This window comes from Rhodococcus tibetensis (assembly GCF_024438035.1).
Taxonomy (GTDB): Bacteria; Actinomycetota; Actinomycetes; order Mycobacteriales; family Mycobacteriaceae; genus Rhodococcus_F; species Rhodococcus_F tibetensis.
This window is the reverse complement of sequence record NZ_JANFQF010000018.1, coordinates 1-115343: the sequence shown is the minus strand read 5'-3', so window position 1 is coordinate 115343 and position 115343 is coordinate 1. Positions and strand designations below refer to the sequence as shown.

107 protein-coding genes, 1 tRNA gene, 1 other RNA gene and 2 pseudogenes (1 of these 111 running past the window's edge) are annotated in these 115343 nt (G+C 66.1%); 75 read left to right on the top strand and 36 right to left on the bottom strand.

What is annotated here, in order from left to right; translation table 11 throughout:
• A protein-coding gene (gene purE / locus NOF53_RS20260) for a 5-(carboxyamino)imidazole ribonucleotide mutase (protein WP_255972010.1) crosses the window boundary here: on the top strand, nucleotides 1-200 show its final stretch. Its footprint begins 328 nt before the window's first position; only the last 200 of its 528 coding nucleotides appear in the window; its start codon lies off the left edge, out of view; its stop codon occupies nucleotides 198-200.
• Entirely contained in the window at nucleotides 201-581 is a 381-nt protein-coding gene (locus NOF53_RS20255; RefSeq protein ID WP_255972008.1) for a hypothetical protein, read from the top strand. It begins immediately after the preceding gene.
• Here the strand turns inward: NOF53_RS20255 and NOF53_RS20250 are convergent.
• Both NOF53_RS20250 and NOF53_RS20245 read right to left on the bottom strand, forming a co-directional pair.
• Nucleotides 566-1285 (bottom strand): TIGR03089 family protein, encoded by a 720-nt coding sequence (locus NOF53_RS20250; RefSeq protein ID WP_255972006.1) that lies wholly within the window; start codon nucleotides 1283-1285, stop codon nucleotides 566-568. The two genes, NOF53_RS20255 and NOF53_RS20250, sit on opposite strands and share 16 nt — an antisense overlap.
• Nucleotides 1286-1308: 23 nt before the next feature.
• Nucleotides 1309-2820 (bottom strand): LCP family protein, encoded by a 1512-nt coding sequence (locus tag NOF53_RS20245; protein WP_445263536.1) that lies wholly within the window; start codon nucleotides 2818-2820, stop codon nucleotides 1309-1311.
• A gap of 66 nt (nucleotides 2821-2886) precedes the next feature.
• On the opposite strand from NOF53_RS20245, the gene rfbD reads away from it, so the two are divergent.
• The 3 genes from rfbD to manB are packed head-to-tail and all read left to right on the top strand — an operon-like array spanning nucleotide 2887 to nucleotide 5738.
• Complete coding sequence (gene rfbD, locus NOF53_RS20240; protein WP_255972004.1) at nucleotides 2887-3735, top strand: dTDP-4-dehydrorhamnose reductase; 849 nt, start codon at nucleotides 2887-2889, stop codon at nucleotides 3733-3735.
• Nucleotides 3736-3769: 34 nt separating this feature from the next.
• Nucleotides 3770-4669, top strand: a complete 900-nt coding sequence (locus NOF53_RS20235; protein WP_255972002.1) for a glycosyltransferase family 2 protein — start codon at nucleotides 3770-3772, stop codon at nucleotides 4667-4669.
• Nucleotides 4659-5738, top strand: a complete 1080-nt coding sequence (gene manB / locus NOF53_RS20230; protein ID WP_255972001.1) for a mannose-1-phosphate guanylyltransferase — start codon at nucleotides 4659-4661, stop codon at nucleotides 5736-5738. Before NOF53_RS20235 ends, manB begins: the two co-directional genes overlap by 11 nt.
• Before the next feature lie 68 nt (nucleotides 5739-5806).
• Here manB and NOF53_RS20225 read toward each other — a convergent pair whose 3' ends face one another.
• From NOF53_RS20225 to cofD, 3 genes are read right to left on the bottom strand one after another with little or no spacing between them, the layout of a single operon-like run.
• Nucleotides 5807-6355, bottom strand: coding sequence for an NUDIX hydrolase (locus NOF53_RS20225; protein WP_255971999.1), 549 nt, complete (start codon nucleotides 6353-6355; stop codon nucleotides 5807-5809).
• A 10-nt stretch (nucleotides 6356-6365) separates the two neighbouring features.
• On the bottom strand, nucleotides 6366-7706 hold the full coding sequence (locus NOF53_RS20220; RefSeq protein ID WP_255971997.1) for a coenzyme F420-0:L-glutamate ligase: 1341 nt from the start codon (nucleotides 7704-7706) through the stop codon (nucleotides 6366-6368).
• A complete protein-coding gene (cofD, locus tag NOF53_RS20215; protein WP_255971995.1) occupies nucleotides 7703-8692 on the bottom strand; it encodes a 2-phospho-L-lactate transferase in 990 nt (329 codons plus the stop codon). Before cofD ends, NOF53_RS20220 begins: the two co-directional genes overlap by 4 nt.
• Nucleotides 8693-9159: 467 nt before the next feature.
• On the opposite strand from cofD, the gene NOF53_RS20210 reads away from it, so the two are divergent.
• Entirely contained in the window at nucleotides 9160-9420 is a 261-nt protein-coding gene (locus NOF53_RS20210) for a WhiB family transcriptional regulator (RefSeq protein ID WP_255972043.1), read from the top strand.
• On the opposite strand, the gene NOF53_RS20205 is transcribed toward NOF53_RS20210, so the two are convergent.
• Entirely contained in the window at nucleotides 9421-9912 is a 492-nt protein-coding gene (locus NOF53_RS20205) for a metallopeptidase family protein (RefSeq protein ID WP_255971993.1), read from the bottom strand.
• An 80-nt stretch (nucleotides 9913-9992) separates the two neighbouring features.
• Between NOF53_RS20205 and NOF53_RS20200 the strand changes: the two genes are divergently transcribed.
• The 18 genes from NOF53_RS20200 (at nucleotide 9993) to secA (ending at nucleotide 30615) form a co-directional block, all read left to right on the top strand.
• A complete protein-coding gene (locus NOF53_RS20200; protein WP_255971991.1) occupies nucleotides 9993-10388 on the top strand; it encodes a DUF3499 domain-containing protein in 396 nt (131 codons plus the stop codon).
• A gap of 125 nt (nucleotides 10389-10513) precedes the next feature.
• Nucleotides 10514-11881: a phosphomannomutase/phosphoglucomutase gene (locus NOF53_RS20195; RefSeq protein ID WP_255971989.1), complete on the top strand. Its 1368-nt coding sequence runs from the start codon at nucleotides 10514-10516 to the stop codon at nucleotides 11879-11881.
• 86 nt (nucleotides 11882-11967) lie between these two features.
• The gene (locus tag NOF53_RS20190; RefSeq protein ID WP_255971987.1) at nucleotides 11968-13041 is read left to right on the top strand and encodes a tobH protein; all 1074 of its coding nucleotides are present in this window, start codon (nucleotides 11968-11970) and stop codon (nucleotides 13039-13041) included.
• Nucleotides 13041-14273 (top strand): mannose-6-phosphate isomerase, class I, encoded by a 1233-nt coding sequence (gene manA, locus NOF53_RS20185; RefSeq protein WP_255971985.1) that lies wholly within the window; start codon nucleotides 13041-13043, stop codon nucleotides 14271-14273. Before NOF53_RS20190 ends, manA begins: the two co-directional genes overlap by 1 nt.
• Before the next feature lie 76 nt (nucleotides 14274-14349).
• Nucleotides 14350-15270, top strand: coding sequence for a cation diffusion facilitator family transporter (locus NOF53_RS20180; RefSeq protein WP_255971983.1), 921 nt, complete (start codon nucleotides 14350-14352; stop codon nucleotides 15268-15270).
• A gap of 33 nt (nucleotides 15271-15303) precedes the next feature.
• On the top strand, nucleotides 15304-16812 hold the full coding sequence (locus NOF53_RS20175; protein WP_255971981.1) for an amino acid permease: 1509 nt from the start codon (nucleotides 15304-15306) through the stop codon (nucleotides 16810-16812).
• Between the two features lie 193 nt (nucleotides 16813-17005).
• A complete protein-coding gene (locus NOF53_RS20170; protein WP_255971979.1) occupies nucleotides 17006-18229 on the top strand; it encodes an alkane 1-monooxygenase in 1224 nt (407 codons plus the stop codon).
• Entirely contained in the window at nucleotides 18226-18411 is a 186-nt protein-coding gene (locus NOF53_RS20165) for a rubredoxin (protein ID WP_255971977.1), read from the top strand. The genes NOF53_RS20170 and NOF53_RS20165 overlap by 4 nt, the downstream gene beginning before the upstream one ends.
• The gene (locus NOF53_RS20160) at nucleotides 18408-18590 is read left to right on the top strand and encodes a rubredoxin (RefSeq protein WP_255971975.1); all 183 of its coding nucleotides are present in this window, start codon (nucleotides 18408-18410) and stop codon (nucleotides 18588-18590) included. Before NOF53_RS20165 ends, NOF53_RS20160 begins: the two co-directional genes overlap by 4 nt.
• Before the next feature lie 76 nt (nucleotides 18591-18666).
• The gene (locus NOF53_RS20155) at nucleotides 18667-19293 is read left to right on the top strand and encodes a TetR/AcrR family transcriptional regulator (protein ID WP_255971973.1); all 627 of its coding nucleotides are present in this window, start codon (nucleotides 18667-18669) and stop codon (nucleotides 19291-19293) included.
• An 84-nt stretch (nucleotides 19294-19377) separates the two neighbouring features.
• Nucleotides 19378-20862 carry an adenosylhomocysteinase gene (gene ahcY, locus NOF53_RS20150; protein WP_255971971.1) on the top strand — a complete coding sequence of 495 codons (1485 nt, stop codon included), beginning with the start codon at nucleotides 19378-19380 and terminating at the stop codon, nucleotides 20860-20862.
• 56 nt (nucleotides 20863-20918) lie between these two features.
• Nucleotides 20919-21617, top strand: a complete 699-nt coding sequence (locus NOF53_RS20145) for a dTMP kinase (RefSeq protein WP_255971969.1) — start codon at nucleotides 20919-20921, stop codon at nucleotides 21615-21617.
• Nucleotides 21618-21662: 45 nt separating this feature from the next.
• Entirely contained in the window at nucleotides 21663-22340 is a 678-nt protein-coding gene (gene mtrA / locus NOF53_RS20140; protein WP_005240059.1) for an MtrAB system response regulator MtrA, read from the top strand.
• The gene (gene mtrB / locus NOF53_RS20135) at nucleotides 22337-24151 is read left to right on the top strand and encodes an MtrAB system histidine kinase MtrB (protein WP_308213847.1); all 1815 of its coding nucleotides are present in this window, start codon (nucleotides 22337-22339) and stop codon (nucleotides 24149-24151) included. Before mtrA ends, mtrB begins: the two co-directional genes overlap by 4 nt.
• A complete protein-coding gene (gene lpqB / locus NOF53_RS20130; protein ID WP_255971965.1) occupies nucleotides 24148-25941 on the top strand; it encodes an MtrAB system accessory lipoprotein LpqB in 1794 nt (597 codons plus the stop codon). Before mtrB ends, lpqB begins: the two co-directional genes overlap by 4 nt.
• A 59-nt stretch (nucleotides 25942-26000) precedes the next feature.
• On the top strand, nucleotides 26001-26699 hold the full coding sequence (locus tag NOF53_RS20125; RefSeq protein ID WP_255971963.1) for a ComF family protein: 699 nt from the start codon (nucleotides 26001-26003) through the stop codon (nucleotides 26697-26699).
• A gap of 213 nt (nucleotides 26700-26912) precedes the next feature.
• Nucleotides 26913-27596 (top strand): ribosome hibernation-promoting factor, HPF/YfiA family, encoded by a 684-nt coding sequence (gene hpf / locus NOF53_RS20120; protein WP_255971961.1) that lies wholly within the window; start codon nucleotides 26913-26915, stop codon nucleotides 27594-27596.
• A gap of 151 nt (nucleotides 27597-27747) precedes the next feature.
• Nucleotides 27748-30615, top strand: coding sequence for a preprotein translocase subunit SecA (gene secA / locus NOF53_RS20115; protein WP_255972040.1), 2868 nt, complete (start codon nucleotides 27748-27750; stop codon nucleotides 30613-30615).
• 12 nt (nucleotides 30616-30627) lie between these two features.
• On the opposite strand, the gene NOF53_RS20110 is transcribed toward secA, so the two are convergent.
• Nucleotides 30628-31152: an Rv3235 family protein gene (locus NOF53_RS20110; protein WP_255971959.1), complete on the bottom strand. Its 525-nt coding sequence runs from the start codon at nucleotides 31150-31152 to the stop codon at nucleotides 30628-30630.
• Between the two features lie 104 nt (nucleotides 31153-31256).
• Here NOF53_RS20110 and NOF53_RS20105 point away from each other — a divergent pair, with 104 nt between their 5' ends.
• From NOF53_RS20105 to NOF53_RS20080, 6 genes are all read left to right on the top strand, one after another.
• On the top strand, nucleotides 31257-31694 hold the full coding sequence (locus NOF53_RS20105; protein ID WP_255971957.1) for an HAD-IA family hydrolase: 438 nt from the start codon (nucleotides 31257-31259) through the stop codon (nucleotides 31692-31694).
• Nucleotides 31688-33109, top strand: a complete 1422-nt coding sequence (locus NOF53_RS20100) for a WS/DGAT/MGAT family O-acyltransferase (RefSeq protein ID WP_255971955.1) — start codon at nucleotides 31688-31690, stop codon at nucleotides 33107-33109. Before NOF53_RS20105 ends, NOF53_RS20100 begins: the two co-directional genes overlap by 7 nt.
• Nucleotides 33110-33139: 30 nt before the next feature.
• The gene (locus tag NOF53_RS20095) at nucleotides 33140-33652 is read left to right on the top strand and encodes a DUF6912 family protein (RefSeq protein WP_255971953.1); all 513 of its coding nucleotides are present in this window, start codon (nucleotides 33140-33142) and stop codon (nucleotides 33650-33652) included.
• 108 nt (nucleotides 33653-33760) lie between these two features.
• Nucleotides 33761-34876: a ferredoxin reductase gene (locus tag NOF53_RS20090; protein WP_255971951.1), complete on the top strand. Its 1116-nt coding sequence runs from the start codon at nucleotides 33761-33763 to the stop codon at nucleotides 34874-34876.
• A gap of 64 nt (nucleotides 34877-34940) precedes the next feature.
• Nucleotides 34941-36197, top strand: coding sequence for a fatty acid desaturase family protein (locus NOF53_RS20085; RefSeq protein WP_255971949.1), 1257 nt, complete (start codon nucleotides 34941-34943; stop codon nucleotides 36195-36197).
• A 112-nt stretch (nucleotides 36198-36309) separates the two neighbouring features.
• Nucleotides 36310-37548, top strand: a complete 1239-nt coding sequence (locus tag NOF53_RS20080) for a fatty acid desaturase family protein (RefSeq protein WP_255971947.1) — start codon at nucleotides 36310-36312, stop codon at nucleotides 37546-37548.
• Between the two features lie 34 nt (nucleotides 37549-37582).
• On the opposite strand, the gene rsgA is transcribed toward NOF53_RS20080, so the two are convergent.
• Entirely contained in the window at nucleotides 37583-38572 is a 990-nt protein-coding gene (gene rsgA, locus NOF53_RS20075) for a ribosome small subunit-dependent GTPase A (RefSeq protein ID WP_305087104.1), read from the bottom strand.
• Nucleotides 38569-39885, bottom strand: coding sequence for a 3-phosphoshikimate 1-carboxyvinyltransferase (gene aroA / locus NOF53_RS20070; RefSeq protein ID WP_255971943.1), 1317 nt, complete (start codon nucleotides 39883-39885; stop codon nucleotides 38569-38571). The genes rsgA and aroA overlap by 4 nt, the downstream gene beginning before the upstream one ends.
• 100 nt (nucleotides 39886-39985) lie before the next feature.
• Here aroA and NOF53_RS20065 point away from each other — a divergent pair, with 100 nt between their 5' ends.
• Nucleotides 39986-40735: an SOS response-associated peptidase gene (locus NOF53_RS20065; RefSeq protein ID WP_255971941.1), complete on the top strand. Its 750-nt coding sequence runs from the start codon at nucleotides 39986-39988 to the stop codon at nucleotides 40733-40735.
• On the opposite strand, the gene ybaK is transcribed toward NOF53_RS20065, so the two are convergent.
• A complete protein-coding gene (gene ybaK / locus NOF53_RS20060; protein WP_255971939.1) occupies nucleotides 40722-41216 on the bottom strand; it encodes a Cys-tRNA(Pro) deacylase in 495 nt (164 codons plus the stop codon). The genes NOF53_RS20065 and ybaK overlap by 14 nt on opposite strands.
• A 123-nt stretch (nucleotides 41217-41339) precedes the next feature.
• On the opposite strand from ybaK, the gene NOF53_RS20055 reads away from it, so the two are divergent.
• Together NOF53_RS20055 and rsrA are read left to right on the top strand one after the other, a co-directional pair.
• Nucleotides 41340-42074, top strand: a complete 735-nt coding sequence (locus tag NOF53_RS20055; protein WP_255972038.1) for a sigma-70 family RNA polymerase sigma factor — start codon at nucleotides 41340-41342, stop codon at nucleotides 42072-42074.
• Nucleotides 42071-42352, top strand: a complete 282-nt coding sequence (gene rsrA, locus NOF53_RS20050) for a mycothiol system anti-sigma-R factor (RefSeq protein ID WP_255971938.1) — start codon at nucleotides 42071-42073, stop codon at nucleotides 42350-42352. The genes NOF53_RS20055 and rsrA overlap by 4 nt, the downstream gene beginning before the upstream one ends.
• A gap of 72 nt (nucleotides 42353-42424) precedes the next feature.
• On the opposite strand, the gene NOF53_RS27975 is transcribed toward rsrA, so the two are convergent.
• Nucleotides 42425-42499, bottom strand: coding sequence for a 50S ribosomal protein bL37 (locus NOF53_RS27975; protein WP_022597109.1), 75 nt, complete (start codon nucleotides 42497-42499; stop codon nucleotides 42425-42427).
• A gap of 92 nt (nucleotides 42500-42591) precedes the next feature.
• Between NOF53_RS27975 and NOF53_RS20045 the strand changes: the two genes are divergently transcribed.
• A complete protein-coding gene (locus tag NOF53_RS20045) occupies nucleotides 42592-42807 on the top strand; it encodes a biotin/lipoyl-binding carrier protein (RefSeq protein ID WP_255971937.1) in 216 nt (71 codons plus the stop codon).
• A gap of 23 nt (nucleotides 42808-42830) precedes the next feature.
• Nucleotides 42831-44330 carry a sensor histidine kinase gene (locus tag NOF53_RS20040; RefSeq protein ID WP_255971936.1) on the top strand — a complete coding sequence of 500 codons (1500 nt, stop codon included), beginning with the start codon at nucleotides 42831-42833 and terminating at the stop codon, nucleotides 44328-44330.
• Nucleotides 44331-44404: 74 nt separating this feature from the next.
• Here NOF53_RS20040 and NOF53_RS20035 read toward each other — a convergent pair whose 3' ends face one another.
• Both NOF53_RS20035 and NOF53_RS20030 read right to left on the bottom strand, forming a co-directional pair.
• The gene (locus NOF53_RS20035; RefSeq protein WP_127914467.1) at nucleotides 44405-44659 is read right to left on the bottom strand and encodes a WhiB family transcriptional regulator; all 255 of its coding nucleotides are present in this window, start codon (nucleotides 44657-44659) and stop codon (nucleotides 44405-44407) included.
• Nucleotides 44660-44898: 239 nt separating this feature from the next.
• Complete coding sequence (locus tag NOF53_RS20030) at nucleotides 44899-45852, bottom strand: diacylglycerol/lipid kinase family protein (protein ID WP_255971930.1); 954 nt, start codon at nucleotides 45850-45852, stop codon at nucleotides 44899-44901.
• A 75-nt stretch (nucleotides 45853-45927) separates the two neighbouring features.
• Here NOF53_RS20030 and NOF53_RS20025 point away from each other — a divergent pair, with 75 nt between their 5' ends.
• On the top strand, nucleotides 45928-46341 hold the full coding sequence (locus NOF53_RS20025; protein ID WP_255971928.1) for a hypothetical protein: 414 nt from the start codon (nucleotides 45928-45930) through the stop codon (nucleotides 46339-46341).
• A 4-nt stretch (nucleotides 46342-46345) separates the two neighbouring features.
• Here NOF53_RS20025 and NOF53_RS20020 read toward each other — a convergent pair whose 3' ends face one another.
• Together NOF53_RS20020 and NOF53_RS20015 are read right to left on the bottom strand one after the other, a co-directional pair.
• Nucleotides 46346-46825 (bottom strand): GNAT family N-acetyltransferase, encoded by a 480-nt coding sequence (locus tag NOF53_RS20020; protein ID WP_255971925.1) that lies wholly within the window; start codon nucleotides 46823-46825, stop codon nucleotides 46346-46348.
• Nucleotides 46822-47436: an acid phosphatase gene (locus NOF53_RS20015; RefSeq protein ID WP_255971923.1), complete on the bottom strand. Its 615-nt coding sequence runs from the start codon at nucleotides 47434-47436 to the stop codon at nucleotides 46822-46824. Before NOF53_RS20015 ends, NOF53_RS20020 begins: the two co-directional genes overlap by 4 nt.
• Nucleotides 47437-47505: 69 nt before the next feature.
• Between NOF53_RS20015 and NOF53_RS20010 the strand changes: the two genes are divergently transcribed.
• Entirely contained in the window at nucleotides 47506-48303 is a 798-nt protein-coding gene (locus NOF53_RS20010; protein WP_255971921.1) for a ParA family protein, read from the top strand.
• Here NOF53_RS20010 and NOF53_RS20005 read toward each other — a convergent pair.
• Complete coding sequence (locus tag NOF53_RS20005) at nucleotides 48275-49105, bottom strand: SDR family oxidoreductase (protein ID WP_255971919.1); 831 nt, start codon at nucleotides 49103-49105, stop codon at nucleotides 48275-48277. The genes NOF53_RS20010 and NOF53_RS20005 overlap by 29 nt on opposite strands.
• Nucleotides 49106-49181: 76 nt before the next feature.
• On the opposite strand from NOF53_RS20005, the pseudogene NOF53_RS20000 reads away from it, so the two are divergent.
• Nucleotides 49182-49768, top strand: a pseudogene (locus NOF53_RS20000) (GlxA family transcriptional regulator); the annotation flags it as partial.
• Nucleotides 49769-49860: 92 nt separating this feature from the next.
• Nucleotides 49861-50247 (top strand): VOC family protein, encoded by a 387-nt coding sequence (locus NOF53_RS19995; protein ID WP_308213849.1) that lies wholly within the window; start codon nucleotides 49861-49863, stop codon nucleotides 50245-50247.
• Here NOF53_RS19995 and NOF53_RS19990 read toward each other — a convergent pair.
• Both NOF53_RS19990 and NOF53_RS19985 read right to left on the bottom strand, forming a co-directional pair.
• Nucleotides 50239-51453, bottom strand: coding sequence for an Rv3212 family protein (locus tag NOF53_RS19990; RefSeq protein ID WP_255971915.1), 1215 nt, complete (start codon nucleotides 51451-51453; stop codon nucleotides 50239-50241). The genes NOF53_RS19995 and NOF53_RS19990 overlap by 9 nt on opposite strands.
• 9 nt (nucleotides 51454-51462) lie before the next feature.
• Nucleotides 51463-53052, bottom strand: coding sequence for a DEAD/DEAH box helicase (locus NOF53_RS19985; RefSeq protein WP_255971913.1), 1590 nt, complete (start codon nucleotides 53050-53052; stop codon nucleotides 51463-51465).
• Nucleotides 53053-53375: 323 nt separating this feature from the next.
• On the opposite strand from NOF53_RS19985, the gene NOF53_RS19980 reads away from it, so the two are divergent.
• Together NOF53_RS19980 and NOF53_RS19975 are read left to right on the top strand one after the other, a co-directional pair.
• Nucleotides 53376-54056 (top strand): ferritin-like fold-containing protein, encoded by a 681-nt coding sequence (locus NOF53_RS19980; protein ID WP_255971911.1) that lies wholly within the window; start codon nucleotides 53376-53378, stop codon nucleotides 54054-54056.
• A 122-nt stretch (nucleotides 54057-54178) separates the two neighbouring features.
• A complete protein-coding gene (locus tag NOF53_RS19975; RefSeq protein WP_109331225.1) occupies nucleotides 54179-54409 on the top strand; it encodes a DUF3107 domain-containing protein in 231 nt (76 codons plus the stop codon).
• A gap of 58 nt (nucleotides 54410-54467) precedes the next feature.
• Here the strand turns inward: NOF53_RS19975 and fasR are convergent, their stop codons facing one another.
• The gene (gene fasR, locus NOF53_RS19970; protein ID WP_255971909.1) at nucleotides 54468-55139 is read right to left on the bottom strand and encodes an HTH-type transcriptional activator FasR; all 672 of its coding nucleotides are present in this window, start codon (nucleotides 55137-55139) and stop codon (nucleotides 54468-54470) included.
• Between the two features lie 346 nt (nucleotides 55140-55485).
• Here fasR and NOF53_RS19965 point away from each other — a divergent pair, with 346 nt between their 5' ends.
• The 3 genes from NOF53_RS19965 to NOF53_RS19955 all read left to right on the top strand — a co-directional run bounded on the left by NOF53_RS19965 (nucleotide 55486) and on the right by NOF53_RS19955 (nucleotide 58796).
• Nucleotides 55486-56499, top strand: a complete 1014-nt coding sequence (locus NOF53_RS19965) for a DUF3152 domain-containing protein (RefSeq protein ID WP_255972035.1) — start codon at nucleotides 55486-55488, stop codon at nucleotides 56497-56499.
• 141 nt (nucleotides 56500-56640) lie between these two features.
• The gene (gene moeZ / locus NOF53_RS19960; RefSeq protein ID WP_255971907.1) at nucleotides 56641-57843 is read left to right on the top strand and encodes an adenylyltransferase/sulfurtransferase MoeZ; all 1203 of its coding nucleotides are present in this window, start codon (nucleotides 56641-56643) and stop codon (nucleotides 57841-57843) included.
• 98 nt (nucleotides 57844-57941) lie between these two features.
• A complete protein-coding gene (locus tag NOF53_RS19955; RefSeq protein ID WP_255971905.1) occupies nucleotides 57942-58796 on the top strand; it encodes a TIGR02569 family protein in 855 nt (284 codons plus the stop codon).
• Nucleotides 58797-58822: 26 nt separating this feature from the next.
• Here NOF53_RS19955 and NOF53_RS19950 read toward each other — a convergent pair whose 3' ends face one another.
• Nucleotides 58823-59488: a FadR/GntR family transcriptional regulator gene (locus tag NOF53_RS19950; protein ID WP_255971903.1), complete on the bottom strand. Its 666-nt coding sequence runs from the start codon at nucleotides 59486-59488 to the stop codon at nucleotides 58823-58825.
• An 11-nt stretch (nucleotides 59489-59499) separates the two neighbouring features.
• Between NOF53_RS19950 and NOF53_RS19945 the strand changes: the two genes are divergently transcribed.
• The 6 genes from NOF53_RS19945 (at nucleotide 59500) to NOF53_RS19920 (ending at nucleotide 67236) form a co-directional block, all read left to right on the top strand.
• The gene (locus tag NOF53_RS19945) at nucleotides 59500-60783 is read left to right on the top strand and encodes an MFS transporter (RefSeq protein ID WP_255971901.1); all 1284 of its coding nucleotides are present in this window, start codon (nucleotides 59500-59502) and stop codon (nucleotides 60781-60783) included.
• A gap of 89 nt (nucleotides 60784-60872) precedes the next feature.
• On the top strand, nucleotides 60873-62279 hold the full coding sequence (locus tag NOF53_RS19940) for a nitrate/nitrite transporter (protein WP_255971900.1): 1407 nt from the start codon (nucleotides 60873-60875) through the stop codon (nucleotides 62277-62279).
• Nucleotides 62280-62333: 54 nt separating this feature from the next.
• Nucleotides 62334-64844 (top strand): nitrite reductase large subunit NirB, encoded by a 2511-nt coding sequence (gene nirB, locus NOF53_RS19935; RefSeq protein WP_255971899.1) that lies wholly within the window; start codon nucleotides 62334-62336, stop codon nucleotides 64842-64844.
• Between the two features lie 81 nt (nucleotides 64845-64925).
• Nucleotides 64926-65381 carry a nitrite reductase small subunit NirD gene (nirD, locus tag NOF53_RS19930; protein ID WP_255971898.1) on the top strand — a complete coding sequence of 152 codons (456 nt, stop codon included), beginning with the start codon at nucleotides 64926-64928 and terminating at the stop codon, nucleotides 65379-65381.
• Entirely contained in the window at nucleotides 65378-66535 is a 1158-nt protein-coding gene (locus NOF53_RS19925; RefSeq protein ID WP_255971897.1) for a uroporphyrinogen-III synthase, read from the top strand. The genes nirD and NOF53_RS19925 overlap by 4 nt, the downstream gene beginning before the upstream one ends.
• A complete protein-coding gene (locus NOF53_RS19920; protein WP_255971896.1) occupies nucleotides 66532-67236 on the top strand; it encodes a sirohydrochlorin chelatase in 705 nt (234 codons plus the stop codon). Before NOF53_RS19925 ends, NOF53_RS19920 begins: the two co-directional genes overlap by 4 nt.
• 4 nt (nucleotides 67237-67240) lie before the next feature.
• Here the strand turns inward: NOF53_RS19920 and NOF53_RS19915 are convergent, their stop codons facing one another.
• Entirely contained in the window at nucleotides 67241-68989 is a 1749-nt protein-coding gene (locus NOF53_RS19915) for an NTP transferase domain-containing protein (RefSeq protein ID WP_255971895.1), read from the bottom strand.
• 210 nt (nucleotides 68990-69199) lie between these two features.
• On the opposite strand from NOF53_RS19915, the gene yczR reads away from it, so the two are divergent.
• Nucleotides 69200-70645: a MocR-like transcription factor YczR gene (gene yczR, locus NOF53_RS19910; RefSeq protein WP_255971894.1), complete on the top strand. Its 1446-nt coding sequence runs from the start codon at nucleotides 69200-69202 to the stop codon at nucleotides 70643-70645.
• Between the two features lie 145 nt (nucleotides 70646-70790).
• Nucleotides 70791-72041: a lipase family protein gene (locus tag NOF53_RS19905; protein WP_255971893.1), complete on the top strand. Its 1251-nt coding sequence runs from the start codon at nucleotides 70791-70793 to the stop codon at nucleotides 72039-72041.
• A gap of 11 nt (nucleotides 72042-72052) precedes the next feature.
• On the opposite strand, the gene NOF53_RS19900 is transcribed toward NOF53_RS19905, so the two are convergent.
• Nucleotides 72053-72349: an MGMT family protein gene (locus NOF53_RS19900; RefSeq protein WP_255971892.1), complete on the bottom strand. Its 297-nt coding sequence runs from the start codon at nucleotides 72347-72349 to the stop codon at nucleotides 72053-72055.
• Nucleotides 72349-73134: an alpha/beta fold hydrolase gene (locus NOF53_RS19895; protein ID WP_255971891.1), complete on the bottom strand. Its 786-nt coding sequence runs from the start codon at nucleotides 73132-73134 to the stop codon at nucleotides 72349-72351. Before NOF53_RS19895 ends, NOF53_RS19900 begins: the two co-directional genes overlap by 1 nt.
• Before the next feature lie 55 nt (nucleotides 73135-73189).
• On the opposite strand from NOF53_RS19895, the gene NOF53_RS19890 reads away from it, so the two are divergent.
• Together NOF53_RS19890 and NOF53_RS19885 are read left to right on the top strand one after the other, a co-directional pair.
• Complete coding sequence (locus tag NOF53_RS19890; protein ID WP_255971890.1) at nucleotides 73190-76489, top strand: ATP-dependent helicase; 3300 nt, start codon at nucleotides 73190-73192, stop codon at nucleotides 76487-76489.
• On the top strand, nucleotides 76486-79806 hold the full coding sequence (locus NOF53_RS19885) for an ATP-dependent helicase (protein WP_255971889.1): 3321 nt from the start codon (nucleotides 76486-76488) through the stop codon (nucleotides 79804-79806). Before NOF53_RS19890 ends, NOF53_RS19885 begins: the two co-directional genes overlap by 4 nt.
• On the opposite strand, the gene NOF53_RS19880 is transcribed toward NOF53_RS19885, so the two are convergent.
• Nucleotides 79797-80195 (bottom strand): DoxX family protein, encoded by a 399-nt coding sequence (locus NOF53_RS19880; protein ID WP_255971888.1) that lies wholly within the window; start codon nucleotides 80193-80195, stop codon nucleotides 79797-79799. The two genes, NOF53_RS19885 and NOF53_RS19880, sit on opposite strands and share 10 nt — an antisense overlap.
• Before the next feature lie 120 nt (nucleotides 80196-80315).
• Here NOF53_RS19880 and NOF53_RS19875 point away from each other — a divergent pair, with 120 nt between their 5' ends.
• Together NOF53_RS19875 and nudC are read left to right on the top strand one after the other, a co-directional pair.
• Nucleotides 80316-81383, top strand: a complete 1068-nt coding sequence (locus tag NOF53_RS19875; RefSeq protein WP_255971887.1) for a potassium channel family protein — start codon at nucleotides 80316-80318, stop codon at nucleotides 81381-81383.
• Between the two features lie 20 nt (nucleotides 81384-81403).
• A complete protein-coding gene (nudC, locus tag NOF53_RS19870; protein ID WP_255971886.1) occupies nucleotides 81404-82330 on the top strand; it encodes an NAD(+) diphosphatase in 927 nt (308 codons plus the stop codon).
• Here nudC and NOF53_RS19865 read toward each other — a convergent pair.
• Entirely contained in the window at nucleotides 82327-82581 is a 255-nt protein-coding gene (locus NOF53_RS19865; protein WP_255971885.1) for a mycoredoxin, read from the bottom strand. The genes nudC and NOF53_RS19865 overlap by 4 nt on opposite strands.
• An 80-nt stretch (nucleotides 82582-82661) precedes the next feature.
• Between NOF53_RS19865 and NOF53_RS19860 the strand changes: the two genes are divergently transcribed.
• A complete protein-coding gene (locus NOF53_RS19860) occupies nucleotides 82662-84800 on the top strand; it encodes an ATP-dependent DNA helicase UvrD2 (protein ID WP_255972033.1) in 2139 nt (712 codons plus the stop codon).
• Nucleotides 84801-85250: 450 nt separating this feature from the next.
• Nucleotides 85251-85592, top strand: coding sequence for a WhiB family transcriptional regulator (locus NOF53_RS19855; RefSeq protein WP_305087097.1), 342 nt, complete (start codon nucleotides 85251-85253; stop codon nucleotides 85590-85592).
• Nucleotides 85593-85671: 79 nt separating this feature from the next.
• On the opposite strand, the gene NOF53_RS19850 is transcribed toward NOF53_RS19855, so the two are convergent.
• From NOF53_RS19850 to NOF53_RS19840, 3 genes are all read right to left on the bottom strand, one after another.
• A complete protein-coding gene (locus NOF53_RS19850) occupies nucleotides 85672-87015 on the bottom strand; it encodes an ABC1 kinase family protein (RefSeq protein ID WP_255971884.1) in 1344 nt (447 codons plus the stop codon).
• 7 nt (nucleotides 87016-87022) lie between these two features.
• On the bottom strand, nucleotides 87023-87916 hold the full coding sequence (locus NOF53_RS19845) for a hypothetical protein (protein WP_255971883.1): 894 nt from the start codon (nucleotides 87914-87916) through the stop codon (nucleotides 87023-87025).
• A gap of 119 nt (nucleotides 87917-88035) precedes the next feature.
• Nucleotides 88036-89454: a zinc-dependent metalloprotease gene (locus NOF53_RS19840; RefSeq protein WP_255971882.1), complete on the bottom strand. Its 1419-nt coding sequence runs from the start codon at nucleotides 89452-89454 to the stop codon at nucleotides 88036-88038.
• Nucleotides 89455-89594: 140 nt separating this feature from the next.
• Here NOF53_RS19840 and NOF53_RS19835 point away from each other — a divergent pair, with 140 nt between their 5' ends.
• Nucleotides 89595-90617 carry a YlbL family protein gene (locus tag NOF53_RS19835; RefSeq protein WP_255971881.1) on the top strand — a complete coding sequence of 341 codons (1023 nt, stop codon included), beginning with the start codon at nucleotides 89595-89597 and terminating at the stop codon, nucleotides 90615-90617.
• 22 nt (nucleotides 90618-90639) lie between these two features.
• Here NOF53_RS19835 and NOF53_RS19830 read toward each other — a convergent pair whose 3' ends face one another.
• Nucleotides 90640-91242: a PPA1309 family protein gene (locus NOF53_RS19830; RefSeq protein ID WP_255971880.1), complete on the bottom strand. Its 603-nt coding sequence runs from the start codon at nucleotides 91240-91242 to the stop codon at nucleotides 90640-90642.
• Nucleotides 91243-91403: 161 nt separating this feature from the next.
• On the opposite strand from NOF53_RS19830, the gene NOF53_RS19825 reads away from it, so the two are divergent.
• Nucleotides 91404-94382, top strand: coding sequence for a UPF0182 family protein (locus NOF53_RS19825; RefSeq protein ID WP_255971879.1), 2979 nt, complete (start codon nucleotides 91404-91406; stop codon nucleotides 94380-94382).
• Between the two features lie 72 nt (nucleotides 94383-94454).
• Here the strand turns inward: NOF53_RS19825 and NOF53_RS19820 are convergent, their stop codons facing one another.
• Both NOF53_RS19820 and NOF53_RS19815 read right to left on the bottom strand, forming a co-directional pair.
• Nucleotides 94455-95009 (bottom strand): transglycosylase family protein, encoded by a 555-nt coding sequence (locus NOF53_RS19820; RefSeq protein WP_255971877.1) that lies wholly within the window; start codon nucleotides 95007-95009, stop codon nucleotides 94455-94457.
• A gap of 485 nt (nucleotides 95010-95494) precedes the next feature.
• Nucleotides 95495-95824 (bottom strand): annotated as a pseudogene (locus tag NOF53_RS19815) (transglycosylase family protein); the annotation flags it as partial.
• A gap of 668 nt (nucleotides 95825-96492) precedes the next feature.
• Here NOF53_RS19815 and NOF53_RS19810 point away from each other — a divergent pair.
• Nucleotides 96493-96569, top strand: a tRNA-Met gene (locus NOF53_RS19810).
• A gap of 55 nt (nucleotides 96570-96624) precedes the next feature.
• On the opposite strand, the gene NOF53_RS19805 is transcribed toward NOF53_RS19810, so the two are convergent.
• The 4 genes from NOF53_RS19805 to hisN form a co-directional block, all read right to left on the bottom strand.
• The gene (locus NOF53_RS19805) at nucleotides 96625-98250 is read right to left on the bottom strand and encodes an acyl-CoA synthetase (protein WP_255971875.1); all 1626 of its coding nucleotides are present in this window, start codon (nucleotides 98248-98250) and stop codon (nucleotides 96625-96627) included.
• 165 nt (nucleotides 98251-98415) lie between these two features.
• Nucleotides 98416-99621 (bottom strand): acyl-CoA dehydrogenase family protein, encoded by a 1206-nt coding sequence (locus tag NOF53_RS19800; protein ID WP_255971873.1) that lies wholly within the window; start codon nucleotides 99619-99621, stop codon nucleotides 98416-98418.
• A 29-nt stretch (nucleotides 99622-99650) separates the two neighbouring features.
• Nucleotides 99651-101063, bottom strand: coding sequence for an acyl-CoA dehydrogenase family protein (locus tag NOF53_RS19795; protein ID WP_255971871.1), 1413 nt, complete (start codon nucleotides 101061-101063; stop codon nucleotides 99651-99653).
• 151 nt (nucleotides 101064-101214) lie between these two features.
• Nucleotides 101215-102003, bottom strand: coding sequence for a histidinol-phosphatase (gene hisN, locus NOF53_RS19790; protein WP_255971870.1), 789 nt, complete (start codon nucleotides 102001-102003; stop codon nucleotides 101215-101217).
• A 148-nt stretch (nucleotides 102004-102151) separates the two neighbouring features.
• On the opposite strand from hisN, the gene prfB reads away from it, so the two are divergent.
• From prfB to ssrA, 8 genes are all read left to right on the top strand, one after another.
• Nucleotides 102152-103258, top strand: coding sequence for a peptide chain release factor 2 (gene prfB / locus NOF53_RS19785; protein WP_255971868.1), 1107 nt, complete (start codon nucleotides 102152-102154; stop codon nucleotides 103256-103258).
• 6 nt (nucleotides 103259-103264) lie between these two features.
• Nucleotides 103265-104161 carry a mechanosensitive ion channel family protein gene (locus tag NOF53_RS19780; RefSeq protein WP_255971866.1) on the top strand — a complete coding sequence of 299 codons (897 nt, stop codon included), beginning with the start codon at nucleotides 103265-103267 and terminating at the stop codon, nucleotides 104159-104161.
• Nucleotides 104158-104622 (top strand): Rv3103c transmembrane domain-containing protein, encoded by a 465-nt coding sequence (locus NOF53_RS19775; RefSeq protein WP_255971864.1) that lies wholly within the window; start codon nucleotides 104158-104160, stop codon nucleotides 104620-104622. Before NOF53_RS19780 ends, NOF53_RS19775 begins: the two co-directional genes overlap by 4 nt.
• A gap of 55 nt (nucleotides 104623-104677) precedes the next feature.
• A complete protein-coding gene (gene ftsE / locus NOF53_RS19770) occupies nucleotides 104678-105367 on the top strand; it encodes a cell division ATP-binding protein FtsE (protein ID WP_109331159.1) in 690 nt (229 codons plus the stop codon).
• A gap of 66 nt (nucleotides 105368-105433) precedes the next feature.
• Nucleotides 105434-106339 carry a permease-like cell division protein FtsX gene (ftsX, locus tag NOF53_RS19765; protein ID WP_255971862.1) on the top strand — a complete coding sequence of 302 codons (906 nt, stop codon included), beginning with the start codon at nucleotides 105434-105436 and terminating at the stop codon, nucleotides 106337-106339.
• Between the two features lie 75 nt (nucleotides 106340-106414).
• Nucleotides 106415-106888 (top strand): SsrA-binding protein SmpB, encoded by a 474-nt coding sequence (gene smpB, locus NOF53_RS19760; RefSeq protein WP_109331155.1) that lies wholly within the window; start codon nucleotides 106415-106417, stop codon nucleotides 106886-106888.
• Nucleotides 106885-107751: an EamA family transporter gene (locus NOF53_RS19755; protein WP_509908954.1), complete on the top strand. Its 867-nt coding sequence runs from the start codon at nucleotides 106885-106887 to the stop codon at nucleotides 107749-107751. Before smpB ends, NOF53_RS19755 begins: the two co-directional genes overlap by 4 nt.
• Before the next feature lie 95 nt (nucleotides 107752-107846).
• Nucleotides 107847-108218: a transfer-messenger RNA gene (gene ssrA / locus NOF53_RS19750) on the top strand.
• A 68-nt stretch (nucleotides 108219-108286) separates the two neighbouring features.
• Here ssrA and NOF53_RS19745 read toward each other — a convergent pair.
• The gene (locus NOF53_RS19745; protein ID WP_255971859.1) at nucleotides 108287-110032 is read right to left on the bottom strand and encodes a CocE/NonD family hydrolase; all 1746 of its coding nucleotides are present in this window, start codon (nucleotides 110030-110032) and stop codon (nucleotides 108287-108289) included.
• Nucleotides 110033-110170: 138 nt separating this feature from the next.
• Between NOF53_RS19745 and NOF53_RS19740 the strand changes: the two genes are divergently transcribed.
• The 6 genes from NOF53_RS19740 (at nucleotide 110171) to NOF53_RS19715 (ending at nucleotide 115156) form a co-directional block, all read left to right on the top strand.
• Nucleotides 110171-110542, top strand: coding sequence for a fluoride efflux transporter FluC (locus NOF53_RS19740; protein ID WP_255971857.1), 372 nt, complete (start codon nucleotides 110171-110173; stop codon nucleotides 110540-110542).
• On the top strand, nucleotides 110539-110883 hold the full coding sequence (gene crcB, locus NOF53_RS19735) for a fluoride efflux transporter CrcB (protein WP_255971855.1): 345 nt from the start codon (nucleotides 110539-110541) through the stop codon (nucleotides 110881-110883). The genes NOF53_RS19740 and crcB overlap by 4 nt, the downstream gene beginning before the upstream one ends.
• Nucleotides 110884-110958: 75 nt before the next feature.
• On the top strand, nucleotides 110959-112590 hold the full coding sequence (pgm, locus tag NOF53_RS19730; RefSeq protein ID WP_255971853.1) for a phosphoglucomutase (alpha-D-glucose-1,6-bisphosphate-dependent): 1632 nt from the start codon (nucleotides 110959-110961) through the stop codon (nucleotides 112588-112590).
• Between the two features lie 51 nt (nucleotides 112591-112641).
• The gene (locus NOF53_RS19725; protein WP_255971851.1) at nucleotides 112642-113868 is read left to right on the top strand and encodes an MFS transporter; all 1227 of its coding nucleotides are present in this window, start codon (nucleotides 112642-112644) and stop codon (nucleotides 113866-113868) included.
• 26 nt (nucleotides 113869-113894) lie between these two features.
• Nucleotides 113895-114383: a MauE/DoxX family redox-associated membrane protein gene (locus NOF53_RS19720; protein ID WP_255971849.1), complete on the top strand. Its 489-nt coding sequence runs from the start codon at nucleotides 113895-113897 to the stop codon at nucleotides 114381-114383.
• A gap of 41 nt (nucleotides 114384-114424) precedes the next feature.
• Nucleotides 114425-115156, top strand: coding sequence for a DsbA family protein (locus NOF53_RS19715; RefSeq protein WP_255971847.1), 732 nt, complete (start codon nucleotides 114425-114427; stop codon nucleotides 115154-115156).
• The last annotated feature ends 187 nt before the right edge of the window (nucleotides 115157-115343 follow it).

Here is a 115343-nt window from a genome sequence, read left to right as displayed (position 1 = left end):
TCTCGATCGTGCAGATGCCCGCCGGCGTCCCCGTCGCGACGGTCTCCATCGGCGGGGCCCGCAACGCAGGTCTTCTCGCCGTCCGCATCCTCGGTGCCGCCGACCCCGCCCTGCAGCGTCAGATGGTCGCATTCCAGGACGGGCTCGAATCGATGGTGCTCGACAAGGACAAGGCCCTTCGCGAGAAGCTCCTCGGCTGAATGAGACGTAGCCGCGGGGTGCCGATGATCCGGGCGACGCGGGGGAATGGGCAGTCGGCGGCGATCACCTGCGCGGCGTTGGCGTACGCGCGGGTGTGGGGTGGCCGCACTGCCTTCGACGAGGAGTTCGGCATCTTCGTGTGCAGCGGCATGAGGGGCGGCTTCGCGCGCGGGGGGACGACGATCGGGGGCGCGTTCCTCACAGGGCGGACGCCGGCGCGAACGCTCCTGCGCCATGAGGCGGTGCATGCCGACCAGTGGGCCACATACGGGTGGAGTTTTGCGCTCCGGTACCTGTTCGAGGAGTTACGCCACCGTGGGGCGCGCAACAGATTCGAAATCGCCGCGGGACTGGCCGACGGCGGCTACCGAGTGAGCTGACGCGTGATTTTCTCTGTTCCGATCCGCCTCGTCTGAGATGAGGGGTCGGCGTTGGCCACCTGCACCAGCGACGCGCCGGCCGCGAAGACGGCGATCAGGCCGGCGATCAGTGCATCCGGAGAATCCCAGGCGATATCGGAGGACACCCGATCCGTCGACGTGATGCCCTGCGCTTCGGCCGACGCACGTGCCGCGTCGAGTACGTCGTCGACGCTGGTCCCGGCGATCGCGGGTCCGGCTACAGTCGGCCGGAACTGGTCGCCGTGGACGCGGACGGAGGTGGCGTAGTCGGTGATACCCACGGGAAGGTCGGGGACGGGCCGTCCGAATGCGTCGAGTGAGAGCACCGCGACCTCCGGTACGTCGTCGACTTCGGCCAGACGGCCGACCGAGACAAGTGCGACTTCGGCCTCCGCATCGGGCTCGAGGACGACCTCGGCGCCTGCCCACCAGGCGCCGAGAAGGACGGCGGCGGTCTGCCAGTGCGCGGGCAGCAGCACGCACACCCGCGCCCCCGGTTCGAGGGCGAACTCGTCCCGCAGGAAATTGGCGGTTTTCGCGGCCCAGTTGGTCAGGGTGAGCGCGGAGAGTTCGACTCGTTCGCCGGTGGCGTCGTCGTAGAACGTCACTCGCGGGCCTGCCGGATCGCTCGCCAGGATCGGGTCGAGAAGGGCATCGGTCAACGTGCGGGAGGCATGGTTCATGGACACAGTTCGTTTCTCGTTCTCTAGTTCACACAGCGCGGGCCGGACGAGCCGGCATCGATAGGCGGGCCGGGCGGTGCCGGGGTGGGCGAGGTGCCTGACGCGGACGAGGTGCCCGCGGTCTCGGCGGATCCGCTCGTGGAGGTCGTCTCCGCCGATGTGGGTCCGTCGTAGTCGTCGGAGAGCACCACGCGCACCGAGCCCTCGGGCAGAGTCGAATCCGTGTCGGTGGGCAGTCCACCGAGTGCTGATGCGACGGCCTTGGCGCTGTCGTCGTCCGCGGAGTGCGCGAAGACCGTGGTGGAACTCACCGAGGTGCCCGTGTAGTTGCCGACCTCACCCTGTCCGTAGCCGAGCGCGGTGAGCGCATCGGACACCCCGGTGGCGAGGCCACCGATGTCGCTGGCATTCGCAACGTCCACGGTCACCGTGGAGGTGTCGATGTCCGGCGTGGTCGTGGTGTTCTCGGCGTCGCTCGGTTCTTCGCCGACGAGACCCGTCACGTACTTCTTCACGGCCTTCGGATCGACCTCGACGATGGACTCGCCGTAGTCGGTCATGCCGTTGAGGTCGGCGACCGGAATCGTCTCGAACTGCACCTTGCCACCGGCCAGGTCCTGCAATTGGGTGGCGAATTCGATGATGTCCCAGTCGTCGTCGAGTACGACGGATCGTTGGACGGCGGCGCTCAGTTCGTTCAGTTTGCCGGGATCGCTGAGTGTTTTCGCCGAGAGCACCTTGCCCACGAGCGACGCCATGAACACCTGCTGCCGCACGATGCGGTCGAGATCACCGCGAGGAAGATCGTGGCGCTGCCGGACGAAGCTCAACGCGTCGGCGCCCTTCAGCGACTGCTCGCCGGCCGGGAAATGTGCCCCCGACAGGTCCTCGTCCACCGGCTCGTTGAGGCACACGTCTACGCCGCCCACCGCGTTGGTGAGCAGGACGAATCCGAGCAATCCGACCTCGGCGTAGTGGTCGACGGTGATACCGGTCAATTCCGCGACCGATTCGATCAGCGCCTCACGGCCGGACTCCGTCGACTGCTCCTCGGCCTCCTTGTCCGTCGAACCACCCTCGACGAGCTTCAGCCGCTCCGTCTCCTTGGTTGCGCCGTATGCCGCATTGATCTTGGACTTGCCGATTCCCGGTACGTCGACGTAGGAGTCGCGGGGGATGGAAATGGCGGTGGCGGAACTGCCGTCGTTGGGGACGCGGATCAGGACGATGGTGTCGGTGTTGGACGCCACCTCTTCGCCCGCGCGCAGTGAGTCGAGTTCCTCCTGGGACAGTGGGTTGCCGTGGGCATCGGTGCGGCTGTCCGTACCGACCATGAGGATGTCGACGGCGCCGTCGGCGCTTCCGCCGAGTCCGAGACCGCCCGCGGTTGCCAGGTTGTTGCGTAGCGAGTCGATGCTCCGCCACGCGAAACCGGTGACGACGAGTGCGAGCACCGACAGCACGGTCACCGCGATGTGGACGGGATGCCGGGACGTCCTCGGGGGTTCGCCCGGTTCGGGTTGCTCGTGTGACACGCAACCAGGCTACTGGTCGGCGCGTTCGGAACAGGGACGCGGCGATCGGCGTGCCAGACTGACCGCGTGACGGAAATCCTTGTGACCGGCGCCCGGGGACAACTGGGAGGACACCTCCTTCGCCGCGCCGAGGCAGCAGGTATCGCAGTTCGGGGTGTGGGTTCGGACGAGCTCGACATCACCGACCCCGACGCAGTGGACGCGCAGGTCGAAGGCCGATCGGTGGTGATCAACTGCGCGGCCTATACCGCGGTGGATGCCGCCGAATCCGACGAGGAGAGGGCCCTCGTCGTCAACGAACGCGGCCCGGCGATTCTCGCCGCGGCCTGTGCCCGGATGGGCGCACGACTGATCCACGTCTCCACCGACTACGTGTTCGCCGGGCGTGCGGACACGCCGTACGAGGTAGACGCGCCGACGGCGCCGGCGACAGCGTACGGACGCACCAAACTGGCCGGTGAGCGCGCTGTGCACGCAGCGCTGCCCGCTGCCCACGTCGTGCGAACCGCGTGGGTCTACAGCGGTGCGGGTTCCGACTTCGTGGCCACGATGCTCCGGCTCGAACGTGAGCGCGACACGATCGACGTGGTGAACGATCAAGTGGGATCGCCCACATTCGCAGGTGACCTCGCCGCTGCACTTCTGGAGTTGGCCCACCGCACCGACGTCGTGGCACCGATTCTGCATGCCACCAATGCAGGGCGGGCCAGCTGGTACGACCTCGCCCGAGCGGTATTCGAGGAGGTTGGCGCCGACCCCGAGCGAGTGCGCCCGTGCTCGAGTGCCCAGTTCGTGCGTCCCGCCCCGCGCCCGGCGTTCTCTGTCCTGTCTCAGAACTCGTGGGCAGCCGCGGGCCTTACTCCGATGCGGCCGTGGCGCGACGCCCTGCGCGCAGCGCTGACAACGGTCGTGTGAGGCGGGGCGTCCCGGAACGGCTACGCTTGCCCGCGTGAGTTCGAAGCTGGCCGTGGTGACGGTTACCTATTCGCCAGGCGAGCATCTGGAACATTTCCTGGACACTCTCGCCGAGGCGACGAAAGAAGATCCGCAGGTCGTGATGGCTGACAACGGATCGACAGATGGCGCACCCGAGGCCGCCGACAAGGCGTACGACCACGTACGCCTGCTACGCACCGGCGGGAACATCGGTTACGGCGGTGCCGTCAACAGGGCTGTGGCGGAGATCGACGAAGAGATCGAGTTCGTCGTCGTAGCCAATCCGGATGTTCGGTGGGCGCCCGGATCGATCGACGTTCTTCTCGCGGCTGCCGAGCGGTGGCCACGGGCCGGGGCGCTCGGTCCCCTCGTGCTCGAACCCGACGGAAGTGTGTATCCCTCGGCACGCCAGGTCCCCGACCTGGTGTCGGGTGCAGGCCACGCCGTTCTGGGAACGGTATGGCCGTCCAACCCCTGGACTGCCGGCTACCGACAGGAGAACGAGTCGCTCAGTGAGCGCGCGGTCGGGTGGTTGTCCGGGTCGTGTCTGCTGATCCGTCGAGCGGCGTTCGATTCGATCAACGGTTTCGACTCCCGCTACTTCATGTACATGGAGGATGTCGATCTCGGTGACCGGCTGGGCAAGGCGGGGTGGCTCAATGTCCATGTCCCGTCCGCCGAGGTCACGCACGCCAAGGGACACGCCGCCGGAAAGCATCCCGAACTGATGTTGCCCGCACACCATCAGAGTGCGTACCGCTTCCAGGCGGATCGGCACCCGCACTGGTGGCAGGCGCCGCTGCGGTGGGCCCTCCGAGGAGGATTGGCGGTGCGGTCGAAGGTGGCGGTGGCTGCGGCAGTGCGGGAACGACAACGAAATTCCAACGAGGGGGCAGCGTCCGATGACAGGTGAACAGAAGACCGATGCAGTGGTGCTGGTGGGGGGCAAGGGCACCCGGCTTCGCCCATTGACGTTGTCGGCGCCGAAGCCGATGCTGCCCACGGCGGGTCTGCCGTTCCTCACCCATCTGCTGGCGCGCATCGCGGCCGCGGGCATCACGCACGTCGTCCTCGGCACGTCCTTCAAGGCGGAGGTGTTCGAGGAACACTTCGGTGACGGGTCCAAACTGGGTCTCGAGATCGACTACGTCACCGAGACCGAACCTCTCGGAACCGGTGGCGGCATCCGCAACGTGCTTCCGAAACTGCGCGGCGAGAACACCATGGTCTTCAACGGTGACGTGCTCGGCGGTACCGATCTCGGGGGAATCCTCGACACGCATCGTACGACCGAAGCCGACGTCACACTGCACCTCGTGCGGGTGGGGGATCCGCGGGCGTTCGGTTGTGTTCCCACCGATGCGGAGGGACGGGTCACCGCGTTCCTGGAGAAGACCCAGGACCCGCCGACCGACCAGATCAACGCCGGTTGCTACGTGTTCAAGCGCGACATCATCGAACAGATCCCGTCCGGACGCCCCGTGTCTGTGGAGCGCGAGGTCTTTCCGGCTCTGCTGGCCGAGGGCGCGCGGGTCTACGGGCACGTGGACTCGTCGTACTGGCGTGACATGGGCACCCCGGAGGACTTCGTCCGAGGCTCGGCGGACCTGGTGCGGGGCATTGCGCCGTCGCCGGCGCTCGACGGGCCCCGCGGCGAATCACTGGTGCACCCGGGAGCGGGCGTCGCGCCGGGTGCCTTGCTGATCGGCGGGACCGTGGTCGGACGCGGCGCCGAGGTAGGAGCGGGTGCACGCCTCGACGGCGCCGTGCTGTTCGACGGGGCAGTCGTCGAGGCAGGCGCAACCGTGGAACGTTCCATCATCGGTTTCGGTGCGCGCATCGGTCCGCGGGCTCTCGTCCGCGACGCGGTGATCGGCGACGGAGCCGACATCGGTGCTCGGTGTGAGTTGTTGCGCGGGGCCCGGGTGTGGCCGGGCGTGACGCTTCCCGACGGCGGAGTGCGTTTCAGCACCGACGTGTGAAATGCGTGGCGACGCAGGACGACCCGCGCTGCGGGCCGCTCCATCGGTTCCCCTGACCGAGGTTCTGCTCAGCGTAGTCCGGCGAGATGGACCAAGTGGTCGATCGTGGACTTCTCCGCGTCGGGCGGGAGCGCGTCCACCGGCCACCAGCGCAGGTCTGTCGACTCGGAACTGCGCACGATGTGCGCGTCGGGCCGGGCCCGGACGAGGAAGCGCAGATCGAGGTGCCGGGTCGGCTGCCCGAGGGAGCACGTGATCGCATGTGTATGCGCGGAGAGTAATTCCGCATCGATCCGCAGGTCCGGGATGCCCGACTCCTCGCAGGCCTCGCGCAGTGCCGCATCGACGACGGTCTCGTCCGTTGCCTCGCAGTGCCCACCCAACTGGATCCACCGGCCGACCCGGGGATGCAGTGTGAGGAGCACATGGCATCCGCTCTCGTCCAGAACCAGCGACGACGCCGTGATGTGACCGGGGGCGTGCTCGCGGAGGCAGCCGAGCGGTGCGGAGCCGAGGAACGCAAGCATGGTATGGCGCAACGATTCGTCGCTCTCGCTCACCGTTTTCCAGGACGCGAGCACCTCGGTGGCGGACCGGTGCAGAGTTTCGGCGCTCATGTCGCGGCGGTCACCGTTCGAGGAGGGCGTCGGCGGAATCGGGGACTTCGCGCGGAGCGAGCGGTTCCACGGGATGGCCGACCGCGATCGCACCGAGCGGTCGCCAGTCGGCGGGCAGGTCCAGGACGGTGCGCACCACGTCGGCGGCGAAGATGGTGGAGCCGATCCAGCAACTGCCGATTCCCTTGACCGCCAGCGATACCAGGAGCCCCTGTACAGCCGCGCCCACAGCCGCCGTGAACATGGTCGATTCGGCCGCCTGCCTGCGCGCGTCGGGGTAGGTGTGTGCGCCGTCGGGAACACAGAACGGGATGATGACCTCGGGGGCGTCGAACAAGATGTTCCCCCGCGCCACCCGGGCCTCGACGGCGGCCGCGTCCATGCCGTCGGACGCGAGATCGGCGCGCCACTGATCTCGCATGCGAGACAACAGTTCATCCCGGATCGCGAGGGTCCGGATCCAGACGAAACGAACCGGGCGAGTGTGGTGTGGCGCGGGAGCGGTGAGCGCTTCGGAGATTGCTGCGCGAACGGCGCCGGCGTCGACAGGCTCGTCGGAGAACTGTCGAATCGAGCGGCGCAGCAGAAGCGCTTCTGATCTGCCCTGTGCCAGCGATTCGGCGGTTCCGAGCCAGAACAGGTCTTCCGGCCCACGCCGGATCAGATCCCGCGCGCTGGATCCGTCGTCACCGAGGTCGAGGCCGCGCACGACGGCGACCGGTACACCGCCGAGTTTGCCCTTCACCAGATCGCCTGCCGCGGCGATCTCGTCGGCGATCGCCACCTCGGTGACGATCAGTTCGTTGCCCTGGCCGTCGCGGGCCCCGGCATACGCGTGCAGGACGGGAAGGCCGACTGCGCCGATCGCGGCATCGATCTGCCCATTGCGCCACGCCCGTCCCATCGTGTCGGTGACGACGACGGCGACGGTGACACCGAGGGCAGCCTTGATCGCGTCCCGGAGCCCACGGGCGCTGAGATCCGGATCCTCGGGCAGCAGCGCGAGTTCGGACCCCTCGACATTGGATCCGTCGATCCCCGATGCCGCTTGGACGATCCCGAGGCGATTCTCGGTGATCAGTGTGCGTCCCTTGCGGGCGACGATGCGGACGGCTTCCTGTTCGACGAGGCGCCGTCGGACGGCGTCTCTCTCGTCGGGATCGGTGGGGGAGGACACGATGCGGCCCTCGACCTTCGAGAACACCTTGCTGGTGACCACCAGCACGTCGCCGTCCCGCAGCCACGACGCCGCCGCGACCACGGCGGCGGCGAGGTCGTCCCCGGGGCGGAACTCGGGTAGTCCGAGGACCGGGAGGATCTCCAGGGGGCCGCCCGGCGCGTGGTCGATCACAGCGGTACCCCGGCAACGTCGAGGGCGGCCTGCACCATCCTGGCCGTCGCGTCGGGGTCGGTCATGATCAACGGCACACTGCGAACTTCGACACCGGGAACGTCGGCGTTGTCGGTGTCGTGCACCAGCCAGCCGTCGAGGATTCCGGTCCCGCTGCGCGCCCCATAGTAGCGGCCGATCGCCTCCGCCGACGTCTCGACCCCGATGACGTCGAGGCATTCGTCTGCCATGCCGCGCAACGGCTTTCCGCCGATGATGGGAGAGACGCCGACGACCTTCGCGGCGGTGGTGCGCAAGGCTCCGCGGATGCCGGGCACCGCAAGGATCGCGCCGATGCTGACCACAGGATTCGACGGGGCGAGCAGGACGATGTCCGCGGACTCGATCGCCTCCACCACTCCGGGAGCCGGCTTCGCCTGCTCGGCGCCGATGTGCGCGAAGCTGTGTGTCGGAACCTTTGCGCGGTGCCGAACCCACCATTCCTGGAAGTGGATTGCGCGCTGCTCGCCGTCTTCGGGATCCGTGATCACCACATGCGTCTCGCTGCGGTCGTCGGTAACGGGCAACAGTGCGACACCCGGCTGCCAGCGATTGCACAAGGCCTCGGTGACGGCCGACAACGGATAACCCGTGCGCAGCATCTGAGTGCGAATGAGGTGGGTGGCGATGTCGCGGTCGCCCAGACCGAACCAGTCGGGTTTGGCGCCGTACGCGGCGAGTTCCTCCTTGGCGTTCCAGGTCTCTCCCGCATGCCCCCACCCACGCTCGGTGTCGATGCCGCCGCCGAGGGTGTACATGCAGGTGTCCAGGTCGGGGCAGATGCGCAGTCCGTGCATCCACACGTCGTCACCGACGTTGACGACGGCGGTGATCCGATGGCCGGGGGAGTGGCCCTCTTCGTGCGCACCGTCGGTGCCGAGAAGTCTGCGCACGCCTTGCAGGAATCGAGCCCCGCCGACCCCGCCCACCAATACAGTCACGTTCACGAAGCAAAGCCTAGGCGGTGCTCCGGCGGAGCCGGTCGGCTGCTTCCCCAAGGCGATTTCGAGCGCGAAATACTAATGGACATTTTCGGCTTAGCTTGACCGCGACACGCTGGGCGTGTCTAATCACAAATATGTCATTCCGACGTTGTGGGCGTGGAATCTCTTGCAGCGGGGATCAATTCGAACGCTTGTTCGAACGGATGGCAGGGGTGTTCGGTTCGGGGTACGTGAACGATCGAAATTTTCTGCGCTATCACAGGTGAGGAGGCGGAGCGATGCCCAATGAGCAGGTCGAGTCGGAGACTCGCTGGAGCACAGTAAGCGACGAACCGCAGACCAATTCCGAAGCAGGCGCAGCAGACGGCGTCTGTGTTCAAGAAGTCTGTGTGCAAGAAGGCAGGGGAAGCGAAAGTCCGGTGCGACAACTCGTCGCTCAGGAGATCGAAACGGCGGGCACCCGCCCGGCGTTGAGCGTGGTGACCGGTTTCGATCAGCTTTTCGAGACCATCGAGGATCAGTGGCAGGAACGCGCGCTGTGCGCGCAGACCGATCCCGAGGCATTCTTCCCGGAGAAGGGTGGCTCCACGCGGGAAGCCAAGCGGATCTGCTTGGGCTGCGAAGTCAAGGACGAGTGCCTCGACTACGCGCTGGCCAACGACGAGCGGTTCGGCATCTGGGGTGGCCTGTCGGAGCGTGAGCGCCGGCGCCTCAAGCGGGGAATCGTCTAGTCAGTCCTCCGCGCCCGGCAGGTCGGGGTCGATGACCTCCGGTTCGACGCCGAGGTAGGTGCTCACCTGCTGTACGAGCACGTCGTGCACCAGGTCGGTGAGATCGTCCGGGTCTTTCGCGCGCTGTTCCAGCGGTCGGCGGAACAGGACGACCCGCGCCCGGGTGGCAGTGCCGTGCCGGTCGATACCCGCGGGTATCAGCCGGGACAGCGGCACGGGCCCGTCCGCCACGACCTCGGGGGGCCAGTTCACCGAATCCGGGTCCAGCGCATGAATTTTCGGGACCTCGTCCACGGCGATGTCCAGCTTCGTCAGGCGCTCGCGCCACTGTGCGTCGATCGGCGCGAACGCTTCGAGCACCACGAGATCGAACTTCTCCGCGCGACTTCGCCGTGCGGGCGCGTCGGGAGGAAACACCGACCCGCGAATTCCGCGTCCCCGACGGTCGACTGATCGGGTGGTCACCGGACGCCTGCGTCGTGCTCTGGACATGGACTGGACATTACGACAGCCGCAGACTCCCGGTGTGTCCGAGTAGGTGTCGGGCCCTCCTGGGGCTAGGCTCCCTAGCTGTGAGATCTCTGCGTCGATGCTGCCGCCCCGGGTGCAAGAACCCCGCTGTTGCGACGCTCACGTACGTCTATTCGGACTCCACCGCTGTCGTGGGTCCACTCGCCACCGTCGACGAGCCTCATTCCTGGGATCTGTGCGACACCCACGCTTCGCGGATCACCGCACCGAAGGGTTGGGAACTGGTCCGGTACGAGGGCGGATTCTCTTCGAGCACGCCGGACGAGGATGATTTGACCGCGTTGGCGGAGGCCGTGCGGGAGGCGGGCTTGGGCGATCGCGGGCGCTCCGAACGAGCCGCCTCCACGGAGGAGCGCGCCGACACCGGCACGCACACCCCACCGGTACGAACCGGCCGCCGTGGCCACCTGCGGGTTCTTCCCGACCCTGCCAACTGAGTTCCTGCTGGTCCTTCCCGAAGCGTCAGCGCCGTGAGCGCCGTCTCGCGGTTGCCCTGCCGTGCCCGCGGCGGGCAGGCATTAGGCTGGCGCCAGCACTGGTGCTCGCAAAGGAGAAAACAGAAGTGGCGCGATCAGCCGAGTCCGTACATGCCGTGATCAAGGCTTACGACGTGCGTGGTGTGGTCGGTGAACTCATCGATGCCGCGTTCGTCCAGGACGTCGGCGGCGCCTTCGCGCGACTCGTGCGCGACGACGGCGCCACCAAGGTGGTCGTCGGCCACGACATGCGGGCGTCCTCCCCGGACCTCGTGAAGGCCTTCGCCGACGGCGTCACGGATCAGGGTGTCGACGTGGTCCTCATCGGCCTGGCGTCTACCGATCAGTTGTACTTCGCGTCGGGACTGTTCGACTGCCCCGGGGCGATGTTCACCGCGAGCCACAATCCTGCCGAGTACAACGGCATCAAGCTCTGCCGTGCGGGGGCCAAGCCGGTCGGCCAGGAGACCGGCCTGGCGACGATCGCGGCGGATGTCATCGACGGAGTCCCCGAGTTCGACGGTGCGCCCGGTGCGGTGACGGAAGAGGACGTGCTGGGGCAGTACGCGAGCTTCATCCGTGGCCTGGTGGATCTCGCCGACATGCGTCCCTTGAAGGTCGCGGTCGACGCAGGCAACGGGATGGGCGGGCACACGGTGCCCGCCGTGTTCGAGCCCATGCCGGTGGAGCTGGAACCGCTGTTCTTCGAACTCGACGGTACGTTCCCCAATCACGAGGCGAATCCGCTCGACCCTGCCAACCTCGTTGATCTCCAGGAGCATGTGCGGAGGACGGGTGCCGACATCGGTCTGGCATTCGACGGTGACGCCGACCGCTGCTTCGTGGTGGACGAGAAGGGCAACCCGGTCTCACCGTCGGCAGTGACGGCACTCGTTGCCGAGCGTGAGCTGGCGAAGGAGCCCGGCGCGACCGTCATCCACAACCTCATCACGTCGCGGGCGGTCCCGGAACTTGTCACCGAGCTGGGCGGGTCCCCGGTGCGCACGAGGGTCGGACATTCCTTCATCAAGCAGCAGATGGCCGAAACCGGCGCGGTCTTCGGCGGCGAGCACTCCGCGCACTACTATTTCCGCTCCTTCTGGGGCGCTGACTCCGGGATGCTGGCCGGACTGCACGTGCTCGCCGCGCTCGGGGAGCAGGGGCGTCCGCTGTCCGAGCTGATGGCCAAGTACGAGCGGTACGCGGCTTCCGGGGAGATCAACTCCACGGTCGCCGACGCCGAGGAGCGGACAGCCGCGGTCGTGTCGGCGTTCGCCGACCGCACTACGAGCGTCGACCGGCTCGATGGCGTCACCGTCGATCTGGCCGGCAACGCCTGGTTCAATCTGCGGGCTTCCAATACCGAACCGCTGCTACGGCTCAACGTGGAAGCGCCCACGGCCGAAGACGTAGACGCACTCGTTACCGAGATACTGGGCATCGTCCGATCCTGACTGCCATAGTTGGGTATAGCGGGTCCTGCACGCAGACAAGCTCCGATGAGGTTTGCACCGAGAAAAGAGAAAGGGGGTGCGGTGTCATGACAGCGCCGACGCCCCTGTTGGATCTCGACGACGGCGACGCACTGGTTGCCGCGGACACCCTGGGAGTTCTCCGGTCCGCGGCGATGGGCGGTGCCCACATCCGGGCCACCAGGTCCGCCGTCGAGGAGGGGGCTCTCGAAAGACTGCGGGGTCTTCGGCCGCGCAGTGTAGTGGTGGTGACCGGCTCGGGGCGGGCGAGCCGCGGGGCCGCGATCCTCACCGCGGTCCTCGCCGAACGGATCGGGTTCCCCCTCGTGCGCGCCGCCAGTACGCCCGTCTGGGTCGGACCGCTCGACGTGGTCGTGGTTGCCGGCGACGACGCCGGTGATCCGCGACTCGTGCAGGCCATCGACGCGGCTGTGCGCCGTGGCGCCGAGGTGGTGGTGGCCGCGCCCGACGAGGGGCCGTTGCAGGCTGTCGCGGCGGGACGGGTGCTGATGTTCTCGCCGAGAATCCAGGCACTGACCCGGCACGGTCTGCTGCGGTACTTCGCCGTCCTCCTCGCGGTCCTTCGCGTGGTCGGATCCGAGCGGTGGGGTGACGAGGTGCCCGATCTCGAGCAACTCGCCGACGCCGTCGACAACGAGGCACTTCGCGATCGCCCGACCAACGAGGTGTTTCACAATCCGGCGAAGTCTCTGGCCTCTCGGATGCAGGGACGCCGGGTGGTACTCACCGGGGACACCGAGAGCGCAATGGAACTGGCGCGTCACGGTGCCGAGGCGCTACTCCACGCGGGCAGGGTGGCAACCGCGTCCGAATTGTCCGACGTACTGAGTGCGGCGAGCACCTTCCGCGTGGCGGCGACCGTCACCGACCCGATCTTCCACGACCCGGAACTCGACGGTCCGCCCTCCGCCAGTCCTGTCCGTACCTTTGTCTTCTCGGCCGAGGCCGAGAAGATGCTGACGGAACGCAAGACCGCGGTGCTGGGGGACGCCGACCTCGTCGTCGCAGCGTCCGACGAAGCCACCCCGCCATCGCAGCGGTCGGAACTCGAGCAGGCAGCGGTTCTCGTGGGGCGGCTCGACATGACGGCCGCGTACCTGCAGTTGATCGGCGGTATCTAGTGCACCGACTCGAAGGTGCGCTCCGATCCTATGCATGGGGATCGCGCACCGCTATCGCTGAGCTGCGCGGACTGCCGGTTCCGACCGCACATCCGGAAGCGGAACTGTGGCTCGGTGCCCATCCGGCAGATCCTGCTCGCGTCGTCACCGACGAGGGGGAGCGGTCACTGCTGGATCTGGTGCGTTCCGAGCCTGAACGGCAACTCGGTCGCCGCAGCGTCGACACCTTCGGTGAACGCCTCCCGTTCCTCCTCAAACTGCTTGCCGCCGAGGAGCCGTTGTCGTTACAGGCGCACCCCAGTGCGGACCAGGCCCGCGAAGGTTTCGCTCGCGAGAACGAGCTGGGTATCGCGCTCGGATCCTCGATTCGCAACTACAAGGACGACAGTCACAAGCCTGAGCTCGTGGTCGCGCTCAGCCGGTTCGACGCACTTGCCGGGTTCCGGGATCCGAAGCGGACGGTGGAGCTTCTCGATGCGATCGCGGTTCCCGAACTCCAGCCGTACGCCGGGTTGATTGCGGGACAACCCGACTCGGACGGGTTGCGTGCGTTGTTCACCACCTGGATCACGTTGCCCCAGCCCGTCCTCAGTGCGCTGATGCCCCGCGTGCTCGACGGGTGCGTCGACTACCTGTCAGGCTCCAAGGACGGCGAGTTCGTTGCCGAGATCCGAACCGCGCTCGAATTGAGTGAGGTGTATCCGGGCGACGCGGGCGTACTCGCCGCGCTACTGCTGAACAGGGTCACCCTCGAGCCTGGGCAGGGGCTCTATCTCGCAGCCGGAAACCTCCACGCGTACCTGCACGGTATGGCCGTGGAAATCATGGCCAACTCGGACAACGTTCTGCGTGGTGGACTCACCCCCAAGCACGTCGACGTTCCCGAACTGCTCCGGGTGCTCGATTTCGATTCCGTCGACATCCCGGTTCTCGAGGCAGAGGAACTACCCGGCAGCGCCGAGTTCATGTATGTCTCACCCGCGCCTGAGTTCTGTCTGACGAGGATCGATCTGTCGTCGAACGGTCGTGCCGAACACCGCTTCCGGACGGAAGGTCCGCACATTCTGCTCTGCACCGCGGGTTCGGTGCACTTGCGGTGCGGTAGTCAAAGCCTCGACGTCGAGCAGGGCAGTGCCGTCTGGATCGCGGCCGAGGACCCCGAAGTTTCGGTGACCGCGACATCGGAACGTGCCCAGCTGTTCAGTGCGAGAGTCGGCGCACCCATCGCGTAGCCTGTGAGCCGCCCAGCGATCCGGAGACGGGCCGTGGGCCCGTTACGAGGGCGCTACGAGCGAGAGGAGTGGTCAGTTGTCGGCCCATGGGGGAAGGAAGGCGATTCTCGCGGCACTCGGGGCCAATGCGGGCATCGCGGTCGCCAAGTTCGCCGGCTTCCTGATCACCGGTTCGTCATCCATGCTCGCCGAATCCGTGCACTCGGTGGCGGACACGTCCAACCAGGGTCTGCTCCTGCTCGGCCAGAAGAAGGCCGAGCGTAGCGCTGACGAGTTGCACCAGTTCGGGTACGGGCGTAGCCGCTACTTCTACTCGTTCGTCGTCGCACTCGTGTTGTTCAGTCTCGGTTCGCTGTTCGCCATCTACGAGGGCGTGCACAAGATTCAGCACCCGGAAGGGCTCACCTCCCCGTTGGTCGCAGTCGTGATCCTGGTGGTGGCCATCGGGCTCGAGACGTTCAGCTTCATCACTGCCGTGCGTGAATCCCGCCCCCTCAAGGGCGAGGCGTCGTGGTGGGGTTTCATCCGCACATCGCGCAGCCCTGAACTTCCCGTCGTTCTGCTCGAAGACACCGGCGCACTCGTCGGTCTGTTTCTGGCGCTGGGGGGTGTCGGACTGACGATGGTCACCGGAGATCCGGTGTGGGACGGCATCGGCACCCTCTGCATCGGCGGCCTCCTCGGAGTTATCGCGATCATCCTCATCGTCGAGATGCAGAGCTTGCTCATCGGTGAGGGCGCCACCGCGGACGAGGAGGCGCGCATCCTCACCGCGCTGGTCGACGGACAGAAGATCGAACGCGTCATCCACTGCAAGACGCAATACCTCGGACCAGAGGAAATCCTCGTGGCGGCAAAGGTGGCGGTGGCGCCCGGCTCGGACATTCAGGCCGTGGCGACGGCCATCGACGAGGCCGAAGCCCGGGTGCGTGAAGCCGTTCCGGCGGTCCACCGCATCTACCTTGAACCCGACCTGTTCAGAGCAACCGAAGCATAGGCTGAACGGCAACTTTCGATTGAGGAGGCTGATGTGGCCATCCAGGACAAAGGCAGTGGACCGGAGCTGAGCGGTCGCGCCAACGGGCTGTTCCGGACCAAGTCGATCGAGCAGTCGATCAGGGACACGGACGAGCCGGAGACCAAGCTCCGGAAAGACCTGACGGCGTGGGACCTCACGGTCTTCGGTGTCGCCGTCGTCATCGGTGCCGGCATCTTCACCCTTACCGCCCGGACCGCCGGAAACGTCGCGGGGCCTGCCGTGTCGGCGGCCTTCGTGATCGCCGCCATCGCGTGTGGCCTCGCGGCTCTCTGCTACGCCGAGTTCGCCTCGACCGTTCCGGTGGCCGGCAGCGCGTACACCTTCTCGTACGCGACGTTCGGTGAGTTCGTCGCCTGGATCATCGGGTGGGACCTCATTCTCGAGTTCGCGCTCGCCGCCTCGGTCGTCGCCAAGGGCTGGTCCCTCTACCTCGGGGAAGTGATCGGAAACCATACTCCGATCGCCCAGTTCGGATCCTGGAAGTTCGACTGGGGTGCCGTGATGATCGTCGCGATCATCACCGTACTGCTGGTCACGGGAACCAAGCTGTCGTCACGAGTGTCGCTCGTCATCACGACGATCAAGGTGGCCGTTGTGCTCGTGGTCGTAGTCGTAGGCGCGTTCTATATCGAGGCCGACAACTACTCGCCGTACATCCCGCCGTCCGAGCCCTCGGACACCGGTGAGGGCATCCACCAGTCGCTGTTCTCCTATGTGACAGGCGCCGGTGGCAGCACGTTCGGCTGGTACGGACTCCTCGCCGCGGCAAGCCTCGTCTTCTTCGCCTTCATCGGTTTCGACATCGTCGCCACCACCGCCGAGGAGACCAAGAACCCACAAAAGGCGCTGCCCCGCGGCATCCTCGGCTCGCTGCTGATCGTGACCGTGCTCTACGTGGCGGTCACCCTGGTGCTCACCGGGATGGTCGACTATCACGACTTGGCCGGAGATACGTCCAACTTGGCGACCGCCTTCGACATTCACGGCATCACGTGGGCGAAGAATCTGATCTCCTTCGGTGCATTGGCCGGTCTGACGACCGTAGTGATGGTGCTCATGCTCGGCCAATCCCGGGTGCTGTTCGCCATGTCGCGGGACGGACTGATGCCGAGACGGCTGGCACCCACCGGCAAGCACGGCACACCGGTCCGCATCACGGTGCTCGTCGGTGTCGTGGTGGCTGTCCTCGCGGGCTTCTTCCCGATCGGCACTCTCGAGGAGATGGTGAATATCGGCACGTTGTTCGCCTTCGTCCTGGTCTCGGTCGGCGTCATCGTGCTGCGCCGGACCCGGCCCGACTTGCCCCGTGGGTTCCGCGTGCCGCTGGTTCCGCTGGTGCCGATCCTGGCCGTGCTGGCGTGCCTGTGGTTGATGTTCAACCTTTCCGTCGAAACGTGGATCCGGTTCGTCGTGTGGATGCTGCTCGGGGTGATCATCTACTTCGCGTACAGCCGCAGGCATTCCATGATGGGCAGGCGCAGTCGCGGCGAGGTGATCTGACCGAGCTGTTATTTCCGGCCCGCCGGGGAAGCGCCACACGGCGCTTCCCCGGCGGGCTTTTCTCTGCCTTCAGTCTTGATCGATTTAGTTTACAAAATAGAGAATTTGTCTATAAGGGGAACGTACTGCGGCGTATTGTCTATCTCAGTGGTGATCTACCTCACGCGATGGGGCCCAGGGTGAAGGAGTGGGAATGGCGACGCAGCTACAACCGGAATCGGCAGTGCCGGCCGAGCAGTGGCGGGACAAGAAGCGCTACCTGTGGCTGCTGGGGCTGATACCGCCCACCGCGGTGTTCCTGGCGATCGGGCTCGTGTGGGCTTCGGGCCGGGTCGGTCTCGACGCGGTGGCGCCGGTGTGGTGGTGGATCGGGCCGCTGCTGGTGTATGTCCTGCTGCCGATTCTCGACGTATTCTTCGGCCCGGACGGTGACAACCCGCCCGACGAGGTGATGGACCGGCTGGAGCACGACAAGTACTACCGGTACTGCACCTACGCCTACATTCCGTTCCAGATCCTCAGCCTGGTGACTGCCTGCTACCTGTGGTCCGCGTCCGATCTCAGTTGGCTGGGTATCGAAGGTGGTCTCGGTGTGGTGTCGGAGATCGGCCTCGCGATCAGCATCGGTTGTGTGGCGGGAATCGGGATCAATACCGCGCACGAGCTCGGTCACAAGAAGGACGAACTCGAACGGTGGCTGTCCAAGGTCACTCTGGCGCAGTCGTTCTACGGCCACTTCTACATCGAGCACAATCGCGGACACCACGTGCGGGTGGCCACGCCGGAGGATCCGGCGAGCTCACGTATGGGCGAGTCGTTGTGGGCATTCCTGCCGCGCAGTGTGTGGGGCGGCCTGACCTCGTCCTGGCGACTCGAGAAAGCGCGGTTGGACCGGCTGGGCAAGAGGCCGTGGACAATTCACAACGATGTCCTCAACGCCTGGTCGATGTCGGTCGTGCTGTTCGGTGCCCTGCTGGCGGTGTTCGGCCTCGAGATCGCACCATATCTGCTGATCCAGGCGGCCTTCGGCTTCTGCCTGCTCGAGACGGTCAACTATCTCGAGCACTACGGGCTGCGCAGGCAGAAGACGGCAAGTGGCCGCTACGAACGTTGCACTCCCGAGCACAGTTGGAACAGCGATCACATCTGCACCAACATCTTCCTCTACCACTTGCAGCGCCACAGCGATCACCACGCCAATCCCACCCGGCGTTACCAGACGTTGCGGAGCATGGACGGTGCTCCGAACCTCCCCAGTGGTTACGCCAGCATGATCACGCTCGCCTACTTTCCGCCGCTGTGGCGCAAGGTGATGGACCCCCGGGTGCTCGCTCACTACGACGGCGACATCACCCGTGTCAACATCCACCCCGCGAAGCGCGCCAAGGTGCTCGCGAAGTACGGAGCCGCGGCATGAGCGCGTACCGGTGTCCGGTCTGTGAGTACGTCTACGACGAGGCGGCAGGCGCGCCGCGGGAAGGGTTCCCTCCTGGCACGCAATGGGATTCGATCCCCGAGGGCTGGTGCTGCCCCGACTGCGGGGTGCGGGAGAAGATCGATTTCGACGAAGTAGCGACAACAACAGGAGGCGCGACATGACCGAATACAAGCTTTACCAGTGTGTGCAGTGCGGCTTCGAATACGACGAGTCGCTGGGGTGGCCCGAGGACGGTATCGAACCCGGAACTCGTTGGGACGACATCCCGGACGACTGGAGTTGCCCCGATTGCGGCGCGGCGAAAGCGGACTTCTTCATGGTCGAGATCGAGTGGAGCTGACTTCCGGGTGAGAGTGTCCGACGTGGCCGCGTACCGGACGCGCAGGCGTCCGGCGCCGGGCACTAATGTCTTGGACATGACTTCGTCGCGTGTCAGAGTGTCCTACCAGGAGGCCACGCGGCTGCTGCTGCGTCAGTCGGTGCTCGACGCCATGCGCGATCTGTTGTTCGAGAAGGACTGGTCCGACATCACCATGTCGGACGTCGCGGCCGGTGCCGGGGTGAGCCGCCAGACCCTGTACAACGAATTCAAGTCCCGGCAGGGGCTCGCGGAGGCCTACGCGCTGCGATTGGCGGACGAATTGGTCGATTCGGTCGACGAGGCGTTGGTCGCCAACGTCGGACAGGGCCGAGCCGCACTCCTCTCAGGCTTCACCGCGTTCTTCGCCGCGAGTCTCTCCGATCCCTTGGTGCAGTCGCTGCTGCGCGGCGAAACCAAACCGGACCTGCTGCGGTTGATCACGACCGAGAGTGCGCCCATCATCGAGCGGGCGTCGACGCGGCTGGCAGAGGTTTTCCACCGCGGCTGGGTGCGGGCGAGTGTGGTGGACGCGGGAATTCTGAGCCGCGCCATCGTGCGGCTCGCTATGAGTTACATCTCGATGCCGCCCGAGTCGGAGGCCAACGTGGCCGAGGATCTCGGTGCCCTCCTCGGGCCTTTCGTGGACAAGGCAGTCGACGGGGCCGATCGGCTGGAAGGCTGAGCACGCGGACTGTCGTCTGAGTGTCACCCTCGGGCGGCCGTACCGATAGCCTTGATCGAAACAGCAGCCAACCAGGAGAGGCAGATGACGACCTCAGTTTCAACCACGCCCGTGGCCGAGAGCCGTAACGGGATCGATTTCAAGGTGGCGGACCTTTCGCTCGCCGAGTTCGGCCGCAAGGAGATTCGGCTCGCCGAGCACGAGATGCCGGGACTGATGGCGCTTCGCCGCGAGTACGCGGAGGTGCTCCCGCTGAAGGGCGCACGTATCTCCGGATCGCTGCACATGACCATTCAGACCGCGGTCCTCATCGAGACGCTCACAGCGCTGGGTGCCGAGGTCCGCTGGGCGTCGTGCAACATCTTCTCCACCCAGGATCACGCCGCCGCTGCCATCGTGGTCGGCCCGCACGGAACGCCGGAAGAGCCGAAGGGCACCCCGGTCTTCGCGTGGAAGGGCGAGACCCTCGAGGAGTACTGGTGGGCCGCAGAGCAGATGCTCACGTGGCCGGACGCCGACAAGCCGGCGAACATGATCCTCGACGACGGCGGCGACGCCACGATGCTGGTCCTCAAGGGCGCGCAGTTCGAGAAGGCCGGTGTCGTGCCACCCACGGACGACGACCAGGATTCCGACGAGTACAAGGTCTTCCTCAACCTGCTGCGCCGCTCCCTCGAGGCGGACAAGGGCAAGTGGTCGAAGATCGCCGAATCCGTGCAGGGGGTCACGGAGGAGACCACCACCGGAGTTCTGCGGCTGTACCAGGTCGCGGCTGCCGGCGAACTCACCTTCCCGGCCATCAACGTCAACGACTCGGTCACCAAGAGCAAGTTCGACAACAAGTACGGCACACGTCACTCGCTGCTCGACGGCATCAACCGCGGCACCGACGTGCTGATCGGTGGCAAGGCCGCGCTCGTCTGTGGCTACGGTGACGTCGGCAAGGGCTGCGCCGAGGCGCTCCGGGGACAGGGCGCACGCGTCGCGGTCACCGAGGTCGATCCGATCAACGCACTCCAGGCCCTCATGGACGGCTTCGAGGTCAAGACGGTCGAGCAGGCCATCGGCTGGGCTGACATCGTCATCACGTCCACGGGCAACAAGGAGATCATCACCTTCGAGCACATGAAGCAGATGAAGCACCAGGCCATCCTGGGCAACATCGGTCACTTCGACAACGAGATCGACATGGCAGGTCTCGAGCGGTCCGTTGAGGTGACCCGTATCAACATCAAGCCTCAGGTGGACGAGTTCCGCTTCCAGGACGGTCACTCCATCATCGTGCTGTCCGAGGGACGCCTCTTGAACCTCGGCAACGCGACCGGCCATCCGTCGTTCGTGATGAGCAACAGCTTCTCCAACCAGGTCATCGCGCAGATCGAGCTGTGGACCAAGCCGGACGAGTACGACAACGAGGTGTACCGGCTGCCCAAGCATCTGGACGAGAAGGTTGCCAAGATACACGTCGAGGCGCTCGGCGGCACTCTCACCAAGCTCACCAAGGAGCAGGCGGAGTACATCGGCGTCGACGTCGAGGGACCGTTCAAGCCCGAGCACTACCGCTACTAGAGGTCATGGCGTCCCCCGGTCCGCTGCGTGCGTGCCGGGGGATAGCCTTCATCCCCGTGGGAACCTCTTCTGTCGGAACGCTGGTAGCGCTCGAAGGCCTCGACGGCGCAGGCAAGCGGACACTTGTCTCAGCCGTCGTGAAGCGACTCGCAGCGGCTGGGCTCCAAGTCGGCACTCTCGACTTCCCTCGGTACGGCCGCTCCGTCCACGCCGATCTGGCGTCGGAGGCACTGAAGGGGGCACACGGTGACCTCAGCGGATCGGTGCATGCAATGGCGGTGATGTTCGCCCTCGACCGGTCCGGCGCGATCGCGGAGATGTCCGAACTGCTCGTCGGCTGCGACATCGTCCTCCTCGACCGCTATGTGGCGTCCAACGCCGCCTACGGTGCCGCTCGGTTGCATGAGGGCGCCGACGGCGAATTCGTGGGCTGGGTGCGGGAGCTGGAATTCGGTCGCCTGGGCCTGCCCCGCCCCGACCTCCAGCTGTATCTCGACGTGCCCGTCGCGCTGGCCGAACAACGTGCGCGCGGGCGTGAATCGGCCGACGCGAGCCGGGCGCTCGACGCCTACGAGCGCGACCGCGGTCTGCAGGAGCGCACCGGCGAGGTGTACCGCCAGCTAGCCGCAACCGACTGGATTTCGCCGTGGTGGGTGTTATCCCCGGACACCGATCCACTCGCGCTCGCCGAAAACCTGGCATTCTTGAATGACGGCACGGGACCTCGTGGCGAGAAAGAACACGGCACGCCGTAACGGCGAACGGGCAGTTACGGGCTCCGAAGATGCAACGATAGGGACATGAAGCCAAGGATTCTGGTTGTCGACGACGACACTGCGCTCGCGGAGATGCTCACGATCGTTCTCCGCGGCGAAGGTTTCGACCCGTATGTGGTGGGGGACGGGACCCAGGCGCTCACCGCTGTCCGGGAGACTCGCCCGGACCTGGTGTTGCTCGACCTGATGCTGCCCGGGATGAACGGTATCGACGTGTGCCGGGTGCTCCGCGCCGACTCCGGGGTGCCGATCGTGATGCTGACGGCGAAGACGGACACCGTCGACGTGGTTCTGGGATTGGAATCCGGCGCGGACGACTACATCATGAAGCCGTTCAAACCGAAGGAGCTGGTGGCGAGGGTCCGCGCGCGACTCCGTCGGACCGAGGACGAACCTGCCGAACTGCTCAGCATCGCCGACATCGTCATCGACGTTCCCGCCCACAAGGTGAGCCGGGGCGAAGAACTGATTTCTCTCACACCACTCGAATTCGACCTCTTGGTCGCGCTGGCGCGTAAGCCGCGGCAGGTATTCACCCGTGAGGTTCTGCTCGAGCAGGTGTGGGGTTACCGTCATGCAGCCGACACTCGACTGGTCAATGTGCACGTTCAGCGTCTGCGCGCCAAAGTCGAGACTGATCCCGAGAATCCCGAAGTGGTTTTGACGGTCAGGGGGGTCGGCTACAAGGCCGGACCGCCGTGACAGGTGTTTCCCGATGGCGGCGTCGTGTCAATCGACGCGTATCGCCGATCCTTCGGTGGGGTCACTCACTGAGCAATACCCTCGCGCACACGTGGCGTCGTTCACTGCAGCTGCGGGTGGTCGTCTCGACGCTTACGTTGTCGCTCATCGTCATCGTGGTCCTCGGAGTCGTGCTCACCAGCCAGATCACCGATCGGCTGCTCGAGACGAAGATCAACGCCGCGACCGAGGAGATGGACCGGGCCCGTAGCACGGTCGAAGGGCAGCTGGCCGGGGCGGACGACAGTAGTTCGCCCACCACCCAGCTCGACGGTGCCCGCGCTGCGCTCACCAACAGGGAGCCGGACGCCGGGCAGGACTCCGGATCGGCAGGCACGTTCGACCCGGTGCTGATCGTGCCCGGTGACGGCCCGCGGGCGCCGACCTCGAGCGGTCCGGCGGACCAGATACCCGAGTCGCTGCGGGCGTTCGTGCAGGCCGGGCAGGTGAGCTATCAGTTCGCCACCGTCAACGATCCCGAGGGTTACTCCGGCCCCGCGCTCATCGTGGGAAGCCCGACGGCCTCGGCCATCTCGACGCTCGAGCTGTATCTCGTCTTCCCGTTGGCGAGTGAGGACCGCAGCTTGTCGCTGGTGCGTGGAACGCTGCTCGTCGGTGGCGCGGTGCTCGCCGTGCTACTCGCGGCCATCGCACTCCTCGTAGCCCGGCAGGTGGTCCTCCCGATTCGTTCCGCCTCCCGGATTGCCGTGCGGTTCGCCGACGGCCGTCTGAAGGAGCGGATGCCTGTGCGCGGTGAGGACGACATGGCCCGCCTGGCGATGTCGTTCAACGAGATGGCGGAGAGCCTGTCCAAGCAGATCACCCAGCTGGAGGAATTCGGCAACCTGCAGAAGCGCTTCACCTCGGACGTGAGCCATGAGCTGCGTACGCCGCTCACCACCGTGCGCATGGCGGCCGATCTGATTCACGACGGCAGCGACGACCTCGACCCCGTGCTCCGGCGCTCCTCCGAGTTGCTCGTCGCCGAACTCGACCGGTTCGAGGGACTGCTGGCCGATCTGCTCGAGATCAGCCGCCACGACGCCGGCGTCGCCGAGCTGGCGGCCGAGCAACTCGACCTGCGGATGTGCGCGCGGGCCGCCGTCTCCACGGTGCGGCACCTCGCGCGGGAGAGCGGGACGGAACTGATTGTCGACCTGCCGGATCATGCTGTCATGGCGGAGGTGGATCCGCGCCGTGTCGAACGCATACTGCGCAACCTCCTCGCCAATGCCATCGACCACGGAGAGGGCAAACCGGTGCTGCTGCGTCTGCGTGCCGACGACAGTGCCGCAGCGTTCATCGTGCGCGACCAAGGGGTGGGGCTGCGGCCGGGCGAGGAGAAGCTTGTGTTCAATCGGTTCTGGCGGTCGGACCCGTCGCGGGTGCGCCGCTCCGGTGGCACCGGACTGGGGCTGGCGATCAGTGTCGAGGACGCGAACCTGCACGACGGCCGGCTCGAGGCTTGGGGCGAACCCGGCCAGGGGGCCTGCTTCCGGTTGACGTTGCCGAGGGTGAGGGGCCGGAAGGTAGTCTCAAGTCCGTTGCCGCTCAAACCCGGTACCGGCAAATACGTTCAGGGACAGCCGATCCCGGGGGACACGTCGATGCCGGTGCGTAACGACAGTCCCGAAACCGCCGTCGACGAGTCCCGCACCGTGCCCCAGAAGCGCGAGTTACCCGAACAACCGCAGACCCATGAGCCACGGGAACGGGAGAGTGCCCACGTCGGCGACCGCGAGGGTTCGCGTACCTCGGAGCGGGACGGATGACGCCGCGCTCGGCATCGTCCCCCGTGTTCCGGTCGATCTGGGGTGCTGTTCTCGTGGCCATGCTCGTCACGGTCGGCGGATGCGCCAGCCTGCCGGATTCGTCGACCCCACAGGCGATCGGCACGATCAACCGTGACACCCCGGGATCGAGTGTGGCTGCGCCCGCACCGGGTCGGGAACCGGACCTGCTTCTGCGGGATTTCTTCAAAGCCAGCACCGACCCGTCGAGCCGCCATCTCGCGGCGCGCCAGTTCCTGACCCCCGGGGTGTCCGGGCGATGGGACGACGCGGCGAGCGCCACCATCGTCGACAAGGTCGACGTCCTGCCCGAGACCCGGACCACCGACCGTGCGACGTACACGATCCGTGCCAACAAGGTGGGGCAGCTGGAGCCGGGCGGACTGTATGTCGCAGAAGAGGGAAGCTTCGAAACGAAAATCAGTCTCGAGATGCAGGGCGGTGAGTGGAGGATTTCCGAGCTGCCCTCGGGCGTGATTCTCGACCGGGCCCAGTTCCTCAACACCTATCAACGCAAATCGTTGTACTTCCTCGACCCTGCCGGGACAACGGTGGTGCCGGATCCGCGGTGGGTGTCAGGGGCGCAGGATCAGATGGCGGCCCAGCTGATGGGTCTGCTGATCGACGGGCCGAAGTCGGCTCTCGCCCCGGCCGTGCGCAACGAACTGGGCGAGCGTGTGTCGGTCCGGGGCCCGATCACGAAGGCGGACGGGCGCACCGCCCAGGTCGGGGTGGGGCTCGGAGGCATCCGGATAGATTTCTCCGGTGTGCGGCCGATGGACCAGCAAGCAAAGAGTCTGTTTGCGGCGCAAGTGATCTGGACTCTCGCGAACGCGGAGATCTCCGGTCCGTACATTTTGCTCGCAGACGGTGAGCCCCTCGACGACCGTTTCCCCAACGGTTGGACCACCGCCGACGTCGCCTCGATGAACCCGTTCGCGACCTCGAGCGCCACGGTGGGATTGCATGCGCTGCGAGACGGTTCGATGGTGAGCGTCACCGAGACCGGAGTGACACCCGTGCCGGGGTACTTCGGATCCGCGCGCAACATGCGATCCCTCGCGCTGTCGCAGGACGGCAAACTGGTCGCCGCCGTCGCGGACACCGGGCGTCCACCGCCCGAGCCGGCGAGCGCCTTGATGGTCGGTGCCTACGAGGACGGGGCGGCGTCCGTCCTCGAGGGCGGGGCGATCACCCGCCCGACGTGGGCACCCGACAACTCTGCGATCTGGGCGGCGGTCAACGGCAATGCGGTGATCCGTGTGCTGCGCGAGCCCGGAACGGGGCGGACCTCCGTCGAGAACGTGGATGCCGGTGCTGTCACCGCGCTGGGGGCCACCATCACGGAACTCCGGCTCTCGCGCGACGGTGTGCGTGCGGCGCTCATCGTGGACGGCAAGGTGTACTTGGCCATCGTGGCGCAGATGCCCGGTGGCGGTTACGCCCTGACCAACCCGCGTGCGGTCGCGATCGGCCTCGGCAGCCCGGCTCTGTCGCTCGACTGGAGCACGAGTGACACGATCGTCGTCGCGCGTGCGGCATCGGATATTCCGGTGGTACAGGTAGCGGTCGACGGCTCACGCATGGATGCCTTGCCGAGCCGCAACCTCACGGCCCCGGTGGTGGCCGTGGACGCCTCGACGACGACGGAGTTCGTCGCCGACTCGCGTGCCGTATTCCAGTTGAACAACAACGATCCGGCCGGGGACAGGTATTGGCGCGAGGTTCCCGGCCTCACCGGTGTGAAGGCGATTCCGATTCTGCCGGGCTGATTCGGCCGGGACACCTCTGTCGGGAGGAGTGTGTCGGTAGGAGTGCGGAAGATGAGGGCATGCGCACACTGCCCGGCTCACGGACGCTGCTCGATTTGATCCTGCCCGGAGAATGCGGCGGGTGCGGAGCGCCCGGCGCGCAATGGTGCCACAGCTGCGCCGCCGAGTTGGCGGACGATCCGGTTCTTCTGCAACCACGGGTCGATCCGGGGGTCGCGGTGTGGGCGCTGGGACCGTACTCGGGCCCGCGACGCCGGGCCGTGATCGCTGCAAAGGAGCGGGGCAGGCGCGACCTCGCGGTGCCGCTGGGCTCCGCGGTCGCGGGCACCCTCGCGCGCCTGCACCAGTGGGGGGAACTGCAGCCGCCCGAGGTCGCCCCGGTGGTGCTCGTCCCCGCCCCGACGCGCTCGCGGGCGGCCCGGATGCGGGGCGGCGATCCCGTCACCCGGATCGCGATCGTCGCGGTGGGAGCGACCCGGGTCTGTCCCGCGCTGACCATGCGCAGAGGGGTGCGCGACTCCGTCGGACTGTCCGCGGATCAACGTCGAGTAAACCTCGAGGGTGGTGTTATCCTCACCCGCAGCGGTCACCGATTCGCTCGGCATCTGTCGTCGGATTCGGCTGTGCGCCAACGTAAGACGGTGGTCCTGATCGACGACGTGTCGACCACCGGGGCGACCGCGGCGGAGTCGGTTCGCGTGCTGTCCGGGGCCGGCATCGCGGTCGCGTCGGTGGTCGTCCTGGCCGGCGTCGGCTGAGGTCGCGGCGGAGCCGGCGCAAACTCGGCGTCGGCCAGATGAAATTGCGCCGAACAGTGGCACTCGCGCGAGTTACGTACTAGCGTCGCGGACACACCCGAAACACAGGTAGGAGGTGATACTTCGAACCTGGTGCCGGGCGGACCCCTTCCCGGCATGGATCAGAATTCGCCGCCGCCCATCACGGGGCGGGGCCGTAATCGGGAGGTACGAGTGACGACCCCTTCGCAAGCTTCGGTTTTCATCGACGAACGCACCACGGATGCACAAGAGAAGACCGATGCCCCTAGCGCCGATATTGTCGTCAAGGGACGCAACGTCGAGGTTCCCGACCACTTTCGCGTGTACGTCTCCGAGAAGCTGTCGCGCCTCGAGCGCTTCGACCCCTCCATATTCCTGTTCGACGTCGAACTACAACACGAACGCAATCGACGCCAGAAGAAGAGCTGCCAGCGCGTCGAGATCACTGCCCGAGGCAAAGGGCCGGTAGCCCGAGCCGAAGCGTCGGCCGACAGTTTCTATGCAGCCTTCGAGTCGGTCACGGCGAAGCTCGAGAGCAGGCTCCGCCGCACCAAGGACCGAAAGAAGGTCCACTACGGGGAAAAGACCCCGGTATCGGTGGCGGAGGCCACCGCCGCACTCGCCGAGGACGAGAGTCTCGGTATCAGTCCCGACATCTCCCTCGACGGCCAGGAGGCGCAGTCGCACGAGCACACGCCGGGTCAGGTGGTGCGGACCAAAGAACACAAGGCGACACCCATGACCATCGACGACGCTTTGTACGAGATGGAGCTGGTAGGACACGATTTTTTCCTGTTCCACGACAAGGAGTCGGACAAGCCTTCGGTCGTCTACCGACGGCACGCGTTCGACTACGGACTCATCCGTCTGGCGTGATCTGCATTCGTCCCACGTGACGGTGTGAGCGGTCGGTCTACTCGTCCGCACCAGAGAGCGCCTACCATGGAATCCGGCCGGGGTTCTCGGACCTCCGGCCGGATTTTGTGTGTCACCCACCCACTGCCGAAGATTGAGGACGAACAAGACTGTGCCGTCGCTGTCGCTATCCAAGCTGCTCCGTGTTGGTGAAGGTCGCATGGTCAAGCGGCTCAAGCACATCGCCGACCACGTTTCCTCCCTGTCGTCCGCGGTCGAAGACCTGACCGATGAGCAATTGCGGGCGAAGACCGACGAGTTCCGCTCGCGCTATCGAGACGGTGAACCGCTCGACGAGTTGCTCCCCGAGGCTTTCGCCGTAGCCCGCGAGGCCTCGTGGCGGGTCATCGACCAGCGGCACTTCCACGTGCAGATCATGGGCGGCGCCGCCCTCCATTTCGGCAACATCGCCGAGATGAAGACAGGTGAGGGTAAGACCCTCACCTGTGTGTTACCCGCATATCTCAATGCCATCGCCGGCGAGGGCGTCCACGTCGTGACGGTCAACGACTACCTCGCCAAGCGCGACTCGGAGTGGATGGGGCGTGTCCACCGTTTCCTGGGCATGGAGACGAGCGTGATCCTGTCCGGGATGTCGCCCGCCGAGCGGCGCGCGGCCTATGCGGCAGACATCACCTACGGAACGAACAACGAGTTCGGCTTCGACTACCTGCGTGACAACATGACGCACTCGCTGGACGATCTCGTTCAGCGTGGACATGCTTTCGCCGTCGTCGACGAAGTCGACTCCATCCTTATCGACGAGGCCCGTACCCCCCTCATCATCTCCGGGCCCGCCGACGCGTCGAGCAAGTGGTATGCGGAGTTCGCGCGTATCGCTCCGATGCTGAAGCGCGACGTCCATTACGAGGTCGACATTCGCAAGCGCACCATCGGTGTGCACGAAGCGGGTGTCGAGCTCGTGGAGGATCAGCTCGGTATCGACAACCTGTACGAGGCTGCGAACTCGCCCCTCGTGAGCTACCTGAACAACGCCATCAAGGCGAAGGAGCTCTACACCAAGGACAAGGACTACATCGTCCGCGACGGTGAAGTGATCATCGTCGACGAGTTCACCGGTCGTGTCCTCGTCGGAAGGCGCTACAACGAGGGCATGCATCAGGCGATCGAGGCCAAGGAGAAGGTGGAGATCAAGGCCGAGAACCAGACGCTTGCCACCATCACCCTGCAGAACTACTTCCGTCTGTACGAGAAGTTGTCGGGCATGACGGGTACGGCCGAGACCGAGGCCGCCGAACTGCACCAGATCTACAACCTCGGCGTCATCCCGATTCCCACCAACCGGCCGATGGTCCGCGTCGACAACGGCGATCTCATCTACAAGACCGAGGAAGCCAAGTTCGACGCCGTCGTCGACGACGTCGTCGAGCGGCACGAGAAGGGCCAGCCGGTCCTCATCGGCACCACCAGCGTCGAGCGGTCCGAGTACCTGTCGAAGCAGTTCACCAAGCGCGGCGTGCCGCACAACGTACTGAACGCCAAGTTCCACGAGCAGGAAGCCACGATCATCGCCGAGGCCGGCAGGTCTGGGGCGGTCACGGTGGCGACCAACATGGCCGGCCGTGGAACCGACGTGGTGCTGGGCGGCAACCCCGACATCATCGCGGACATCGCCCTGCGCAAGCGCGGCCTCGACCCCGTCCACACGCCCGAGGAATACGAGGCGGCGTGGGACGAGGTGCTCGAGCAGGTCAAGGCCGAGGTGAAGGCCGATGCGGACAAGGTCCGTGAGGCGGGCGGACTGTACGTGCTCGGCACCGAGCGGCACGAGTCCCGGCGAATCGACAACCAGCTTCGTGGCCGCTCCGGACGTCAGGGTGATCCCGGCGAGTCCCGGTTCTATCTGTCGCTCGGCGACGAGTTGATGCGACGGTTCAACGGTGCGGCTCTCGAGTCGATCATGACCCGCCTCAACCTGCCCGACGATGTTCCGATCGAGGCGAAGATGGTCTCGAAGGCCATCAAGAGCGCGCAGACGCAGGTGGAGCAGCAGAACTTCGAGATCCGTAAGAACGTCCTCAAGTACGACGAGGTGATGAACCAGCAGCGCACGGTCATCTACAAGGAGCGCCGCCAGATCCTCGAAGGCGAGGACATGGAGGGCCAGGTCGAGAAGATGATCACGGATGTGGTCACCGCGTACGTCGACGGCGCAACTTCCGAGGGATATGTCGAGGACTGGGATCTCGAACAGCTGTGGACCGCACTGAAGACGCTGTACCCGATCGGCCTCGACTACAAGGAATTTGTCGGGGACGGCTCCGACGGCGACGTGAAGGACATCAGCAGCGACGAGCTCCGCGAGATGCTCCTCGAGGATGCGCACGAGGCGTATGCGCGCCGGGAAGCGGAGATCGACGCCGCCGCCGGTGAGGGTGCGATGCGTGAACTCGAGCGCCGCGTTCTGCTCAGTGTGCTCGACCGCAAGTGGCGTGAGCATCTGTACGAGATGGACTACCTCAAGGAGGGCATCGGTCTTCGAGCGATGGCGCAGCGTGACCCGCTGGTCGAGTACCAGCGCGAGGGTTTCGACATGTTCACCGGCATGCTCGAGGGGCTGAAGGAGGAGTCGGTCGGATTCCTGTTCAATCTGCAGGTCGAAGCCGCGGCCCCGCAGCAAGCGGCAGCGCCCGGCATCACTGTGACGGCGTCCTCGGCGGCCGCGACAGCGTCCGCCTCGCCGACGCCGACGCCTGCCCGGCCATTGCCCACGCAGGAGGCAGCACGTCAGGCTCAGGGCACCGCTGCACCTTCCGCCCTGCGGGCGAAGGGATTGGACAACGCGGAGCCGCGTGGACTGACGTACTCCGGACCCGCCGAGGACGGCAGCGCCCAACTCAGCCGCCGAGGCACCGGCAGCGAGGACAACGCGGACGCAGGGACCCGGCGCCAGCGACGCGATGCGGCACGGTCTCAGTCGAAGGGTAAGAAGGCGCCGCGGTCCAAGCGCAAGCGCTGACCCACCTCGTCGTCAGCCGACGACCATCGAGGTGACAATCCAGCCCGTGTCGGATTTCCGTTCGACACGGGCTGCGATCACGAATACCCGGGGTCCGCGGCCGTAGGTTCCGAAGGCCTCGAGTGTGTCGTCGTCGAGTACCCGAAGGTGGACGCGTTGCAGCGTGGCCACTCCGAGTCGCCTCGCGGGCGATTCTGCGAGCGCGAGGGTCCGTGCCACGTCCAGCAGGGAGGAAACGACCACGGGCCGCAGTTGGCGCACATTGCGCCGTCGATCGAGTACTTCGAGCACCAGACGGAACGCGTGTTCGGTGAAGCGTTGCGCGTCGGGTGCAGCGCGGGGAACGGGAACAGTGAGCGAAGGGCGCGGCGACGTGCCGGAGTGCGCCGAGCTTCGCGCCGGCGACGACTGACGGCCTCGACCGGGTGCTCTCCGATTGCCGAGCGGCACGGCCGGGCCGGCGGCGCGGGCCGGCGCCTCACAAGTCGGCGGCTCGTAGTTGGGCACGCGCGACAAGAACGTGTAGGACTCACTCATTTCTTCCCCCCGGTTTCGGCATGAGACGGCCGTCGTAGCGGCCATCCTCGCACGAATTCGGTGGTCGTGTCGCCGAACCCCGCAGGGGAACCTAGGGTGGGGTCGTGCGGGGATTGATTGTGGACGTCGGCGGTGTGCTCGTGGGCCCGGGTTCGGACTTCGACGTGTTGTCGTCGGTCATCGCCGATGCCCGGCTTCGCGGCATCCGAACCGCGATACTGAGCAACGACCCCGGCGGTCCCGCGGGCGAATGGTTGCGGGAACTCGGTGACGGCCGGCTGGTCGACCGGGTGGTGCTGTCCGGCGATGTCGGTGTGGCCAAGCCCGATCCGCGAATATACCGGTTGACGGCCGAAGTGCTCGGCCTGCAACCGAGGGACTGTATCTTCGTCGACGACCTGGGGGTCAACGTTCGCGGTGCGGTGGCTGTCGGGATGGTGGGCGTCCACCATGTCGACGCCGCGGTCACGGCGAACGAGCTGGCGATACTTCTCGACGGAGATCGAGACGGAAAGCATGGGGGGCAGGCGTCGACATGGTGACGAGACTGACAACGCAGGACGCGTCGTTCTATTTCCTCGAGGCGAGCAGCACGCCGATGCATGTCGGATCGCTCGCCATCTTCCGCAAGCCGCGAAATGGATTGTCCTACGAGGAATTACTTCATCTCGTCGAGGAGCGCCTGAGTCTTGTGCCGCGTTACCGGCAGAAGGTCCGGGAAGTGGCGCTCGGGTTGTCGCGTCCAGTGTGGGTGGACGATCAGGACTTCGACATCGAGTACCACGTCCGGCGATCGGCGCTGCCGAAGCCGGGCTCGGACGCGCAGCTGCACGACCTGGTCGCGCGTCTCACGTCGAGGCCGCTCGACAATACCCGCCCGCTGTGGGAGATGTACCTCGTGGAGGGCCTGGCGAACAACCGCTTTGCGATCTTCACCAAATCGCACTCTTCCCTCGTCGACGGGGAGACGGCACTCGAGATCGGTCAGGTGATCCTCGATCCGGCGAAGACGCGCAGGCCCATGGCGGAGGAATTGTGGATGCCCAGCCCGGAGCCGAGCGAGACCACCCTCGTCGCCGGCGCCCTCGCCGACATCGTGGCCCGGCCGGGGGAGGGTCTGGCGTCGTTGCGAATGACGCTGGGCGGCATGGCGTCTGCGCTGGGGGAGACCGTGCGTGCGGTCGGGAAGCTGGCCGCGGTCGTGCGTACCGCCACCCAGGTGGCGCCCGCGACCCCGCTCAATGCGACCATCTCCCGCAACCGGCGCTTCGCCGTGGTCAAGACCGAGCTGGGGGACTACCGGAAGATCCGCGCACGGTACGGATGCGAGGTCAACGACGTCATCCTGGCCGTCGTGTCGGGTGCCCTGCGGAACTGGTTGCTCTCACGCGCCGAGCCGGTCGCCGAATCGACCACGGTGCGCGCCATGGTCCCGATGTCGGTGTACGCCGACCCCGACACGGACGACGACGTCACCCAGCGCGGTGAGTGGTCGGATCCACGAAGCATGGTGTCGTCGTTCCTCATCGACCTCCCCGTGGGCGAACCGAATGCGGTGGTGCGACTCTCGCACGTGGCACACGCGATGGAGGCCCACGCGAAGCAGAGTCGGCGCGTCACCGCGCAGACCCTCGTGCGGCTGTCCGGGTTCGCGCCTGCCACCCTGCATGCGATGAGTGCCCGTGCGGCGAGCAGCTTCTCGCAGCGCATGTTCAATTTGATGATCACCAACGCCCCGGGTCCGCAGATGCCGTTGTACGTCGGCGGAGCACGGATGCTCGAGATGTATCCGGTGTCGCCGCTGCTGAAGAATCAAACTTTGAGCATTGCGTTGACGTCTTACGACGGCAACGTCTACTACGGTTTGAATGCAGACCGTGATGCGATGGCCGATGTGGACGTGGTGGCGGCGCTGCTGTACGAATCTCTCGAGGAGTTGTTGGATGCCAGCCGGTGAGAAGTCCGCGGTGCGAATGACGGGTGACGCATGACGAGGGTGTACGTTCCCGCGACCATCGAGATCCTGCAGGAGCTGGTGACCGAGTCCGAGTTCCACCCGATGAGCCGGACGGCGTTCGCCGTCACCGCCACTCTGCGCGAGGCGTACTCGTCGGGTGACGAGGAGGAGTTGGCGGAAGTGGCGATGGGTGAGGCCGCGCGTGCCTCGCTCCGGCTGATCGCGGGGCGTTTGGCGGAGGGCGGCGACGACGGTGTCCGTTTTCGGCGGGTGGTGGTTGCGGCAGACGTGGACGATGTCACACCGCGACCCGATCTCGACGATGCCGTGGTGCGGCTGCCCGGGCCGGTGACTCTTGCCCAGGTGGCGTCGGTCCACGTCGATCTGGCGGAGGCCGAACCGGACATCGAGCGGGCCGTCGCGGCGATCGACGAGGCTGATCTCGGCGACCCGGATGCAGAGTTCGTTCTCGGGGACGCCGAGGATCATGTACTCGCGTGGTACGCCACCCAGGAGATTTCCTTTCTCCTGGAATTGCTCTGACCTCAGGATCGTCTCGGCGGGACCTTATCCTTACCTTCAGGTAACCTACGGTACCGTAAGTCAGTAACCTACGGTAGCGTAGGTCACGACGAGACAGGTGGAGGTTTGATGGGTCTGAAGGATTGGATCGAGGCGCCCGCAGCAGCGGTGGTGCCCGCCAAGCGGTCCAAGCTCAATTGGTTGCGTGGCGCGGCCGCACGGCTCACGACGCCGTTGCTCCCGGACGATTACCTACATCTGGCCAATCCGCTGTGGTCGGCGAGGGAGCTGCGCGGACAGATCGTCGAGGTTCGCGCCGAGACGGCAGATTCCGCCACCATTGTCATCAAGCCAGGCTGGGGATTCGATTTCAACTACGAACCCGGTCAGTACATCGGCATCGGACTTCATGTGGACGGTCGATGGCACTGGCGTTCGTACTCACTCACCTCCCCGCCCAACTGGGACGACAAGCTCATCTCCATCGCGGTCAAGGCGATGCCCGAGGGTTTCCTGTCCAGTCACCTGGTCAACGGTGTGCCGTCCGGGACGATCGTGCGGCTTGCGACGCCTACGGGCAACTTCGCCCTGCCCGACCCCCCGCCGGAGCGCATCCTGTTCCTCACCGCGGGCAGTGGGATCACTCCGGTGATGGCTATGTTGCGGACGATGAACCGGCGCGGCCAGCTTCCCGACGTCTTCCACGTCCACTCGGCGCCCACCGACGCCGACGTGATGTTCGCGGAGGAGCTGACCCGGCTGCACGACGAGCACGACGACTTCCGGTGCAAGATTCAGCTCACGCGCAGCGAAGGCAAGTTCGCACTGTCTTCCCTCGACGAGGTGTGTCCGGACTGGCGGGAGCGGCAGACGTGGGCCTGCGGGCCGCTGCCGATGCTGGACGAGATCGAGACGCTGTGGCGGGACGAGGACATCGAGAATCGTTTGCACCTCGAACGATTCGCGGTCTCGCGGGCGGACACCTCGGGGGAAGGCGGCACCGTGACGTTCGCCAAGGCGGACAAGACGATCTCGATCGACGGCGCCACCACACTGCTCGAGGCCGGTGAAAAGGCCGGGGCGCTCATGCCCTTCGGCTGCCGGATGGGTATCTGCCAGACGTGCGTCGTGCCGATTCTGTCGGGGCATGTCATCGATCTGAGGTCCGGTAAGCAGCACGCGGAAGGTGACCGAGTCCAGACGTGCATCTCGTCCGCGGCGGGTGACTGCACCCTCGACGCGTAAGCGTCGGCGTGCTGTTCATCTGCCTCGGCTATTCTCGGAGTCTCTGACCAGACGGAGGAGCACGGTGGCAATCACCGACATCAAGGAATTCTCACATCTCACCGAAGCGGACGTCGAATCACTCGGGCGGGAGCTCGATGCGATCCGGCTCGATGTGGAGGATTCGCGAGGCGTCCGCGACGCCCGCTACATTCGCCGAGCGATCCGGGCCCAGCGGTTGCTGGAGCTCGGTGGCCGGCTGGCGTTGTTCGGCAGCAAGTACCGCCCGGCCTGGGTCGCCGGCACCGCCATGCTGTCCCTCTCGAAAATCATCGAGAACATGGAACTCGGCCACAACGTGATGCACGGCCAGTGGGACTGGATGAACGATCCGGAGATCCACTCGATGTCGTGGGAGTGGGATCAGACGGGTCCGTCGGAGCATTGGAAGCGCGCCCACAACTACTCCCACCACACGTTCACCAACATTGTGGGAATGGACTCCGATGTGGGGTTCGGCATCCTCAGGATGACCCGCGACGAGGAGTGGCGGCCGATCAATCTGCTGCAGCCGATCGCGAATGTCATCTTGGCCGCTACCTTCGAGTGGGGTATCGCCCTGCACGACCTCACGTTTGCGGCCGAGCTCGAGGGTACGGCGAAGGGGCAACTCAACTCCCAAGCCAACAAGGATTTCGGCCGGAAGATCTTCCGTCAGGTCGGCAAGGATTTCCTTCTCTTCCCGGTGCTCGCAGGACCTGCGTGGAAGTCCACGTTGTCGGCGAACGCCACCGCCAATCTGGTCCGCAACCTGTGGGCGTACGTGGTGATCTTCTGTGGTCACTTCCCGGACGGTGCGGAGAAATTCACGGTGCAGGAGTACGAGAACGAAACTCGCCACGAGTGGTATCTGCGGCAGATGCTCGGCAGCGCCAATTTCAACTCCGGCAAGGTCATGGGTTTCATGAGCGGGAACTTGAGCTACCAGATCGAACATCATTTGTTCCCGGATCTTCCCAGTAACCGTTACCCCGAGATCGCGGTGAAGGTGCGGGCGCTGTGTGAGAAGTACGACCTGCCCTACACGACGGGGTCGCTGGCCAAGCAGTACCTTCTCGCGTTGCGCACCATTCACAAACTGGCGCTACCCGACCGGCTCCTGAAGGCGACGGCGGACGACGCTCCGGAGACTTCCTCGGAACGCAAGTTCCGAGATGCCCGCGACGCGGGTGCTGCGATGGTGGAGACACTTCGCACGGACCCGGTCACCGGGCAGCGTCGAGGTCTGCTGTCGGCACTCCGCGCCCGCGCGGAGGCCAAGATTCCTCGCCGTCGACGGTGATTTGCCTCACACCTACGCTCAGGTAACCTACGGTGTCGTAACTTACGGTACGGTAGGTCATGTCAGCGCCTATCGGGTGTGAACTGTCGACCCAGCCAGGAGGAGGTTCCCCATGGCGATTGCAGACGTCAAGGAATACGCACATCTCACTGAAGCGGACATCGAGGCGCTCGGACGCGAGCTGGATGCGATCCGACGCGATATCGAAGAATCCCGCGGCGAGCGTGACGCACGCTACGTGCGCAACACCATCCGGCTGCAGCGTTCGCTCGAAATCGGTGGCCGAGCCGTTCTCTTCGCGAGCAAGCGTCGTCCGGCATGGTTGGCGGGCACCGCCATGCTCGCCCTCTCGAAGATCATCGAGAACATGGAACTCGGCCACAACGTGATGCACGGCCAGTGGGACTGGATGAACGACCCCGAGATCCACTCCACCTCGTGGGAGTGGGACGTCACGGGACCGTCCGCCCATTGGAAGCAGACCCATAACTACATCCACCACAAGTACACCAACGTCCTGGGTATGGACGACGACGTAGGGTACGGACTGCTGCGCGTCACCCGTGACCAGCGGTGGAAGCCGTTCAACACCGGCAATCTTCTGTACAACACCTTGCTCGCACTGTTCTTCGAGTACGGCATTGCGGCCCAGCATCTCGAGCTCGGCAAGGTTGCCAAGGGGCGCGTGCCGAAGGAAGAGACCGAGCGCAAGCTCCGCGAGGTCGGCGAGAAGGTCGGCAAGCAGATCCTCAAGGACTACGTCGTGCATCCAGCGGTCACCGGGCCTGCGTGGAAGAGCACGCTCACGGCCAACGTGAGCGCCAACATGATCCGCAACGTCTGGACCAACGCGATCATCTTCTGCGGGCACTTCCCGGACGGCGCCGAGAAGTTCACCAAGGCGGACATCGACAAGGAGACGCCGGCCGAGTGGTACCTGCGGCAGATGCTCGGTAGCGCGAACATCGAGGGCGGCAAGGTCATGGACTTCATGTCCGGCAACCTCAGCTACCAGATCGAGCACCATCTGTTCCCCGATCTGCCGAGCAACCGCTACTCCGAGATCGCCGTCCGCGTGCGTGAGCTGTGCGACAAGTACGACCTGCCGTACACGACGGGGCCGTTCCTCGTGCAGTACGCGAAGTCGTGGCGCACCATCGCCAAGTTGTCGCTGCCGAACAAGTACCTCAAGGCCACGGCGGACGACGCGCCGGAGACCGCCTCCGAGCGCAAGTTCGGTGGAAAGACCACGGCCACAATTGATCCCGTGACCGGTCGCCGTCAGGGGCTCCGGAGTGCGATCCAGCGCTCGCGCGGGCGTCGCGGACTGCGTGCACTGTTGTCGCGTTAGAAGAAGTTCTCACCGGGCGCGGTTCGTCCCTTCGTCACCAGGCTTCGTTGGAAGCGATCGCGGTGAGGAGGTGGCGGACCGCGTCGACGCGTCGAGCCGCTTTTCCCTGAAGCTGGTCGAGCGCGCATTCCGGATCGGCGGGCGGGCCGAGATGGGTGCACCCACGCGGGCAGTCTTCGATTGCCGCGGCCAGGTCGGAAAAGGCGGCCACCACGTTTTCGGGGGAGATGTGGGCAAGCCCGAACGATCGGATCCCGGGGGTGTCGATCACCCATCCACTCGTCGGTAGTGACAGCGCGACGGATTGCGTCGACGTGTGGCGGCCCTTTCCGACTCCGGAGACAACACCCACTGCCCGGTCGGCGTCCGGAACCAGCCGGTTGACCAGGGTGGACTTGCCCACACCGGAATGACCGATCAGCGCGGTGAGCTTTCCGCTCAGCATGGTCATGACGTCCTCGACTGGATCATCTCGTCCGGCGACCACTACGGGAACGTCGAGATCGGCGAACGCGCTGGCGAATTCCTCCGGCGGCTCGAGGTCGCTCTTGGTGAGGCAGATGATGGGGTTCAACCCGCCCACATAGGCGGCGACGAGGGCGCGTTCCACGAAACCGGTCCGCGGCGGGGGATCGGCAAGCGCGACCACGATCAGCAACTGCTGGGCGTTGGCGACGACGATCCGCTCGTACGGATCGGTGTCGTCGGCGGTGCGGCGCAGGACGGTGGTGCGTTCGGCCACCCGCACGATCCTGGCGAGAGTGTCGGGTTTGCCGGAGAGATCGCCGACGACGCTGACCTGATCCCCGACCACGATGGGGGTGCGGCCCAGTTCCCTGGCCCGCATGGTGACGATCAGGCGGTCCGGATCGCCGCCCAGGACGCAGCCCCAACGTCCCCGGTCGACGGACACCACCATCGCCGACTCCGCGCTGAGGTGCTCCGGCCGTGTCTTGGTCCGTGGCCGTGTCCCTCTGCCCGGACGCACCCGCACATCGGACTCGTCGTACTCGCGGCGGCTCAGAAGCTCGCCTTCCGCCCGGTGCCCGCACCTGCGGTCAGCATTGCGGCCCACAGATTTTCGAAGCCGGGCAGGGTCTTGGCGGTGGTGCCCACGTCCTCGACCGAGATGCCGTCGACGACCAGGCCGATGATGGCGCCTGCGGTCGCCATCCGATGATCGGCGTAGGAGTGCCAGGTCCCGCCGTGCAGTGCGGCGGGAACGATGGTGAGACCGTCCTCCGTTTCGGTGACGTTCCCGCCGAGCGCATTGATTTCGGTGGAGAGTGCGGCCAGTCGATCGGTTTCGTGGCCGCGCAGATGCGCGATTCCCCGCAAATGGGACGGACCTGCGGCGAGGGCAGCCAGTGCTGCCACGGTGGGGGTGAGTTCGCCCACGTCGTGCAGGTCGATGTCGATGCCGGTGAGTGTGCCCGGGCCGCGGACCGACAACTCGTCGCCGTCGAGTCGGACCTGCGCACCCATGGCGAGGAGGATCTCGCGTATCGCATCACCCGGCTGGGTGGTGCGGCCCGGCCACCGTGGCACCGTCACCTCGCCACCGGTGACGGCAGCGGCCGCGAGGAACGCCGTGGCGTTCGACAGGTCCGGCTCGATAGCCCAGTCGACTGCGCGGACCACCCCGGGGCTCACGCGCCAGGTGTCGGCGACGCCGCCCGTCGCCGGCGTGGACACCGCGACACCGGCCTCGCGCAGCATCTCGACGGTCATCTCGATGTGGGGCATCGATGGAACGGTTTTGCCGTCGTGGTGCACCGTGACACCTTCGTCGAACGCCGCCGCGGACAGCAGCAGGCCGGAGACGAATTGTGAGGAGCCGGACGCGTCGATCGTGACGCGTCCTCCTCGCAACGAGCCGCGGCCTTCGACCGTGAACGGCAATGCGTCCCCGTCGATGTCCGCACCCAGGCCGCGCAGCGCGTCGAGAATGGTGCCCAAGGGGCGCGTGCGGGCTTGCTCATCCCCGTCGAAACGGACCGTGCCCGACGCGAGCGCCGCCACCGGCGGCAGGAAGCGCATGACCGTGCCCGCCAGACCGCATTCCACCGATCCTCCGCGGAGGGGGCCCGGTGTCACCCTGAGCGTCGTAGCGTCGCCCTGCGCCTCGATGGTGGTTCCGAGAGTGCGGAGGGCGTCAATCATCAGGTCGGTGTCGCGACTGCGGAGCGCACCGGTCAGAGTGGAGGGGCCTTCCGCGAGCGCGGCGAGGATCAGTGCACGGTTGGTGATGGATTTCGATCCGGGGAGGACGACCGTCGCGACGACGGGCGCTTCGGCACGGGGGGCTTTCCACAGGCTCAGGCTCACGGTCTCCATCTTCGCTTACGCGAGGCGTGAGGTGCAGGGGTGGGCGGCGTGTCGGGCGTGCCGATGCGCGGCGCAGCCCCGTGTCGGTGGTCCGTGCCACTCTTGTCGCATGTGCGGCAGGTATGCGACTACTGCGGATCCGGCGACGCTGGCTACCGAACTCGACGCGATCGACGAGGTGGGGGAGGTAGCAAGTCGATCCGACTTCAACGTCGCCCCGACCACCCAGGTGCTCACCGTCGTCGACAGGCACGACGAACGACGTGTCCGGCGGATGCGGTGGGGGCTCGTCCCGTCGTGGTCGAGGGAAGTCGGCGGCCCGGTGCTCTTCAACGCCCGCGCCGACTCGGTCGACAAACCGGCGTTCCGCAACGCGTTCACCCACACTCGGTGCCTGGTGCCGATGGACGGCTGGTACGAGTGGCAGAACGAGACGATGAGCGGTCAGGGGCGCGCGCCCGGTCGAACGAAGAAGATTCCGTACTACCTGTCGCCGGAGGACGGGTCCCGTCTGTACATGGCCGGGCTGTGGTCCGTGTGGAACGCCCCGGCGGTGCACAACCCTTCGCCGGTCCTGAGTTGCGCCATCGTCACGGTCGACTCGGTTGCCCAGCTGACCGAGGTACACGATCGGATGCCCCTCGTGCTGCCGCGGGATCGGTGGGACGCCTGGCTCGATCCTCGGCGTCCGGCGTCGGCCGACCTGCTTACGGTATCGCCCGAGGCCATCGCCGATATTGCGATACGGCGTGTCTCGACCCGAGTGAACAGGGTCGAGAACAACGGACCCGAACTCCTCGAGCAGGATCCGGGCACGCTCGGCGAAGCGCAGGCAGGGGAGCAGCTCAGCCTGCTGTGACGGCAGCGACCACGGCTCCGCTGAGCCGCACCAGATCAGCAGGCGCGAGTTCGATCTCCACACCGCGGCGGCCCGCACTGCACAGCACCCGGTCCCAGCCCATCGCGGAAGCATCGATCACGGTGGGAAGCGATTTCCGCTGCCCGAGCGGTGAGATGCCCCCGAAGACGTAGCCGGTGGACCGTTCTGCCTCACCGCGATCGGCCATCACGGCTTTGCTTGCCCCGAGTGCCGCGGCGGCAGTCTTCAGCGACAGCATCTCCGGTACCGGCAGTACGGCGACGGCGAGTTTGCCGGTGTCGAGTTTGATCACGAGCGTCTTGAAGATCTGGTGGGCTGTGACCCCCACCCTTCCGGCTAACGCGTCGACGGCCTCGGAGCCGTACGAATCGGCCCGCGCGTCGTGCGCATAGCTGTGTATCCGGTGGTCGACGCGCTGTCTTGCGAGCAGGGTCGTCGCGGGAGTGGCAGTTCCGGCCATGGATGGACACTGTGCCATCTCGTCCCGGGAACCTCAGGGTGCGGTCCCGGGAACACAGTCGGGGGCAGCCGTGTTGGTACATCCAGAAGCAAGCGTCCAGTGAAGGGAGTGGTCCTACTCGTGATGGCCACGGTAGCGGAGCCCACGTCGCGTCTGCAGTTGGCGGTAACCTTGACGCCCACGGCGACCGAAGGGATCAGCGTGCACGAACATGACCGTCCGACGGCAGACCAACCCGAGCCCCAGGACGAGTTGATCGCGCGTTTCGAAAGGGACGCACTTCCACTTCTGGATCAGTTGTACGGTGCCGCGCTGCGGATGACGCGAAACCCGGCGGACGCCGAAGACCTGGTGCAGGAAACGTACGTGAAGGCATACACCGCGTTCCGTTCGTTCCGCGAGGGCACCAACCTCAAGGCTTGGCTGTACCGGATTCTCACCAACACGTACATCAACTCGTACCGGAAGAAGCAGCGGCAACCCGCGCAGTATCCCACCGACGAGATCACCGACTGGCAGCTGGCCGCGACGGCAGAGCATTCGTCCACGGGTCTGCGGTCCGCCGAGGTGGAAGCGCTCGATGCCCTTCCCGACGACGACATCAAGGAAGCTCTGCAGGCGCTACCGGAGGAGTTCCGGATGGCCGTCTACTACGCCGATGTCGAGGGGTTTCCGTACAAGGAGATCGCCGAGATCATGGGCACCCCGATCGGGACCGTGATGTCGCGACTGCACCGCGGACGCAAGCAGCTGCGCGGCCTGCTCGGCGACGTCGCACGTGAACGTGGCTTCAACCGTGGTGACGGAGAGCTGCCGGCCGAGGCAGCCGTAAGTGCGGAGCAGGAGGTTTCCCGGTGAGCGAGCAGGACGAATTCGAGCAGCTCGACTGCTCCGCGGTGATCGCCGACGTCTGGCTGATGCTGGATCGCGAATGTGATGCCGCGTCGCGTGCGCGGCTCCAGCGGCACCTCGACGAGTGTGGCTCGTGCCTCGAGGCCTACGGGATCGAGGAGAAGGTCAAGAGCTTGGTGAGCCGCAAATGCGGGGGCGAGCACGCACCAGAAGGCCTGCGTCAGAGGCTCTCCATCGAGTTGCGCCGGACCATCCTGATAACCGAAACCGAACGCGAAACTTAGGGCGTCAGGAAAGCAATCAGGGGCCGGAAAGCGTTGCTGCTTTCCGGCCCCTGATGTGCGTTCTACGGCACGTCAGGCGTTGGGACGCTTGCCGTGGTTGGCGGCATTGCCCTTGCGACTGCGCTTCTTGCGACCACGCTTACCCATGAGTAGATCTCCCTTCTTTTCACTACAGTGTTCCACGTGTGGTTGGGTGTCTGTGCAACAGGGCTTTCTCGACCCCGGGAGTAAGGATCACGATGGCAGAAGACGTGCGCGCCGAAATGGTGTCGACGGTGTATCAGGTTGTGGTCGCTGCGGGTGACGAAGTAAAGGAAGGCGACACCCTCGTCATCCTCGAGTCCATGAAGATGGAGATTCCCGTCATCGCCGAGGAGCCCGGCACCGTCACCTCCGTGGATGTGAAGGTCGGCGACGTGATCCAGCAGGGCGATCTCATCGCCGTCATCTCCTGAACTGATACCAGCGCCGCCACCCGATGTCCACCCTGAGTGATCTGCTCGCCGAGCACACCGATCTGCCGGGATCCGCCGTCGATCACCTTCAGAGAGTGGTCGGGGAGTGGCAGCTCCTGGCCGACCTGTCGTTCGCCGACGTGCTGTTGTGGGTGAAGAACTCTGCGGCCCCGGAGCGAACAGGCACGGTGATCTGCGTGGCCCACTGCCGGCCCACCACCGCGTCGACCGCCTATCCCGAGGACGTTGTCGGAACGGTGGTGTCGGAGTCCCAACACCCCCAGGTACTGCAGGCCCTCATCGAGGAACGGGTGGTGGGGCCGACGAACGGTGGTACGCACGCGGGCCTGCCGCCGCGCGGGGAGGCCGTCCCGGTGCGCTGGGGCGGCGAGGTGATCGCAGTGCTCAGCCGGGACACGAACCTGTCGCATCAGCGCGCACAGAGCCCGCTCGAAGTGGCCTATCTCGACTGCGCCGAAGACTTGTGCCACATGATCAGCGACGGCACTTTTCCCATCCGGGAGTCGCGGTCGGACACGAACTCCAGTCCCCGCGCCGGTGACGGCTTCATCCGCCTGGACACCGAGGGCCGCGTCGTCTACGCAAGCCCTAATGCCTTGTCCGCCTATCACCGCATGGGTCTGAGCTCTGATCTGGTGGGGCGCAACCTGGCGGCCACCACGCGGTCACTGGTCACCGACCCGTTCGAGTCGCAGGAGGTCGCAGGCTACATTCGCGACACGCTGGCAGATATCCCCGGTAGACGGATGGAGATCGAAGCGAGGGGAGCGACGGTTCTGCTGCGTGCGCTCGTCCTCAAGCCCGGCGGTCGACGCGTCGGGGCTGCCGTCGTCGTGCGAGACGTCACGGAAGTCAAGAGGCGAGATCGAGCCCTGCTCAGCAAGGACGCGACGATCCGCGAAATTCACCACCGGGTCAAGAACAATCTGCAGACCGTCGCCGCCCTGCTCCGGTTGCAGGCACGGCGCACCAACAACGAGGAAGCACGCCAGGCCCTGACCGAATCTGTGCGCCGGGTCACCTCGATCGCGCTCGTGCACGACACTCTCTCGATGTCCGTGGACGAGGAAGTGAACCTCGACGACGTCGTCGACAGGCTGGTGCCGATCCTGTCCGACGTGGCAACCGTGAGCACACCCATCAAGGTCCGGCGTGAAGGAAGTCTGGGGGTGTTCTCCGCGGAACGAGCGACACCGCTCGTGATGGTCCTGACCGAGCTCGTGCAGAATGCCATCGAGCATGCCTATGAGCCCGGCGCAGCCGGGACTGTGACCATGCGCGCCGAGAGGTCCGCACGCTGGCTCGACGTGGTGATCCACGATGACGGGAAGGGTCTGCCGCCCGGTTTCAGCCTCGAGCGCTCCGATCGCCTGGGCCTGCAGATCGTCCGGACGCTCGTGGCCGCAGAATTGAACGGTTCCCTCGGCCTGCACCCCGGAACGGACGGCGGAACGGATGCGGTGCTGCGGGTCCCGCTCGGCCGCCGCGGACCTCGGTACTAGAAGGCGATCAAAGGTGGACAAAGCAAGAGGCCCGGCACCATGTGGTGCCGGGCCCGTCTTCCTCCGAAGTACTCTTATACGGCCGTGCGGGCCCGCGTGCGAGCGTTACGGCGCTTGAGTGCGCGTCGCTCGTCTTCGCTCATGCCGCCCCAGACGCCGGCGTCCTGGCCCGACTCGAGTGCCCACGACAGGCATTCGGCGGTTACCGGGCAGCGGTTGCAGACAACCTTGGCATCGGCGATCTGGGCGAGAGCCGGACCGCTGTTGCCTACGGGAAAGAACAACTCGGGGTCTTCGTCGCGACAGATTGCCTTGTGGCGCCAGTCCATCCTTCTGCTCCTTAACTGGGTGCGTAGCGCACCGTTTTGTCTTGGTGAGTTCATCTGTGCGTAGAGAATGTTTCCGCACTGTTGCTTGTGAATGCTTTCACGAACTGACGGGATGTCAATAGAAATCCGTCGCACCGTGGGGGAACTCACTTACTAAGGTCGCCCTATGTGGCGCGCCGTCCTTTCTACCCCACGCAGGCACGGCCCGCGAGGTGGGAAGCGCGATTCTCGAGGTTTGCTCAGGATTTGGGTGCGACCACGTCCAGGGCGTCCGGCATCGACACGAACTCCACGTCGTTGCACAGGCCTATGTAGTCGCCGTCCATCTGTAATCCGATCGGCCGGGACGCCGAGATCCGTACCGACGGCACGTCGTCGACCCTGATGAGCCTCTTCGCCCGCGGACTGGCACCCGGGGTCAGCAACTGGCGGGCAACTCGGAGTGTGGTGACGACCGAGGTAGAGGTCATCGCAAAGACGCCGAGCCCGGTGTCGTAACTCGTGTCCGGATTGGTGTGGACTTCCCGCTTGTTCAGGTACGTCCACGGACTGGCATTCGACACGAACGCGTAATGGACGCCCTCGACCCGTTCCTGCTCGGGAACGTGCACCGTGAGCGTCGGCTCGGCGTTCTTCGATCGGAAGAAGACCCGGACGGCCGCCCGCACGTACTGGGCGGGTGTGGCCGGACGTCCGTTCTTGCGGTGGGCGTCCACGGCCTCACACACCGCGGCGTCCCACCCGAGACCCGCATTGAACGTGAACCAGCGGTTGTCGCAATGGGCCAGGCCGATCCTGCGCAACTCCCCGCGCGCGAGCAGGTCGATGAGTTGGTTGGTGGCATCGACCGGGTCGGGCGCGATGCCGAGGGACCGGGCGAATACGTTGGCCGAACCACCGGGTACCACGGCGATCGGCGGAACCGGTCCAACCGGCTCGGCCCGTGTCGACCCGGGCGCGGGCGTGCCCAGGAGGCCGTTCACGACCTCGTTCACGGTGCCGTCGCCGCCGTGAACGATGATCAGCCCCATACCGTCCACACAGGCCTGCTGCGCCAGTTCGGCGGCGTGGCCGCGATGCGTCGTGTGCGCCACAGTCAACCGCACCCTGCTCGAGAGAGCATGGGCGAGGAGGTCGCGCCCGGCCGGGGTCGTCGACGTGGCATTCGGATTGACGATCAGCAGTGCGCGCACAGGCACCAAGACTAGCGGGGCGTGGTGCGTCACCATCCCGAGCCCGCCGGCACCTCGGTGTTCTAGGCTGGCCGCGTGCCGAAGCCGCCTCTCAGCCAGTCCACGCCCGCCACGGTCCGCTCGGCGGGAGCACTGGTGTCGCTCGAAGGTGCCATCGCCGTAGGTGTGGCCGTCGTGTTGGTGGTGCGTGGGTTGCTCGGCCACGACCAGAGCGTGAGCAGCGGCTACGGCACCGCGGCGTGGTTCGCCATTCTCGGTGGCGCTGTGCTCGCCGCGGGTGTGGCGTTACTCTTCGGGAGGCGGTGGGGCCGTGCCATCGCGATCGTCGCGCAGTTGCTCCTGCTCCCGGTGGCGTGGTCATTGCTCACCGATTCGCACCAGCCCGGGTTCGGCGTCCTGCTCGGTGTCGTGGTGATCGCTGCACTCGGCTGCCTGTTCAGTAGCCCCACGTCGAAGTGGATGGCCGCCGAATACGGCCAGGACGAGTGACAGCTCAACTCACCTCGGACGCCAGCTTGCCCAGCGGGTCTCCGGTGAGCCGGTAGGTGGTCCACTCGTCCTGTGGGTGAGCGTCGAGCGACTCGTAGAACTTGATCGACGGCGTGTTCCAGTTGACGACCGACCACGACAGACGCGTGTAGCCATTGTCGATGCATTCCTTGGCGAGGGTGGCGAGCAGCGCTTTGCCGTGCCCGGCGCCGCGTTCGCTGGGGCTGACGAACAGGTCCTCGAGGTAGATACCGTGGGTGCCGTCCCAGGTGGAGAAGTTGCGGAACCAGACCGCGATGCCGACCACCTGGCCGTCGTCGCTCTCGGCGACGTGCGCAAAGGTGGACGGCTGCGGTCCGAAGAGGGCGTCCTGCATCTGCTCGGCCGTGACGGTGCACGCATCGCGAGCCTTCTGGTGTTCGGCGAGCTCGTAGATCATGGCCGTGATCGCGGAGACGTCCTCGGCTCGTGCGCGTCTGATCATCGGGAACCTTCCTCGGTTGTCACATTATGGGTGACCAGTTGTTGTGCGCCGTGCTCGAAACCCAGGATCGAGTAGGCGCCCGGCGACAGCGCGAATCGGCGGCCCTCGCTCACCGGTAGTTCCGCCCACCGGGCGATGAGGGCGCGGGAGAAGTGGCCGTGCCCGACGAGGATCACGTCGCGGTCGGTGAGTTGCGAATGGGCAACTGACAGTACGAGGTCGCATCGGGCATGAATCTGCTCTGCCTGTTCGCCGCGTGGACAGGGATGGGTCCACACCGTCCAGTCGGGCACCTTCTGGCGTATGTCCGGCGTCGTCAGCCCCTCGTAGGCGCCGTAGTCCCACTCGGTGAGCGCGTCCCACGTGCGGTGAATCTTCAATCCTGCGAGCTGGGCGGTCTCTTGGGCACGTCGGCGGGGGCTGACTATCACGAGCGGATCACGCAGTCCCAGGGCGTCCACCGCGGGACCCAGCTTCCGGGCCTGCTCTTCGCCCACGTCGGTGAGTGAAATATCCGTGCGACCTGTGTGTTTACCCGCCCGCGCCCATTCTGTCTCGCCGTGTCGGAGAAGGACGATCCGACGTCCTGACGGCGAATCACTCGGTGGCATTCATCCATCATGTCAGTCGAATCGCGTGTAAGGCTCGCCTCGGGGGGCGAAGTAGGACAGGATCGAGCCGTGACAACGGTTCTTGCAGTGGCAAATCAGAAGGGTGGGGTCGCCAAGACCACCACCGTCGCTTCTCTGGGTGCGGCGCTCGTTGCGCTGGGCCACAAGGTCCTGGTGGTCGATCTCGACCCCCAGGGATGTTTGACGTTCTCCCTGGGCCACAATCCGGACCGCCTCGATGCCTCGGTCCACGAGGTGTTGACCGGCGACCTGGTTGCGAAGGACGCCGTGATCCCTACCGAGGACGGGGTCGACCTGCTTCCTGCCACGATCGACCTTGCGGGCGCGGAGGCGTTGCTCCTGATGCGGCCGGGCCGGGAGTTCGCACTCAAACGCGCTCTGGCGCCGCTTCTGGACGAGTACGACACCGTCATCATCGACTGCCCGCCGTCACTCGGTGTACTCACACTCAACGGGCTCACCGCCTCACAATCGGTGCTGGTGCCGCTGCAGTGTGAAACGCTTGCCCATCGCGGTGTGGGTCAGCTGCTGCGGACGGTCGGTGAGGTGCAGCAGATCACCAACCCCGACCTGGTGCTGCTCGGTGCACTGCCCACGCTGTATGACGCCCGCACGACGCACAGCCGCGACGTACTGTCCGATGTGTCCGACAGATACGACCTGCCGGTCCTGTCGCCGCCAATTCCGCGAACCGTCCGGTTCGCCGAGGCGACGGCCTCCGGTGCCACCGTTCTGGCGGGACGCAAGAACAAGGGCGCGCAGGCGTACAGGGACCTGGCCGATAACTTGGCGAAGCACTGGGCCGGGTCCGAGCTGATCACGTTTTCGGCTGGAAGTGCCGAGTAAGGTCCTCCGGGGTGGGGTTCCAGGCTGCAGGCCAATCCTGTTGTCGTAGTTGAGCGTCCGTGCCTCCGTCGGCAAAAATGATGCTGCCGCAGAGAAGTGTGGAGCCCGGGCCCACCAGGAACTCGAGTACGGCTGCGATCTCCTCGGGCCGGCCGCGGCGCCCCAGTGGTACGGGATAGAAGTCCAGGGCCTTCGCCAGTTCGGGGTCGAGGTCGGGCGCGTTCGTCATCGGTGTGTCGATCATGCCGGGTGCGACGGCGTTGAGGCGGATCTTCCGGCCGATCCATTCGGCGCGGACGGCTTCACGCCGGATCCACCAGGCGAGTGCCAACTTGGACGCCGGGTATGCAGGAATGGCGGTGGCCTCGTCCCCGAGGTGTAGGGCTGTCGCCTCGTCGCCGTCGAGGCATGCGGCTACAAGGTGTTCCGGGATGCCAGGCTGGGTGGTGGTACTGCTCGACGAGATCACGACCACCGACCCACCGTCGGCCCGTTCGAGGGCAGGACGCAATCCGGTGGCGAGGTCCACTGCGCCGAAGTAGTTGACGGCCACGAGCTTCCCTCCCGGAGTGTGGGAGAGGGGCCCGAGTCCTGCGCAGCAGACGAGGCCGTGCACGACCCCGCCGCTCATCTCGGTCACTGCCGCTACGGCCGCCGACCGGCCTTCCGGTGTCGACAGGTCGGCGACCACATCGCTGTTCGCGATATCCACACCGATGACGGTGTGGCCGGCCGAGGCGAGTCGCGCTCTGGTGGCGGCGCCGATACCCGACGCCGCGCCCGTGATCACATAGGTACCCATGGGGAAATTAGAACACGTTACATCTGGGGTGTGGGTGGGAGTTCTGCTCGGAGCGTGCGGCGCGTCACTGTAGTGGGATAGGCGCGCAACCACACACTGGAAATCGGCCGACGCGTTCCGGCGGCTGTACCCCGACGTCGATCTCGACCCCGGCGTCCTCTACACCCACGACGGTGACGTTCTCACCGCGGCGGGAGTGGCGTCGGGAATCGATCTGTGCCTCCATATGATTCGGTGTGATCACGGCGCGGCGGTAGCGAACGAGGTGGCGCGGGGAACGGTGGTGCCGCCGCACCGGAGCGGGGGCAGGCCCAGTTCATCGCCGAACCGGTTCCGGAGACCGGCACTACCTCGACGGCGGCCGCCCGGGCCTGGGCGTTGTCTAGGCTCGACCAGCCGCTGTCCCTGCGCGAGCTCGCGGCGCAGGAGTCGATGAGCGTGCGCACGTTCACGCGGAAATTTCGTGCGGAAACAGGCATGTCCCCGACCCGGTGGCTCGTCGAACAACGAATCAACGGTGCACGGGAATTGCTCGAGAACACGGACCTGCCGGTCGACGGGGTCGCGGGCGCATCAGGTTTCGGCACCGCCACCTCCCTGCGGCAGCATCTACGCCGCGCACTCGGTGTGTCTCGGACTGCCTACCGGGCCACCTTCCGCTGAGAAAATCCTCGGCGTGTGCTCGTTCGTCCAAGCCCGGGGGAGTCGGCGACGTTACCGTCGCAGGCATGACGTTACAGAGCACGAACACGGGGATGCGGGCGCAACCGCTCGTCTCCGTCGACGACATCGAACGAGCCGCCGACTGGTACTGCAACGTCCTCGGGGCGGTGAGCGGCCACGGGGGATGCGAGTACGAGCAACTTCTCGTCGACGGAGTTCTGATCCTGCAGTTGCACCGGATGGACATCGGCCACCATCACGGCGCCTTGTGCGACCCTGCGCGGCCGAGGGGCAACGGCGTGGCGATCTGGTTCGAGGCCGGCGACTTCGACGGTGCGCTTGCACGCGTGCGAACCTCGGACGTGGATGTCGTCACCGACGTCCACGTCAACCCCAACGCGGGACACCGGGAGATCTGGTTGCGTGACCTCGACGGCTACCTCGTGGTGATCGCTGAATCTTCTACGCCGTCAACGTAAGACGGTAATTCGGTTCTCACGCTGCTCGATGACGAGGTTGCCCGCCACGGCAGTGGTGATCGGTGCCGTACCCGGTTCGCGTTCCACCGGAATGGTCCGCAGCCGCGCGCCAGTCGACAGATCGAGGACGGCGATCCCGGCGTCGACCGGAACGAGCAGACTGCCGGCCATGACGGACCCGGGGCCGAGCGCACCGGGGAAACTCCACCGCGGCGCGAGATCGGTGGCGCCCAGTGTCACGACGTCGGAACCGGTCCACCACGTGATGACGGAACTACTCGCCGCCGTGACAGAGTCGGGACCGACCGCCGTGGTCAGAGGATATTCCGAGACGGCGTTACCGGTACCGTCGAACAAACCGATCCGCGGACCGGTCGACTCCCCGCCGGGCAGATACACGCAGATGGTCTCGCCCGAAACGCCGAGAACCCGAGCACCCTCGACCCCGGCCTCCAGGCCGGCCAAGACGCTGGACCCATACTCTTCCGGCTCCTGGTTGTCCTTCGGTGACGGGTTCATCACGGTCAGTCGATCGCCCTCCTCGCCGGGGCAGCGCTCGAGGACTGCGAGCCGGCTACTGCTGGAACCGACGTCGAGCAACGTGCATCCACTACGAGGCTGTTTCCCAGGGTTGACGGGTGCGTCCACACGACCGTATTCGACGGTGCGTACCAGGTCGGAGCGCCACAGTTCGAGGCGACTGTTGCCGCGCGCGGCAACGTACGTTCCGTCCGCCGACAGCGTCACGTCGGGGTCGGCGTCACTGGAACGCTGTGCCGCGCGCGCGCCGGTGCCGCCGTCGAGCTCCGCCACCTGAGAACACCCTCTATCGTCGCGGTACACAGCCACGACCTTGTCCCAGGCGGCGGTCACGCCGCAGAGTCCCTGATCACGAGAGTATCGCCACAGCTCGCCACCGGACGTACGGTCACGTCCGACGACGTCACCACCGTCCGCGGTCACCACAGCACCGGCGACGACGAGGGGTGAGGTGGTGACAGAGCTTGCCGATTCCCACAGCGGACTCAGTGTCTCCGGCACACTCAGTGCCGTGATGAGGGGAGCGGGCGGCTCGGCCGCAGTAACGGAGGTGGTACCCCGGGCGTCGCTGCGGAACCACACCACGGTCAGCGCGACCGCAACGACCACTGCTAAACCGGCGGCGACGGCGAGATCGGCGCGCGAGCGCCGCTCAGGTGCGAGCACGGTAGTGATTTACTCCGCGTTCGTCGTGGCGCCGACCTTGGTGGTCCTGCGGCGGCGGCGACGTCGCGGCTTGGACGCACCGTCACCCTCGGTGTCGCCCGACGCAGCGGATTCCGGGGCCGTCGTCTCGGGCGCGACCGACTTGGGGCCCACGCTGTCGGCAGGATGTCCACCGCGAGTGCGACGACGAGTACGGGTGCGAGTCGCGCGGGGCGCCCGCTCGGTGCTCTCGTCCTCTTCGGCAGGTGCGGGCTTGTCGACCTTCGCTGCCGGAGCCTTCACAGAACCGGAGGCCTCCGCCGGGATGGACAGCTCCTCGTAGAAGTGGGGTGAACTGGAGTAGGTCTCGACAGGATCGGGGATGTCGAGGCCCAGTGCCTTGTCGATGAGCTGCCACCGGGGAATGTCGTCCCAGTCCACCAGGGTGACCGCGATGCCGGTGCGTCCCGCGCGGCCGGTACGGCCGATGCGGTGAACGTAGGTCTTCTCGTCCTCGGGACACTGGTAGTTGATCACGTGGGTGACGTCGTCGATGTCGATACCGCGGGCCGCGACATCGGTGGCGACGAGGACGTCGATCTTGCCCGAGCGGAACGCCTTGAGTGCCTTCTCACGGGCGATCTGACCGAGGTCGCCGTGCACGGAGCCGACGGCGAAGCCACGCTCCGCGAGGTCGTCCGCTACCTTCTGCGCGGTGCGCTTGGTGCGCGTGAAGATCATCGTCGCGCCCCGGCCGTCCGCCTGGAGCACGCGGGCCACCATCTCCGCCTTGTCGAGGGCGTGCGAGCGGTAGATGTGCTGGCTGGTGCGCTCGTGGATCGCGGAGGACTCGGCCTCCTCCGCACGGATGTGCGTGGGCTGGGTGAGGAACGTGCGGGCCAGGGTGATGATCGGACCCGGCATGGTGGCCGAGAACAGCATCGTCTGGCGCTTGTCCGGAACCATGCCGAGGATGCGCTCGATGTCGGGCAGGAAGCCGAGATCAAGCATCTCGTCTGCCTCGTCCAGCACCAATACCTCGACCTTGCCCAGAATCAGATGGCCCTGCTTGGCCAGGTCGAGGAGACGACCGGGAGTTCCCACGACCACGTCGGCGCCCTTCTGGAGCGTCGCGATCTGGGTTTCGTAGGGGCGGCCCCCGTAGATGGCGAGGACTTCGAGCTTGTCCTTTTCGCCCTTCAGGTACTTCGCCGCATTCTCGAGGTCCTTGGTGACCTGGATGCACAGCTCGCGGGTGGGAACGATGACCAATGCCCGGGGGGTGCCGTCGAGCTTGGCCGTTCCGGTGGTTCCGCTGGAGATGCGGTGGAGAAGCGGGACACCGAAACCGAACGTCTTGCCCATGCCCGTGCGGGCCTGACCGATCAGGTCATCGCCTGCGAGGGCGAGCGGCAGCGTGAGTTCCTGGATGGCGAATGTACGCTCGATGCCCTTTTCGTCGAGAGCCCGGACGATTTCGTCACGAACACCGAGTTCGGCAAAGGTGGGAGCGACGTGAGTGGAGTCGAGTTGCGCGGACAGCGTGGTCTCGGTCGCGTCGTCTTCATGGTCGACAGTGATCTTGCTCAGGGGACTAGCCTTCCTCGTAGCTGCACGCACGCACGAGGTAAGGGCCAGGCCGCTGTTCGGCCCGATTTCCCAGTCGACGCTTGTCGAGGTCCTCTTCCGAGTGATCCTGCCTCTGCCTCAGCGCGGAAATCGAAGAATTTCGGCGAGGCGCGGCTGGAACCGTCGATCAGGTGCGCGCACATTATCGGTGGAGAACCACTGACCACGTCGTGAACGCGATCATTGCCGGACCGTCGTTCGATGGTGACGAACGTGGCGGCGAGCAGTTATCCACCATCATTGTAGCCGGACTACACCCGCACGTCGGTCGCTCATGGGGAATGTCACTCCCCGACGCACTAGGCTGTGGCGCCATGGAGCCCAACACGCCTGCCTCGTCGAACTCGACCATTCCCGCTGATCATCCCGGCGTCAGTGAACTCTTCGCGGTCCTCGCATACGGTGAGATCTCCGCCTTCTACCGGCTGTCCGAGGACGCGCAGATGGCGCGGACCCTCGAGGGTAAAGTGGCGCTCGCCAGCATGGCAGCCGCCGAGATGGGTCACTTCGAAATGCTCGAACAGGCGTTGACCGCACGTGGGTTCGACATCTACGAAGCGATGGACCCGTTCGTGCGCGCGTTGGACAACTACCACGCCTCGACGACGCCCTCCACCTGGCTCGAGGCGCTCGTCAAGGCGTACGTCGGTGACGGGATCGCCGCCGACTTCTACCGTGAAATCGGCCATTCCCTGCCAGCTGAGGCGGCCGGTACGGTCGAAGAGGTGCTGTCGCAGACGGGCCACTCCGAATTCGTCGTACACGAGGTGCAACGGGCGATCGCCGCCAGCAACCGGGACAAGGACCGTCTCATGCTCTGGGGCCGGCGTCTGCTCGGTGAAGCGATCACGCAGGCGCAGTTCGTACTGGCACAGCGCGAAGCGCTGACCGATCTCGTGATCTCCGCATCGGGAGACCTCAATGGTGTGGTCGCCTTGTTCGACCGCATGCAGAAGATGCACGCCGAGCGCATGGCGGTGCTCGGTCTCGTGTGACGACGGCATGGGTGCGCGGCCCTGTTCGCTCAGGGCACAGCGCACCTGCGCGCCCCGGCGGGGCCGACTGCATTAGCCTGGCCAGGACAGCTGATGTTTCTCGGAGAGTTCGGAGGTTGACCGTGGAGGTCAAGATCGGTGTAATCGACAGCCCACGTGAGCTCATCGTCAGCAGCGAGCAGACCCCGGACGAGGTCGAGACATTGGTCTCGGGCGCCCTCGGCGGCGGCGACGGGATCTTGTCTCTGCAGGACGACAAGGGGCGCAAGTTCCTCATCCAGGCGGCGAAGATCGCATACGTGGAGATCGGTCCGTCGGATATCCGCAAGGTCGGGTTCGCTCCCACTGCCTGACGGTACGAGAAGGGCCCGCAGCCGATTCGGCTGCGGGCCCTTCCCGTCTCTGGAAGTTCTAGCGTTGCTCGGGATGCAGCGGCACACGGGACAGACCACCCCACGCCAGGGTGACTGTGGTGTCGACCGCCTCTTCCTTGGGGATCGGGCGCGCCGCCTCGAGCCAGTACCGAGCGGTGAATTGACTTGCGCCGACCAAGCCGACGGCAAGAATGCGAGCTCGGTACGGATCGAGACCGGAGTCGTGACTGACGAGGTCGAAGACGGCGTCCACGCACGCCTCCGTCGCCTGCTCGACGCGGCTCTGGACCTGTGGTTCACCCATGAGGTCCGACTCGAAAACCAGCCGGAAGCCCTGCGAATCGTTGTCGACGAAGTCGAAGAACGCCTGAACGGCCGCGCGGACGCGCTGCTTGTTGTCCGTGGTGGATCGCAGTGCCTGACGGACACCCGAGATCAGGCTGTCGACATAGCTCTGCAGAACGGCGACATACAACTCGAGCTTGCCGGGAAAGTGCTGGTAGAGGACGGGCTTGCTCACACCGGCGCACTCGGCGATCTCGTCCATTCCGGCAGCGTGGTACCCGCGCGTGACGAAGACCTCGCTGGCTGCGGCGAGTAGCTGCAGTCGCCGGGCGTCGCGGGGAAGACGCGTGCTGCGTCGCGGCCCGTTACCCTTTCCGGGGGTGGCATCGCGATCGGAGTTCGTCCGATCTGCGAGTTCAGTCATAGCGCTTCCAATCTGCACAAGTATTCCGCGTCACATTCTGTGTAACTGTGTGAACGATACCCGCGCGTAGGAATCCGTTCATGGTGGACTCACAGGTCGATGCTCGACTCCTTTATTGCCTGACCGGTAACTGGGCGAAATCTGCTCTCGGACTCACCAGCTGACACGGGTTGCCGCAGTGTTGCGGGTGGTACGAGGCGGACACGCCGAAGAAGGCATCGGTGGACGGCTGGGACGAGGTGGTGGCGGACTGTGAGATTCTGGCGTCGTGACTGACCGAGGAGGACCGCGCGTGCGCGGCAGGGCTCCCGAGAGCTCCGATCACGGGGAGTGGCAATCGCGCAGCCTGAAACAGCGTGAGGCCCGTCCCCGCCCCTCGCAGTCCACATACAAGGCGCAGTCCCATCAGCCCCTCCGGGCACAGTGGGATCCGATTACCGGAGACGCCGCGCGGCCCCGAAATCCGAGACCGGAACGGCAGGCGCGGAAACAGAGCAGGGTCGGCCGATTCGTCTCCACCTACGGGTGGCGCGCCTATGCGATACCGATTCTGTTCGTCGTCACGATCTTCGTCGTCGTCGACGCGGTGCGCGGCACCGGCGCCGGAGACCCCGCAGCCGGCACCGACAGCCCCGGATTCGGGACGCTGTCCCGGGACACGGACGGCTCGAGTGTCATCGGTGTGCCACCCGAGGCGGATGGAAACTTCGCGGCGGACCTTCCCTCCGGGGCGTTGCCGGACGGCGGGCCGTTCACCGCCGTGGGAGCCCGCACCTGGCGGGTCGTGCCCGGCAGCGGTCCCAAGGTCGGGCAGGGTACCGAGAGGGAGTTCACCTACTCCGTCGAAATCGAGGACGGTGTCGACACCTCGGGCTTCGGGGGAGACGAATCGTTCGGGCGGATGGTCGAGCAGACCCTGTCGAACCCGAAGAGCTGGACCAAGGATCCCCGATTCGCGTTCCGGCGGGTAGACCAGGGTGACCCGGATTTTCGCATTTCACTGACCTCTCAAATGACCATCAGGGAAGCCTGCGGGTACGACATCCAGCTCGAGGTGTCCTGCTACAACCCCGGAATCGACCGCGTCCTCCTCAACGAGCCCCGCTGGGTGCGCGGAGCAATCGCCTTCCAGGGCGACATCGGTTCGTATCGGCAGTACCAGATCAACCATGAGGTCGGTCATGCCATCGGCTACCAGGATCATCAACCCTGTGAAACGGAGGGCGGTCTCGCCCCGGTGATGATGCAGCAGTCGTTCGGTACCTCCAACAACGACATCGCCGAACTCGACCCCGAAGGGATTGTGCCCAAGAACGGATTGACGTGCCATTTCAATCCCTGGCCGTTCCCGCGCGGCTGAGTTGCGTCCACCCGGAACCACGGGGTGCCGGGAGGGGAAGAATGGGCCTTGTCGAGGCGTTGACACTGACATTGTCGAAGTGTCGACAGTGAGACACTTCGACGGAGCCGGAAGCCGTCGCGTAATCGTCAGGAGTGGACCGTGTCGCTTGACCGTTCTGGAAACACCCCGCAGCCACTGCCCCCGCTGGTGGAGCCGGACGCCGAACTCTCGCGTGACGAGGTGGCCCGCTACAGCAGGCACCTGATCATCCCCGACGTCGGCATGGCGGGGCAGAAGCGGCTGAAGAACGCCAAGGTCCTCGTCATCGGCGCGGGTGGACTGGGCTCCCCGGCGTTGCTGTACCTCGCCGCTGCAGGCGTCGGAACCCTGGGGATCGTCGAGTTCGACGAAGTCGACATGTCCAATCTGCAGCGACAGGTCATCCACGGTCGCTCGGACGTGGGCAGGCCCAAGGCGGAAAGCGCCCGCGACTCCATCAAGGAGATCAACGAGCACGTTGACGTCCGGTTACACGAGTTCCGGCTCGAACCCGACAACGCCGTCGAGCTGTTCGGTCAGTACGACCTGATCCTCGACGGCACCGACAACTTCGCCACCCGCTACCTGGTCAACGACGCAGCGGTACTGGCGCACAAGCCGTACGTCTGGGGTTCGATCTACCGTTTCGAGGGGCAGGCGTCCGTGTTCTGGGAGGACGCACCGGACGGGCGCGGACTCAATTACCGCGACCTGTACCCGGAGGCGCCGCCGCCCGGGATGGTCCCTTCGTGCGCCGAAGGCGGAGTGCTGGGGGTGCTGTGCGCCTCGATCGGGTCGATCATGGCCACCGAAGCGGTGAAACTGATCACCGGGATCGGCGAATCGCTGCTCGGCCGGCTCATGGTCTACGACGCACTCGACATGACGTATCGGACCATCACGCTTCGCCGTGACCCGGCGCGCACACCGATCACCGAGCTCATCGACTACGACGCCTTCTGTGGCGTCGTCTCGGACGAGGGCCAGTCCGCGGCGGCCGGATCGACCATCACCGCGACGGAGCTGCGAGACCTTCTGGACGCAGGGAAGGACCTCCAGATCGTCGACGTGCGCGAACCCGTCGAATGGGACATCGTCCATCTCCCCGGTGCGGTGCTGATCCCGAAGGACCGCATCCTGTCGGGGGAGGCTCTCGCCGAGCTGCCGCAGAACAAGCCGATCGTGCTGCACTGCAAGACCGGTGTGCGGTCTGCCGAAGCGCTGGCGGCGCTCAAGAAGGCGGGGTTCTCCGACGCGACGCATCTGCAGGGCGGAGTCATTGCGTGGGCCACACAGGTGGACAACAGCCTGCCCGTCTACTGAGTTCGGCGGGTCCTGGTCTCCGGCGCACGACCGCACGCTCCGCGTGCTTCAGCGCGCCTTACAGTGCCACCGGGCCGCCCGGCGGTAGCGTTGACGTCGTGAGCACAGGCCAACCCCCTCAGCACGTGTGCTCCACGTTCGGCCTCCGGGAAGTCGAGCCCATTCCACTCGGTGCGGACTGGGACGGCGGGTGGCTCTGTGGAGACGTAGTCCTCTCAGCCGTCGCCGACCACGCTCGTGCCGCCTGGTCGGCCAAGGTGCGCGAAACCCTGGAAGTGGACGGGGTGCGGCTCGCTCGTCCGGTGCGTTCCACCGACGGTCGGTACGTGGTCTCGGGGTGGCGTGCGGACACGTTCATCGAGGGCACGCCCGAACCTCGTCACGACGAGGTGGTCTCCATGTCGGGCCGGCTGCATGCCGCCACCTCCCAGTTGGAGCGTCCCCGCTTCCTGGTGCAGCCGCCGGTGGCCCCGTGGGCGGAGGTCGACGTCTTCGTGGCCGCCGATCGGGCGGCGTGGGAGAAGATTCCCCTGCGCGGCGCGAAGGGTGCCGAGCAACTCGAAACTCCGTCGCCTGACGGTCGCAAGAGCCTCGAACTGATCACCGGCCTGGCGACTCTGCGCAAACCCGTCGTCAGCCCCGATCAGCTTGTCCACGGAGACCTGTTCGGCACTGTGCTGTTCTCGGGTGCGCTGGCACCCGGTATCACCGACCTCACCCCGTACTGGCGGCCGGCGGCGTGGGCGGCCGCAGTGGCCGTCGTGGACGCGATTTCCTGGGGTGGGGCGGACGAGGCGCTGATCGGACGCTGGGAAGACCTTCCCGAGTGGCCGCAGATGCTGTTGCGTGCCGTCTTGTTCCGCCTTGCCGTCCATGTGCTGCATCCCCGGTCCACGGCCGAAGCGTTTCCCGGACTCGCTCGCACCGCCGACGTGGTGCGACTCCTGCTCTGAGTGGACGTAGCGCGGAAGGGGGCCGGCTAGTCGAGGAGCTCGGCGAACAGGTCACGCGCGGCCTGTGATGCGCGATGCTCGTCTCCGTCGACGACGGCCCGCACCAGGCGGCCGTGCTCGTCGTGCAATCCTTCCCCTGTGGCATGCACGTGCTGATCCACGGTGTGCTCGATAGCGGGGAGTAGTGAGTCGTAGAACTCGAGATACACCGCGTTGTGGCTGGCTTCCACGATTGCGCGGTGCAGCGCGACATCAGCGGTGATTGCCGCATCCGTAGCCGACTCCTCCCACAGGCGGTGGCGTTCACGCAGCAGGCCTTCGAGACGGGTGACGTCGTCGGGGGTGCGCCGACGGGCGGCGAGGGCGGCGGCGGTCACGTCGAGGGCCTGACGCAGTTCCAGCACGTCGCGCTCGTGTGCCCCGGCGAAGTACTTTCCGAGGGTTCCACCGACATCGGAAATGGCGACGACGTATGTTCCGGACCCTTGCCTGCGTTCGAGCAATCCCGTGTGGACCAGCGCCTGGACTGCCTCCCGGACGGTGTTGCGCCCCGTCCCGGTCAGTTCGGACAGCACCGTTTCGGTTGGGATCTTCTCGCCGACGGCCCAGCGTCCGCTGCAGATCTCTTCCCGCAACTGCTCGGTGACCTGCGAGATGAGGCTCGCGCGCCGAATTGGTTTTCCAAAGGTCATCCGGTCATCCTATGATTTCTCAGGTGAAACTTCTGCGCGGTCGCTTACTCGTCTTCTGCGCGATCGCCATGTCGGCGCTCGTCCTCCGGTTGGCAGTCACGTCGTTCAGCCCCCTTGCCTCCCAGATTCGGGAGGACATCGGATTCTCGCCCACCGTCGTCGGCGTGTTCGGGATGGTGCCGACGGCGATGTTCGCGCTGTTCGGCCTGGCAACTCCGCTCGTCGCGAAGCGGTGGGGACTGGAACGGACGGCGCTCGTGGCCGTGCTGATGGCCGGCGTCGGGATGCTCACCCGGGCGCTGATGAGTGACACGTGGTCGTTGCTGGCGCTGTCGGCGCTCGCGCTCGCCGGAATGGGGATCGGCAACGTCGTCATTCCCCCTCTGGTCAAGCGCTATTTCTCCGACACACTGGCGGCGATGAGCTCGGTGTACATCGTCGGTGTGCAGATCGGGACCATCGCGCCGGCCTTCGTCGCAGTCCCGCTCGCGGAGGCGTTCGGCTGGCGTACCTCCATCGGTGTGTGGGCCGTGCTCGGTTTCGCCGCCGCACTGCCGTGGACCGTGGTGCTCGTCAGGGCGCGTCGCCGGGCGGCCTCCGCACCGCCGGGGGAGCCGGTGAGTGTTCCCTCGGGAACTCCGCACGGCAAGGCGTGGCTATCACCCGTCGGATGGGGGATGGCGGGCATGTTCGGGATGACGTCGATGATCACGTATTCGATGTTCACCTGGATCCCGGACATCCTCGCCGACGCCGGTGCCAGCGAGGGGTTCGGTGGGGCGATGGTAGGTCTCTTCTCCTTCATGGGTCTCGTCGCTGCGTTCGGCGCGCCCACCCTGTGCGCACGGATGCGTAATCCGTTCCCGGTCGTGGTCGGTTGTGCGCTCTGCTACCTCGTGGCTTTCTCCGGCCTCCTTTTCGCACCGATGTCGGCCCCGGTCCTGTGGGTGGTGCTGCTCGGGCTCGGCCCCAGTACCTTCCCGATGTCGCTGACCCTCATCAATCTGCGCACCCGCACGCACCTCGGCTCGGCGACGTTGTCGGGTTTCACGCAAGGCGTGGGGTACGCCGTCGCCTGCCTCGGTCCGCTACTGTTCGGCGTGTTCCACGATTCCACCGACGGCTGGACGCTGTCGTTCGGATTTCTGACGGGCGCGGTAGTGATCCTCGTCATAGCGGGAGCTCAGGCGTGTAAGCCGCGGATGCTCGAGGACAGCTGGAACGGCAATTCGGACGCTCATCGACACGCTGCCGAAACGTCCACGAAACCTCACATCGACTCCGTCGGGAAGTGAGGATCAGTTGACGTTGCGGTCACCGACCGCAGCACCGCCGCAACACCCGTTTTCTACCTTTAGGTCTCCCACACAACGAGGAGGCCCGGGTGAAGCATTACATCGAGCACTGGGACGCAGAAGACGTCGACGCCTGGGAGGCGGGCAACAAGAACATTGCCAAGCGGAACCTGATCTGGTCCGTGGTCGCCGAACACGTCGGCTTCTCGGTCTGGTCGATCTGGTCGGTCATGGTCCTGTTCATGCCCACCGACATCTACGGCATCGACGCGGCGGGCAAGTTCTTCCTCGTCGCCGTTCCCACTCTTGTCGGCTCGGTTCTTCGGATCCCGTACACCGTCGCGACGGCGCGTTTCGGCGGTCGCAACTGGACCATCTTCAGCGCTCTGGTGTTGCTGATCCCGACGCTGTTCACCCTGTATCTGATGATGAACCCCGGGGCGTCCTACACGACCTTCATGCTCGTGGCAGCGCTCGCCGGAGTCGGTGGCGGAAACTTCGCTTCGTCGATGACCAACATCAACGCCTTCTACCCGCAGCGGCTCAAGGGCTGGGCCCTCGGCCTCAACGCCGGCGGCGGCAACATCGGTGTCCCGATGATCCAGCTGGTCGGTCTGCTCGTGATCGCCACCGTGGGCAACACGGAGCCGTGGATCGTCTGCGCCGTCTACCTGGTGTTCATTGCGGTAGCGGCAGTCGGCGCCGCCCTGTTCATGGACAACCTCGGTAACCAGACGTCCGATCTCCGGTCGATGGGCAAGGCGCTGAAGTTCTCCGATTCCTGGGTCATCAGCTTCCTCTACATCGGTACCTTCGGATCGTTCATCGGCTTCAGCTTCGCGTTCGGCCAGGTTCTGCAGATCAACTTTCTCGCCGGTGGTGAGACCCCCGCACAGGCAGCACTGCACGCGGCGCAGATCGCCTTCATCGGCCCCCTGCTCGGTTCCATCGCACGACCGATGGGCGGCAAACTCGCCGACCGGATCGGTGGCGGAAAGATCACGCTGTACACCTTCGTTGCCATGGCGCTGGCTGCCTCCGTGCTCGTCACCGCGGGCACCATCGACGACGGCACACCCGGCGCAGCAACGGCCGGTGTGATGGTGGCCTTCGTGTTCGGCTTCATCGCCCTGATCCTGCTGGCGGGAATCGGCAACGGCTCGGTCTACAAAATGATCCCGTCCATCTTCGAGGCCAAGGCACAGGGCCTCGACGGGCTCAGCCGGGAGGCCAAGGCGGCCTGGTCGCGGGCGATGTCCGGAGCCCTCATCGGTTTCGCGGGTGCGATCGGAGGCCTCGGCGGCGTCGGCATCAACCTGGTACTTCGTGCCTCCTACGGTGGGGCCGCGAAGTCGGCGACCATGGCGTTCTGGGTGTTCCTCGCCTTCTACGTCGCCTGCATCGCCGTTACCTGGGTCGTGTTCCTGCGCCGCCCGTCCATCACTCGCGGAATCTCTGTCACCGACGGCGACGAGAAGGTCTCCGTCTCGGCGTGACCGGCGAGCAGTTACCGCAAGAACTCGAGTAATTCAGCTAGAAGGAGCGACGGCATGAGCCGCAAGTCAGCAGTAGTGATCGGGCACGGAATGGTCGGGCACCGCTTCGTCGAGGCGCTCCGCGCGCGCGACGAGTCGGACGACTGGTCGGTGACGGTGCTCTGCGAGGAGCCCCTCCCCGCGTACGACCGCGTGGGACTCTCCTCCTATGTCGGGGCGTGGGACCCCAAGGAGCTTGCGCTCGCGGGCAACGACTACCAGGGTGATGCTCTGGTGGACCTCCGGATCGGCCGCCGCGCCGCGTCGATCGATCGTGAATCGCGCAAGGTCACGACCGATTCGGGGGAGGTCGTCGCCTACGACGCTCTGGTCATGGCGACGGGGTCGTACCCGTTCGTCCCGCCGATCCCGGGCCACGATCGGCCCGAGTGTTTCGTCTACCGCACGCTCGACGACCTCGACGGCATCCGGGCCCGCGCCGAGGCGGCCGGTCCCGGTGCCGTCGGTGTGGTGGTCGGTGGCGGTCTGCTCGGTCTCGAGGCAGCGAACGCGCTGAAGCTGATGGGCATGACCCCGCACGTGGTGGAGTTCGCGCCGCGATTGATGCCGCTGCAGGTCGACGAGGGCGGTGGAGCGCTGCTGGCCAAGCTCGTCACGGACCTCGGCGTCACCGTCCACGCGGGTGTCGGTACCGCGGCAATCACCGAGGGCGCTGACGGCATCACCGTGGAACTGTCCGACGGATCGACGATCGAGGCAGCGCTCCTGGTGTTCTCAGCCGGCGTGCGGCCCCAGGACCAGCTGGCCCGCGACGCAGGGCTCGAGGTCGGCGAACGCGGCGGGATTATCACCGACCTCGGTTGCCGTACCTCCGATGAGAACATCTACGCGGTGGGCGAGTGTGCCGCGGTGGAAGGCCGGTGCTACGGACTGGTCGCTCCCGGGTACACCACGGCGGAGATCGTGGCGGACCGCCTCCTCGGCGGTGCGGCCGAGTTCCCCGGCGCCGATCTTTCGACCAAGCTCAAGCTGATGGGTGTGGACGTCGCCAGCTTCGGCGACGCCCACGCGCAGACCCCCGGCGCGCTCGAGGTCGTCCTCAACGATGCCGCGAAGGGCACCTACGCCAAGCTCGTGGTGTCCGACGACGCGAAGACCCTGCTCGGTGGCATTCTCGTCGGCGACGCGTCCGCGTATGCGTCGCTGCGTCCGCTCGTCGGTCGTGAACTGCCGGGTGATCCGGCGTCGCTCATTTCGCCGGCAGGCGAGAAGCCCGGCGCCGGCTCGCTCCCCGACGACGCCGAGGTGTGCTCCTGCAACGGCGTCACGAAGGGCGCGATCTGCGGGGCCATCGCCGAGGGTGCCTGCGACATCGCCCAGGTGAAGAGCTGCACGAACGCCGGGACCACCTGCGGCGGCTGCCTTCCGACCATCAAGCAGTTGCTGGCCTCGTCGGGCGTGGTGATGTCGAAGGCGCTGTGTGAGCACTTCGAGCAGTCGCGTGCCGAACTCTTCGAAATCGTGCAGGCCACGAACACCCGCACCTTCTCCGCGTTGATTTCCAAGTACGGCAAGGGTTCCGGATGTGACATCTGCAAGCCGGTGGTCGCGTCGATCCTCGCGTCCACCGATTCCGATCACATCCTGCACCGCAACCAGGCCGGCCTGCAGGACACCAACGACCACTTCCTGGCGAACATCCAGAAGAACGGCACCTACTCGGTGGTGCCGCGGATGCCCGGCGGCGAGTGCACGCCGGAGCAGCTCATCGTCATCGGCGAGGTGGCTCGCGACTTCGGTCTCTACACCAAGGTGACCGGCGGTCAGCGCATCGACCTCTTCGGTGCCCGCGTCGAGCAGCTGCCTGCCATCTGGAAGCGCCTCGTCGACGCCGGAATGGAGTCGGGCCAGGCGTACGGCAAGTCACTGCGCACGGTCAAGAGCTGTGTCGGGTCCACCTGGTGCCGCTACGGGGTCCAGGACTCCGTAGGCATGGCCGTAGACCTGGAGAACCGCTACCGCGGACTGCGGTCACCGCACAAGATCAAGTTCGGTGTCTCGGGATGTGCCCGCGAGTGTGCGGAGGCGCGCGGCAAGGACGTCGGCGTGATCGCCACCGAGAACGGCTGGAATCTGTACGTCGGCGGTAACGGCGGTCAGTCGCCGAAGCACGCGCAGCTGCTCGCCGGTGGGCTCGACGACGAGACATTGGTCCGCTACATCGACCGCTACCTCATGTTCTACATCCGCACCGCGGACCGTCTCCAGCGCACGGCGCCCTGGGTGGAAACACTGGAGGGCGGGCTCGAGCACCTGAAGGCAGTGGTGTGCGAGGACAGCCTGGGTATCGCGGCCGAGCTCGAAGCAGCGATGGCCAAGCACGTCGAGGGTTACAAGGACGAATGGGCGGGTGTGCTCGAAGACCCGGAGAAGCTCTCTCGGTTCGTGTCGTTCGTCAACGCGCCGGACGAAGCCGATCCGACCGTCGTCTTCGACGACACCGGTGTCCGCAAGGTCCCGGTGTTGATGGGGATGCCGAAATTTGCAGCTTCTACCTCGGAGTAATCCCCGCTTAACGCCCAGGAAACACCAGACCCGAAGTATGTACCCCACACGGAAACGCACCAGCCCCGAAGGAGGACTGTGATGACCGTCGTCGACGTGAGCGTGCACAGTGCCAGTGGAAACAGGCGCGAGAGCGTCCAGTCAGGCCGGCTCGAATGGACGTCCGCATGCCCACTCAGCCAGTTGATACCCGGACTCGGCGTGGCAGTTCTGCTGCGCGGCGGTGAGCAGGTGGCGCTGTTCCTTCTCGAGGACGGATCCCTGCGCGCCGTGGGGAACATCGACCCGTACGGACGCGCGGCCGTGATGTCCCGCGGTCTCGTCGGTGACCGGGCGGGGGAGCCCACTGTCGCGTCGCCCCTGCTCAAGCAGGTGTTCTCCCTGATCGACGGCCGCTGCCTGGACGACGATTCAGTTCGCCTTCCCGTGTACGACGTGCGCGTCTGGGCCGGTGTCGTTCAAATCCACAGTTCACACGGAATCGTCGCGGAGTCGCCTGCTGTCGACGTGGCCGTGACGGGGGCTTCGAGTTCGTGAGCGATGGGACACCCCTGTGTGGGTTCACGGTCGGAATCACCGCGTCACGACGTGCCGAGGAGTTTGCGACACTGCTGACGAGGCGGGGCGCCACGGTGGTGCATGCCCCGGCGATCCGGATCATCCCGTTGGCCGACGACACCGAGCTCGAGCGGGTCACGCGCCAGATCATCGATAGTCCGCCCGAGATCGTGGTCGCCACGACCGGAATCGGATTCCGCGGCTGGATGGAGGCCGCAGAAGGCTGGGGCGAAGCGGAAGAGCTCGGCCGGGCACTGGCAGCCAGCCGGTTGCTTGCCCGAGGCCCCAAGGCCAAGGGCGCCATCCGCGCCGCCGATCTGAGGGAAGAATGGTCGCCGGCGTCGGAGTCGTCGGCAGAAGTGCTCGACCACCTCCTCGGTGAGGGTGTCGAAGGCAAACGGATCGCCGTGCAGCTGCACGGCGCCACCACCGAATGGGAGCCGATCGCCGATTTCTGCGAGGTGCTCCGGTGTGCCGGCGCCGACGTGATCGCCGTGCCGGTCTATCGGTGGACACCCCTCGAGGATCAGGCTCCGATGGACCGGATGATCGATCTCATCGCCAGCGGCGGACTCGACGCGGTCAGCTTCACCAGCGCCCCGGCAGTGGCGTCACTCCTGACGCGGGCCAAGGAGACGGGCCTCATCGAGGTGGTGCTGCACTCGCTCCGCCACCGCGTGCTCGCCGTCTGCGTGGGACCCGTGACTGCCGGACCGCTGCGCGAGCTCGAGGTGCCGACGACGATGCCGGAACGCTCGCGGCTCGGCGCCCTGGCCCGGCACATCGCCGACGAGCTGCCCCGGCGAGCCAACAAAATCCAGACAGCGGGCCACGAGCTCAGCATCCGTGGCGGGTGTGTCGTGGTCGACGGTGAGGTTCGGCAGCTGCCGCCCGCCGCGATGTCGTTGATGCGGACACTCGGCGCACGGCCGGGTCGCGTCGTTCCCCGCGAGGAACTGCTCGCGGCGTTGCCGGGAGGCGGCGGTGACACTCACGCGGTGGAGACTGCCGTGGCCCGGCTCCGAGCCTCCCTGGGGGCACCGAAAGTGGTGCAGACGGTGGTCAAGCGGGGTTACCGCCTTGCGCTCGACCCCGTCGACTGCGTCGACGCCCGTGAGGAGGAACTTCGATGAGCGAGACAGCACTGGTATTGGTGGCCCACGGCACGCGCAGTCCTCGTGGGGTCGAGATGATCGCCACGCTCGCGGACGCCGTCGCCGAACAGGTCGGTCCGACGCGCGTCTCGTTCGTCGACGTTCTCGGACCGTCGCCGTCCGAGGTCCTGCGTGACATTGCGGGCCCTGCCGTCGTGGTTCCGGCGTTCCTGGCGTCCGGCTACCACGTTCACACCGACGTTCCCAGGGAAGTGGCGGACAGCGGGCACCCGTCGGTCGCCGTCACCCGGGCACTCGGCCCCGACCCCGTTCTCGCCGAAGTACTCCTGCGTCGTCTGGTGGACGCCGGGTGGCAGCCGGGGGATGCAATCGTCCTCGCTGCAGCCGGATCGTCCGACCCGCGCGCACTCCGCGACGTGCGCCGCGCCGCGGCGATGTTGGCGGAACTCGCGGCGACGCGGGTCCGCATCGGATTCGTGGCCACCGCCGATCCTCGGGTGCCGGCTGTCGTCGCATCATTGCGCGCACAGGGCGAGGAGCGCGTGTTCATCGCGTCGTACCTCCTCGCGCACGGTCTCTTCCACGCTCGCCTCGGTGACGCAGGCGCGGACGGTGTCGCCGAACCGTTGGGTGTGGACCCCACCGTCGTCGGGCTGGTGGCGGAGCGCTACCGCAGCGGAATTCCTGCCGCGCTGCGTGCGCTGTCGTTCCAGCGCTGACCTGTCAGCGTGGAAGCCACCGCAACTCCACGAGGTCGCCGTCGGCGGCGTGCGCCGGGACGAGCGCGAGCGCATCACGGTCGATCAGTCCGGCGAGATGCGCAGTCCGAATCGCGGTGTCGACCTTCCATGTTCCGTCGGGTTGCGCCGCGGCGGGCAGAATGCGGGCCACCTCACCGCTCACCTCGGCGGCATTGGTGACCCGTCCCCGAGGCAAGGCGGCGTGTGGACGGCCCGTCAACGCGGCCACGATGGCCGGAGCGATGATCAGCAGGGTGACGACGGCGGCATAGGGATTGCCGGGAAGCCCCAGGACAACCCGGCCGTCGGGCAGCACTGCAGTCACCTGCGAACCGCCGGGTCGGCAGCGGACCCTGCCGACGACCGTGCGTGCCCCGGCCCGGTCGAGCGCGGCACGCAACTGATCAGCCGCGCCGCCGCCGGTAGCACCCACAATGACGATCAGGTCGGTCTCACGCACCTCGCGAAGCAACTCGTCGAAACCGTCCGCGGTGTCACGTAGGTGCGTGTCCGCTATCGTCCGCACACCGCACCACGAAAGAAACTGCGGGAGAACGGGTCCCAGAGCATCCCGGGTCTGCCCTTCGCGCAGCGGTCCGTCCCGGCGAATCTCGTCCCCGGTCACCACGACATGGGCCCGCACAGGCCCCCGGACTGCCGCGGCGTTCACTTCCGCGCTGGCGGCGGCCGATATGAGCGCCGGGGTCACAGCGGTTCCCTCAGGTGCCAGAAGGCGGCCCTCCTCCCAGTCCTCACCCCGGCGGCGGGTGTCGTCGCGGACTGGTGTGCCCTCCCGGCGAGACAGGCGCGGTCCTGCAGAGGTCTGTGCGATCGAGGCGAACTCGTCTCGAACCACGGCGGTGGCACCGCGGGGGAGATGCGCTCCGGTGGCGATGCGCGCGGCCTCGCCCGGCACCAATTCGAGTTCGTGGGTGCTGCCCGCGTATCGGATGTCGTCACGCAGCACCCACGGAGCTTCTCCTGCGACCGCATACCCGTCCATCGCGGAGACGGCGAGCCGGGGCAATGCCTCGGCGGTGATCAGTGGCTCCGCCAGCGCAGAGCCGAGCGACTGGGCGAGCCGCGCCTGTCGAGGCGCGAGCGCAGGGATGGTGTCGACGATCGCCCCGAGCGCTTCCTCGATCGTGAGCGCGGTCGCCGGTTGCGTCGTCCGCGCCTGCTCGAGTTCTTCATGGGTGTCACAATCGAGGACCCCGCGGAGGGTCACGGTGGCAAACCGCTCCGGGACAATCGCTTTCATCGGTTGGTTGACGGCGGCCCCGAGCGAGCCCACTTGCTCGCCGAGGGTGCCCACGCGCCATGCCGAGAGCAGGAACTGCAGGCGTCCGGACTCGTCGACGGCGAACGCTGCGTCGGCTTCCTCGAGCGCGGCGACGATTGCTGTGATCATCGAGGCGTCGACGAAAGGCAGGTCCGACGCGAGCAGAACGACCCGGTCGCCGGGCCCTGCCTCGAGGGCGGCGAGTCCAGCGGAAACTCCCGCCACCGGACCGGCGCCGGCGGGCTCCTCCTGAGTTTGCAGAACGGTGGAGTCGAGATCGTCGCGTCGGGGGCCGACGACGACCACCCGTGTACAAGCACCGACCGCCTCCAGTGCCGTGTCGAGCATTCGCCGCCCACCGACGACCATCGCGGGCTTGTCCACCCCGCCCATCCGGGTTGCTCGTCCTCCGGCGAGGACGATCGCGTGAACGAGTGGGGCAGAGTTCATTCCCTCATGCTGCCGCACCCACCTAGTCGCTGTGCAGGTGGCTGCGGGGAGGACCGGACGGTCCGGACCGACCCCCGCGTGCCACGGCAACAGCGAGCCAGGCCACGGATGCGGAGCCGAATACCAAAACCGCGGTGATTGCGTACATGAGGACATTGTCTGCCGCGGATTGGACCGCGATCTTCAGTCCTCTGTGGGAAAGTGGCCTGTATGAGCGACGAAGCAGTGCGAACCATGTCGGCTGCAGGACTGGCGACGCTTCTCGGCGGGATGTCCGGAAGTGGCCAACCGCTGTACCGGGAGCTGGCGGACGCCCTGCGCCGTCGCGTGGGAGAGGGTTCGCTCACCGTCGGAGTGCGGTTGCCGGCCGAACGGGCTCTCGCGGAGGAGCTCCGCCTCAGCCGGGTGACCGTGAGTGCTGCGTATCGTGAACTGCGCGAGGCAGGTTGGGCCTCGGCACGGCACGGATCAGGAACGTACGTGTCGATGCCCTCGGGTCCTCTCGCATGGGGAAGCATGGTGGGCGCGCCCGTCGACGGTGCCATCGATCTCGTCAATGCGGCGCCCGCGGCTGCGCCCGAACTTCGCGACGCGTACCTCGAAGCGGTCGACGAATTGCCCCGATTCCTGCCCCAGCACGGGTATCACCCCGGTGGCCTGACGACGCTTCGCGCGGCCATAGCCGACCACTATTCGCGCCGGGGACGCCCGACCACCCCAGATCAGATCCTGGTCACCGGAGGTGCGGGCGACGCCACGGAGGTGGTGCTCGAGGCTCTGGTCCAGACCGGCGACCGTGTGCTGGTCGAGCACCCCACCTATCCCGGTGCGGTCGAGTCCGTGCAGGCGGCAGGGGGCCGTCCCGTTCCCGTGCCGATCGATGCCACGAATCCCGACGCATTCGTCGCCGAGGTGGATCGCGCTGCTCGACAGAGCGCCCCCACCGTGGCGTATCTGATGCCGGACTTCTCCAACCCGTCCGGAGCCCGGGCGACGGCCGACGGTCGGCGTCGGCTGGCCGCGACCCTCGCGCGGCACGGAGTGGTGACCGTCGTGGACGAGGTGGCAGCCGAACTCGTCCTTGATGATTCGGGCTGCCACGAGCCTTTCGGTGTTCCCGTACCCGAGTCCGTGACGGTGGCCATCGGAAGTCTCAGTAAGACGGTGTGGGGCGGAATCCGGATCGGCTGGGTTCGGGCCGAGGCTGCGCGTACCACGCAACTCGCAAAGATCATGGCGCGCAGACAGCTGTCGGTCTCGGTCCTCGACCAACTCGCAGCGGTACGACTGTTCGCGCGGCACGACGAGCTGGTCGGACGCCGTCGCCGGGAGCTGCGAGGGCAGCGGGACGCCCTTGCGGCGGTCGTGGCCGAGCGATTGCCGGGTTGGAGCTTTCACCTGCCGTCTGGCGGGCTGTCGTTGTGGTGCCGCCTCCCAACCGGAACCGGTTCGAGCGAACTCGTAGCAGCCGCACGCGCGAGGAACCTTCTGCTGGCCCCGGGACCTCGCTTCGGTACGGGCCATCTGTTCGACGACCACCAGCGTCTCCCGTTCACCAGACCGGTCACCGAGTTGACTGCTGCCGTCGATGTGCTGGCCACGCTGGTGATGTCGGGCGGACCGCCGGTGTCTTCGGCGACAACTCTCGTCGTCTGACAGTCCGGTCAGGTCAGCGAAAAAATACCTGTGAACCGAAGTATCGGTCAGAGACCTGTTCGGTACCCGGAAAGATGGCGGCTTCTCCGCAACCGTCTGGCATAGTGATGGCCGTCGACCTGCTCGCCGGATTGTGGGGTTCCTTATGCGCTCGTTGATTCCTAGATCCCTGGGCGCCGCCGTCGCGGTCACCGTTCTCGGCCTGGCCGCTGCCCTCGCAGGTGCCGGCACCGGTGCGGCGCAACCGCTGTTCCCTGCGCCCCCGACGTCGGACGTGGCGTTCCCCATCCCGGACCCGGATCCGTTCTATCAGCCGACGCCGGACATCGCGGAGCGTGCGCCCGGTGACGTCCTGAGGGTGCGCCAGCTGCCGCCGTCGTATTACTTCCCCGGCAGCGCGATGTGGGAGGTGCTCTTCCGGTCCACCGACTCGCAGGGGAACCCCATTGCGGCGAACACCACCTACGTCTTGCCCGCGAATCACGCCCCGGACGGGCCCTTGGTGTCGTACCAGCACATCATCAATTCGCTGGGGCACAAGTGCAAGATCGTCACCGAGCTGTACACGAGCGACCCGCTCCACCAGATCCGTGAGGCCGCCGGTCTCAACATCGCGCTGGCCCGTGGGTGGGCGGTCTCTCTGCCCGATCACCTCGGACCGCGGATGGCGTACGGTGCTGCGAAGCTGGGTGGCCAGATCACCCTCGACGGAATCCGCGCAGTGAAGCAGGTACCGGAACTGCTGGTCACGAACAGTCAGGTGGGGCTGGGCGGATATTCCGGCGGTGGAATGGCCACCGCCTGGGCTGCGGCATTGGCGCCCACCTACGCGCCCGAACTCGACATCGTCGGTGCGGCCATCGGAGGTGCTCCCATGAATCTGGGGAAGATGGCACAAGGCCTGGGTTCCAATCCGCACCCTGCTTTCGGTCTCGCGATGGCCGCCGCGCTCGGGTTGGAACGTGAGTATCCCGACCGCATCGACGTCACCAGCCAACTCAATGCTCAGGGCCGTTGGCTCAAGCAGATGATCGGCAACGGATGCACCAACGAGATCATGCTGTTCGGCGTGGGGCGCAGCGCCACGGAAATGACCGACAACAAGAACTTCATGGACAATCCCGAAGCCTGGAAGGTGATGGACGAGAACAGCGTCGAGCTGTATCCGGGCGTGCCGAAGACGCCGATCTTCGAATGGCACAGCCCCACCGACGCGCTGATTCCGGTCGACTCCATCGACAACACGCTCCGTCGCTACTGCGAGGCCGGAACACCGGTGCAAACGCTCCTCACTCCCACACCCGACCATCTGTCTGCGGCCGCTCTCGGCGTCTTCCAGGGACTGGACTGGATGGATGCGCGATTCCGCGGCGATCCACCGCCCAGTACCTGCTGAGCGCCGTCCGGTCAGAACTGGTGCCGCGCCGCCGCGAGATCCACGCGACCGTCCCGCACGGGCACGCCCTCGAGTTCGAGTTTCGCGATCTGGCGATGCGCGAGATGTTCCGCTGGACGGCCGCTGGCACCCAGAACGCGATGCCAGGGCAGATCCGCGGAATCGGTGCGCATGATCCAGCCGACTGTGCGTGGGCTCGACAACCCGGCGGCGGTGGCGATGTCGCCGTACGTCGCCACGGAGCCGGAGGGAATCGACGCGACCAGTTCGCGAACGCGTTCGACCTGCTCCTCCGTCGTGGCGGGCATCAGAGAAGCTTGCGGATGAGCTGAGCCACTTCGTCGGGCCGGGCCTGCGGGACCATGTGATCGCAGTCGAGATCGACGGCGGTGAGGTGCTCACCCAGACGCTCGGTGAGGGAGCGTCGGAACTGAGGTGTGACGTACGGCGGATGCACCTTGGCAGCCTGGACGAGGATGGTGGGCAGGTTGGCCGGCGGAAGAACTGCAGGACGCGCCAATTCACCCCACGCCGCGACAAGCGCCGGTACCGACATTCGCCAATTCACCCGGCCGTTCGCGAGGGGAATCAGGTGCTCGGCGATCTCCGCTTCGAGTACGTCGGCGTCCACTTCACCCCACGAGCCGTGCACCTTCTCCGAACGCGCCTCCTCGACGTCGGTGTAATCGGGCGACGCGATGGTGTCGTCCGCCACGGATCGCATCATCTCGGGATCGAGGCCGATCGCCGGATCCAGCAGGACCAGACCACGGACGCGCTCGGGGACCGCCCGGGCGAGGTGCAGAGCCAGCGCGCCGCCGAACGAGTGACCGACTACCAGAACCGGGCCTCGGGCGTGAGCACACAATGTGTCGATCACGCACGAGACATGGGATTCGAAGTTCCACGGTGGTGACCAGTTGGAACGGCCGTGGCCGAGCAGATCCGGCGCGATCCAGCGCGCATCGGGAATGTGATCGCCTGCCAGCGCCTGCCAGCGCTTGCCGTGACCCGTCACGCCGTGCAGGGCGAGGATCTCGGGGCCGTCCTCGGCGCCGAACAAGTAGGTATGCAGTGCTGACACACAACCCATGATGCCGGATCGGGCCGATCGAGGAGATGTCGGACCGGTCTGGTGGAATGCCCGCATGACGGATTCGGCGGTGCGTACCAGGACGGCTGTTCCCCGCGCCCGGCTCGTGCACCGTCGTCGACCCGAGCGGCCAAGCCGGGTATGGGACGAATCGACGAGGCGCGTCTTCGCCGCCACGTCGCCGGGTGTGGGCTGGAGTCCTTGGCAGGTGCTCGGCGGCCCGGGAACGGGCAAGACGGCGCTCCTCGTCGATGTCGCGGTCGACCGCATCTCCGGTGGGGAAGATCCCGAGTCCGTGCTGGTGCTCACACAGTCCCGTCGAGCGGCAGGGCGTCTCCGCGAGGAGATCACCGCGGCTCTCATCGGACATGACGAACAACACGGTCCCCGCGCCACGCGTGAACCACTCGTGCGCACGGTGCACTCCTATGCGTTCGCAGTCCTGCGCCTCCAAGCCGCGGCGCACGGAAACCCACCGCCGCGACTCATCACGGGAGCCGAACACGACGCCGTCCTGCGCGAGATGCTCCACGGCGACATCGCCGACGGCGCCGAGCTCTGGCCCGAGCGATTGCGGCCCGCCCTGGGGCTGGGCGGATTCGCCGTCGAGGTGCGAGACCTCATGCTGCGTGCGAGTGAACGTGGGCTCGGCCCAGAGGATCTCGTCGCGCTGGGGCGTCGCCACTCGCGGCCCGAGTGGGTGGCGGCCGGGAAATTCGCTGCACGATACGAGCACGGCATGTTGCTGCGAGGGGCGGTCGGCGTGGAGGCTCCCGAAGCCACGGCCCCCGCTCTCGATGCCGCCGAGCTCATCGGCGCCGCACTGACGGCGTTCGCAACCGACCCTGACCTCCTGCGGACGGAACGTGCACGCGTGCGCCACCTCCTGGTCGACGACGCCCAGCACCTTGATCCCCAGGCGGCCGAGCTGGTCCGTCTCGTCGGCACCGGCACCCGGACCGTCCTCGTTGTCGGGGATCCGGACCAGTCGATCTACGGCTTCCGTGGAGCTGATCCCGCATTCCTGATCGGGCTCGCGGACAAGGGCGACGAGCGGCAGATCGTTCTGCCACACAACTTTCGCAGCGCCTCGGAGGTGGCGGCGACGTCGGCACGTATCACCTCCCGGTTGCCCGGCCGGCTGCCCCACCGCACATGGGTTCCCTCGAACGACGGCGGCCGCAGGTCCGTGCGCATACTGAGCACACCCGCCAAGGAAGCCGCGCTCATCGCCGATACCTTGCGCCGCGCGCATCTCCTCGACGGGGTTTCGTGGTCCGACATGGCGGTGATCGTGCGCTCGGTGCCCCGTGCTCTGGCCCCGCTCCGGCGGGCGCTCCTCGGTGCGGGAGTGCCGGTCACCACACCGGCGTCCGAACTGCCGTTGGCTCGACGGCACGGAGTGTCGGGACTGATGCTGGTGCTCCGTGCATTGTCGGGCGAGGAATTCACCGGGGAGGACGCGCTCGCTCTGCTCGCCGGACCGATCGGTGGGGCCGAACCGGTGGCTCTCCGGCGGCTCCGGCGGGGTCTGCGTCGCGCAGAAGTTGCCTCCGGTGGCGACCGTGACTCGGCAGAGTTGCTGCGTCTCATCGTGATCGGGGAGACAGGCAGCACCCGTACGGTCGTGGCCAAGCTCACCGACGTGGAGGCCGTTTCGCTCAACAGAGTGTTGTCCGTACTCCGCAAGGCGCGTGCACAGCTCGACCGCGGACGGGGTGTCGAAGAGATCCTCTGGGCGGCTTGGCAGGCGACGGGGCTGGAACGACGTTGGGCGGCGGCGTCGGCGCGGGGTGGCCCAATCGGTGCACAGGCAGACCGCGATCTCGACGCCGTGGTCGCGCTGTTCGACGCCGCCGCCGGCTATGTAGACCGGCTGCCACGCGCTCAGCTCGCCGGTTTCGTCGACTATCTCACCGGCCAGGCCATTCCGAGTTCGTCGCGGAGTACCTCGGTCGTACCGAACGATGCGGTGACGGTGCTCAGCGCGCATTCCGCGGCGGGTCGTGAGTGGGATGTCGTGGCGGTGGCGAACGTGCAGGAGGGGCTGTGGCCGAGTCTGCGGGCGCGCGGAAGTCTGCTCGGAACCGAGGCGCTGATCGATCTTGTCGGTGGGGTGTCCGACGGCAGTGCGGGGGCGGCAGATCGAATGTCGCGCACCGCACCGCTTCTGGCGGAGGAACGCCGTCTCTTCCTGGTCGCGTGCAGCCGTGCCAAGCGGAGTCTCCTGGTGACGGCCGTCGACTCGGCGGGGAGCGACACCGATCTCGTTCACTCGCGTTTCGTCGACGAACTACTCGCCGGAGACGACAGCGCGGACATCGCGGATGCGGTGGGACCGGTAACGGACCCGTCCACCCGCGTTCTCGCGCTCCCCGCGCTCGTCGCCGAGTTACGCAGTGTCGTCTGCGATCCCGATGTGGCACAGAACGATCCGGATCGGCAGCGCCGAGCCGCTCGTCAACTGGCTCGACTTGCTCAGGCCGGTGTCCGTGGGGCCCATCCGGACCAGTGGTATGGCACCGCCGAGCCCAGTACCGCAGTTGCGTTGTGGACGGAGGAGGACGGCCCGGTGTCGTTGTCACCGTCCACCGTCGACCTACTGGGCACCTGCCCGCTGCGCTGGCTCCTCGAACGCCACGGCGGAACCGACGGCGACAACACCCATGCCATTGCGGGAACGCTCGTGCATACCTTGGTGCAGGCGCTCGCCGGCCGAATACCGGCGGATCAGGTGGAACGTGCACTCGAAGACGCCTGGGATTCCATCGATCTGGGTTCGCAGTGGTATTCGCGACGTGAACTCGAACGGACCCGGGACATGCTGGCCACATTCACCGCATGGCTCGCCAATACACGGTCGGAGCTCACCGAGGTCGGTGTCGAGGTCGCTGTCGACGGTGTGCTGGAACCGAGGGAGGAGGGTGCGCCGGCAATTCGACTGCGTGGACGGATCGACCGGCTCGAACGGGACGCCGAGGGCAGGCCCGTGATCGTCGACGTCAAGACCGCTCGTGCACCCGTGAGCAAGCAGGACGCGCAGCAGCACGCGCAGCTCGCGGCGTATCAGGTAGCGGCCGCGGCCGGTGCGATCGAGGGTGAGCCGGCCTCGAAACCCGGTGGGGCCCGGCTGGTGTTCGTGGCCAAACCGCACAAGAAGGAAGGCGCCACGCAGCGTGTGCAGGCGCCGTTGTCGGATGAGGACATCGACACCTGGCTGGCCGTCATTTCCGCCGCGGCCGCCGCTACGAAGGGGCCACAGTTCCTTGCCCGCGTCAACGACGGATGCCGGCACTGCCCGGTGCGGACGAGTTGCCCGGCGCACGACGAGGGTCGGCAGGTGACATCCGAATGACAGCCCGTATCGACCCGGTGGAACTCGCCGTCGGACTCGGCCAGCATCCACCGACACCGGAACAGGCGGCGGTCATCGCCGCCCCGCTGGGGCCGACGCTCGTCGTCGCCGGCGCCGGAGCCGGAAAGACCGAGACGATGGCGGCGCGGGTGGTGTGGCTCGTCGCCAACGGGTTCGTCGACCCAGAAGCGGTGCTGGGGCTGACCTTCACCCGCAAGGCCGCTCAGCAGCTCACCAGTCGAATCCGGAAAAGACTTGCCCGGCTGGCAGGTTCGGAACTTCTTCACCGGGTTGATCCCAGCGGCGAGCTGAGGTCGAAACTCCTGGCCGGGGAGCCGGAGGTCAGTACCTACCACGCGTACGCCGGTCGGCTGCTGTCCGAGCACGGGCTGCTGCTGCCCATCGAACCGTCCGCCACCTTGTTGTCGGAAACGGAACTGTGGCAACTGGCTCATCGCGTGGTCAGTTCGTGGGACGGCGACCTCGACACCGACCGGAATCCCGCGTCCGTTACCGAGGCCGTGCTGGCGCTCTCCGGACAATTGGCGGAACACCTCGTAGAACCCGAGGATCTGCGGGAGGCGCACACCGAACTCGACAAGCTCGTCCACACACTGCCGGCCGGCCCACGCCAGCGGGGCGGGCCTGGCAAGGATCTGCTCGACATTCTCGACACGCAGCACCGGCGGGTGGAACTCCTTCCGCTGGTGCAGCGCCTCGCGGAGACGCTCAGGCGGGAGGGTGCCCTCGATTTCGGGAGTCAGATGTCGCTCGCAGCACGCGTGGCGTCGGACCACCCGGAGGTAGGGCACGCCGAGCGTGCGCGCTTCCGGGTGGTGTTGCTCGACGAATACCAGGACACCGGGCACTCGCAGCGTGTGTTGCTGTCCTCGTTGTTCGGCGGCGGCCTCGACGGGCGGCTCGCCCTCACCGCGGTGGGTGACCCGATGCAGTCGATCTACGGCTGGCGTGGCGCGTCGGCAGCCAACCTGCCCCGGTTCGCCACCGACTTCCCGTTACCGGACGGGACACCGGCGCCCACATTGGAATTGCTGACCAGTTGGCGGAACCCACCCGAGGCGCTGGCCCTCGCCAACCTGGCTTCGGCACCGCTGCGCGAGCGGGGAGTGCAGGTCAGTACGCTGCGGGCGCGGCCGCAGGCGGTTCGGGGCGACATGCGGCTGGCGTTGACCGGCGACGTGGTCGAGGAGCGCGAGTGGGTTGCCGACCGCATTGCAGAGCAGTACGCGCAGGCCGCGAGCAGGGGAGAGGATCCACCGACGGCGGCAGTGCTGATTCGACGTAACGCCGACGCCGCCCCGATGGCGGAGGTATTGCGCACACGCGGACTTCCCGTCGAGGTCGTGGGTCTGGGCGGGTTGCTGCACACTCCCGAGGTAGCCGACGTGATCGCGATGCTGCGTGTGGTGGCCGACCCCATGGCGGGCAGTGCGGCCGTCCGGATGCTGACGGGGGCGCGGTGGCAGATCGGGGCGGCAGACCTCACGGCCCTGTCCCGGCGAGCGAGGGAGCTGGCCATCGGAACCGGGTACGGCACCACCGGCGCCGTCACCGACTCCTCGGCACTGGCCGAGGCCGTCGACGGCGCATTGCCTGGTGAACAGGCCGAGCAGGCAGGGCTGGCCGACGCGTTGGCGGATCCCGGACCAGCCGAACGATATTCGACGGTGGGGTACGCGCGCATCACTGCGGTCGCGGCCGAGCTGGCATCTCTGCGTGAGCGGATCGGACAGCCGCTCACCGAACTGGTCGCCGAGGTGGAACGGGTTCTCGGGATCGCGATCGAGGCTCAGGCCCGGACCCGCACTTCAGCGGGAACAGGCGCCGGGCGCGAACATCTGGACGCATTTGCCGATGTCGTCGCCGGGTACGCCAGCCGGTCTTCGGCCACGGTCACAGGCTTGCTTGCGTTCCTCTCGGCGGCCGAATCGGTCGAAAAAGGCCTCGCGCCCGGCGAAGTGGAGGTCGATCCCCATCGCGTCCAGGTGCTCACGGTGCATTCCGCGAAGGGGCTCGAGTGGGAAGTAGTGGCGGTGCCACACCTCACCGCGGGCGTGTTCCCGTCTCGAACCGCGACGGGAACCTGGCTCGGGGCGCTCGGTGAATTGCCGCCGTCCTTGCGCGGTGACCGCGTGCGGCCGGGAGAATCCGCGGATGGCGTACCGGTTCTCGATCTCGAGAACTTGTACGACCGCAAAGATCTCGAGAATGTCGTCACATCGCACAAGGCGGCGCTCGCGGCGCGCAAGCTCGATGAGGATCGCCGGCTTTTCTACGTTGCACTCACGAGGACGGAGCGGGTGCTGTTCGCTTCGGGTCATCACTGGGCGGAGTCGGGAAGCGAGCCGAAGGGCCCGTCCGAGTTCCTCACCGAACTCCGCGACATGCTCACCGATGACACACACGAGGGTCTCGGCGTGGTGGAGATATGGGCGCCCGCACCCGACCCCGAGACGCAGAACCCACTCACCAGTACCCCCAAGGCGGCGGCGTGGCCGCCGGACCCGCTGGGATTGCGACGTGAGTCGGTCGAGCGCGGGGCGTCCCTGGTACTCGCGGCGCTCACCGAGATCGACGATCCGTCCACGGAAGGGAAAGAGGACCCCGAGAATTGGGCAGCCGACGTCGACGCGCTCCTCGCCGAGAGGGAAGCCCGCGCGCATGCACTCACCGAGGTGGTGTTGCCTGCGCAGCTGTCGGTGAGTCAGCTGGTCGAGCTCGAGGCGGACCCGGATGCGCTCGCTGCGCGGTTGCGCAGGCCACTTCCGTACCCGCCGAATCCGTTGGCGCGCCGGGGAACAGCGTTCCACGCTTGGGTGGAGCGCCGATTCGGCGCCACCCGCCTGCTCGACCTCGACGAGCTCCCAGGTGCTGCCGATACGGACGCAGGACCCGAAACGGACCTCGTGACACTGCAGGACGCATTCTTGCGTTCGTCGTGGGCGCATCGCAGCCCGATCGAGGTGGAGGTGCCGTTCGAGACGTCGGTGGCAGGCACGGTTCTTCGTGGTCGGATCGATGCGGTGTTTGCAGACCCGGACGGCGGCTGGACGGTGATCGACTGGAAGACGGGGGCCGAGCCGGGCGCAGACAAGGAGAAATCGGTGGTGATGCAGCTGGCCGCGTATCGGCTCGCCTGGGCCGAGCTGATGGACGTACCCCTCGACCGCGTGCGTGCCGCGTTCCACTATGTGCGCACAGGCCGCACGATTGCGCCGGACACCCTGCCCGACGCCGATGCACTCGCCGGCCTCATCCGGACCGCCGGCGCGGACGTGGAAACGAGTCAGGCCTGACGGCGCACTTTCAGGGCCTCGGTGATCAACGGGATCTGCAGTGGAAGGCGCAGCAGCACACCAGTTTTCTGCAGGGTCGACGTCTTGGGGCTCCTCACCCAGTCGACGGCCATGGAGATGTTGGCCGGATACACCGCGAGGAAGAGAAGGGCGGCCAGTCCGCCCCCGAGGCGCCGCGTTCTCGGTACCGCGAGCGCTGTGCCCACCGCAAGTTCGGCCACGCCCGACGCGTAGGTGTACGTACGCGGGTCTCCTGGGAGCTGCTCAGGAACGAGTGCGTCGAAGAACTTGGGAACGGCGAAGTGGAGGACACCCATGCCGAGGAGCAGGGCGGCGAGTCGGAGCGCGGGCTTCTGACCGGTCCGGGGAAGGGGGCTGTCTTCTTGCATGACGACAGCTTGCCTGAACCACTCCGGGCACGACAACGAGCGCCGCCGTGTCGCTTCAGGGAGGATCGGGGATAGGCTGCCAGCCGATGTCGGAGTTCTGTGCAATGTGGAGACGAATATATGGCCGGTAGGCTGCGTGCGAGATTGAGCAGGTCGGACACCCTCACGGACCGGCCGGACTTCGCGCTGGTGGGTGTTCTCAGGATCCCCCAGCTGCAGTCCAGTCCTGCGCGGGCGATCTCCCGACGGGTGGCGATCGCCCTATCCGCGCTGGCGTTGGCCGTTCTCATCGTCTACATCGACCGCGACGGGTATCGCGATACACAGGACAACGAGTTGTCCCTGCTCGACTGCGTCTATTACGCCACGGTGTCCCTGTCGACCACCGGATACGGCGACATCGCCCCGTTCACCCCGTCGGCGCGACTGATCAACGTCCTGCTCATCACACCTCTTCGAATCTTCTTCCTCATCGTCCTGGTCGGTACGACGCTTTCTGCATTGACGGAGAGTTCCCGGCAGGCGTTCAAAATTCAGCGCTGGAGGCAGCACGTGCGTAATCACACGGTCGTGATCGGTTACGGAACGAAGGGACGCACCGCGATCGATGCGATGCTCGGAGACGGCGTGACGCCGTCTGACATCGTCGTGGTCGACACCGACCAGGTGGTCCTCGAATCCGCGGCGAGCAAAGGGCTCGTCACGGTTCACGGTTCGGCCACCAAGTCCGACGTCCTGCGCTTGGCGGGCGCCCAGAATGCGGCGGCCATCATCGTGGCGGCCAACCGCGACGACACGGCCGTGCTGGTCACCTTGACGGCGCGCGAGATCGCGCCGAAAGCGAAGATCGTGGCGGCCATTCGAGAGTCGGAGAACACCCACCTGCTGCGGCAGTCGGGCGCCGACTCCGTGGTGGTGTCCTCCGAGACCGCGGGCCGCCTTCTCGGCATCGCCACGACGACGCCCAGCGTCGTCGAGATGATGGAGGACCTGCTCACTCCCGAGGCCGGGTTCGCGATCGCCGAGCGGGCCGTGGAACGCGACGAGATCGGCGGTTCGCCGCGACATCTCGCCGACATCGTTCTGGGTGTCGTCCGGGACGGGCGACTCGTGCGTGTCGGCTCCCCGGAGGTCGATTCGGTGGAGGAGAACGACCGGCTGCTGTACATCCGTAGGGTCGCTAACTGACCGGCAGTTACTGTCGACGTGTGACTGCATTCCGGTTGACTGAAACCCCACTCCTCTCGCGCTCGGCGGTCGGCCGCGCCGAAGAATTGCGTTCCGACTCGCACGCCCTGCTAGCAGGCTGGCAGGATGCGGTACTTCTGCGGGTCAACCATCGCGGTCAGGTCCTTGTCGACGACGAGGGCCTGGTGTTCGGAGCAGCAACGGAGCTCGGTCCGGAGCCCGTACGGGGTGCGGTCTTTCTGGGGATCCGCAAGGACCGGCACGTCTGGGCGATGCGCGTGCAGGCGATGACCGGCAAGTTGGCCGACCTTCGCGTTCTGGGCGGAACGCTGGACGATGCGGACGCGGGCTTACTGACCGGCGCGATCGCGATGCTGAACTGGCACGACAGTGCCAGTTTCAGTGCCCTCGACGGTGCTGCTTCCGAGCCGTCGATGTCGGGTTGGTCGCGAATCTCGACGACCACCGGGCACGAGGAGTTTCCGCGCACCGACCCCGCCGTCATCTGCCTCGTCCACGACGACGGAGATCGAGTGTTGCTGGCCCGGCAACCCACCTGGCCGCCGCGACGGTTCTCGATTTTGGCCGGATTCGTCGAGGCAGGGGAGTCGCTCGAGACGTGTGTGGTGCGCGAAATCAAGGAAGAAGTCGGACTCGAGGTTCGCGACGTGCACTATCTCGGTAGTCAGCCGTGGCCGTTCCCACGGTCGGTGATGATCGGTTTCTCGGCCGTCGGCGATCCCGACGCCGCGTTGGTCTTCGCGGACGGCGAGATCGCCGAGGCGCGCTGGTTCACCCGAGACGAGGTGCGCCGGGCACTCGAGTTCGGCGACTGGGCGTCCGACGCCGACGCCCCGTTGCTGCTCCCGGGTTCGATCTCCATCGCACGCGGAATGATCGAGTCCTGGGCGGGAGCAGACAGGGGCACAGCAGCGTCGAACGCCTAGACCCCGAGGGCTTTCTTGACCTGAGACAGGGACGGGTTGGTCGCGGTGCTGCCATCGGCAAATTTCACCGTCGGGACGACGTGGTTACCACCGTTCACGCTACCGACGAACTCGGCCGACGCCGGATCTTCTTCGATGTCGACCTCCACGTAGCCGATGCCGGACTCGTCAAGCTGCTTCTTCAAGCGGCGGCAGTAGCCACACCAGGTCGTGGAGTAGATGGTCAGGGCCGAGTTGTCTGTAGCAGTCACGGCGCATATAACACCACGCCCGGGCGAAGTGTTCCCGTGCGTCTCGTCCACCGCTGCGCGCAGTGTCGGTTGTCCCTGCCATGATGGACGCCATGTCAGCAGGCGCCCCAGCAGAGGTGACGAGTACCGGTCTCGACCCCGAACAGTCCGCGGCCGTCCTCGCGCCGCGTGGGCCGGTCTGTGTTCTTGCGGGCGCGGGAACAGGAAAGACACGGACCATCACCCGGCGGATCGCCCACCTTGTCGCCAGCGGGCACGTCGCGGCGGGACAGGTACTGGCGGTCACGTTCACGGCGCGGGCAGCGGGGGAGATGCGAGGCCGGCTGCGGAGCCTGGGCATCGGCGACGGCGGGGCCCAGGTTCAGGCGCGCACATTCCACGCTGCCGCGCTGCGCCAACTCCGATACTTCTGGCCGCAGGTGGTCGGAGACACCGAGTGGCGGCTGCTGGACCGCAAGTTCGCGGTGGTGTCTGCCGCGGCCGGTCGGGTCGGCCTGTCCACCAGTACCGAGAGCGTCCGGGATCTGGCGAGTGAGATCGAATGGGCCAAGGCGTCACTGATCGCCCCGGAGGACTACCCGCGCGCGGTCGCGAGGGTGCACCGCGAGGCGCCTGCCGACGCCGCGAAGGTGGCCGAGGTGTATCACGGATACGAGCAACTCAAGGCCCGAGGCCAGGATGCGATGCTGCTCGACTTCGACGACCTCTTGCTGCACACCGCGGCCGCACTCGAGGAGCATTCGGCCGTTGCCGAAGAGTTTCGGGACCGGTACCGCTGCTTCGTGGTCGACGAGTACCAGGACGTGACACCTCTCCAGCAGCGGGTGCTCGACGCGTGGCTCGGCGAGCGGGACGACCTCACCGTGGTCGGCGACGCAAACCAGACCATTTACTCGTTCACGGGTGCCACGCCCAACTACCTCCTCGATTTCTCGCGGAGGTTCCCCGAAGCCACCGTCGTGCGCCTCGAGCGCGACTACAGGTCCACCCCGGAGGTCGTCTCCATGGCCAACCGGGTGATCGGGGCGGCGCGGGGCAGGATCGCGGGAACACGATTGCAGTTGATCGGCCAGCGGAAATCCGGGCCGGAGCCCACCTTCGTCGAGTTCGACGACGAGCCTGCCGAAGCCGCGGGGGTGGCGCGGGCGATCAAGCGGCTCATCGCCCGTGGAACGCCTGCCGCGGAAATCGCGGTCCTCTACCGGATCAACGCCCAGTCCGAGGTGCACGAGCAGGCCCTGACCAAGCTCGACATCCCGTATCAGGTCCGCGGGGGCGAGGGATTCTTCACACGGACCGAAGTCCGTCAGGCGGTGTCGGCTCTGCGGCAGGCGGCCGGTCGTGACGACCTGCCTGATGCGGTCGGCGCCGACCTGGTCACCCTGGTGCGTGCTGTGCTGGTGCCGCTGGGTTTGACGGACACCGAACCTGCGGGTGCGCAGGCACGCGAGCGATGGTCCTCGCTGTCCGCGCTCGTCGCTCTCACGGAGGAACAGCTGGCGCAGGAACCGGATTTGACGCTCGACGGACTGCTGCGTGAACTGAGCCTCCGCGCGGAGGCGCGGCACCCACCGGTGGTGCAGGGCGTCACGCTGGCGTCGCTGCACGCCGCAAAGGGACTCGAGTGGGATGCGGTTTTCCTGGTTGGTCTGACCGACGGCACCTTGCCCATCCAGCACGTACTCGGCGACGCCAACTCGGCGTCGGACGAGGCCGCGATCGAGGAAGAGCGCCGGCTCCTCTACGTCGGGGTCACCCGTGCGCGCGAGCACCTGCAGATGTCGTGGGCACTTTCCCGCAACGAGGGCGGCCGCAAGAGCCGTCGGCGTTCCCGGTTCCTCCACGGGCTGATCCCGGAAGATTCGCCGGCGTCGCGCATCGCCGCTCCACCCCAGAACGCCAAGAAGCGTCCGCGTTGCCGATTGTGTGGAAAGCCACTGATCGGTACCACGGCCACCATGCTCGGACGATGTGAGGGATGTCCGTCCAACGTGGATGTGGAGTTACTCGATTCGCTGAGGTCGTGGCGACTCGAGAAGTCCCGTGAGTTGAAGGTGCCCGCCTACGTGGTCTTCAGCGACAACACGCTGACCGCGCTCGCCGAGCAGCGTCCACAGGACGACCGAGGACTCGTTGCGATCCCCGGTATCGGCGCGAAGAAGCTCGAGCAGTTCGGTGAGGACGTGCTCGGTGTGATCAGGTCGAGCGGGTCGCCGTGACCGGCATCCGTCCGTCGCCGAAGGAAAGTTGTATCGCCGCAGGTCAAAAATAGGTTGTGAAGATTTGGAAGATTGCCTACTGTGGTTTCAGCGCACGGGGGGACTCGTGCAGTCCACATCGGTTCGACAGGAAATGGAGGTGGCCACGACATGAAGTTCTACTCCGTACACAAGACGGCAGTCGCTGCCACCTCTGCGTTGTTCTGCATGAACGCGACGGAGGCGGCACCGGCAATTGCCTGGTCGGCATCCCGTCGTCGTCCCGCAGCAGCAGCCGAGTCCGTGTCGCGGAGTTGTCGAGGAATTCCTCGCTAGAACACTCCCACTGTCTTTCCAAGGCCACGGACCCGCATCGCGGACCGTGGCCTTCGTAGTTCGAGCACTCTGTCTCGCTCGCAGCCTCGGCTCTGGTTCGCACCTCACACATCGAACCGAAATACGACCGACGCACTGAGAGCAGAGGAGAACGACGTGTCTACCGCGACATGCCGAGGGGTATCCGAAACCTCAACCGCCACAAGCGGATTTGTTGACATTGTTTCCACCCGACGGGATCTTCCCTGTCGGGCCGATGATCCGGACCTGTGGTTCGCGGATTCCCCCAGCCAGCTGGAGCAGGCCAAGGCGTTGTGCGCGGCGTGCCCGATCCGGGTGCGCTGCCTCGATGCAGCGCTCGATCGGGGTGAGCCGTGGGGAGTCTGGGGTGGCGAGATCTTCGACCAGGGTGTTGTGATCGCCCGCAAGCGTCCCCGCGGACGACCGCGCAAGGCGCAGACGCTGGTGTGTGCCTGAGAATCCGAACAGGTCAGTGAAACGGGCGTCCGCTGAGGGCAACTCTGTCGAGTTGCCCTCAGCGGACGCCCGAGATCGTTCAGGGGGCGGCGGTGCCTTCGCCTGTCGGAGTCGGTTCATCGAATCCAGGGAGCCACCGTGTCAGGATCGCCATATAGGGCGCGTACGCATCGAGCTGGGCGCAAATGCCCACCGAGCCGACGAGAACCCGAAAGATCATGAGGTATTCGGGGGGCAGGCTCAGAGCCCGGGCCGTTCGGAACTGCGCGCTGCTCAAGTCCGTTGCGGTTCCGGCAGCCTTCTGCAACCAGGCGCGGGTGAAGTGGAAGGACTCGGTCCGAATCGGGTCCGTCAGTGGACGCAGGTAGTCGGCAATCTCCTTGTCGGTCACCGTTCGGCCGGGCAGCACGAATCCATTGGTGTGCAGCAGCTCCGTCAGCTCGTCGAACTGCTCGTGGAGCGAGAGCCGCACCATCGTGCCGAGAACCGGGGGGAGGCCGTCGGGAAAGGGCGCCGCGGCACCGAAGTCGATGACACCGAGGCGACCGTCGCTGTGCAACATGAAATTTCCCGGATGGGGATCACAGTGCAGGAGGCCGACCCGCGCAGGCGAGGCGAAGTGGAATTCGGCAAGCAGTGCCCCTGCGGTGTTGCGCTCCTCGGGAGTTCCGTCGGCGATGATGGCCGAAAGCGGCTTCGCGGTCATCCATTCGCTCACCACCACCTTGGGGGAGCTGGCGACGACGTGGGGGACGGCGAACTGCGGATCGCCCTCGTAGACCTTGGCGAAGCGGCGCTGATTGTTCGCCTCGATGCGGTAGTCGAGTTCCTCCTCGGTACGCGCGGTGAACTCGTCGATGACAGGGCGAACGTCGACGCCGGGCATCACCGACGCGAAGAGGCCCGCGAAACGTCCGAGGGTCTTGAGGTCCGCTCGCAGTGCTTCATCGGCCCCCGGATACTGCACCTTGACGGCCACGTCCCGGCCGTCGGCCCACACGGCTCGATGCACCTGCCCGATGCTGGCCGAGGCGGTGGGAGTGTCGTCGAAAGACATGAACCGCTCACGCCACTTCGTGCCCAGTTGCTGGTCGAGCATCTTGTGCACAGCACGCGCAGGCAGGGGAGGGGCCTGCGCCTGGAGTTTGTTGAGCGACTCCCGGTAGGGTTCGGCGAACTCCTCGGGGATCGCGGCCTCCATCACGCTGAGCGCCTGGCCGAGCTTCATGGCCCCGCCCTTGAGTTCACCCAATACGGCGAACAACTGCTCCGCGGCCCGCGCGCTCAGCTGCGCGTCGATCTCCATCCGGTCGCCGCCTGTGAGCTTTCTGCCGAACCCGACAGCTGCACGACCGGCAATCCCCAAAGGAATGCTCGCGAGTTTGGCGGTGCGGGCAGAACTCCTGCGGGGGATGTCGGACACCCCACCATCATGACGGAAGACGGCTCGCTTCGCCCAAGGCGGGTGCCAGGTACGCGCAGCTGCAGGTCACCTGCCTCGGCCACCGCCGGGTCACCAGTCGGTGAGCACCGAGGTCGATCTCGAGGGTCGCGTCGAGACTGGCAGGTGCGTGCCCGCGGGGAGGGGACAGCACGATCTCGAGCTGTCCCAGCGCCACGGCAGCAGTCGCCATGATCACCGCGGGACTCGCGTGCCCCACCGTCCCGAGGAGCTGTGCAGCCAGGTGCGGCCAGTCCTGGTCATTGGCCGAGCGCAGCAGATCAGCGCATCGCAGACAGCTGGTGCGTCCGGGGAGTACGAGGGGGCCGACGACTCCTCGTCCGTCGCGTACCCGCACCGGGAGGTGGGGGATCCCGCTGCGCACGAGATCGGCGACCAGTCGGGGCTCGGCCACGAGATCGTCGGTGAGCACGACGCAGGTGGCATTCCACCGGCGCACGTCGCCTTCGGCGGAATAGCGCGTCGATCGAGAGACCCGGATACCGGCATCGGTCAGACCTGCCGAGACGGCGTCGGACAGCGGTCCGCGCCCGTGTACGCGAATGGGGTGGGTCTCCGGAACCTCGGGGGAGTCCGCGACGGTGAGTAGCCCCGCCCGGTCGAGGTCCCCGAGAAGTTTCGAGACGTCCGTGGGTGCCATACCGTATTCCACCGCCGTCCACAGAACGTGGGACCGCGAATTCTTGCCGTCGAGCAAGCGGAGAACCGCAAGCAGTTGCTCGGTGCGGACTCCCGGCGGCGGCTCGAGTACGAGAGCGCGCTCCGGATCCCAGCCGAACTGGACGCGACCGCCGGGGCGCGTCAGCACCGCGATGCGCGGATCGAGAGTGGGGCCGACGGGGCGCGGAGGCGGGAGGGTCACACAGAGAGGGTGTCACCTCCGCTCTGCGCCCCGACCGGTCCGACGACGGTTATCCACAGGGCAAAATGCCGCGCGACCTGCCGACTCTCCGCTGCGACGAGATTTCGGAACGGCGACTGTCAGGAGGTGGGCTCGTCGCCTGCGTCGGAATCGCCACGCTCGGCCCGCTCGCGCGCTTCGGTCGCCTCGAGCTGAGCCATCGGGTTGTCGAAGTTTCCGCTCTCCCCACCGCCGAGGACCCGATCGACGAACATGCCGGGGCTGTCGAGGTCGGACGAGTCGGGCAGCAGGTCGGGGTGCGCCCAGACGCCGTCGCGGGCATCGGTAGTGGACTCCGAGGTGAGCCGACTCCACAGTTGAGCAGCCTCACGCACCTTGCGGGGGCGTAGCTCGAGCCCGACAAGGGTCGCGAAAGTCTGCTCGGCGGGCCCACCGCTGGCGCGTCTGCGCCGGAGTGTCTCGCTCAGGGCCGCAACACCGGGCAGGCGGTCGTTCAGCGCGGAGGCTACGACCACCTCGACCCAGCCCTCGATGAGGGCGAGAAGAGTTTCGAGACGCTCGAGGGCCTGCTTCTGCTCCGGCGTGGTCTGCGGTTCGAATGCGCCTTGCTGAAGGATGTTCTCGAGCTGCGACGGGTCGGTCAGCGCCGACGGGTCGAGTCCCTTCGCCATGTCTTCGATGGCGGAGAAATCCATGGTGATTCCTCGCGCGTATTCCTCGACGGTGGCGAGGAGTCGTTGACGCAACCACGGAACGTGGCTGTAGAGGCGCTGGTAGGCGGCCTCCCGGGCGGCGAGGAAGACGAGGATCTCACGGTCCGGCTGTTCGAGCCCCTTGCTGAATTTCTCCACCGCGGCGGGAAGGAGTGCCCCGGTACCGGCAGGGCCGAGGGGCAACCCGATGTCCGTAGAGGTCAACACCTCTTTCGACAGCTGGCCGAGGGCTTGGCCGAGTTGTGAACCGAACGCGAGACCACCCATCTGGCTCATCATGCCGAGCATGGGTCCGGCCATCTGCCGCGCTTCTTCGGGCAACCCTTGCACCCACATTCCCGAGACCTTCTCGGCGACGGGATCGCACAGCCGCTTCCAGGTGTCGAGGGTGTTGTCGAGCCAGTCGTTGGGCGTCCAGGCAACGGTTCTCGTCGCGCCCGCCGGCAGGGTGGTCGCTGCATCCAGCCACAGTTCGGCCAGACGCGACGCGTCCGCGATCGCCTCCGAACTGCCCTTGGTGATCGGCGTTACCGACCCCATCTGCTGGCGAGCGAGCTTCTTCGCGATCTCGTAGTTGACCGGACCGCTCTGCTCGCCCGACCCCATCGAAGACCCCATGCCGCTCAACATCTGACCGAACTGGGTGAGCATCTGGCCGAGGGCCGCGGGATCGAAATTGCCCCCGGGAAACCCACCTGCCCCGAAACCGAAGTCCCCGGGGCCCCCCGCGTTCTGGCCGCTGTCGGGCCCGGTCTGATCCCCCCTGTCCTTGTCACGGTCGGGATCGTCGTCGGAGTTGGAGAAGCCGAACGGCATATTGCTCATGACTCAACGGTACAAGGCCTACAGTCCGGCGGTCCTCCTCCGCGTAACGCTGACGGCGAACACGCGCGGGGTCACGCTGACGGCGAACACGCTCGAGGTCGAGCGGGGTGCCGGCGGCTGCGCGCTCTACCCTGGTCCAGGTGAATCGACGGATAGTGACCCTCTTGGCTGCGCTGGCCCCGATCGTGGTGCTCGGAATGCTGGGAACGCTGATCACGGTCCCCTACGTGGCCCTCGGTCCCGGCCCCACGTTCAACACGCTCGGCGAAGTGGACGGCGAAGAAGTGGTCGCCATCGAGGGGGCAGAGGTGGACGAGACCACCGGCCACCTCAACATGACCACCGTCGCGGTGCGTGACGACCTCAACGTGTTCGAGGCCTTCGGCCTGTGGGCCAGCGGACGTCAGGGCATCGTTCCCCGCGAGGAGGTGTACCCGCCGGACAAGTCGAAGGACGAGGTGAAGCAGGAGAACGACGCCGACTTCCAGCAGTCCGAGAACAGCGCCGAGTTGGCTGCCCTCCATTTCCTCGACAAGCCGGTGATGCTCGAGATCGCCAAGGTCGGCGACGACGGACCGTCCAAGGACGTCCTGCGGCAAGGCGACAGGCTCGTCAGTGTCGCGGGCACACCGGTGTCGACGGTGGGAGACGTCCAGCAGGCCGTGGCGGACACGGCGCCGGAGACCGAGGTGCCTGTGGTGGTGGTCCGCGACGGCGTCGAAACGTCCGTCCCCGTGGTTCTCGGAGCCCGCCCGGACGACGGGTCGAAAGGCTACCTGGGTATCACTCCGGAGGAGCTGCCGGATGTCCCCTTCAACATCGACTTCAATCTCGCCGATGTCGGCGGTCCGTCGGCGGGGCTGATGTTCGCGCTCGCGGTGATCGACAAACTCAGCCCGGGTGAACTGAACGGCGGCAAGTTCGTTGCGGGTACCGGCACGATCGACTCCGACGGAGACGTCGGGCCCATCGGCGGTATCAAGTACAAGCTGATCGCCGCCAGTGAGGCAGGCGCCGAGACGTTCCTCGTTCCCGCGATGAATTGCGACGAGGCGCGCCAGGGTGCGCCCGAGGGGCTCCGGCTGGTGAAGGTCGAGAACCTCGACGGGGCGGTCGACGCGCTCGAGGCCGTGGGCTCCGGAGCCGACGCACCCCGGTGCTGAGACCCGGCGCCGAGGATCCTGCCTAGTCGTCGTCGGTGGCGTCGAGGGTTGCGTACAGAGCGCTGACGAGATTCGGTGCCAAGTTCTCGTAGGTCAGCAGTTCGATCGGCGCGTAGGGATCGGCGTCCTCGTCGGGACGTAACTGCATCAGGCACAGCGACGGCCCGTCTCGCAGCACGGCGGCGATCAACCGGGCCGATCGCCGGTCGGGATGCGACTCGGCCGCGGCACGCGCAGCGTCGTCGGCGGCGTCTCGGTCGGACAGCAGAGGAACCAGGGCCTCGTCGAGGTCGGACTCGGCCTCGGGTGGCAGAACGACGATCTCCTGCACCAGGGCGCAGCCCACCACGGATTCCGGCCAGCTCGTGGTGGCGAGGAATTCGTCGAGGGCACGCGACCCACCCGAAATGTCGTCGGGAAACGGATCCTGTTCTATGGGAGTCAATTCCGCGCCGTCGGCCAGCTGGTCGAGCAGGCTGGGTTCGGCGGCCGCGAGAAGTTCGGTCGGGACGAGTGCGAACATCTGAGGCGGCTGATCCCACCCTCCTGCATCAACGAATTCGACGACTTCGCGTACACAACGGGCGAGGGCGTCCGTCTCGGGATTCACATACTCATCACTCACGGACCCATCTTCGCACCCTCAGAAGAGGACCGGCGGTCGCGTCCGCCGGTTGTTACGTAGAGTGGGACGAAACGGTCACGCCCACGCAGTTCGGGTGTGGACGGCAGAACGGTGCAGTTGATCGCGGCGCGTCAGCGTCGCCGAGTGTTGGAGTGTGGCACGTGGGCATGCGGCCCCCCGCAGGATTACCGTCGTTGTCCAAACGCAGTCGAGTGCTGCTGGTGCTGGCGCTTGTCGTCGCTGCCCTGCTGCTGGTTGGCCCTCGCCTGATCAGCACCTACACGGACTGGTTGTGGTTCGGGGAAGTCGGCTTCCGCGGCGTCTTCACCAAGGTCCTCGTCACGAGGCTGCTCCTCTTCCTCGTGGTCGGCGTGGTGGTCGGTGGAATTGTCTGGCTCGCTTTGCTGCTCGCGTACCGCTCACGCCCCGTGTTCGTCCCGGTCTCAGGACCCAGCGATCCGGTGGCGCGGTACCGCACCACGGTGATGACCCGTCTGCGCCTGTTCGGGTTGGCCATCCCGATCGCGATCGGCCTCCTCGCCGGGCTGATCGCCCAGTCGAGCTGGGTCACCGTGCAGTTGTTCATGAACGGAGGCGCGTTCGGGGTCACCGATCCCGAGTTCGGGCTCGACGTCGGTTTCTACACGTTCGATCTGCCGTTCTACCGTTTCGTTCTCAACTGGCTGTTCGTCGCGGTGCTGCTGGCCTTCTTCGCAAGTCTGGTGACGCACTACATCTTCGGGGGGCTCAAGTTGGCCGGCCGCGGGGGCGCCCTCACCAATGCGGCCCGGGTCCAGTTGGCCGTGCTGGCAGGAACCTTCATCCTGCTCAAGGCGGTCGCCTACTGGTTCGATCGCTATTCGCTCCTGTCGAGTAGCCGCAAGGAACCCACCTTCACCGGCGGTAGCTACACGGACATGAACGCGGTGCTGCAGGCGAAGCTGATCCTGCTCGCCATCGCGGTGATCTGCGCCGGCGCCTTCTTCGCAGCACTCGTTCTGCGGGACCTCCGGATCCCGGCAATGGCCACCGCACTCCTCGTGCTGTCGTCCATTCTGGTCGGTGCAGTATGGCCCCTCGTGGTGGAGCAGTTCTCGGTGCGACCCAACGCGGCCGACAAGGAGAGCGCCTACATCGAACGCAATATCGCGGCCACCCGCCAGGCGTACGGCATCACCGACGACAAGGTCGAGTACCAGGACTATCAGGGGTACGGCACGCAGCCGCCACGAGATGTACCGGCGGACGTGTCGACCATCGCGAACACGCGCCTGCTGGATCCGAACATCCTGTCGCGCACCTTCACGCAGCAGCAACAGCTCAAGAACTTCTACGGCTTCCCGCCGTCGCTCGACATCGATCGGTACGACATCGATGGTGAGATGCGCGACTACATCGTCGCGGCACGTGAACTGTCGTCGAAGAGTCTCACGGGTAACCAGACGGACTGGATCAACAAGCACACCGTCTACACCCACGGCAACGGACTCGTCGCGGCACCGGCCAACCGGGTCAACGCTGCCGCGGGCGAATCCGCCGAGGAAGCGGCCAACAGCAACAGCGGCTACCCGGTGTACATGGTCAGCGACATCGCGTCGCAGCAGGCCGGAAACCAGGTCATCCCGGTCGAACAGCCACGTATCTACTACGGCGAGGTCATCGCCGACACCGATGCGGACTACGCCATCGTCGGTGGAGCCGAAGGTTCCGATCCTCGCGAGTACGACACGGACCAAGCGCGCTACCGCTACACCGGGGCAGGCGGTGTGCCGATCGGAAACTGGTTCAACCGGCTGGCCTTCGCAGCCAAGTACACGGAGCGCAACATCCTGTTCTCCGGTGCCATCGGCTCGGATTCGAAGATCATCTACAACCGTGATCCGCGCGAGCGCGTCACGCATGTGGCCCCGTGGCTCACCGCCGACGGCGATTCGTATCCGGCGGTCATCGACGGAAAGATCGTGTGGATCGTCGATGCGTACACCACGCTGGATAACTACCCATACGCGCAGCGCAGCTCCCTCGACGGACTCGTCGAGGACAGCATCGACCAGAACACAGGCCGATTGCTCCCGCGGAAAGAGGTGTCGTACATCCGGAACTCGGTAAAGGCCACCGTCGATGCGTACGACGGAACGGTCAAGCTGTACCAGGTGGACGACAACGATCCGGTGCTCGACGCCTGGATGGGGGTGTTCCCCGGTGCCGTCGAACCCAAGGACTCCATTCCCGAGGAACTGGGCGCGCACTTCCGCTACCCCGAGGATCTCTTCAAGGTTCAGCGCGAAATGCTCGCCAAGTACCACGTCGACGACCCGAAGGAATTCTTCACTAACAACGCCTTCTGGTCGGTGCCGAGTGATCCCACGATCGACACGAGCGCCAACCAGCCGCCGTATTACGTCCTCGTCGGCGATCCCGAAACCGGCAAACCGTCGTTCAATCTGACCAGTGCGATGGTGGGTTACAGTCGCGAGTTCCTGTCCGCCTACCTGTCCGTCAGATCGGATCCGGAGGACTACGGCAAGTTCACGATTCTCCAGTTGCCGACGGATACGCAGACGCAGGGTCCGCAGCAGACCCAGAACTCGATGATCTCCGATCCGCGGGTGGCGTCGGAACGAACCCTGCTCGAGCGTTCGAACAAGATCCAGTACGGCAACCTGCTGACTTTGCCCATCGCCGACGGCGGAATCCTGTACGTCGAGCCTATGTATACGGAGCGAAGTTCGACCGGCCAGAACACGTCGACGTTCCCGCAGTTGTCGCGAGTGCTGGTGAGCTACCGCGAGCCGCCGCCGAGTAACAGCGTTCGCGTCGGCTATGCCCCCACGTTGGCCCAGGCTCTGGACCAGGTCTTCGGCCCGGGTACCGGTGCGGTGGCCACGGCGCCCAGCGCGGAGGAGGGCACACCCCCTGACCCCGACGGGGGCACGCCGCCGGCCAGCCAGGGCGGGGCACCCGCGCCCGCCACACCTGCGCAGCCGCCGTCGTCGAATGTCGCGGGGGCCGTCGCCGAGTTGGACGCGTCCCTCGACGCGTTGACGGCGGCTCAGCGCAGCGGTGACTTCGCCGCATACGGCGATGCACTTGCTCGGGTACAGCGGGCGGTTGCCGCATACGAGGCAATCCCGAAGTAAGCCGTCCGGCCCACGAACGACGAGACCCTGTCATCCGAGCGGATGACAGGGTCTCGTCGTGTAGTTGTTCGATCAGCGCAGTGCGGCGATCAGCTGCGGGTTCGCATCGATCAGCTGCTGGAACTGCTGTCCGAGACCACTCTGCTCGGCGAGCTGACGCGCGGTGTCGAGGCCCTGCTGAGCGGTCGGCTGAGCCGGTGCGGGCACCTGGGCGGGAGCCGCGGTGACCGGTGCCGGAGCCGGGGTGGGCTGGGGGGCGGGAGCGGGTGCCTCGGCGACGTCGCTGCCGCCGGTGGTCAGGTACTGACCGCAGGTCGGCCAGGCTCCGGGGCCCTGGGTCTGGAGAACGTTCTCGGCGACGCGGATCTGCTCGGCCTTGCTGGCGCTGGACGCCGTGCCGGTACCACCGTTGGCCTCCCAGGTGCTCTGGGAGAACTGGAGACCGCCGTAGTAGCCGTTGCCGGTGTTGATGGCCCAGTTGCCGCCGCTCTCACACTGCGCGACACCGTCCCAGTTGTGGGAAGCGGCCGAGGCGGTACCGGTGCTCAGTCCGAGCGGGACGGCGACGACAGCACCTGTTACGGCGATCCAACCGAGGGCACGCTTGCTGAAGGTGGGATTGGTCATGTGGGGTAGATCCTCTCCGCGCTTGCTGGCGTGGCCGGCCTGCGGGCGACGTTCGTCGTTCCCGGCACGTCCTGGTTGCCACGTCCCTGCCCCTCGAAGGTTTCGGGGATTCCGAACCCGCGGGGCAGAGTTGTCAGCGGCGGGCCGGCTTTCGCCCGGTTGTTTCGGGCCGAGAGCGACCGTACGGGAGGTTTGCCGCCAATTCACCCGGCGGATTTCTGGTACGTCAGTCCAGCATCACGTCGGAGGATCCGGTAAATCCGCAGGTATACGCGGGTTGAGATCAATTCGGAGCCGCTTTGTTATCTACACGTTATGTGGTGCGTATCACCGGGTATTTGTGGAGTAGCTCACGTCTATGGTGCTCGAAACATGTTGTCCCCCAGTCGCGAGGCACACCCGCGATGCGGAAGATCCCTGCGTGCAGTCGCGCTGCACGCAGGGCACTTCCGTGATTCGAGAATGCGGGGAACGTGGGCGGGTCAGAGGTACTGACCGCAGACCGGCCAAGCGCCCGGGCCCTGAGTCGCCAGCACGTTCTCGGCGACGGCGATCTGCTCTTCACGCGAAGCGTTGGACGCGGTACCGGTACCGCCATTCGCCTCCCAGGTGCTCTGGGAGAACTGGAGGCCGCCGTAGTAACCATTTCCGGTGTTGATGGCCCAGTTGCCGCCGCTCTCGCACTGTGCGACTGCGTCCCAGTTGCCGGATGCGGCCGATGCCGTGCCGGTGCTCAGTCCGAGCGGCACGCCGACGACTGCTCCGGCGAGTGCGATTGCGCCCATGGTGCGCTTGACGATGCTGGTGTTGGTCATAAGTCTGTTTCCTCTCCGCAAAGTGCTGACGAAGTACGTCGCGTGCCGGCTGGTGTGCCGACCCTGGTCGATCCGTTTTCGTCCCCGCCCCCGAGGTGTCGGGATTTCCGAATCCGCGGGGGCAGGTCGAGCTGCGGCGGGTCGGCGTTGCCCGGTAGTTTCGGGCTGGCAACGAACGTACGCGTCGATCACGGAATGGTCACGGGCTCATTTTCTGTGACGATCGTCCAGATAGTGGGATGGCTAGCCGGTGTTTCCGCAGGTGGACGGTGAAGAATCGGTCACGGGGGCCGTTACAGAAAATCCATAAAGTGTGACGAGCATCATAACGTTTCGGTAACGCGTGTGACTGGCGACGTGCTGAAAGGTAGCCAGCGCCAGCGCGGGGACCACTTGTCGGTGCGCGTCCGCGGACAACCCCTTCGTCCCAGGTGCGTCCGGGACCCGCGCAAGACCCCACAGCGGCTATGAGTGACCGCGTACTGGTGTTCCTGGACTCGAGAGCATGCATGGCCGCGGTGGATGTCCAACGAGCGGCAGGCGCAGCCGCTGAGGCTACGAACAGGACCCCGCGAGATAGTGGGGGAGGGCGTCAGGATTCACCAGGATCGCCGCGTTCGGCGCGATTTGCTTTCCGTTTGTTCGCTCGTGTAACTTTGTTCATGCAGCGCGGGGTGGAGCAGCTCGGTAGCTCGCTGGGCTCATAACCCAGAGGTCGCAGGTTCAAATCCTGTCCCCGCTACCACTGAAGAACGGCGTCCTGGAACCCAGGGCGCCGTTCTTCGTTTGTCTGGATTGGGTCAGGGTTTCATCTCGCTGAGCGCTCTGCGGAGCAGCTTTCCAGTGGCGTTGCGGGGCAGTTCGTCGATGAAGACGATGTCACGCGGCACCTTGTACCGGGCGAGATTCGCTTTGATGTACGCCTTCATCTCCTCGGCATCCTTCGCGGACCCCGGCGCGGGAACGACGAATGCGCGGAGCCGATGACCGAAGTCGGAATCCTCGACGCCGATCACGGCGGCCTCGATCACGTCCTCCCTGTCGGCGAGGAGATTCTCGACTTCGAGGGGGTAGACGTTCTCGCCGCCGGAGACGATCATGTCGTCGTCGCGGCCGTCGACGAAGAGTAGTCCGTTGCGGTCGAAGTGTCCGACGTCGCCGGTGGACAGCAAACCGTTGATTCGTTCCTTGTCGCGGCCGTCGGTGTAGCCGGTGAAACTGAGACCGCTGGCCACGAATATCCGTCCGACCTGCTCCGGTTCGGTGACCCGTTGCCCCGCTTCGTCATACAGCTCGACGTGACAGGTGACCGGCGGACGGCCGGCAGTGCCGGGCGCCAACGCGAGATCGGCGGGTGTCGCCACTGTGGCAACGGCGACCTCGGTAGACCCGTACAGGTTGTGCAGCACCTGGCCGAACGCCGCGGTGGTGCGCTTGCACAGATCGGGGGACAACGACGACCCGGCCGCGAAGATGATGGTCAGGCTCGACGTGTCGTACTTCGACAGGGTGTCCGGGCCGAGGTCGACAATGCGCTGCAACATAGTGGGAACAACGACGAGAACGTCACAGCGGTGCTTCTCCACCAGACGAATCGTGTTCTCCGGATCGAACTTCCGGTCCATTACCACGGTCTGGCCGAGGGCGAGCGCGAGCGCGAACTGCGAGACACCCGTTCCGTGGAATGCGGGTGCGGCCATCATCATCGTCTGACCGCGCCGAAGGGGAACCCGATCGAGGAACTGGGCGGACGCCAGCGGCGAGGTGTGCCCGCGCGGAGCACCCTTCGGAGTGCCGGTGGTACCACTGGTGAGGAGAACGAAACCGCCGTCGGTGGAGGGCGCGGGGACCGGACCGTGGTCGATGCCGTCGATCAGATCGTCGAGGGTGCGGACCTCGGACGTGGAGCCGCCTTCGGCCCAGGACCGGTAGGAGATGACGTCATCGGGGAGTGCCTCGGCCACCTCGCGGAACTCGTCGTCGTAGACGAACGCCTCCACCTGCTCTCGGGCGGCGACGTCGACGAGTTGCGGTCGCGCGAATCCGGTATTCATCAATACCAGGCGGGTGCCGTTCTTGGCGGCGGCGAGCATGGTGAGGACCAGGCCACGGTGATTGCGGCACATGCATCCCATCACGGACCCCGGGGTGAGCCCTTCTGCCTGCCACGCGCGCACCAGAGCGTTCGACTGCTCGTCTATGTCGATGTAGGTGAGCGGACCCCGTTCGTCGATCAGCGCCACCGCGTCTAATCGAGCCTCGGCGTGAGCGTGTACCGGACCGGCGAACGGGCCGTACTTCCGGACCGCCAGCAGGGAACGAATGCCCTGGTCGACCCGGGGAAACGGCACGAGGCCGGAGCGGTTCATCACGCGAACGGCTCCCGCAGTGTCCGTGATTTTGGTGAGAAGGCGCTGAGCTGGCATGAGGACCCTTCCGGCGTGACGGATGTCATGTTCAGACTAGAGGACAGTCGGCGTCGTTCACTGCTGTTGCGGAGCCCGTTTCACAAGACTCCGGACACGAAGAAGCCCCCACCGCAGGTGAGCGCGGCGGGGGCTACACCCCTCGTGGAAGTTGGTCCTGAGCTGTTACTTCAGATCGGCGGACGACTTCCCGAGCAGACGGCGGGCCACGATCAGCTGCTGAATCTGCTGCGTGCCCTCGAAGATGTCGAGGATTTTGGAGTCGCGCGCCCACTTCTCGAGGAGCGGACGCTCGGAGTAACCCCACGTGCCGGCAAGTTCGACGGCTTTCAACGAGATAGCTGTTCCGGTGCGACCGGCCTTGGCCTTCGACATCGAGGCTTCGAGTGAGTTCGGCTTCTTGTTGTCGGCCATCCAGGTGGCGCGCAGCGACAGCAGGTAGGCGGCTTCCCAGTCGGCCTCGAGCTGCAGGAACTCCGCGGCGGCCGCGTGCTGATTGTATGCCGGGGTGTCGTAGGAGATCTCGACCCCTGCATCGGTGAGGATGTGGCGCAGTTCCTCGAGTGCGGCGCGGCCGAGTCCCACAGCCATGCCGGCGACGATCGGACGGGTGTTGTCGAACGTCTGCATGACGCCGGCGAAACCCTTTTCGACGTTCACCTCGGGCGTGCCCAGGAGGTTGTCCTTCGGGATCCGGCAGTCCTGCAACAGCAGTACGGCGGTGTCGGACGCCTTGATCCCCAGCTTGTGCTCGAGACGAGCGACGCTCAGTCCCGGTGCATCCCGGGGGACGACGAACGATTTGATCGCCGCCCGGCCTTTGGTTTTGTCGACGGTGGCCCACACGACGATGTGGGTGGAACGTTCGCCGGCGGTGACGAAGATCTTTTCGCCATTGAGGACGTACTCGTCACCGTCGAGCACCGCAGTGGTGGTGACCGCGGCCGAGTCGGACCCGAAGCCCGGTTCGGTGATGGCCATCGACGCCCAGACCTTGCCGAACCTTTCGAGCTGCTCGTCGGTGGCCACAGCGGCGATGGCCGAGTTGCCGAGTCCCTGGTAGGGAATGGCGAGGGTGAGACCCACGTCGCCCCAGCAGGTCTCGATCACGTTCATCAGCGAGGACATGTTGCCCCCGTTGACATTTCCGATGACCTTCGGCTCGTCGCCGCGCCCGAGGGCGGCACCTGCCGCGCCCTTGCCGGAGTCGTTGAGTCCCTCGACCATGGCAGCCATGGTGTCGAGTTCCTTGGGGTAGGCGTGCTCGGCAAGGTCGTACTTGCGGGAGATCGGCCGGAAGATTTCAGCCGCGACCTGGTGCGCCTGGTTCGCGGAGGCTTTGAGCTTCTTGGGAAGTTCGAGGTTGATCATGACTGTTTCCTTAGTTCGAATCCGGCCGCTCAGATCAGGACGATGCCCTCGGCGACGCCGATGGCGCGAAGGTCGCGGTACCAGCGCTCCACGGGGTGTTCCTTCGTGTAGCCGTGGCCGCCGAGCAACTGCACTCCGTCGAGACCGATTTGCATGCCTTTCTCGGAAGCGAGCTTTCGGGCGAGGGCCGACTCGCGGGCGAAGGAGAGTCCCTGCTCGGCGCGCGAGGCGCCGCGCAAGGTCACCAGGCGCAATCCGTCGAGCTCGATACCGATGTTGGCCACCATGAAGGCCACGGCCTGTCGGTTGCTGATCGGCTCACCGAATGCCACCCGCTCGTTCACGTACGGAATGACGTAGTCGAGCACGGCCTGGCCGGTGCCCACGGCGAGCGATGCCCAACCGAGGCGGGCGAGCCGGATCGCGTCGGCGTACTCGGACTTCCGCACGTCGGCATCGTTGTCGCCGAGCAGCGCCGACTCCGGCACCGCAACGTCCGTGAGCTCGAGGCGGCCGAGTCCGGCCGCGCGCAGACCCATGCTCGGATCGGCTTCGACGACGAGTCCCTTGGAGTCGGCCTCGACGATGAAGAATGACGGTTTGCCGTCCAATTCCGCTGCTACGATAAACAATTCGGACGTTGCAGCAGCCGGAACCAGGCTCTTGACACCGCTCAGCTTGTATCCGCTCGGGGACCTGACCGCCTTTGTCTGCAACGCGAAGGGATCGAAGAGCGCGCGCGGCTCGTTCACGACCACGGCGGCGTTGGGAACTTGCTCGCCGGTGAAGGCCGGAAGGTACGTCTTCTGCTGGGCGTCGGTACCCCACTGTGTCAGGGCCACGGCCACGCCACTGGGGGCGAGAATGGGCAGCGCGAGGCCCATGTCTCCGTGTGCAAGGGCCTCGGCGACGAGGGAGTTGGTGACGGCTCCGCGCTCACTGGCCGCGCCGTCGAGTTCCTCCGGAACGTTGATCAGGGTGATTCCGAGCTCGGCGGCGCGTTTCACGAGATCGGCGGGGGCGGCAGCGGCGGCGTCGGCATCGTGGCCTGCCGGGCGCAGGATCTCGGCCGCGAAGTCGCGCACCGTCTCGACGATCATCTGCTGTTCGTCGGTCGGGGTCAGGTCGAAGTAGCCCGCTGTCGCGCTCGGGTTGTCGGGGAGCCGTTTCGGTGCGCCTCCGCCGGACACCTTCTTGAAACCGCGGGTGGCGGCGCCGAGGGTTCGGAAGCCTGTCTTCGTGCCTTCGTAGGTCACCCGATCGATGGTCTGGCGCAGGTTGTACTTCTCGGCCAGGTCGGAACCCGTGATCTTGGTCAGCACCCGCATCGCGGCACCCATGGCGTCGCGTTTGACGGGGTTGAGTCCGACGGCGGAGGTGTCGCGGGGCTCCCGCTTTCCGCTGTCGTTGGGGGCAACAGTGTCTTGCTTGCTCATGATCACCAGCTGTTTCTCGGTGTTCGGGCGTGGACACGAGCTATCTTACTCAGCAGTAAGGTTGGTGTCTACTATTGAGTAAGTTCCGACGGTCACCCCGGGGACGACGAACGGCCCGGCCTGAACAATCAGGGCCGGGCCGTTCGTCTTCTGCGAGTCAGGGCATGTGTAGGCGGGGTAGGACCTCGTCGTGCAGCAGGCCGTTGGTTGCCACCGCGCTTCCGCCATGCGGCCCGTCGGCACCGGTGAGGTCTGTGAATCGCCCGCCCGCCTCCCGGATCAGTACGTCCAGCGGAGCAAGGTCCCACAGTGATACCTCGGGTTCCGCGGCGATGTCGACGGCACCCTCGGCGAGTAGGCAATAGGAAAAGAAATCGCCGAAGCCACGCACGCGCCACACCTCGTCGGTGAGGGCAAGGAACTGCTCGCGGATTCCGCGCTCCTTCCACCCCGACAGGCTCGAGAACGCGAGACTCGCCGATTCGAGCCGGTCCACCGCGGAAACGGAGATACGACTCGGCGCGGCGCCGCCGAACGAGGTCCAGGCACCGGCGCCCGCGGCGGCCCACCAGCGGCGGGCCAGCGCGGGAGCACTGACCACGCCGACGACGGGCACGCCGTCGTCGAGGAGGGCGACGAGGGTGGCCCACACAGGGACGCCGCGCACGAAGTTCTTGGTTCCGTCGATCGGGTCGACAACCCACTGACGTCCCGAGAACTGGGCATCGCCGCCGAACTCCTCGCCCAGCACGGCATCGCCCGGGCGCTTCGCCTCGAGTATCGTCCGGACCGCCCGCTCGACCGCGAGGTCGGCGTCGGATACCGGAGTCAGGTCGGGTTTGTCGTCGACCGCGAGATCGAAAGCGCCGAACCTGGCCGTGGTGATCGCATCCGCCTGATCTGCGAGACGGAGGGCGAGCTGGAGGTCGGCGTCGAGGTCGGTCACGGTCGCACAGGTTACTCGGCGGCGCCCGTTGTACAACGCTCGACCGACGTCGCGGGAAAGGGGTCGACGTCGGATGATCGGAAGGGGCGACGGCGGTCGCCAGCAGGGGTGGAATGGCCCGCAGAATTACCCGGTAACCTTGGGCACCGTGCATCCCGACGTATCTGCAGACCTAGGCGAGCTCGACACCACTCTCCGCACCGTCGAATCGGTGCTGGATGTGGAGGAGCTGCGTCGCCGCATCGACGAACTCGAACACCAGGCGGCCGACCCAGACCTGTGGAACGACCAGGAGCATGCACAGCAGGTCACCAGCCAACTCTCACACTCGCAGGCCGAATTGCGCCGCGTCGAGGAGCTGCGTCAGCGGCTCGACGACCTTCCTCTTCTCTACGAGCTGGCAGAGGAGGACGCGGGCGCCGAGGCGCTCGCCGATGCCGATGCCGAGCGGGAGTCGCTACGGGCGGACATCGAGGCCATGGAAGTCAAGACCATGCTGTCCGGCGAGTACGACCAGCGTGACGCGTTGGTCAACATTCGATCCGGTGCGGGAGGTGTCGACGCCGCAGACTGGGCCGAGATGCTGATGCGTATGTACATTCGGTGGGCAGAGAAGCACGGCTACGGGGTCGAGGTCTACGACACCTCGTACGCCGAGGAGGCCGGAATCAAGAGCGCGACGTTCGCGATCAAGGCCCCGTACACCTACGGCACCCTCTCGGTGGAGATGGGCACACACCGCCTCGTGCGGATCAGCCCCTTCGACAACCAGGGACGACGGCAAACGTCCTTCGCCGAGGTGGAGGTCCTGCCGGTCGTGGAAACCACCGACCATATCGATGTGAACGAGAACGACGTCCGCGTCGACGTCTACCGCTCCTCCGGTCCCGGTGGCCAGTCGGTCAACACCACCGACTCGGCGGTACGCCTGACGCACATCCCCACCGGAATCGTCGTCACCTGTCAGAACGAGAAGTCGCAGCTGCAGAACAAGGTGTCGGCGATGCGCGTCCTGCAGGCGAAGCTGCTCGAGGTCAAGCGGAAGGAGGAGCGCGCAGAGATGGATGCCCTGAAGGGCGACGGCGGTAGTTCGTGGGGCAACCAGATGCGTTCCTACGTGCTGCACCCGTACCAGATGGTGAAGGACCTGCGTACCGAATTCGAGGTCAACAATCCGTCGGCCGTCCTCGACGGTGACATCGACGGTTTCCTGGAGTCCGGCATCCGGTGGCGGATGCGCGAGACCCAGGCCTAGACGCCTATGGAGATCAGCGCAACCATGTTCGCTCCCACTCGAAATCTCTTCGACTGGCTCAGCTCCACAGGACTGGCCGTGTCGTTGACGGTGCTCGGTGCCCTACTGATGGCCAGACTCGTCAGCTGGGGCGGCGACAAGATCACCGACCGCATCGACAACAACTACATGCAGGGCGATGCCCTGGTCCGTTCCGAGACCACCAAGCACCGGCACTCGGTGGCTCAGGTGATCACCTGGGTGGTCATCACCATCATCTATGTCATCGCCACCATGAAGGTGCTCGATCAGCTCGGCTTGCCGATCGGCAGTCTCGTGGCACCGGCCACCGTCCTCGGTGCGGCGCTCGGTTTCGGTGCGCAGCGAGTGGTGCAGGACATTCTCGCCGGATTCTTCATCATCACCGAACGCCAGTACGGCTTCGGTGACACGGTCCGGCTCGCCGTCACCGGTGCCTCGGACGACGCCGAAGGTGTGATCGAGGATGTGACACTGCGGGTCACGCGGATGCGGAATTCAGACGGAGAGGTCATCACCGTCCCCAACGGACAGATCGTCAAGGCGATCAACCTGTCGAAGGATTGGGCGAGGGCTGTGATCGACGTTCCGGTTCCGGCTGCCGCCGACATCAATCAGGTGAACGAGGTTCTTCACCAGGTGGGTGTCGAAGCATTCGCGGACCGGGGACTCAAGAAGCTACTGCTCGACGAGCCGACGGTGATGGGTGTGGAACGCCTGACCGTCGACGAGGTGAGCGTTCGTATGGTTGCTCGGACCCTGCCGGGTAAGCAATTCCAGGTCGGGCGGGCTCTGCGGGTGCGCGTCGCCACAGCGATGCGTCGGCAGGGGATCACCGTGTCCCCGGACCTGCAGACCGTCCGGGCAGGGGAGGACGCGGGATGAGCGAGGAACCGAGGCGCGGACTGGATCGGGTCCTGCATTCACATCTCCTCCCGGCGAAGCTGTTCGGCGGGCGCGTACGGACATCGACGCTGGTGCTGTGCGTGCTCTGGGTGGTGCTCTACACCCTGTACACCTCACTCAATCCCCCCGAGGACAGCGGGCAGGCGCCCCCGCCGGCGCCGACGATCAGCACGCCCGTACCCAGTGAGGAACCAGCCCCGGTGACGACTCTGCCGTCGTCCACGTCGGAGACCCCGACGGAGACGACGGACGTCACCACCACCATCACAGCAACGACGCCCGAATCCACGCCGGGGTCGACGATGCCGTCGCAGAGCACGCAGCCCACGACGACGCTGCCCTTCGGGTTGCCGCAACTCTTCCCGGCTCCGGCAACACCGAGCCCCCCGACGACGATGTCGCCGGTACCGACTGCGCCCGGCTCGCAGACGGGGCGATGACGGCTCGACTGCGCGCCATTTGGTCACCGTTCGATAACGTCTAGACTGGCTCCTCGTGATCAGCGTCGAGAATGTGTCGAAGTCGTACAAGACCTCCACCAGACCTGCCTTGGACAAGGTGAGCGTCGAGGTGGACAAGGGTGAGTTCGTCTTCCTCATCGGCCCGTCGGGCTCGGGTAAGTCGACATTCATGCGCCTGCTCCTCAAGGAGGAGTCGCCGACCTCGGGCGACATTCACATCGCAGATTTCCACGTCAACAAGCTGTCGGCTCGGCGCGTGCCCAAATTGCGCCAGAGTATGGGCGTGGTGTTCCAGGACTTCCGGCTCCTACAGAAGAAGACGGTGTCGGAGAACGTCGCCTTCGCCTTGGAGGTGATCGGAAAGCCCCGCGCCATGATCGCGCGGACGGTCCCAGAGGTCCTCGAGATGGTCGGTCTGTCCGGCAAGGCGGACCGATTGCCGACGGAACTCTCCGGTGGTGAGCAGCAGCGCGTCGCGATTGCGCGGGCTTTCGTGAATCGCCCGCTGGTGTTGCTGTGCGACGAGCCCACCGGCAACCTCGACCCGGAGACCAGCCAGGACATCATGTTGCTGCTCGAGCGAATCAACCGCACGGGCACGACAGTAGTGATGGCGACGCACGACCATCACATCGTCGACTCGATGCGTCGCCGAGTGGTGGAACTGGACCTCGGAAGAGTGGTGCGCGACGAAGCCCGAGGTGTGTACGGCGTGGGGCGCTAGCCGCCCGCGCCTCCCTCGACGCCAGCCCCCGTCCGTAAGCGATTCGACGAAGGACTCCGATTTCCGATGCGTGCCAGTTTCATTTTCAGTGAGCTCCTCACCGGACTCCGTCGCAACGTCACCATGACGATCGCGATGATTCTCACCACTGCGATCTCCCTCGGGCTGTTCGGAAGCGGACTCCTCGTAGTGCAGATGGCGGGCAAGACGCAGCAGATCTTCTTGGATCGCGTGGAGGTTCAGATCTTCCTCACGGACGACATCTCCACCTCCGACCCCGGCTGCGAGGCGGAGATCTGCAGTTCCCTCCGCAAGGAACTCGACGAAACGCCGTCGGTGGTGTCCGTGGAGTACCTCAACCGGGACGACGCCGTGAAGGATGCGACGGAGCGGGTCTTCAAGGACCAGCCCGAGCTCGCTGCACTGGTCAGCCCGGACAGCTTTCCGGCGTCGTTCAAAGTGAAGCTCAGCGACCCCGAGCGGTTCGGCGTGATCAACGACCAGTTCGGTGCGCGTCCCGGAGTCGAGAGCGTGCTCAACCAGCGTGAACTGGTCGAGCGTCTCTTCAGCGTCCTCAACGGCGTGCGCAATGCGGCGTTCGCGATCGCCATCGTGCAGGCTGTCGCCGCTATCCTGCTGATCGCGAACATGGTTCAGATCGCGGCGTTCACCCGGCGGACGGAAGTCGGGATCATGCGGTTGGTAGGTGCGACCCGGTGGTACACGCAGCTTCCGTTCCTGCTCGAGGCGGTGGTCGCGGCCGTGGTCGGGGCAGTGCTCGCGATCGTGGGCCTCTTTACCGCGAAGAACATGTTCATCGACGACGTGCTGGCCGATGTGTACGAGGCAAACATCGTCGCCCGGATCTCCAACAGCGACGTGCTGTTCGTCTCGCCCGTCCTCCTGCTGGTGGGTGTGGGAATGGCGGCGGTCACCGCCTACGTGACGTTGCGGTTGTACGTGCGCGAATAATTCGGTTTGCTCCCTCTCCTATGCTGGAGAGACAACGAACTGTTCATGAACATCGCGGACTGAAAGGCCCGGAACGTGAAGGAAAAGGGCCGCAAGGTCATTGCGACCAATCGCAAGGCGCGTCACAACTACGCCATCATCGACACCTACGAGGCCGGCATCGCCCTCGTGGGAACCGAGGTGAAGAGCCTGCGTGAGGGAAAGGCGTCGCTCGTCGACGCCTTCGCCACCGTCGACAACGGCGAGGTGTGGTTACGGTCTCTCCACATTCCCGAGTACACCCAGGGCACGTGGACCAACCATGCGCCGCGGCGCACCCGGAAGTTGCTGCTGCACAAGCGCGAGATCGATCATCTCGTCGGAAAGACGAGGGAGGGAAATCAGACCCTCGTGCCGCTGTCGATGTATTTCTCGGACGGCAAGGTGAAGGTGGAGCTTGCGCTCGCGAAGGGCAAGCAGGATTACGACAAGCGTCAGGACCTGGCCAAGCGCACCGCCGAACGTGAGGTGACCCGCGAACTCGGACGACGAGTCAAGGGAATGCGCTGACCGGCATCCTGCTCGCGCTCGTAGCTGCGATCGGCTACGGCGTGAGCGATTTCGTCGGTGGCGTGGCCTCCCGGCGGGTAGCCGCTCTGCGGGTGGTCATCGTTTCGTATCCGCTGTCGCTGCTGATCGTGCTGGTGATCGCGCCGTTCGTCGCGGGTACCTTCACCACTTCGTCCGTCGTATGGGGCGCGGTCTCCGGTGTGGCCGGCGGTGTGGCCGTGTGGTGGTTCTATCTGGCGCTGGCGTCCGGACCGATGTCGGTGGTGTCGCCGCTGACGGCAGTTCTGGTGGCAGGCATCCCCGTTCTCGTCGGTCTCGGTTTCGGGGAACGGCCCGGATCGATTGCGTACGCCGGGATCGCCGTGGCGCTCGTCGCCGTCGTACTCGTCAGCCGTGAATCGCCTGACGAGACCGCCGGAGAGGTAGCGGGCGGGCGAGTGCTGGCTTTCACGAAGTCCGTTGCGATGCTGACGGTCGGTTCCGGTGTCGCGTTCGCCATCGCGTTCGTGGCGCTGCACCAGATAGGGGAGGAGGGCGGGTTGTGGCCCCTGGCCGTTTCGCGCGGCGCAGCGACGGCCGTCGTGTGGGCAGTGGCGGCGGCGTCCGGTCACTTCCTCCTGCCGCACGGGGAGCCGATGAAGCTCGCTGTCTACGTCAGTTTCCTCGATGTGGCGGCCAACGCCGCAATGCTCTATGCGTTCCAGGGCGGGTTGCTCTCTCTCGTCAGTGTGATCGGATCGCTGTATCCCGCAGCCACGGTGCTGCTGGCGATGGTGATGCTCGGCGAACGGGTGAGCAAGGTGCAACAGGCAGGGATGCTGCTGGCCCTGGCGGCCGTCGGAATGATTGCCGTGGCCAGCTGAAATACCGTCGCCGACACTCGGGACGAAAACCGGGATGAATCCGGAGCGGGTACGCGTTACACTAGGTGGCCCCGCGAGACTCGTGGGGCACGTACGGGGCTGAACGGTTTCGACTGCGTACGTTGAGGTAGGGGAAGCGTGTCGGTGCAGGCAAGAGACCACCGTAAGCGTCGCTGCAAACATATAAGCGCCGATTCCAATCAGCGCGACTACGCACTCGCTGCCTAAGTAGCGACTGCGTGTCTGTCAGTCCGGGTTCGCCCTCGGCCCGGGTACTGGCATCAGCTAGAGGGCTTTACCGTTCGACTCGGTCGCGGAGTCGAACGGGACAACCAACAGCGACTGGGATCGTCATCCTGACTTGTTTGCGAGACTGGGAGATCCAAGTAGAGACATAGCAAACTGCACACGGAGAAGCCCTAGCTTTGCTGCGTAGGACCCGGGTTCAATTCCCGGCAGCTCCACCCAGGATCCGGGCCGGACACCACACCAGGTGTCCGGCCCGGATCTTCTCGTGTGGCGTGCGGTGCCTACCTCACGGAACCACGGGCACCGTCAGCATCTGTCCGGGGTCGCCCGTGGTCACCGTCACTCGGGCCGGGGTGAGACCGCCTCGAAAGTTGTTGTCGGCCCCGCTCAGCGCGACGCGCAGTCGATGGCCGGGTTCGAATCGGTGGACGATCGCGGACAGCGTGATCTCGACCACCGAGTCGGTCGTCAACACGCGTGCGGGCGTGACGAGCCCCTCGACGGTGGTAGCCGTTCCGTCCGGTCTCACGTCGTAGATCTTCGCGAAGACGACCGGCGGGGTGCTCGCACCCAGCCGGACCCGCAGGACAGGACTCCCCACTACGTCGAACGGTGCGGCGAAAGGCTCCGTTGTCCACTGTGCTTCGCTGCCGGGGCGCTGGAGCGGCGGAAGACCGCCGACGTGCATCATGCTCGGTGGTGCGAGCCCGGTCGGTAAGCCGCCGGCACCGGTCGAGAAGGACTGCTGTCCCGCAACGACGGACTGCGGTTGTGGGATGAGCTCGCTGTCACCCGACAAGTGCAGAGGTGTGGGCATGCCCACCGGGAACGTATCCGATGTCGCATACGCGGGGCCGGCGATTCCGTCGTATGCCACCCACGGACGGAAGTAGGAGAAAGCGGGTCCGCTGTCGACGGGGGCGCCCCGGAGATGGTGATCGAGCCACGCCATTATCCGCATAGGCACATATTGGGTCCTGGCATCGGGTCGCTTGGCGTCGTAGTCTCCGGGAGTGTGCGCGAGGGAGCCGTGTCCCCAGCGTTGCCAGATCATCGAGACCGGAGTGCCTTGTCCGCGGAGGGCGTCGAACGTCGCCGACGCCTCGCCCAGGTCGAACAGTGTGTCCTGCTCGCCCTGGATCAACAGAACGGGGATCCGAATACGGCTGACGTAGGAGGTCACCGAGACTTCACGGAATCGCCGGACCGATTCCTCGTCGGGGATACCTTGTGCGATGGCGTTCGTGAACGCCGGGCAGACCCAGGGCTCGAAGTTGGGGCACCCGTCTGCCCGAGCCGGATCCGACTGGTAACCCGCGGCTCCGGGCGAAATCACTCCCTGGGTGAAGAATCCGGCTGTCCACAGCAGTTTCGCCGCCCCGGGAACTGACGAATCGACTCCGGTGGTCTGTTCGGCACCGTTGGGAGCCATCGAGTGGGAAAGATCGTTCCAGGTGATCATCGGCACGATCGTGTCGATTCGGGGGTCGACTGATGCTGCGGCGAACTGGACCGCCCCGCCGTAGGACGCACCTGTCATGCCGACGCGGGGATCGCCAGGCTCGTCGAGAATCACTCGGTCGAGCGGCGTTTCGGGCCTGGTGAAGCCGGGATCGGCGAAGGCGATGCCCTCGCTCCCGCCGAGATAGCTCACCAGTGCGCGGGCCGCCCTCCCATCGAACTCCGGATGATCGAGGGTGATCTTGCAGGAGGAACCGCCGAAGCCGAGACCGGAGTACGCGAGCACGACATAGCCGCCCTCCGCATACATTCGGGCCGAGTTCACGAGGTCGTTCTTCGAACCACCGAAACCGTTGGTGGTCAAGACCGCTGGAGCTCGGGATTCGGCCGTCACCCCGGTCGGAACGTACAGGTCACCCACCACGACGCATCGCTCGTCCTCGTCCGGCCCCACGCTCACATCGAAATACAGGGTCCGGACGCTCACGTCCGTCGGCCCCGCCCCGGCAGGAACGGCGCCGATCGGAGTCAAGACGACCGTCGACGCCAGAACCGTGCACCATGCAGTCACAACCGATTTCCGCAGCATCATCGAACCCCCGTGACACGATGTGTTGTGGAAATCACGCTATCGCTCCAGGTGAGGATGCGCGGGCCCGAGCACTCGGTTCGGCAGAGTTGTAGCCGGATCGTGTCCGGGACGGAAGGAATGCCGGTGGCCGTATCGAAACCCGTGGTCGTGGTCGCAGCGGGAGGCGCACTCGGTGCCACCGCGCGATACCTGCTGGCCGAACAGTGGCCCGGCATCTGGACCATCCTGGTCGTCAACGTCGTCGGTTCACTGCTTCTCGGATACCTCGCCGAGATGCTCGGGCCGGACCGGATGTTGCGGCTTTTCCTCGGAGTCGGTGTCCTCGGCGGGTTCACCACCTTCTCGACCTTCGCCGTGGACGCAGTGGGGGAGGACGCCGGACGCGCCGCGCTCTATGTGACGGCCACCCTGCTGCCCGCACTTCTCGCGGCGCGACTGGGCATGCTCGTCGGCCACCGCCGTCGTCGGGCCCGTGGAGCGATCGCATGACGCTGCTCCTCGTTGCGCTCGGTGGTGGGCTGGGATCCGCCGTGCGCTACCTGACTGCGCGCTACGTCGTGGCGTACCGTAGCTTCCCCGTCGCTACGTTCGTGGTGAACATCGCCGGTTGCCTGATTCTCGGAATGCTGTCGGGGGCAGCGATGTCTGCGCACCTGTTCGCGTTGTTCGGCACCGGTTTCTGCGGTGGCCTCACCACCTACTCCACCTTCGCGGTCGAATCCGTCGGACTTGCGCGTATCCGACATACCGTCACCTCACTCCTCTATGTGGCCGCCAGCGTCGCCGCCGGCCTGGGCGCCGCCTGGCTCGGCTTCCGATGCACGTACTGATCGCGGACTCCGCCGTGAGGGTGCAGGATGGGATCGGTAAGTCGAGTAGGTCATCGTCGAGTTGGAGGAGGTCTCGTGGCGCACGACAGGGCGGGTCAGGTGGCACTGCCGGAGGATCTCGTAGACATCGCGCACCTGGTCACCGCGTACTACAGCCGTGTGCCCGATCCCGAAAATCCCTCGCAGCAGGTGCTGTTCGGGACGTCCGGGCACCGCGGCTCGAGCCTCGACTCCGCGTTCAACGAGGCCCACATCCTCGCCACCACACAGGCCATCGTCGAATACCGGGCATCGCAGGGCATCGACGGTCCGCTGTTTCTCGGACGCGATACGCACGCGCTGTCGGAGCCTGCCTGGATGTCGGCTCTCGAGGTGCTGGCCGCCAACGACGTGACGGTGCTCATCGATTCACGGGACCGCTACACTCCGACTCCCGCGGTCAGCCACGCCATCCTGCGTTACAACAGCAGCCGTCCCGAATCCGAGGCGGACGGGATCGTGGTGACGCCGTCCCATAACCCGCCGCGCGACGGCGGATTCAAGTACAACCCACCGCACGGGGGTCCCGCGGGCTCGGAGGCCACGACGATCATCGCCGACCGCGCCAACGAACTGCTGCGCCGCGATCTGTCCGGGGTGAAGCGCACGTCCTCGGAGCGGGCCTTCCAGCGCGCCGAGCGGTACGACTTTCTCCGGTTCTACGTCGACGACCTGCCGAGCGTGCTGAATCTGGATGCCATTCGCAGTGAGAAAGTGCGGATCGGCGCCGATCCGCTGGGCGGTGCGAGTGTCGACTACTGGGGTGTCATCGCCGAGACACACCATCTCGATCTCGAAGTCGTCAACCCGCTCGTGGACCCCACCTGGAGGTTCATGACCCTGGACACCGATGGCAAGATCCGCATGGACTGCTCGTCTCCGGATGCCATGGCGTCCCTGATCGGAGCACGGGATCGCTTCGACATCGCCACGGGTAACGATGCCGACGCGGACCGGCACGGAATCGTCACTCCCGACGCGGGACTGATGAATCCCAATCACTATCTCGCCGTCGCCATCGACTACCTGTTCGCCAACCGCCCGGGATGGGGTCCGTCCGTTCAGGTGGGCAAGACACTCGTCAGTTCGTCGATGATCGACCGCGTGGTCGACAGCCTCGGCCGCGACTTGCTCGAGGTCCCGGTGGGTTTCAAGTGGTTCGTTCCGGGACTCCTCGAGGGTTCGCTCGGATTCGGTGGCGAGGAGAGCGCGGGGGCATCGTTCCTGCGACACGACGGCCGGGTGTGGAGCACCGACAAGGACGGGATCATCCTCGCGCTGCTGGCCTCGGAAATCACGGCCGTCACCGGTAACACACCGTCGGTCCGGTATCGGCAGCTGGCAGAGCAGTTCGGCAGTCCCGCGTATGCGCGCATCGACGCGCCGGCGACGCGGGAGCAGAAAGCGGTGCTGGCGAGGCTGTCGCCGGAACAGGTGACGGCGACCGAGCTCGCCGGGGAGACCATCACGGCGACGCTGACCACTGCTCCGGGAAACGGGGCACCGCTGGGAGGGTTGAAGGTGACCACGGCCAACGCGTGGTTTGCCGCCCGGCCGTCGGGGACCGAGGACGTCTACAAGATCTACGCCGAATCCTTCGAAGGTCCCGAGCATCTCGCACAGGTGCAGGCAGCAGCCAAGGAACTGGTGGCCGATGCGCTGAGGTGACCCCGGGGTGAGTGCTGGTTTGTCGGTGGCTGCACATAGCATCGAATTCCAATGAACACTCGTGCAGCTGGGCTGCTCTCCGGGAGCAAACCCCGACTTCCCTCGGAAATCTGGGTGCTGGTGTCGGCCAGTTTCGTCATCGCCTTGGGATTCGGCATCGTTGCACCGGCGCTGCCGCAGTTCGCGCGTAGCTTCGATGTCAGCGTGACGGCAGCGACCGTCGTGATCTCGTCGTTCGCCTTCATGCGGCTGGTGTTTGCTCCACTCAGTGGCGGGCTGGTGCAGAAGTTGGGGGAGCGGCCGGTCTACATAACCGGCCTGTTGATCGTTGCGGCGTCCACGGCGGCCTGCGCCGTGGCAGGCGACTACTGGCAGCTGCTGATCTTCCGCGCCCTGGGCGGTATCGGCTCCACGATGTTCACCGTGTCCGCAATGGGTCTCGTCATCCGGATCGCACCGATCGACAGTCGCGGCCGCGTGTCCGGGTTGTACGCGACGAGTTTCCTGCTGGGCTCGATCAGCGGACCGCTCGTCGGCGGGCTGCTCGTCGGGTTCGGTCTGCGAGTCCCGTTCGTCATCTACGCCATCGCCCTCGTCATCGCAGCCGCAGTCGTCTTCGTCAGCCTGAAGGGCTCGCATCTCACAGCACCCGACGCCACCGCCGTCGGAGCAACCATGACCCTCCGGGAGGCGCTGGGCTCCTCGGTCTACCGCGCAGCGCTCGGCTCCAACTTCGCCTTCGGTGGGGTGATCTTCGGCGTGCGGATCGCGATGGTTCCCCTGTTCGTCGTCGAGGCACTGCACCGCGAGGAAGCGCTCGCCGGAATCGCCCTCGCTGTGTTCGCCGTCGGCAACGCGCTGGTACTCATCGTGTCGGGAAGGCTGTCCGACACCTACGGCAGGAAGCTCTTCGTCGTGCTCGGTCTCCTGGTGTGCGGGGCGAGCACCGTCGGCATGGGTCTCAGCGAGGACCTTCTCGTGTTTCTCGTGCTCTCCGGTGTCGCAGGTGTCGGTTCCGGCATCATGAGTCCCGCCCAACAGGCAGCCGTGGCGGATGTGGTGGGTGCGAAGTCGCGTGGTGGTCCCGTGCTCGCCACGTTCCAGATGGTCGCCGACGTGGGCGGCGTCCTCGGGCCGGTCGGCGCCGGTCTGCTCGCCCAGCACCTGTCGTACGCGGTCGCCTTTGCCGTCACCGGCGGTGTGATGCTCGTCGCCGCGGTTGGCTGGTTGCTGGTGCCCAACAAGCCGGCCCCCAAGGTGTCGGTCGAAGCGCTCTGATCGGCGGCGTCTGTACTCTCGTTCCGGTGTGGATCAGGATTGTCTCCCTCGTCGCCCGCGTGTCTCTCGCCGCCGTCTGGCTCGTCTCCGGCGCGCTCAAGGTGGCGGATCCCGCACAAACGACCATCGCGGTCCGCGCTTACCAACTGCTCCCGGAAGAACTCGTCCGTCCCGTCGCGAACGCCCTGCCGTTTTTCGAGATCGCCCTCGGATTACTGCTTCTGATCGGACTCGCGGTTCGCGCGACTGCGGCGGTGTCGGCGGCGCTCTTACTCGTCCTCGTCGGCGTCATCATCTCGGTGTGGGCGCGTGGCCTGTCCATCGACTGCGGATGTTTCGGTGGTGGGGGAGCAGCCGACGTCGACGGCTGGGACTACACCAAGGAAATCCTGCGGGACCTCGGGTTCCTCGCGCTGGCGGCATGGTTGGTCGTATTCCCGCGAACACCATTCGCCCTCGGGCTCGGCTCCCGGGCACCTTTCTCAGTGGCCCCTCAGCCGACGATGGCAGAGTGAGCAACTGGTAAATCGATCCGACGTCGAAGGACTGCATCCACGTGAGCTCGAAGAACAAATACAACCCGCAGCCGGAGTCCAGCCGGTCCACCTACATCCTCGGTGGGCTTGCCGTACTCGTCATCGCAGCCCTCGTGATCGGCGGCGTGATCTGGCAGAACAACCGAAGCAAGCCACGTAACGAAGGCTACGGGGGAGTGCAGAACTCCGAGGTCCAGGTGTCGATCCAAGACAACGGTGTCGTACTCCTCGGCCGTACCGACGCAGCCACCACGATCGACCTGTTCGAGGACCCGATGTGCCCGTACTGCGCCGAGCTGGAGAACAAGAACGGGCAAGAACTGGCGAAAGCGATCGACGATGGGAAAGTGGCTGTCCGCTACCACATTCTGAACTTCCTCAACCAGCTCTCGGCGAGTGGCGATTACTCCACCCGCGCCGTCGCTGCGTCACAGTGCGTCGCGGAAACCGGTGATGCGTCGGCGTACTCGGACTTCCATGCCGCCCTGTTCGCGCCGGAGAACCAGCCGGCGGAGAACGGCGACTCCGACCATTCCAACGAGGAACTGGCACAGATGGCGCGCGACGCCGGAGCGTCCGACGACGCTGCGCAGTGCATCACCACCGGTGCGAAGGTCGACCAGGCGGCGATCGACGCGGAGGCAGGTCGTCAGGCGCTGAGGGCGACCGGGGCGACGGGCACCCCGGCAGTGGTCGAGGACGGAACCGTGATCGACGCACTCTCGGACGAGAACTGGGTGTCCCAGCTGTAGGCGGCTCCGCCGCCCGTGCGTGGTTGACGAGTGTCTGGACTCCTGTGTGTGCTCAGGACATCGCGAACACTTGATGTCTCAGGACATCGTGAACACTGAGCGGCTCATCCCTGGGATCCTCGGGGATGAGCGGAACAGGGTTTTCGATGGATCCAGAGTTTGTGTCCGCGATCGTCCGGGTGGCACG

Bases quoted from the DNA above. Each gene is read 5' to 3' on its own strand.
- NOF53_RS20255 (WP_255972008.1), top strand. From the start codon at position 201: ATGAGACGTAGCCGCGGGGTGCCGATGATCCGGGCGACGCGGGGGAAT.
- NOF53_RS20250 (WP_255972006.1), bottom strand. From the start codon at position 1,285: ATGAACCATGCCTCCCGCACGTTGACCGATGCCCTTCTCGACCCGATC.
- manB (WP_255972001.1), top strand. From the start codon at position 4,659: ATGACAGGTGAACAGAAGACCGATGCAGTGGTGCTGGTGGGGGGCAAG.
- NOF53_RS20225 (WP_255971999.1), bottom strand. From the start codon at position 6,355: ATGAGCGCCGAAACTCTGCACCGGTCCGCCACCGAGGTGCTCGCGTCC.
- NOF53_RS20205 (WP_255971993.1), bottom strand. From the start codon at position 9,912: ATGTCCAGAGCACGACGCAGGCGTCCGGTGACCACCCGATCAGTCGAC.
- NOF53_RS20190 (WP_255971987.1), top strand. From the start codon at position 11,968: ATGACAGCGCCGACGCCCCTGTTGGATCTCGACGACGGCGACGCACTG.
- NOF53_RS20170 (WP_255971979.1), top strand. From the start codon at position 17,006: ATGGCGACGCAGCTACAACCGGAATCGGCAGTGCCGGCCGAGCAGTGG.
- NOF53_RS20165 (WP_255971977.1), top strand. From the start codon at position 18,226: ATGAGCGCGTACCGGTGTCCGGTCTGTGAGTACGTCTACGACGAGGCG.
- NOF53_RS20160 (WP_255971975.1), top strand. From the start codon at position 18,408: ATGACCGAATACAAGCTTTACCAGTGTGTGCAGTGCGGCTTCGAATAC.
- NOF53_RS20155 (WP_255971973.1), top strand. From the start codon at position 18,667: ATGACTTCGTCGCGTGTCAGAGTGTCCTACCAGGAGGCCACGCGGCTG.
- ahcY (WP_255971971.1), top strand. From the start codon at position 19,378: ATGACGACCTCAGTTTCAACCACGCCCGTGGCCGAGAGCCGTAACGGG.
- mtrA (WP_005240059.1), top strand. From the start codon at position 21,663: ATGAAGCCAAGGATTCTGGTTGTCGACGACGACACTGCGCTCGCGGAG.
- lpqB (WP_255971965.1), top strand. From the start codon at position 24,148: ATGACGCCGCGCTCGGCATCGTCCCCCGTGTTCCGGTCGATCTGGGGT.
- NOF53_RS20125 (WP_255971963.1), top strand. From the start codon at position 26,001: ATGCGCACACTGCCCGGCTCACGGACGCTGCTCGATTTGATCCTGCCC.
- NOF53_RS20110 (WP_255971959.1), bottom strand. From the start codon at position 31,152: ATGAGTGAGTCCTACACGTTCTTGTCGCGCGTGCCCAACTACGAGCCG.
- NOF53_RS20100 (WP_255971955.1), top strand. From the start codon at position 31,688: ATGGTGACGAGACTGACAACGCAGGACGCGTCGTTCTATTTCCTCGAG.
- NOF53_RS20095 (WP_255971953.1), top strand. From the start codon at position 33,140: ATGACGAGGGTGTACGTTCCCGCGACCATCGAGATCCTGCAGGAGCTG.
- NOF53_RS20090 (WP_255971951.1), top strand. From the start codon at position 33,761: ATGGGTCTGAAGGATTGGATCGAGGCGCCCGCAGCAGCGGTGGTGCCC.
- NOF53_RS20080 (WP_255971947.1), top strand. From the start codon at position 36,310: ATGGCGATTGCAGACGTCAAGGAATACGCACATCTCACTGAAGCGGAC.
- aroA (WP_255971943.1), bottom strand. From the start codon at position 39,885: ATGGAGACCGTGAGCCTGAGCCTGTGGAAAGCCCCCCGTGCCGAAGCG.
- NOF53_RS20065 (WP_255971941.1), top strand. From the start codon at position 39,986: ATGTGCGGCAGGTATGCGACTACTGCGGATCCGGCGACGCTGGCTACC.
- ybaK (WP_255971939.1), bottom strand. From the start codon at position 41,216: ATGGCCGGAACTGCCACTCCCGCGACGACCCTGCTCGCAAGACAGCGC.
- NOF53_RS20055 (WP_255972038.1), top strand. From the start codon at position 41,340: ATGGCCACGGTAGCGGAGCCCACGTCGCGTCTGCAGTTGGCGGTAACC.
- NOF53_RS20045 (WP_255971937.1), top strand. From the start codon at position 42,592: ATGGCAGAAGACGTGCGCGCCGAAATGGTGTCGACGGTGTATCAGGTT.
- NOF53_RS20040 (WP_255971936.1), top strand. From the start codon at position 42,831: ATGTCCACCCTGAGTGATCTGCTCGCCGAGCACACCGATCTGCCGGGA.
- NOF53_RS20035 (WP_127914467.1), bottom strand. From the start codon at position 44,659: ATGGACTGGCGCCACAAGGCAATCTGTCGCGACGAAGACCCCGAGTTG.
- NOF53_RS20020 (WP_255971925.1), bottom strand. From the start codon at position 46,825: ATGATCAGACGCGCACGAGCCGAGGACGTCTCCGCGATCACGGCCATG.
- NOF53_RS20015 (WP_255971923.1), bottom strand. From the start codon at position 47,436: ATGCCACCGAGTGATTCGCCGTCAGGACGTCGGATCGTCCTTCTCCGA.
- NOF53_RS20005 (WP_255971919.1), bottom strand. From the start codon at position 49,105: ATGGGTACCTATGTGATCACGGGCGCGGCGTCGGGTATCGGCGCCGCC.
- NOF53_RS19995 (WP_308213849.1), top strand. From the start codon at position 49,861: ATGCGGGCGCAACCGCTCGTCTCCGTCGACGACATCGAACGAGCCGCC.
- NOF53_RS19980 (WP_255971911.1), top strand. From the start codon at position 53,376: ATGGAGCCCAACACGCCTGCCTCGTCGAACTCGACCATTCCCGCTGAT.
- fasR (WP_255971909.1), bottom strand. From the start codon at position 55,139: ATGACTGAACTCGCAGATCGGACGAACTCCGATCGCGATGCCACCCCC.
- NOF53_RS19950 (WP_255971903.1), bottom strand. From the start codon at position 59,488: ATGACCTTTGGAAAACCAATTCGGCGCGCGAGCCTCATCTCGCAGGTC.
- NOF53_RS19945 (WP_255971901.1), top strand. From the start codon at position 59,500: ATGATTTCTCAGGTGAAACTTCTGCGCGGTCGCTTACTCGTCTTCTGC.
- nirB (WP_255971899.1), top strand. From the start codon at position 62,334: ATGAGCCGCAAGTCAGCAGTAGTGATCGGGCACGGAATGGTCGGGCAC.
- nirD (WP_255971898.1), top strand. From the start codon at position 64,926: ATGACCGTCGTCGACGTGAGCGTGCACAGTGCCAGTGGAAACAGGCGC.
- NOF53_RS19920 (WP_255971896.1), top strand. From the start codon at position 66,532: ATGAGCGAGACAGCACTGGTATTGGTGGCCCACGGCACGCGCAGTCCT.
- NOF53_RS19915 (WP_255971895.1), bottom strand. From the start codon at position 68,989: ATGAACTCTGCCCCACTCGTTCACGCGATCGTCCTCGCCGGAGGACGA.
- yczR (WP_255971894.1), top strand. From the start codon at position 69,200: ATGAGCGACGAAGCAGTGCGAACCATGTCGGCTGCAGGACTGGCGACG.
- NOF53_RS19905 (WP_255971893.1), top strand. From the start codon at position 70,791: ATGCGCTCGTTGATTCCTAGATCCCTGGGCGCCGCCGTCGCGGTCACC.
- NOF53_RS19900 (WP_255971892.1), bottom strand. From the start codon at position 72,349: ATGCCCGCCACGACGGAGGAGCAGGTCGAACGCGTTCGCGAACTGGTC.
- NOF53_RS19895 (WP_255971891.1), bottom strand. From the start codon at position 73,134: ATGGGTTGTGTGTCAGCACTGCATACCTACTTGTTCGGCGCCGAGGAC.
- NOF53_RS19890 (WP_255971890.1), top strand. From the start codon at position 73,190: ATGACGGATTCGGCGGTGCGTACCAGGACGGCTGTTCCCCGCGCCCGG.
- NOF53_RS19885 (WP_255971889.1), top strand. From the start codon at position 76,486: ATGACAGCCCGTATCGACCCGGTGGAACTCGCCGTCGGACTCGGCCAG.
- NOF53_RS19880 (WP_255971888.1), bottom strand. From the start codon at position 80,195: ATGCAAGAAGACAGCCCCCTTCCCCGGACCGGTCAGAAGCCCGCGCTC.
- NOF53_RS19875 (WP_255971887.1), top strand. From the start codon at position 80,316: ATGGCCGGTAGGCTGCGTGCGAGATTGAGCAGGTCGGACACCCTCACG.
- NOF53_RS19860 (WP_255972033.1), top strand. From the start codon at position 82,662: ATGATGGACGCCATGTCAGCAGGCGCCCCAGCAGAGGTGACGAGTACC.
- NOF53_RS19840 (WP_255971882.1), bottom strand. From the start codon at position 89,454: ATGAGCAATATGCCGTTCGGCTTCTCCAACTCCGACGACGATCCCGAC.
- NOF53_RS19820 (WP_255971877.1), bottom strand. From the start codon at position 95,009: ATGACCAATCCCACCTTCAGCAAGCGTGCCCTCGGTTGGATCGCCGTA.
- NOF53_RS19805 (WP_255971875.1), bottom strand. From the start codon at position 98,250: ATGCCAGCTCAGCGCCTTCTCACCAAAATCACGGACACTGCGGGAGCC.
- NOF53_RS19800 (WP_255971873.1), bottom strand. From the start codon at position 99,621: ATGATCAACCTCGAACTTCCCAAGAAGCTCAAAGCCTCCGCGAACCAG.
- NOF53_RS19780 (WP_255971866.1), top strand. From the start codon at position 103,265: ATGGAGATCAGCGCAACCATGTTCGCTCCCACTCGAAATCTCTTCGAC.
- NOF53_RS19775 (WP_255971864.1), top strand. From the start codon at position 104,158: ATGAGCGAGGAACCGAGGCGCGGACTGGATCGGGTCCTGCATTCACAT.
- ftsX (WP_255971862.1), top strand. From the start codon at position 105,434: ATGCGTGCCAGTTTCATTTTCAGTGAGCTCCTCACCGGACTCCGTCGC.
- NOF53_RS19740 (WP_255971857.1), top strand. From the start codon at position 110,171: ATGCCGGTGGCCGTATCGAAACCCGTGGTCGTGGTCGCAGCGGGAGGC.
- crcB (WP_255971855.1), top strand. From the start codon at position 110,539: ATGACGCTGCTCCTCGTTGCGCTCGGTGGTGGGCTGGGATCCGCCGTG.
- NOF53_RS19725 (WP_255971851.1), top strand. From the start codon at position 112,642: ATGAACACTCGTGCAGCTGGGCTGCTCTCCGGGAGCAAACCCCGACTT.